This is a genomic window from Pseudomonas sp. DY-1 (assembly GCF_003626975.1).
GTDB lineage: Bacteria > Pseudomonadota > Gammaproteobacteria > Pseudomonadales > Pseudomonadaceae > Metapseudomonas.
Map to the genome: position 1 here is coordinate 3,667,738 of NZ_CP032616.1, position 112,980 is coordinate 3,780,717.

The 112,980-nt window shown below is 62.4% G+C and carries 107 protein-coding genes and 3 pseudogenes (2 of these 110 cut by a window edge); 57 read left to right on the plus strand and 53 right to left on the minus strand.

What is annotated here, in order from left to right; all coding sequences use genetic code 11:
• Positions 1–764, minus strand: the 5' portion of a protein-coding gene (locus D6Z43_RS17375; RefSeq protein WP_120653342.1) for an efflux RND transporter permease subunit. It extends 2,374 nt beyond the left edge of the window; 764 of the gene's 3,138 nt are visible here — the first part of the coding sequence; it begins with the start codon at positions 762–764; the stop codon falls past the left edge of the window.
• A gap of 22 nt (positions 765–786) precedes the next feature.
• Complete coding sequence (locus tag D6Z43_RS17380; protein ID WP_120653343.1) at positions 787–2,013, minus strand: efflux RND transporter periplasmic adaptor subunit; 1,227 nt, start codon at positions 2,011–2,013, stop codon at positions 787–789.
• A 371-nt stretch (positions 2,014–2,384) separates the two neighbouring features.
• Here D6Z43_RS17380 and D6Z43_RS17385 point away from each other — a divergent pair, with 371 nt between their 5' ends.
• On the plus strand, positions 2,385–2,996 hold the full coding sequence (locus D6Z43_RS17385; protein WP_120653344.1) for a TetR/AcrR family transcriptional regulator: 612 nt from the start codon (positions 2,385–2,387) through the stop codon (positions 2,994–2,996).
• Between the two features lie 195 nt (positions 2,997–3,191).
• Here D6Z43_RS17385 and D6Z43_RS17390 read toward each other — a convergent pair whose 3' ends face one another.
• Positions 3,192–3,635: a hypothetical protein gene (locus tag D6Z43_RS17390; RefSeq protein ID WP_218569223.1), complete on the minus strand. Its 444-nt coding sequence runs from the start codon at positions 3,633–3,635 to the stop codon at positions 3,192–3,194.
• A 152-nt stretch (positions 3,636–3,787) separates the two neighbouring features.
• On the opposite strand from D6Z43_RS17390, the gene D6Z43_RS17395 reads away from it, so the two are divergent.
• Complete coding sequence (locus D6Z43_RS17395; protein ID WP_256660874.1) at positions 3,788–4,549, plus strand: LysR family transcriptional regulator; 762 nt, start codon at positions 3,788–3,790, stop codon at positions 4,547–4,549.
• Between the two features lie 368 nt (positions 4,550–4,917).
• On the opposite strand, the gene D6Z43_RS17400 is transcribed toward D6Z43_RS17395, so the two are convergent.
• On the minus strand, positions 4,918–5,952 hold the full coding sequence (locus tag D6Z43_RS17400) for a helix-turn-helix domain-containing protein (protein WP_256660875.1): 1,035 nt from the start codon (positions 5,950–5,952) through the stop codon (positions 4,918–4,920).
• Positions 5,953–6,361: 409 nt separating this feature from the next.
• On the opposite strand from D6Z43_RS17400, the gene D6Z43_RS17405 reads away from it, so the two are divergent.
• The 8 genes and pseudogenes from D6Z43_RS17405 (at position 6,362) to D6Z43_RS17440 (ending at position 14,523) form a co-directional block, all read left to right on the plus strand.
• Positions 6,362–7,258 carry a transporter gene (locus D6Z43_RS17405; protein WP_120653345.1) on the plus strand — a complete coding sequence of 299 codons (897 nt, stop codon included), beginning with the start codon at positions 6,362–6,364 and terminating at the stop codon, positions 7,256–7,258.
• A gap of 87 nt (positions 7,259–7,345) precedes the next feature.
• Positions 7,346–8,386, plus strand: a complete 1,041-nt coding sequence (locus tag D6Z43_RS17410) for a phenylacetaldoxime dehydratase family protein (protein ID WP_120653346.1) — start codon at positions 7,346–7,348, stop codon at positions 8,384–8,386.
• Between the two features lie 33 nt (positions 8,387–8,419).
• Positions 8,420–9,043: a nitrile hydratase subunit alpha gene (gene nthA, locus D6Z43_RS17415; RefSeq protein WP_120653347.1), complete on the plus strand. Its 624-nt coding sequence runs from the start codon at positions 8,420–8,422 to the stop codon at positions 9,041–9,043.
• 44 nt (positions 9,044–9,087) lie between these two features.
• Positions 9,088–9,720, plus strand: coding sequence for a nitrile hydratase subunit beta (gene nthB / locus D6Z43_RS17420; protein ID WP_120653348.1), 633 nt, complete (start codon positions 9,088–9,090; stop codon positions 9,718–9,720).
• 100 nt (positions 9,721–9,820) lie between these two features.
• Positions 9,821–11,338: an amidase gene (locus D6Z43_RS17425; protein WP_120653349.1), complete on the plus strand. Its 1,518-nt coding sequence runs from the start codon at positions 9,821–9,823 to the stop codon at positions 11,336–11,338.
• A gap of 115 nt (positions 11,339–11,453) precedes the next feature.
• Entirely contained in the window at positions 11,454–12,134 is a 681-nt protein-coding gene (locus tag D6Z43_RS28400) for a PAS domain-containing protein (protein ID WP_120653350.1), read from the plus strand.
• 3 nt (positions 12,135–12,137) lie between these two features.
• Positions 12,138–12,749, plus strand: a pseudogene (locus D6Z43_RS28405) (methyl-accepting chemotaxis protein); the annotation flags it as partial.
• Between the two features lie 79 nt (positions 12,750–12,828).
• Entirely contained in the window at positions 12,829–14,523 is a 1,695-nt protein-coding gene (locus tag D6Z43_RS17440; RefSeq protein ID WP_120653352.1) for an AMP-binding protein, read from the plus strand.
• Positions 14,524–14,633: 110 nt separating this feature from the next.
• Here D6Z43_RS17440 and D6Z43_RS17445 read toward each other — a convergent pair whose 3' ends face one another.
• On the minus strand, positions 14,634–15,212 hold the full coding sequence (locus D6Z43_RS17445) for a CGNR zinc finger domain-containing protein (RefSeq protein WP_120653353.1): 579 nt from the start codon (positions 15,210–15,212) through the stop codon (positions 14,634–14,636).
• A gap of 175 nt (positions 15,213–15,387) precedes the next feature.
• On the opposite strand from D6Z43_RS17445, the gene D6Z43_RS17450 reads away from it, so the two are divergent.
• From D6Z43_RS17450 to D6Z43_RS17480, 7 genes and pseudogenes are all read left to right on the plus strand, one after another.
• Entirely contained in the window at positions 15,388–16,275 is an 888-nt protein-coding gene (locus tag D6Z43_RS17450; RefSeq protein WP_120653354.1) for an alpha/beta fold hydrolase, read from the plus strand.
• A gap of 32 nt (positions 16,276–16,307) precedes the next feature.
• Complete coding sequence (locus D6Z43_RS17455; protein ID WP_120653355.1) at positions 16,308–16,934, plus strand: glutathione S-transferase family protein; 627 nt, start codon at positions 16,308–16,310, stop codon at positions 16,932–16,934.
• A gap of 52 nt (positions 16,935–16,986) precedes the next feature.
• Positions 16,987–19,038 (plus strand): annotated as a pseudogene (locus D6Z43_RS17460) (pyridoxamine 5'-phosphate oxidase family protein).
• Positions 19,039–19,559: 521 nt separating this feature from the next.
• Positions 19,560–20,117, plus strand: a complete 558-nt coding sequence (locus D6Z43_RS17465) for a recombinase family protein (RefSeq protein WP_120653356.1) — start codon at positions 19,560–19,562, stop codon at positions 20,115–20,117.
• A complete protein-coding gene (locus D6Z43_RS17470) occupies positions 20,114–20,389 on the plus strand; it encodes a hypothetical protein (RefSeq protein ID WP_120653357.1) in 276 nt (91 codons plus the stop codon). Before D6Z43_RS17465 ends, D6Z43_RS17470 begins: the two co-directional genes overlap by 4 nt.
• Before the next feature lie 122 nt (positions 20,390–20,511).
• Entirely contained in the window at positions 20,512–20,886 is a 375-nt protein-coding gene (locus D6Z43_RS17475) for a hypothetical protein (protein ID WP_256660876.1), read from the plus strand.
• Positions 20,887–20,894: 8 nt separating this feature from the next.
• On the plus strand, positions 20,895–21,359 hold the full coding sequence (locus tag D6Z43_RS17480; RefSeq protein ID WP_120653359.1) for an antitoxin Xre/MbcA/ParS toxin-binding domain-containing protein: 465 nt from the start codon (positions 20,895–20,897) through the stop codon (positions 21,357–21,359).
• 635 nt (positions 21,360–21,994) lie between these two features.
• On the opposite strand, the gene D6Z43_RS28410 is transcribed toward D6Z43_RS17480, so the two are convergent.
• The 4 genes from D6Z43_RS28410 to D6Z43_RS17500 form a co-directional block, all read right to left on the minus strand.
• The gene (locus D6Z43_RS28410) at positions 21,995–22,210 is read right to left on the minus strand and encodes a hypothetical protein (RefSeq protein ID WP_256660877.1); all 216 of its coding nucleotides are present in this window, start codon (positions 22,208–22,210) and stop codon (positions 21,995–21,997) included.
• Positions 22,210–22,506: a hypothetical protein gene (locus D6Z43_RS28415; protein WP_256660878.1), complete on the minus strand. Its 297-nt coding sequence runs from the start codon at positions 22,504–22,506 to the stop codon at positions 22,210–22,212. The genes D6Z43_RS28410 and D6Z43_RS28415 overlap by 1 nt, the downstream gene beginning before the upstream one ends.
• A 96-nt stretch (positions 22,507–22,602) precedes the next feature.
• Positions 22,603–23,733, minus strand: coding sequence for a hypothetical protein (locus D6Z43_RS17490; RefSeq protein ID WP_120653360.1), 1,131 nt, complete (start codon positions 23,731–23,733; stop codon positions 22,603–22,605).
• Between the two features lie 588 nt (positions 23,734–24,321).
• Positions 24,322–24,540: a hypothetical protein gene (locus D6Z43_RS17500; protein WP_120653361.1), complete on the minus strand. Its 219-nt coding sequence runs from the start codon at positions 24,538–24,540 to the stop codon at positions 24,322–24,324.
• A 258-nt stretch (positions 24,541–24,798) separates the two neighbouring features.
• On the opposite strand from D6Z43_RS17500, the gene D6Z43_RS17505 reads away from it, so the two are divergent.
• The 6 genes from D6Z43_RS17505 to D6Z43_RS17525 all read left to right on the plus strand — a co-directional run bounded on the left by D6Z43_RS17505 (position 24,799) and on the right by D6Z43_RS17525 (position 31,395).
• Positions 24,799–25,938 carry a Fic family protein gene (locus D6Z43_RS17505; protein WP_120653362.1) on the plus strand — a complete coding sequence of 380 codons (1,140 nt, stop codon included), beginning with the start codon at positions 24,799–24,801 and terminating at the stop codon, positions 25,936–25,938.
• 105 nt (positions 25,939–26,043) lie between these two features.
• Positions 26,044–26,814 carry a nuclease-related domain-containing protein gene (locus tag D6Z43_RS17510; protein WP_120653363.1) on the plus strand — a complete coding sequence of 257 codons (771 nt, stop codon included), beginning with the start codon at positions 26,044–26,046 and terminating at the stop codon, positions 26,812–26,814.
• Positions 26,815–26,839: 25 nt separating this feature from the next.
• Positions 26,840–27,361, plus strand: a complete 522-nt coding sequence (locus tag D6Z43_RS27970) for a hypothetical protein (RefSeq protein WP_162945855.1) — start codon at positions 26,840–26,842, stop codon at positions 27,359–27,361.
• Positions 27,362–27,395: 34 nt separating this feature from the next.
• Positions 27,396–28,316, plus strand: a complete 921-nt coding sequence (locus D6Z43_RS17515; protein WP_120653364.1) for a restriction endonuclease — start codon at positions 27,396–27,398, stop codon at positions 28,314–28,316.
• Positions 28,317–28,400: 84 nt separating this feature from the next.
• On the plus strand, positions 28,401–30,518 hold the full coding sequence (locus D6Z43_RS17520; protein ID WP_120653365.1) for an NACHT domain-containing NTPase: 2,118 nt from the start codon (positions 28,401–28,403) through the stop codon (positions 30,516–30,518).
• 1 nt (position 30,519) lies between these two features.
• Positions 30,520–31,395 carry a RelA/SpoT family protein gene (locus tag D6Z43_RS17525; RefSeq protein WP_120653366.1) on the plus strand — a complete coding sequence of 292 codons (876 nt, stop codon included), beginning with the start codon at positions 30,520–30,522 and terminating at the stop codon, positions 31,393–31,395.
• 454 nt (positions 31,396–31,849) lie between these two features.
• Here D6Z43_RS17525 and metE read toward each other — a convergent pair whose 3' ends face one another.
• The 7 genes from metE to D6Z43_RS17560 all read right to left on the minus strand — a co-directional run bounded on the left by metE (position 31,850) and on the right by D6Z43_RS17560 (position 37,903).
• A complete protein-coding gene (gene metE / locus D6Z43_RS17530) occupies positions 31,850–34,144 on the minus strand; it encodes a 5-methyltetrahydropteroyltriglutamate--homocysteine S-methyltransferase (RefSeq protein WP_120653367.1) in 2,295 nt (764 codons plus the stop codon).
• A gap of 107 nt (positions 34,145–34,251) precedes the next feature.
• Positions 34,252–35,022, minus strand: coding sequence for a precorrin-6A synthase (deacetylating) (gene cobF, locus D6Z43_RS17535; protein ID WP_120653368.1), 771 nt, complete (start codon positions 35,020–35,022; stop codon positions 34,252–34,254).
• A gap of 177 nt (positions 35,023–35,199) precedes the next feature.
• The gene (locus D6Z43_RS17540; RefSeq protein WP_256660879.1) at positions 35,200–35,589 is read right to left on the minus strand and encodes a TonB-dependent receptor domain-containing protein; all 390 of its coding nucleotides are present in this window, start codon (positions 35,587–35,589) and stop codon (positions 35,200–35,202) included.
• Between the two features lie 2 nt (positions 35,590–35,591).
• Entirely contained in the window at positions 35,592–35,783 is a 192-nt protein-coding gene (locus tag D6Z43_RS17545; protein ID WP_162945787.1) for a hypothetical protein, read from the minus strand.
• On the minus strand, positions 35,783–36,229 hold the full coding sequence (locus tag D6Z43_RS17550; RefSeq protein ID WP_120653369.1) for a DUF2946 family protein: 447 nt from the start codon (positions 36,227–36,229) through the stop codon (positions 35,783–35,785). Before D6Z43_RS17550 ends, D6Z43_RS17545 begins: the two co-directional genes overlap by 1 nt.
• A 238-nt stretch (positions 36,230–36,467) precedes the next feature.
• Complete coding sequence (locus tag D6Z43_RS17555; RefSeq protein ID WP_120653370.1) at positions 36,468–37,205, minus strand: aspartate/glutamate racemase family protein; 738 nt, start codon at positions 37,203–37,205, stop codon at positions 36,468–36,470.
• An 8-nt stretch (positions 37,206–37,213) separates the two neighbouring features.
• Positions 37,214–37,903, minus strand: a complete 690-nt coding sequence (locus D6Z43_RS17560; RefSeq protein ID WP_120653371.1) for a GntR family transcriptional regulator — start codon at positions 37,901–37,903, stop codon at positions 37,214–37,216.
• 142 nt (positions 37,904–38,045) lie between these two features.
• On the opposite strand from D6Z43_RS17560, the gene D6Z43_RS17565 reads away from it, so the two are divergent.
• The 7 genes from D6Z43_RS17565 (at position 38,046) to D6Z43_RS17595 (ending at position 45,453) form a co-directional block, all read left to right on the plus strand.
• Positions 38,046–39,134 carry an ABC transporter ATP-binding protein gene (locus tag D6Z43_RS17565; RefSeq protein ID WP_120653372.1) on the plus strand — a complete coding sequence of 363 codons (1,089 nt, stop codon included), beginning with the start codon at positions 38,046–38,048 and terminating at the stop codon, positions 39,132–39,134.
• 1 nt (position 39,135) lies between these two features.
• Positions 39,136–40,050 carry an ABC transporter permease gene (locus D6Z43_RS17570; protein WP_077520765.1) on the plus strand — a complete coding sequence of 305 codons (915 nt, stop codon included), beginning with the start codon at positions 39,136–39,138 and terminating at the stop codon, positions 40,048–40,050.
• The gene (locus D6Z43_RS17575; protein WP_120653373.1) at positions 40,050–40,841 is read left to right on the plus strand and encodes an ABC transporter permease; all 792 of its coding nucleotides are present in this window, start codon (positions 40,050–40,052) and stop codon (positions 40,839–40,841) included. Before D6Z43_RS17570 ends, D6Z43_RS17575 begins: the two co-directional genes overlap by 1 nt.
• Positions 40,842–40,890: 49 nt before the next feature.
• Positions 40,891–41,943, plus strand: coding sequence for an extracellular solute-binding protein (locus D6Z43_RS17580; protein ID WP_120653374.1), 1,053 nt, complete (start codon positions 40,891–40,893; stop codon positions 41,941–41,943).
• 123 nt (positions 41,944–42,066) lie between these two features.
• Positions 42,067–43,263: an amidohydrolase family protein gene (locus tag D6Z43_RS17585; protein ID WP_120653375.1), complete on the plus strand. Its 1,197-nt coding sequence runs from the start codon at positions 42,067–42,069 to the stop codon at positions 43,261–43,263.
• The gene (locus D6Z43_RS17590; protein ID WP_120653376.1) at positions 43,260–44,759 is read left to right on the plus strand and encodes an amidohydrolase family protein; all 1,500 of its coding nucleotides are present in this window, start codon (positions 43,260–43,262) and stop codon (positions 44,757–44,759) included. The genes D6Z43_RS17585 and D6Z43_RS17590 overlap by 4 nt, the downstream gene beginning before the upstream one ends.
• Positions 44,760–44,772: 13 nt before the next feature.
• On the plus strand, positions 44,773–45,453 hold the full coding sequence (locus tag D6Z43_RS17595; protein WP_120653377.1) for a flavin reductase family protein: 681 nt from the start codon (positions 44,773–44,775) through the stop codon (positions 45,451–45,453).
• A 105-nt stretch (positions 45,454–45,558) separates the two neighbouring features.
• Here D6Z43_RS17595 and D6Z43_RS17600 read toward each other — a convergent pair whose 3' ends face one another.
• Entirely contained in the window at positions 45,559–46,443 is an 885-nt protein-coding gene (locus D6Z43_RS17600) for a LysR substrate-binding domain-containing protein (RefSeq protein WP_120653378.1), read from the minus strand.
• 61 nt (positions 46,444–46,504) lie between these two features.
• On the opposite strand from D6Z43_RS17600, the gene D6Z43_RS17605 reads away from it, so the two are divergent.
• Complete coding sequence (locus D6Z43_RS17605) at positions 46,505–47,407, plus strand: EamA family transporter (protein WP_120653379.1); 903 nt, start codon at positions 46,505–46,507, stop codon at positions 47,405–47,407.
• Between the two features lie 109 nt (positions 47,408–47,516).
• On the opposite strand, the gene D6Z43_RS17610 is transcribed toward D6Z43_RS17605, so the two are convergent.
• Positions 47,517–47,675 (minus strand): YqaE/Pmp3 family membrane protein, encoded by a 159-nt coding sequence (locus D6Z43_RS17610; RefSeq protein ID WP_120653380.1) that lies wholly within the window; start codon positions 47,673–47,675, stop codon positions 47,517–47,519.
• 116 nt (positions 47,676–47,791) lie between these two features.
• Here D6Z43_RS17610 and D6Z43_RS17615 point away from each other — a divergent pair, with 116 nt between their 5' ends.
• The 4 genes from D6Z43_RS17615 to D6Z43_RS17630 all read left to right on the plus strand — a co-directional run bounded on the left by D6Z43_RS17615 (position 47,792) and on the right by D6Z43_RS17630 (position 53,944).
• Entirely contained in the window at positions 47,792–49,255 is a 1,464-nt protein-coding gene (locus D6Z43_RS17615; RefSeq protein ID WP_120653381.1) for a sigma-54-dependent Fis family transcriptional regulator, read from the plus strand.
• 270 nt (positions 49,256–49,525) lie between these two features.
• The gene (locus tag D6Z43_RS17620; protein ID WP_120653382.1) at positions 49,526–50,911 is read left to right on the plus strand and encodes a GntP family permease; all 1,386 of its coding nucleotides are present in this window, start codon (positions 49,526–49,528) and stop codon (positions 50,909–50,911) included.
• 91 nt (positions 50,912–51,002) lie between these two features.
• Positions 51,003–52,559, plus strand: a complete 1,557-nt coding sequence (locus tag D6Z43_RS17625; protein WP_120653383.1) for an acyl CoA:acetate/3-ketoacid CoA transferase — start codon at positions 51,003–51,005, stop codon at positions 52,557–52,559.
• A gap of 125 nt (positions 52,560–52,684) precedes the next feature.
• On the plus strand, positions 52,685–53,944 hold the full coding sequence (locus D6Z43_RS17630; RefSeq protein WP_120653384.1) for an OprD family porin: 1,260 nt from the start codon (positions 52,685–52,687) through the stop codon (positions 53,942–53,944).
• Positions 53,945–53,991: 47 nt separating this feature from the next.
• Here D6Z43_RS17630 and speB read toward each other — a convergent pair whose 3' ends face one another.
• Positions 53,992–54,954, minus strand: a complete 963-nt coding sequence (speB, locus tag D6Z43_RS17635; RefSeq protein ID WP_120653385.1) for an agmatinase — start codon at positions 54,952–54,954, stop codon at positions 53,992–53,994.
• 65 nt (positions 54,955–55,019) lie between these two features.
• On the minus strand, positions 55,020–56,102 hold the full coding sequence (locus D6Z43_RS17640) for a polyamine ABC transporter substrate-binding protein (RefSeq protein ID WP_120653386.1): 1,083 nt from the start codon (positions 56,100–56,102) through the stop codon (positions 55,020–55,022).
• 110 nt (positions 56,103–56,212) lie between these two features.
• Between D6Z43_RS17640 and D6Z43_RS17645 the strand changes: the two genes are divergently transcribed.
• On the plus strand, positions 56,213–57,112 hold the full coding sequence (locus D6Z43_RS17645; protein ID WP_120655297.1) for a LysR family transcriptional regulator: 900 nt from the start codon (positions 56,213–56,215) through the stop codon (positions 57,110–57,112).
• Between the two features lie 196 nt (positions 57,113–57,308).
• Here the strand turns inward: D6Z43_RS17645 and D6Z43_RS17650 are convergent, their stop codons facing one another.
• From D6Z43_RS17650 to D6Z43_RS17665, 4 genes are all read right to left on the minus strand, one after another.
• Positions 57,309–58,661 (minus strand): glutamine synthetase family protein, encoded by a 1,353-nt coding sequence (locus D6Z43_RS17650; RefSeq protein WP_120653387.1) that lies wholly within the window; start codon positions 58,659–58,661, stop codon positions 57,309–57,311.
• A 25-nt stretch (positions 58,662–58,686) separates the two neighbouring features.
• Complete coding sequence (locus D6Z43_RS17655) at positions 58,687–59,244, minus strand: helix-turn-helix domain-containing protein (protein WP_174235587.1); 558 nt, start codon at positions 59,242–59,244, stop codon at positions 58,687–58,689.
• A gap of 79 nt (positions 59,245–59,323) precedes the next feature.
• Positions 59,324–60,613, minus strand: coding sequence for an FAD-binding oxidoreductase (locus D6Z43_RS17660; protein ID WP_120653389.1), 1,290 nt, complete (start codon positions 60,611–60,613; stop codon positions 59,324–59,326).
• Between the two features lie 172 nt (positions 60,614–60,785).
• Positions 60,786–61,691, minus strand: a complete 906-nt coding sequence (locus tag D6Z43_RS17665) for a LysR family transcriptional regulator (RefSeq protein WP_120653390.1) — start codon at positions 61,689–61,691, stop codon at positions 60,786–60,788.
• 119 nt (positions 61,692–61,810) lie between these two features.
• Here D6Z43_RS17665 and dkgB point away from each other — a divergent pair, with 119 nt between their 5' ends.
• Both dkgB and D6Z43_RS17675 read left to right on the plus strand, forming a co-directional pair.
• Positions 61,811–62,611, plus strand: a complete 801-nt coding sequence (gene dkgB / locus D6Z43_RS17670) for a 2,5-didehydrogluconate reductase DkgB (RefSeq protein ID WP_120653391.1) — start codon at positions 61,811–61,813, stop codon at positions 62,609–62,611.
• Positions 62,612–62,743: 132 nt separating this feature from the next.
• The gene (locus tag D6Z43_RS17675) at positions 62,744–63,304 is read left to right on the plus strand and encodes a tetratricopeptide repeat protein (protein WP_120653392.1); all 561 of its coding nucleotides are present in this window, start codon (positions 62,744–62,746) and stop codon (positions 63,302–63,304) included.
• A gap of 155 nt (positions 63,305–63,459) precedes the next feature.
• On the opposite strand, the gene D6Z43_RS17680 is transcribed toward D6Z43_RS17675, so the two are convergent.
• Both D6Z43_RS17680 and D6Z43_RS17685 read right to left on the minus strand, forming a co-directional pair.
• Positions 63,460–65,598, minus strand: a complete 2,139-nt coding sequence (locus tag D6Z43_RS17680) for a TonB-dependent receptor (protein ID WP_371924232.1) — start codon at positions 65,596–65,598, stop codon at positions 63,460–63,462.
• 70 nt (positions 65,599–65,668) lie between these two features.
• On the minus strand, positions 65,669–66,628 hold the full coding sequence (locus D6Z43_RS17685; protein WP_120653394.1) for an AraC family transcriptional regulator: 960 nt from the start codon (positions 66,626–66,628) through the stop codon (positions 65,669–65,671).
• A 136-nt stretch (positions 66,629–66,764) separates the two neighbouring features.
• Between D6Z43_RS17685 and D6Z43_RS17690 the strand changes: the two genes are divergently transcribed.
• Complete coding sequence (locus D6Z43_RS17690) at positions 66,765–67,637, plus strand: NmrA family NAD(P)-binding protein (RefSeq protein WP_120653395.1); 873 nt, start codon at positions 66,765–66,767, stop codon at positions 67,635–67,637.
• Positions 67,638–67,691: 54 nt separating this feature from the next.
• Here D6Z43_RS17690 and D6Z43_RS17695 read toward each other — a convergent pair whose 3' ends face one another.
• Positions 67,692–67,949 (minus strand): DUF2790 domain-containing protein, encoded by a 258-nt coding sequence (locus D6Z43_RS17695; protein ID WP_120653396.1) that lies wholly within the window; start codon positions 67,947–67,949, stop codon positions 67,692–67,694.
• A gap of 223 nt (positions 67,950–68,172) precedes the next feature.
• On the opposite strand from D6Z43_RS17695, the gene D6Z43_RS17700 reads away from it, so the two are divergent.
• A complete protein-coding gene (locus D6Z43_RS17700) occupies positions 68,173–68,904 on the plus strand; it encodes a tellurite resistance TerB family protein (protein ID WP_120653397.1) in 732 nt (243 codons plus the stop codon).
• Here D6Z43_RS17700 and D6Z43_RS17705 read toward each other — a convergent pair.
• Complete coding sequence (locus D6Z43_RS17705; protein ID WP_120653398.1) at positions 68,901–69,353, minus strand: YMGG-like glycine zipper-containing protein; 453 nt, start codon at positions 69,351–69,353, stop codon at positions 68,901–68,903. The genes D6Z43_RS17700 and D6Z43_RS17705 overlap by 4 nt on opposite strands.
• A 178-nt stretch (positions 69,354–69,531) precedes the next feature.
• Between D6Z43_RS17705 and D6Z43_RS17710 the strand changes: the two genes are divergently transcribed.
• From D6Z43_RS17710 to D6Z43_RS17720, 3 genes are all read left to right on the plus strand, one after another.
• Complete coding sequence (locus D6Z43_RS17710) at positions 69,532–69,999, plus strand: Lrp/AsnC family transcriptional regulator (RefSeq protein WP_120653399.1); 468 nt, start codon at positions 69,532–69,534, stop codon at positions 69,997–69,999.
• A 294-nt stretch (positions 70,000–70,293) separates the two neighbouring features.
• Positions 70,294–71,976: an NAD(P)/FAD-dependent oxidoreductase gene (locus tag D6Z43_RS17715; RefSeq protein WP_120653400.1), complete on the plus strand. Its 1,683-nt coding sequence runs from the start codon at positions 70,294–70,296 to the stop codon at positions 71,974–71,976.
• Between the two features lie 14 nt (positions 71,977–71,990).
• Entirely contained in the window at positions 71,991–72,785 is a 795-nt protein-coding gene (locus tag D6Z43_RS17720) for a carbon-nitrogen hydrolase family protein (RefSeq protein WP_120653401.1), read from the plus strand.
• Between the two features lie 135 nt (positions 72,786–72,920).
• Here the strand turns inward: D6Z43_RS17720 and D6Z43_RS17725 are convergent, their stop codons facing one another.
• Genes D6Z43_RS17725 through D6Z43_RS17740 form a run of 4 tightly spaced genes read right to left on the minus strand, consistent with a single transcriptional unit; the run spans position 72,921 to position 75,750 of the window.
• Entirely contained in the window at positions 72,921–73,625 is a 705-nt protein-coding gene (locus D6Z43_RS17725) for a type 1 glutamine amidotransferase (RefSeq protein ID WP_120653402.1), read from the minus strand.
• Between the two features lies 1 nt (position 73,626).
• Complete coding sequence (locus D6Z43_RS17730; RefSeq protein WP_120653403.1) at positions 73,627–74,823, minus strand: aminotransferase class III-fold pyridoxal phosphate-dependent enzyme; 1,197 nt, start codon at positions 74,821–74,823, stop codon at positions 73,627–73,629.
• Positions 74,816–75,055, minus strand: a complete 240-nt coding sequence (locus D6Z43_RS17735) for a hypothetical protein (protein ID WP_120653404.1) — start codon at positions 75,053–75,055, stop codon at positions 74,816–74,818. The genes D6Z43_RS17730 and D6Z43_RS17735 overlap by 8 nt, the downstream gene beginning before the upstream one ends.
• Positions 75,052–75,750, minus strand: coding sequence for an MOSC domain-containing protein (locus D6Z43_RS17740; protein ID WP_120653405.1), 699 nt, complete (start codon positions 75,748–75,750; stop codon positions 75,052–75,054). Before D6Z43_RS17740 ends, D6Z43_RS17735 begins: the two co-directional genes overlap by 4 nt.
• Positions 75,751–75,853: 103 nt before the next feature.
• Between D6Z43_RS17740 and D6Z43_RS17745 the strand changes: the two genes are divergently transcribed.
• Together D6Z43_RS17745 and D6Z43_RS17750 are read left to right on the plus strand one after the other, a co-directional pair.
• Positions 75,854–76,747 (plus strand): LysR family transcriptional regulator, encoded by an 894-nt coding sequence (locus tag D6Z43_RS17745; RefSeq protein ID WP_120653406.1) that lies wholly within the window; start codon positions 75,854–75,856, stop codon positions 76,745–76,747.
• Between the two features lie 371 nt (positions 76,748–77,118).
• A complete protein-coding gene (locus D6Z43_RS17750; protein ID WP_305955667.1) occupies positions 77,119–77,775 on the plus strand; it encodes an endonuclease I family protein in 657 nt (218 codons plus the stop codon).
• Between the two features lie 118 nt (positions 77,776–77,893).
• On the opposite strand, the gene D6Z43_RS17755 is transcribed toward D6Z43_RS17750, so the two are convergent.
• The 10 genes from D6Z43_RS17755 to bioB all read right to left on the minus strand — a co-directional run bounded on the left by D6Z43_RS17755 (position 77,894) and on the right by bioB (position 90,175).
• Positions 77,894–79,672, minus strand: coding sequence for an acyl-CoA dehydrogenase C-terminal domain-containing protein (locus D6Z43_RS17755; protein WP_120653407.1), 1,779 nt, complete (start codon positions 79,670–79,672; stop codon positions 77,894–77,896).
• A 187-nt stretch (positions 79,673–79,859) separates the two neighbouring features.
• Positions 79,860–81,653 (minus strand): acyl-CoA dehydrogenase C-terminal domain-containing protein, encoded by a 1,794-nt coding sequence (locus D6Z43_RS17760; protein WP_120653408.1) that lies wholly within the window; start codon positions 81,651–81,653, stop codon positions 79,860–79,862.
• A 100-nt stretch (positions 81,654–81,753) separates the two neighbouring features.
• Positions 81,754–82,998, minus strand: a complete 1,245-nt coding sequence (locus tag D6Z43_RS17765; RefSeq protein ID WP_174235607.1) for a diguanylate cyclase — start codon at positions 82,996–82,998, stop codon at positions 81,754–81,756.
• Between the two features lie 224 nt (positions 82,999–83,222).
• Positions 83,223–85,028, minus strand: a complete 1,806-nt coding sequence (locus D6Z43_RS17770; protein ID WP_120653410.1) for a phenylacyl-CoA dehydrogenase — start codon at positions 85,026–85,028, stop codon at positions 83,223–83,225.
• A gap of 280 nt (positions 85,029–85,308) precedes the next feature.
• On the minus strand, positions 85,309–85,554 hold the full coding sequence (locus D6Z43_RS17775) for a hypothetical protein (RefSeq protein WP_120653411.1): 246 nt from the start codon (positions 85,552–85,554) through the stop codon (positions 85,309–85,311).
• 62 nt (positions 85,555–85,616) lie between these two features.
• Positions 85,617–86,312 carry a dethiobiotin synthase gene (bioD, locus tag D6Z43_RS17780; RefSeq protein WP_120653412.1) on the minus strand — a complete coding sequence of 232 codons (696 nt, stop codon included), beginning with the start codon at positions 86,310–86,312 and terminating at the stop codon, positions 85,617–85,619.
• A gap of 1 nt (position 86,313) precedes the next feature.
• On the minus strand, positions 86,314–87,126 hold the full coding sequence (bioC, locus tag D6Z43_RS17785; RefSeq protein WP_120653413.1) for a malonyl-ACP O-methyltransferase BioC: 813 nt from the start codon (positions 87,124–87,126) through the stop codon (positions 86,314–86,316).
• Complete coding sequence (locus tag D6Z43_RS17790; RefSeq protein WP_120653414.1) at positions 87,119–87,844, minus strand: alpha/beta fold hydrolase; 726 nt, start codon at positions 87,842–87,844, stop codon at positions 87,119–87,121. Before D6Z43_RS17790 ends, bioC begins: the two co-directional genes overlap by 8 nt.
• The gene (gene bioF / locus D6Z43_RS17795) at positions 87,837–89,018 is read right to left on the minus strand and encodes an 8-amino-7-oxononanoate synthase (protein WP_120653415.1); all 1,182 of its coding nucleotides are present in this window, start codon (positions 89,016–89,018) and stop codon (positions 87,837–87,839) included. Before bioF ends, D6Z43_RS17790 begins: the two co-directional genes overlap by 8 nt.
• A gap of 98 nt (positions 89,019–89,116) precedes the next feature.
• Positions 89,117–90,175, minus strand: a complete 1,059-nt coding sequence (bioB, locus tag D6Z43_RS17800) for a biotin synthase BioB (RefSeq protein ID WP_120653416.1) — start codon at positions 90,173–90,175, stop codon at positions 89,117–89,119.
• Positions 90,176–90,402: 227 nt separating this feature from the next.
• Here bioB and D6Z43_RS17805 point away from each other — a divergent pair, with 227 nt between their 5' ends.
• From D6Z43_RS17805 to rarD, 5 genes are all read left to right on the plus strand, one after another.
• Entirely contained in the window at positions 90,403–90,696 is a 294-nt protein-coding gene (locus tag D6Z43_RS17805; protein ID WP_028631148.1) for a hypothetical protein, read from the plus strand.
• A gap of 22 nt (positions 90,697–90,718) precedes the next feature.
• The gene (locus tag D6Z43_RS17810; RefSeq protein WP_120653417.1) at positions 90,719–91,447 is read left to right on the plus strand and encodes a ComF family protein; all 729 of its coding nucleotides are present in this window, start codon (positions 90,719–90,721) and stop codon (positions 91,445–91,447) included.
• A 66-nt stretch (positions 91,448–91,513) separates the two neighbouring features.
• The gene (locus D6Z43_RS17815; RefSeq protein WP_120653418.1) at positions 91,514–92,278 is read left to right on the plus strand and encodes a TOBE domain-containing protein; all 765 of its coding nucleotides are present in this window, start codon (positions 91,514–91,516) and stop codon (positions 92,276–92,278) included.
• A 66-nt stretch (positions 92,279–92,344) separates the two neighbouring features.
• Positions 92,345–93,319 (plus strand): serine/threonine protein kinase, encoded by a 975-nt coding sequence (locus D6Z43_RS17820; RefSeq protein ID WP_120653419.1) that lies wholly within the window; start codon positions 92,345–92,347, stop codon positions 93,317–93,319.
• A 189-nt stretch (positions 93,320–93,508) separates the two neighbouring features.
• Complete coding sequence (gene rarD / locus D6Z43_RS17825) at positions 93,509–94,396, plus strand: EamA family transporter RarD (RefSeq protein WP_120653420.1); 888 nt, start codon at positions 93,509–93,511, stop codon at positions 94,394–94,396.
• A 46-nt stretch (positions 94,397–94,442) separates the two neighbouring features.
• Here the strand turns inward: rarD and D6Z43_RS17830 are convergent, their stop codons facing one another.
• Positions 94,443–94,961 (minus strand): glycine cleavage system protein R, encoded by a 519-nt coding sequence (locus D6Z43_RS17830; RefSeq protein WP_120653421.1) that lies wholly within the window; start codon positions 94,959–94,961, stop codon positions 94,443–94,445.
• 37 nt (positions 94,962–94,998) lie between these two features.
• Complete coding sequence (locus D6Z43_RS17835) at positions 94,999–95,445, minus strand: GNAT family N-acetyltransferase (protein ID WP_120653422.1); 447 nt, start codon at positions 95,443–95,445, stop codon at positions 94,999–95,001.
• A 307-nt stretch (positions 95,446–95,752) separates the two neighbouring features.
• Between D6Z43_RS17835 and D6Z43_RS17840 the strand changes: the two genes are divergently transcribed.
• On the plus strand, positions 95,753–97,930 hold the full coding sequence (locus tag D6Z43_RS17840; RefSeq protein WP_120653423.1) for a malate synthase G: 2,178 nt from the start codon (positions 95,753–95,755) through the stop codon (positions 97,928–97,930).
• Positions 97,931–98,270: 340 nt separating this feature from the next.
• A complete protein-coding gene (locus D6Z43_RS17845; RefSeq protein WP_120653424.1) occupies positions 98,271–99,791 on the plus strand; it encodes an NCS1 family nucleobase:cation symporter-1 in 1,521 nt (506 codons plus the stop codon).
• Between the two features lie 143 nt (positions 99,792–99,934).
• Here D6Z43_RS17845 and D6Z43_RS17850 read toward each other — a convergent pair.
• A pseudogene (locus tag D6Z43_RS17850) lies at positions 99,935–100,366 on the minus strand (response regulator); the annotation flags it as partial.
• Between the two features lie 249 nt (positions 100,367–100,615).
• On the opposite strand from D6Z43_RS17850, the gene D6Z43_RS17855 reads away from it, so the two are divergent.
• The 4 genes from D6Z43_RS17855 (at position 100,616) to D6Z43_RS17870 (ending at position 105,105) form a co-directional block, all read left to right on the plus strand.
• On the plus strand, positions 100,616–102,550 hold the full coding sequence (locus D6Z43_RS17855; protein ID WP_120653426.1) for a putative nucleotidyltransferase substrate binding domain-containing protein: 1,935 nt from the start codon (positions 100,616–100,618) through the stop codon (positions 102,548–102,550).
• Entirely contained in the window at positions 102,547–103,251 is a 705-nt protein-coding gene (locus tag D6Z43_RS17860) for a PolC-type DNA polymerase III (RefSeq protein ID WP_120653427.1), read from the plus strand. Before D6Z43_RS17855 ends, D6Z43_RS17860 begins: the two co-directional genes overlap by 4 nt.
• 84 nt (positions 103,252–103,335) lie before the next feature.
• Positions 103,336–104,286, plus strand: a complete 951-nt coding sequence (locus D6Z43_RS17865) for a lyase (RefSeq protein WP_120653428.1) — start codon at positions 103,336–103,338, stop codon at positions 104,284–104,286.
• A 195-nt stretch (positions 104,287–104,481) separates the two neighbouring features.
• The gene (locus D6Z43_RS17870; protein WP_120653429.1) at positions 104,482–105,105 is read left to right on the plus strand and encodes a glutathione S-transferase family protein; all 624 of its coding nucleotides are present in this window, start codon (positions 104,482–104,484) and stop codon (positions 105,103–105,105) included.
• A 98-nt stretch (positions 105,106–105,203) separates the two neighbouring features.
• On the opposite strand, the gene D6Z43_RS17875 is transcribed toward D6Z43_RS17870, so the two are convergent.
• The 7 genes from D6Z43_RS17875 to D6Z43_RS17905 all read right to left on the minus strand — a co-directional run bounded on the left by D6Z43_RS17875 (position 105,204) and on the right by D6Z43_RS17905 (position 111,785).
• Positions 105,204–105,521, minus strand: coding sequence for a hypothetical protein (locus D6Z43_RS17875; RefSeq protein WP_120653430.1), 318 nt, complete (start codon positions 105,519–105,521; stop codon positions 105,204–105,206).
• A gap of 12 nt (positions 105,522–105,533) precedes the next feature.
• Positions 105,534–106,883, minus strand: a complete 1,350-nt coding sequence (gene creD / locus D6Z43_RS17880) for a cell envelope integrity protein CreD (protein ID WP_120653431.1) — start codon at positions 106,881–106,883, stop codon at positions 105,534–105,536.
• Positions 106,884–107,173: 290 nt separating this feature from the next.
• The gene (locus D6Z43_RS17885) at positions 107,174–107,608 is read right to left on the minus strand and encodes a CBS domain-containing protein (RefSeq protein ID WP_120653432.1); all 435 of its coding nucleotides are present in this window, start codon (positions 107,606–107,608) and stop codon (positions 107,174–107,176) included.
• Positions 107,609–107,794: 186 nt separating this feature from the next.
• Positions 107,795–109,225, minus strand: coding sequence for a two-component system sensor histidine kinase CreC (gene creC, locus D6Z43_RS17890; protein ID WP_120653433.1), 1,431 nt, complete (start codon positions 109,223–109,225; stop codon positions 107,795–107,797).
• Entirely contained in the window at positions 109,225–109,911 is a 687-nt protein-coding gene (gene creB / locus D6Z43_RS17895) for a two-component system response regulator CreB (RefSeq protein WP_120653434.1), read from the minus strand. Before creB ends, creC begins: the two co-directional genes overlap by 1 nt.
• A gap of 59 nt (positions 109,912–109,970) precedes the next feature.
• Positions 109,971–110,483, minus strand: a complete 513-nt coding sequence (locus tag D6Z43_RS17900) for an ATP-dependent zinc protease (protein ID WP_120653435.1) — start codon at positions 110,481–110,483, stop codon at positions 109,971–109,973.
• A 63-nt stretch (positions 110,484–110,546) separates the two neighbouring features.
• Positions 110,547–111,785 carry an HD-GYP domain-containing protein gene (locus D6Z43_RS17905; protein WP_120653436.1) on the minus strand — a complete coding sequence of 413 codons (1,239 nt, stop codon included), beginning with the start codon at positions 111,783–111,785 and terminating at the stop codon, positions 110,547–110,549.
• 153 nt (positions 111,786–111,938) lie between these two features.
• Here D6Z43_RS17905 and D6Z43_RS17910 point away from each other — a divergent pair, with 153 nt between their 5' ends.
• Complete coding sequence (locus D6Z43_RS17910) at positions 111,939–112,832, plus strand: acyltransferase (protein WP_120653437.1); 894 nt, start codon at positions 111,939–111,941, stop codon at positions 112,830–112,832.
• A 28-nt stretch (positions 112,833–112,860) separates the two neighbouring features.
• Here D6Z43_RS17910 and D6Z43_RS17915 read toward each other — a convergent pair whose 3' ends face one another.
• On the minus strand, positions 112,861–112,980 hold the final stretch of the coding sequence (locus tag D6Z43_RS17915) for a DUF2780 domain-containing protein (RefSeq protein ID WP_120653438.1). It continues 513 nt past the right edge of the window; 120 of the gene's 633 nt are visible here — the last part of the coding sequence; the start codon falls outside the window, past its right edge; the stop codon is at positions 112,861–112,863.

The following is a 112,980-nucleotide window of genomic DNA, read 5'->3' on the forward strand; positions in this document are numbered from 1 at the left end:
GCTTTGATGATGATGTTGCCAAACTGCTCGGGCGTGGTGAGCCGTCCGAGTGCTTCGACGTTGATCTGGTAGGCGGCATCGCTGGCTACCGGCGGCTGATTGAGCACGCCCGCAGAGACTTGGGCGTTCTGGGCACGGAGGGCCGCAAGGATCTCGCTGGCGCTTATGTTGTAGGAAGCAGCTTTGTCCGGGTCGATCCAGATCCGCATGGCGTATTGACGTTCGCCGAGGACCCAGAAGTCCGCCACACCAGGAAGGCGAGCAATTTCGTCTCGAATGCGCAGTGTGTAGTTCGACAGGTATTCCACATCACGCGATCCATCCGGCGAGTACATGTGCACGCCGAGCAGGAGGGCAAGAATAGTCTTCTTTACTTGAACACCCTGTTGCTGAACCTCTTGAGGCAGCCGCGACAGGGCATCTTGCACACGGTTTCGCGTGAGCATCAGCGCCAGGTTCGGGTCAGTGCCGATCTTGAAGATCACCGTGATGTTGAGCTGGCCGTTACCGGTCGACTGGCTGCTGATGTACTCCATGTTCTCGACGCCGTTGATAGCTTGCTCGAGCGGCGTTGCAACAGTCTTGGCGATGGTCTCTGCCGAAGCACCCGGATAGACCGTGGTGATCTGGACGGTTGGGGGGACGATGTTCGGATACTGTGCGACCGGCAGTTGCGTCATCGCAGCCAAGCCGAACAGCATCACGAATATGTTGATCACCGCCGCGAAACGCGGGCGATCAATGAAAAAATGGGCGAGTCTCATGATCGATCTCTGTAGCCTCGTCCTAGCCTTGATCGGTTGCGAAATGGATTGATTCGGCGCGCGGCTCTACGGTGGAACCGGGCGCGGCGATCGGGATGCTGTCGATGATTACTCGGTCCGAAGGTTCGAGCCCCGCGCGGATTACGCGCAGGCCACCACGGACATCACCCACTTCCACCTGCTTGGGCGCGACCTTGTTGTCTTGCCCAACGGTCAGGACGATGTGGCTGAACTGATCCGGCAGCACGGAAGAATCGGGGACGAGTAACGCAGGGGCAGCGCTCGAATAATCCATGCGAACCCGTGCAAAACCACCGGGAGTCAGGAGCAGATCCGGATTGGGCACGATGGCGCGTGCATGAATGGTCCCGCTGGAGCGGTTCAGGGAGTTGTCGACGAAGTCGAGGGTGCCTTGACGCTCGTAGGTGTCCTCGTCAGCCAGAGAGATATCGACTTTGCCGCCGATGGGGCTCTTCTGATCAGCGCGACCACGCATGAAGGCCAAGTAGTCGGCTTCGCTCATGTCGAAGTCCAGGTACATCGGGTCGAGAGACACCAGAGTGGTCAGCAGCGTGGTGGGGCTAGCAGCGGCCCGGCTACCTGCGATCAGGTTGCCAACCGACACCAAGTGAGTGCCGATGCGGCCGGTGAACGGTGCGGTGATGCGGCAACGATCGAGGTCGAATCGAGCATCTCGAACCAGCGCTTTGGCTTCATCCACCGAAGCTTGTGCAGCTCGTTTTTCGGCTGCGCGCTGGTCGACGTTCTGAACACTGCCCGCATCCTTTTGCCTCAACTTTTCAGCACGATCCAGCTCGCGTACCGCAAGGTCGAGCCGTGCATTGGCGCTTGCCAGTTGGGCAGTGGCCTGGGCCAGCTTGATTTCGTAAGGAACCGGGTCGATCACGAAAAGCAGATCGCCCTTGTGCACGATGTCGCCGTCTTTGAAGTGGATCCCGGTGAGCGTGCCACCTACCTGGGCGCGCAGCTCCACCTTCTTCACTGCCGAAAACTGGCCCAGGAAGCCCAACCGCGGTGCGATGTTCTGTTGCAGCGGTGTGGCGACGCCGACTGACGGAATCATGGGCTCGATTGCGGCGACAGGGGCTTGCGAATTGAAGACCATTGCGCCGCCAGTGGTCAGAGCCACTGCAACTGCTGCCGAGATGCCCCAGAACTTAATGTTGGGCCGGATCGAACGCTGGCCTTCTGTCACGGGGGTTTCAGGCCGGGATATTTCGTTTTTCATCGTGTACCTCCTTTCTCTTTCGTCGAGGTGTCGGCCCGGCCGGACGTGAAAAACGATGCTCAGTCCTGTGCGTCGACACGGTTTCACTGCGTTCTTATCTCGGGTGTCGTCCGCCTTCAAATTAGATGATCGTATGTTACTAAGATAATTAAGCTAAGAGTCATCATCTAAACTGTCAAGCGAGATTGGGGGATTCCTTTGCGCCTGCCGTGCGGGTTTGCCGCTGATCGGTGCTTGGATTTCAGGCCATAGATGATTGGTTGACGCTATAGTTGCTTCAGGAAAAGGTCGTCAGCCATGGTGCTGATGAGAGCGTGTCGGTCTAAGGCGTGGCGTAGCGGCCGCGATGAGGGGCCTGGAGGGTTAGGTGAATGCGGAAGTCAAAGGCAGAAACAGCGGAAACGCGGAAGCGGATCATTGAGATCGCGGCCCGGATTTTCAAACGCAACGGAATCCACGCGACAGGGGTGTCGGAGATCATGGCCGCGGCCGGGATGACGCATGGCGGTTTCTACCGGCATTTCTCGTCCAAGGAACAGCTGGTTGCCGCAGCATGCGCGGCGAGCCTGGAAGAGCTGGTGGATGCGGCGCAGATAGCCGTTGATGGAGGGGATGAAACCTTCCTCCAGCACCTGGCAGACATCCTTTCCGCTGAGTATCGCGATGATTCCTCAAGCGGCTGCCCGTTGGTGGCGATGGGCAGTGAATTGGTCCGTGCTGATCCCGAAACGCGTCGAGCTGCCTCGCATGGTTTTGAAGGGATGATAGACACGCTTGCTCAGCGTGAGGGTTCGACTGGCGATGTCCAAGCGCGAGAATCGGCAATATTCACGCTCTCATCCTTGGTCGGCGCGGTGACCTTGGCGCGTATCGTGGACGATCCCGAACTATCCATGCAGATCCTCGAGGTAACGAAACAGCGCCTTGGTGTTCACAGCAAGCCGCAGCCCACGCACAGCTGCCAAGTCGAAACCGCCAAGTAAGCCCTAGGTTTGATCGCCCCACTCCCGGTTTGACTGGGGTATCTTCCTTCCTGGTCGACTCCCGGAGCTTCACAATGTCGAAGGTGAAGATGAGGAAGAACAGCTCTGACGCTTGAGGTCCGCCTGACAACTGCCCAGTGCTACGAAAAACGCCCCGTGAACTCAAATTCACGGGGCGTTTTAGTTACAGATGAGTCAAACCAGGATTGCTCGCACACTATCGTCTCGAGGCCTGAAACCCATGAAACCTGGGCTTCGAGGAAACACTCCCCACCTTGAAAATGGGATTCCGTCTGACTTCTCAGCCGCGAGCAGGTTGGAGAGGATCGCCAGGGCGCTGAGCCCCATCAGCACTGTCTTGCGGTTCAATCTGCCGATCAGAACATTGCTCAACAGGGCCATGACGGCGCCGACAGACGCCGTGGCCGTGACGACCTGTCCCACCGTTCCCTCAGTGATGCCGAGATCGCGCGCCATGGGCGTCAGCAGGCCCGCCGGCAAAAATTCGGCTGACACCAGCGCAAAACTGGTCGCCGCCATTGAACTGACTGCGAACCAAGTGCGCAGGCTCCACCTGGATGGCGCCTCGGTTTCAAGGTTTGTCAGCCCACCGTCAAGCTGTAATGTTTTGTCAGTCATTGAAGTTTTCCGAGATTTCCAAGTCGTCGGGATAGCTGCGAAGCCGAGAAAACCTCGGCCAGCGCAATGTAGATACTCTCAATATAGAGAACTAGGCTGCCACTTTAAGATTCAGTATCTCGAAAAGTGAGAGCATTGATCGAATAGAAGCCATGGCTGTTTTCGTCGCTGCCGCGGATGAAGGAAGCCTTTCAGCCGCCGGACGCCGACTGCAGATGCCACTTCCATCGGTCAGCCGAAAACTGGCTGATCTGGAGGCTCACCTGGGTGTGCGATTGATGACCCGCTCCACACGGCAGCTGACGTTAACTGATGCGGGTCGTGACTACCTGGTCGCGTCTCGGGAGATCCTGGATCGTGTGGCCGAAGCCGAACGCACGGCGATCGGCGTCACCATGAGCCCGCGGGGCGAGTTGGTCATCGCCGCACCATTGATGTTTGGGCGCCATCATGTGCTGCCGATTGTCATGGAGCTTTTGAGTCAGTCCGATGATGTCAACGTTCGCCTGGTGCTCAGCGATTCCAACGCGAACCTGCTTGAAGAGAACATCGATGTGGCCGTGCGCATCGGGTCCCTTCCCGATAGCGGCTTGACGGCTAGACAGGTGGGCGAGATCACCACGGTGGTTTGCGCCAGTCCTGCATACCTTAAGAAGTATGGGACACCGAAGGCCCCCTCCGATCTGCGTAACCACGAGTGCGTGACCTTCTCGGGCCTCTCGCCATCGCATGCGTGGTCGTTTTCCAGCTCTAAGGGCACGACGCGGGTGCCGATCCGCTCTCGCTTGTCCGTGAACACCGCCGATGCGGCCGTGGCCGCCGCTACGAGTGGCCTGGGTCTCACCCGAGTGCTGTGCTACCAGGCTGCTTCTCAGTTTGCGCAGAACTCACTGGTCCGCCTCTTGAGGGGGTAAGAGCCCACACCATCTCCTGTGAACCTAATCTATGCCCACCAGGGAAGGCTGCCAGCAAAAACGCGTTGCTTCCTGGCGATTGCGGCCGACCGCCTCACACAAGTTCTGGCCGGCGGCCAGTAGCTCAGGGGCGGAGCATCGCGCGCCTCGTCCCGACGATTCAGATGAAGTTCTTTCCTGAAGACCTGCATCACCGCTGCTTGCGCTTGCGGAACTCGGCGACCTTATGCCGGTTGCCGCATGTCGACTTCGGCACTCGCCGATGTTGAATGGCGCACCTCTCCTGCATTCGTCAGTAGATACCGGCGGGCCATCCACAGGAGGGGGCCGTCACTCAGCGGGCCAACGTTCAGCGATATCGGTGCCAGTCACCGCCTCAACTGTGACTCTCGCCACTCCCTGGGAGCCAAACCATAGAACTCCCGGAATACCCGGCTGAAGTGGGAAAGGTCGTTGAAGCCCCAGCGAAAGGCGATATCGGATATTCGGGTCGCCGCATTGGCCGGATTGAGAAGGTCCCTGCCGCAGCGCTCCAGCCGTCGACGCAACACATACCGCATGAGGGACACACCTTCTTGCTCAAACAGTTTGTTGATGTAGCGAATGGAGAGCCCCGTTGCCAGGGAGACCTGCTGCGCGCTGAAGGCGGGGTTGCCGAGGTTGTCGTTGATGTAGACCTTGACCCGCGTGAGGGTCAGCGCCTGCGAGCGCGAGTGCTCGGGGTCCATGGGCTGCAGATGGCCGAGGGTCAGCGCGATGAGATGGGTGATCGACTCGGACAGCCGGGCCATTTCCGTAGGCGTGAACTGGCCGATCTGAGAGCTGATGCTTTCCAGGAACGAGCGCATGACCCTGCCCACCGGGCTGTCGGTCGATATTCGCGTCGCGGTGCGATATTCCATATCCACCACCAGTTCGTTTAGGCAGGTACGCGGCACACTGACGATGATTTGCCGCCAGTCATTGTCGAACGTCAGGTAATGCGGCCGCGTGGCGTCGTAGATGGAGAAATCGCCGGGCCTGATCAGCGCCCGGTTGCCATCCTGTTCCAGGTGTTCGGTGCCGTGAAGCATCAGCACCGCAAAGTATTTGTCTTCCTCCTTGCACCTGGGTTGCAGATGCCGGCGATTGACGGCTTGCGCCGCAGCACCGACATCGCTGACGCGAAGGAATTCGCACTTCTGCGAGCGGACTTTGCCGAAGAACGCCGGGTTCGGGATCGCACCGATTTCCACGTCGGCGAACAACCGCAGGATCATTTCCCGCCAGTAGTCCACCCGGTCGCTGAACGAGTTGTGCTGCGTCGTGAGGTCAACGCTTTCGCTCGACCAGTCGGTTCCTGGCAGCGATTTGCCGCCGGGTTGCGGAATAGCCATTGAGAGCCCGCGAATTTCGCTGACCATTTGCACTACACCCCTATTCTTGAACTTCTTATCAGGATGGTTCCCTAGCCTGTCCTTCCCTGTCCTTCCCTGTCATTCCCTTCCCTGTCCTGACCGCCGGGACTCCCCGATGCATAGCGAAGTCCTCCATGCGCGAGTGTCGGCAGATGCCTTAGGACAATTCATACAACAGCCTCCAGGCACTTGCCAGAGTCTGCGACCGAAGGGCCGTCTGAGCACATTTTTGCTTCCGTTTCGGCCAAGAAACCCAGTGCGCAGCGGCCTCATCCTTGAGTCAGCGACAAACACCCACGGCCTGAGCGATGGCCGCCGGAAGTCGCCTCTTCGCCAACCACGACCTGACGAGAGACCAGGAAGGTCAAGGACCCAACTTGCCCCGACGAGGGCTTTTCCGAGCAAGGCAGACGCAATGAAAACAATAAGACAGACGCTTCCCGAACTTAAGAAATCCCTACTGGCAAGCCTGACGCTGATCGCCGTTTCCTTCTCCACCTTCGCCGCGGAGGTGGCGCCGGGTGACTACGAGATGTATCCCACTGGCGCCACCATTGGCGTCGTCTACTACCAACATGCCACCACCGACTCCTTGTACGTCGATGGGCACAAGGCCAGTTCCGACTTCAAGCTGACCTCCGATATCGGCATTTTGCGTCTGCTGCATGTCGTCGAACTGACCGACAGGCTCACCGTCGACCCGCAGTTCCTGCTGCCATTCGGTCGCGTTTCGAGCAGCGGCGACGCCTCGGCCCTCGACGACGCCAATGGCGTTGGCGATCTCATCCTCGCGCCGGCGTTCAAGTACCGCCTCAACGACGCCCGGGACGTTATCGGCTTCACACCCTACCTCTTTGTGCCCACTGGCACTTACGACAAGGATGACGCGTTAAACCTTGGCGAGAACCGCTGGAAGCTCGACCTGCAGGCTGCCTACGTTAAGCACTTCGGTGAGAAATGGGCGCTCGACGTCGTCGGCGATGCTATCTGGTACGGCGACAACAACGATCTTGGCGCCGCCTCCTTGCGTCGTGAGCAGGACGTCTCCTACAGCGCGCAGGTGATGGGGCGCTACATGCCCACTGCCACCACCACCTTTGCCATCGGTTTCGGGCACAACTGGGGAGGCGAAAACAAAATCGATGGCGTCCGACAGGACGACGAGATGAAAACGACCAACTTCCGCCTCACCGCTACCACCTTCGTTACGCCCACGGACCAGTTCCAGGTGCAACTGGGCAAAGACCTCTCAGTCGAGTCCGGAGCACATGAAGACTTCCGAGTAAATCTTCGCTACGCACACGTGTTCTGACCCCGCTCTCACCACCAACAAGAACGAGCCAGGTGCCATGCCGACGCGCGTTGGCGGCCAACGGCATTGAAAAACTGTGAGGAAATCATGGAATCAGCAATCGACAAGCATCTGATGTGCCCGCGTACCCGCAACCGTCGCATCGACGACGGCTACACCCCGCCCTTCCCGGCCTGGGTCGGACGCGCCGACGCTTCGGTCACCCAGTTCGTGATGGGCTACTTCGGCATCCAGTCCAAGGGCGAGGGCCAACTGGGCGCGGCGTGCGCGGCACTGCGACAGATCGTGGCCAGCTTTGCCCTGGGGAACGGCCCCCAGCACCACGACCTTGCCCACTACGTGGATGCAGCCGGCTACGACAACATGATCGGCATCGCCTACTGGGACGACCCCGCAGCCTTCGCTCGCTGGGAAGCCAGCGCAGACGTAGTCGAATGGTGGAACGCCGACGCACGCGGCAGCGATGGCCTGGGCTACTTCCGCGAGATCCTGACGCCGGGCGTCGAGCGCTTCGAGACGCTCTATGCCATGCCAGAGGGCCTGGAGGGTGTGGGCGTCGTGATGGGGACCCGCAGCGACGAGATCCAGGAACATGGCTACTGGGGCGGCATGCGCGACCGGATTCCGCTGTCCCAGACCGATGCCATGGCGCCGACAGGAGCGCTGGCAGCCGATGAGAAATCGTCTCGCGTGGTGATCAAGGGCCATGAAAACCTAGTGGTCATCCGCTCGGGACAGGACTGGAGCGAAACGGTCGGCAAGGAGCGCGAGCTGTACCTTGGCGAAATGGAGCCGGTGCTGCGCGAAGGCATGGACTTCCTGCGTGATGAAGGCCTGCCCGTCGGTTGCTACAGCAATCGCTACATGCAGCACATCGACGCCATCGGGCAACCGCAGGAGAAGAGTTTCTCGGTCAGCCACTGGCGCTCCCTCTCGCACCTCGAGCGCTGGTCCGAATCCCACCCCACCCATGTCGAGATCTTCGGGACCTTCATGCGCATGGTGCAAACGCTCCAGGCCGAACTGAAGTGGAAGGGTTACCACGAAGTGAGCGTGCTGCGCGCCGAAGACCAGCGCTACGAATACATCAACTGTCACGCCGGCACCGGGCTGATGCACGGAGCCTGAAGCGCTCTGTGATTCGCCAAGAGGAGAACAGTCATGAGTAACGTCCCAAGCAAGGCGATGGCGTCGGCAGGCGCCCGCGCCGTCGCCCTGAAAGACGCTCTCGTAGAGCGGGAGCTGGTACCCGAAGGCTATATCGAGAAGTTCACCGAGATCATGGAGAACGACTTCGACCCGGCCAACGGCGCGCGAGTCGTGGCGAGGGCCTGGGTAGATCCCGCCTATCGCGAACTGCTGCTGCACGACGGTACCGCAGCCTGCGACCAGTTCGGCTACACCGGCGTGCAGGGCGAGTACATCGTCGCGCTGGAAAACACGCCGACGCTGCAGAACGTCATTGTCTGCACCCTGTGTTCCTGCACCGCCTGGCCGGTCCTCGGCCTTCCGCCGGATTGGTACAAGAGCTTCGAGTACCGCGCGCGGGTTGTGCGGGAGTCGCGCACGGTCCTCCGTGAAATGGGCCTCGACCTGCCGCAGGAGGTCGAGATCCGGGTCTGGGATACCACCGCCGAAACGCGCTACATGGTCCTGCCATTCCGGCCGGAGGGCACAGAAGGATGGACGGAGCAAGAACTGGCCTCGCTCGTCACCAAGGACGTGCTGATCGGCATCGCCCGACCTGAAGTTCCAGTAAACGGCAGTCGCACGAGCCAAGGGTGACCCCCCGGCCACTACTCCCTTCATCTGCAGCGAGTGAATGAAAAATGGATGGCATACATGACCTCGGCGGCGTCCAGGGCTTCGGCCGGGTACAGCACACCGCCAACTCACTGAGCTACAAGCCAGTGTTCCACGAAGACTGGGAAAACCTCGGCTACAGCCTGCTCTTCCTCGGCGCCGCGGAACTCGGCCTGTTCAATGTCGACGAGCTCCGCCATGCGATCGAACGCATGGAACCGCGCCAGTACCTGGCATCCAGCTACTACGACAGGATCATCGTCGGCGTGGCGTCCTTGTTCGTCGAAAAAGGTGTGCTCCAGCAGCAACGCCTCGAGGAACTGGCCGGTGGCGCATACCCGTTGGCCCTGCCCTTGGGTGCGGGACGTGACGCCAGGCCTCCCGCCACGCCGTTCCAGGTGGGCGACCAGGTGCTGGTGCGCGACGAGTTCGTCTCCGGGCATATCCGCATGCCCGGCTATGTCCGCGGGAAACGCGGCGTGGTGGTGCACCGTACTACCCATGAATGGCCATTCCCCGACGCGGTCGGCCATGGCCGTTCGAGTCCGTCCGAACCCACCTACCACGTCCAGTTCACGACCCAGGAACTCTGGGGCGATGAAGCGGACGCGGGAACGGTGGTGGTCGACCTGTTCGGCGGCTATCTGCTCCTGGCCTGACGAACAGCTTTGCGGTGCGACGAGACAGGCAATAGGCGCGCAACCCCTGTGCGTCGCTCGTCGCACCTTTTTTCCGCACAGAATTCCGCGAGGACGCAGCATGTCCATTCTCAGACCCAGCAATGACCAACTCGGTGAAATCGCCGCCTCCCTCGGTATCACCCTGAGTGCTTCGCAGATCGAGGATTACCAGGTAGCCCTACAAGGCAACTTCGACGCGTATGACCAGCTCGACGCCCTGCCGGACTTTCTTCCCGAAGTCCGCTACCCACGGCATGGCGTTCAAGTGCCGGGCACCGAAGAAAACCGCTATGGCGCCTGGCAATGCAAATCGGAAATCCGTGGCGCGGCCAATGGCCCCTTGGCGGGCAAGCGCGTTGCGATCAAGGACAACATCGGCGTTGCCGGGCTCCCCATGCTCAATGGGACCTTCACCCTCGATGGCTATCTGCCCGAAGTCGACGCCACGGTCGTCACCCGCCTGCTGGACGCCGGCGCGACCATCGCCGGCAAGGCGGTCTGCGAAGCGCTGTGCTTCTCGGGCGGTTCCCACACCGCGGCCAGTGGCCCGGTGCACAATCCACATCGCCATGGCTACTCCGCGGGAGGTTCCTCGTCGGGCAGCGCGGCGCTCGTCGCCGCAGGAGAAGTCGACCTGGCTGTCGGCAGTGACCAGGGCGGCTCGGTTCGCATTCCGTCCTCGTTCTGCGGCGTGTACGGCATGAAGCCAACCCATGGGTTGGTGCCCTATACCGGCGCAATGCCCATCGAAACGACCCTCGACCACCTGGGACCGATTACCGCCGGCGTCCGAGATAATGCACTGATGCTGGAGGTACTGGCCGGCGCCGACGGCCTCGACCCCCGCCAGTCGAATGCGACACAGGCGGGCGGTTACGTCGAGGCGCTGTCGCGCGGCGTCGCCGGAATGCGAATCGGAGTTCTCAAGGAAGGCTTCGGCCTGGCCAACTCGGAAGCGGTCGTGGACCAGGCGGTGCTGGAGGCCAGTGCGGTATTCCGTGCCCTCGGCGCGACGGTCGAAGAGGTATCACTTCCAATGCACGCCCTCGGTCCAGTCATCTGGCTGGGCATTGCAGCCGAAGGCGCCACCCAGCAAATGATGAAAGGCAACAGCCATGGCTTCAATTGGAGCGGCCTCTACCTGACCGGCATGATGGAGCACCATGCGCGCTGGCGCGGGCAGGCGGACAGTCTCCCGGACACGGTCAAGACTACGATGATCCTGGGCGAGTATCTCAGCCGCCAGTACCACGGCCGCTACTACGGCAAGGCACAGAATCTCGCCCGGCAACTGCGCCAGGCTTACGACGGCCTGTTCGAACACTGCGACCTGCTGCTGATGCCCACGCTGCCGATCAGGGCGACTCCGCTGCCGGGCCCGGATGCCGCACTGCCGGACTACCTGGGCCGCGCCTTCGAGATGCTCGGCAACACTTGTGGCTTGGATGTGTCCGGGCATCCGGCGATGTCGATTCCGTGCGCGATCCGCGATGGCCTGCCGATCGGCCTGCAACTGGTGGGCAAGCACTTCAGCGAAGCCGACATCTACCGTGCGGCCCATGCGTTCGAGCAATCCACCGACTGGCGAACCCGCTGAGCCAGGAGCAACGCCAGGCCGGTAACAACTCATCCCTAGCCACTCAGCGTCCCCCCATCCGGGGTTCGTCATCAGGTGAGCACTCGGTTTCGCCGACCGAGGCTGGAGATCGCGAATGTTTTTCTTCAATGCCTTCAAGGTCAGGGGGCTTCTGATCACCCTTGCGCAATGGCTGGAATCGCCTGAGCAGACTCCAGCGCCAGCCGTGGATTCAGCTCCGGCACTGGTGCACCGCGTTGCAACGGGCGTGGCCCTGCGCCTGGATGAGCTCAGGCGCCTCAAGGACGACTGCAGAGACCTCCAGCAGGGCGCGCGCATCCGGGATGCCGAACTGGAATGCGCAAATGCAGAGCTGCAACGCCTGAGTTCACGCTTCGAGCTGATTTGCCAGAGTGCAAGGGACGGCCTCTGGGAAATGGACATACCGGCCCATGGCCTGCTTGAACCCGGCAATCCCGTCTGGTGGTCGAACCAGATGCGTTCGCTGCTGGGGTATCAGGACCAGACGGACTACCCCGACCGCCTGGGCAGCTGGACCAACCAGCTGCACCCTCAGGACCGACAGCGCACGCTGGATGCCTTCGCCGACTACATCAACGGCCAGGCGGCCTATCAGGCGGAGTTTCGCCTCGCCACCAAGGCCGGAGAGTATCGATGGTTTGAGGTGCGCGCAGTGGCGCTGCGTGACAAGCACGGACATGCCGTGCGGATTGCCGGCTCATTCCGGGAAACGCACGACCTGAAGCTGCGCGAACTGGAGCGGGAGGTCATTGATATCCGCTTTGAAATATCTTGAGAAATGCTCAATGACGGCCTCTGGGATCTGCAAGTCGTCGCAGGAGACCCGACCAATCCGAACAACGCCATCTGGTGGTCCAGCCAGTTTCGGCGACTCCTCGGCTTTGAAACCGCCGAGGAATTCCCCGACATCTTCGAGAGCTGGTCGTCCCGCCTTCACCCGGAGGACAGGCAACGCAGTCTGGAGGCCTTTCTGGCGCATATCAGTGACCGCACAGGCAAGACCGCGTTCGACATCACCTATCGGCTCAAGCGGAAATCGGGCGACTACCACTGGTTCCGCGCCCGCGGACAGACCAGGAGAACGGCAGACGGCACGCCACTCAGGGTGGTAGGCGCGTTGACCGACATCCATGCCAGCTACGAGGAACATGAACTGCGCAAGACCCAGGAGCAGCAACACAAACTGATCCAGGAGAATCTTGCGAGGCTGACCAGCATCGTCGCGACCATCCAGGGCATCGCCAACCAGACCAACCTTCTGGCATTGAACGCGGCCATCGAGGCCGCACGGGCCGGCGATGCAGGGCGTGGATTCGCGGTTGTTGCCGATGAAGTGAGAAAGCTTGCGACGCGCACCACCGAAGCCACGCAACAGGCTGCTGAAATGATTGCGGGCTGACGATCATAGCGCCTCTTCACAGGCCTGAAGCCCGGCTATCGGCGCCATACAAAGACAAGAAGGGAAAGCCATGAATCACCAGAGCTACACCCGGGGGCGTCAGGACAAGGACCTGCTCGCCATGACCATAGGCGCGGCATTCGATGCCACCGTTGCCCAGTTCCCCGAGCGCGAGGCGCTGGTAGTCAGGCATCAGGGCCTGCGCTACAGCTGGAAGGAATTAGCCGAGGCAGTGGATCGCCACGCCCGCGCCTTGCTCGCCCTGGGCCTGAACAGTGGCGACCGCGTCGGCATCTGGGCGCCCAACTGCGCCGAGTGGTGCATCACCCAGTTCGCCAGCGCCAAGATCGGCGCCATCCTGGTCAACATCAACCCGGCCTACCGCAGCAGCGAACTGGAGTACGCGCTCAAGCAATCCGGCTGCCGCTGGGTGATCTGCGCCGACGCCTTCAAGACGTCCGACTACCACGCCATGTTCCTCGGCCTGGTGCCCGAACTGGCCGGCGCCGAACCGGGCAGCCTGAATTGCGAGCGCCTGTCGGAACTGCGCGGTGTGGTCAGCCTGTCTGCCAATCCGCCGGCGGGATTCCTGCCCTGGGCCACCCTGCAGCAGAAGGCAGGGGAGGTGAGTGGCGAGGCCCTGGCCGAGCGCCAGGCCGGCCTGCAGTTCGACGACCCCATCAACATCCAGTACACCTCCGGCACCACCGGCTTCCCGAAAGGCGCCACCCTCAGCCACTACAACATCCTCAACAACGGCTACATGGTCGGCGAGAGCCTCGGCCTCACCGAGCAGGATCGCCTGGTGATCCCGGTGCCGCTCTACCACTGCTTCGGCATGGTGATGGGCAACCTGGGCTGCATGACCCATGGCGCCACCATGATCTATCCAGGCGACGCCTTCGACCCGCTGACCACCCTGCGCGCCGTGGCCGAGGAAAAAGCCACCGCCCTCTATGGCGTGCCCACCATGTTCATCGCCGAACTGGACCACCCGCAGCGCGGCGAGTTCGACCTGTCCAGCCTGCGCACCGGGATCATGGCCGGCGCCACCTGCCCGATCGAGGTGATGCGCCGGGTGATCAACGAGATGCACATGAATGAAGTGCAGATCGCCTACGGTATGACCGAGACCAGTCCGGTGTCGCTGCAGACCGGTCCGGACGACGAACTGGATCTGCGGGTTACCACCGTCGGCCGCACCCAGCCGCACCTGGAAAGCAAGATTGTCGACGCCGAGGGCCGAATCGTCCCGCGCGGCACCATTGGCGAACTCTGCACCCGTGGCTACAGCGTAATGCTGGGCTACTGGAACAACCCGCAGGCCACCACCGACGCCATCGACCCGGGCCGCTGGATGCACACCGGCGACCTCGCCTCCATGGACGAGAACGGCTACGTCTGCATCGTCGGTCGCAGCAAGGACATGATCATTCGCGGCGGCGAGAACATTTACCCGCGCGAGCTGGAAGAGTTCTTCTTCACCCACCCGGCGGTGGCCGACGTGCAGGTGATCGGCATCCCCTGCAGCAAGTACGGCGAGGAACTCGTCGCCTGGATCAAGTTCCATCCCGGCCACAGCGCCACCGAAGAGGAACTGCGCGCCTGGGCCAAGGAACGCATCGCCCACTTCAAGGTGCCGCGCTTCTTCCGCTTCGTGGACGCCTTCCCGATGACGGTGACCGGCAAGATCCAGAAATTCCGCATGCGCGAGATCAGCATCGAGGAACTGACCCCGCCCAAGGATGACAAGGTGACGGCGTGAACCCCAGGCGCATGAAGTTCGACGGCTTCTGCCTCATGACCCGCGCGGCAGTGAAGGAGCCGACCGTGGGGGCGACCCTGATAACTCAGCTCTGCCTCTCAAGACCTGCATCACTGCTGCTTGCGTTTGCGGAACTCGGTGACCTTATGCCGGTTGCCGCACAGCGCCATGCTGCACCAGCGGCGGCGATGGGACTTGGTGCGGTCGTAGAACCAGAGCACGCAGTCCGGGTGCTCGCATTCGCGTACCAGATTGAAATCGCCCTCCACCAGCAGCTTCGCCGCCGCTTCGGCCAGCGGTGCCAAGTACTGCTCGGCGGTGGCAGTTGCCCACGCCTTCTCCAGTCGCAGTTCTCCACTTGCCGACCAGTCCAGCCGCAGGTGGCTGGGCGTCGCCAGGAAGCGATTGAGTACTTCGGGCGAGCCATGGCCGCCCGCCTTGCGTTGCTCCACCAGCCCGCGCACCGCTTCGCGCAGGGTTAGGGCTGCCTGCAGCAAATCGTCCCTGGCGAAGCGCGCTTCGGGCAGGTCCCAGCCAGTTCGCTCCAGCCAGGTCTCGACATCCTCATCGCTGCGCCAGAACTCCAGGGGAGCACCTTCCATCACAGCCCGGGTGTTGAGCATGTCCAGTACGTGATGGTCGGCCAGTACGAAGGGTTCGAGGGCAGTCGAGGAGGTGGTGGCGGTCATGATGACGCTCCGAAAGGTAAATGGCGAGATTGTAACCCTATAAGTAGACAATTTGTAGTTACAAAGAACAGCATCTGTAACCCTATAAATCTAGTTGACAGGTTACAGGGCGGGTTCATACTCAGCACCTGATGTAACCATCAACTTTGTTTTTATCAGTTACGGAGCGCCCATCATGACGTCGCCTATCGTGCATATCCCGGTTCGCCACCAGTTCGTCGAAGCCGACGGTGTCCGCGTCTTCTACCGGGAAGCCGGTAACCCGGCCGCGCCCACTTTGCTACTGGTGCACGGCTTTCCCAGCTCGTCCCACCAGTTCCGCGACCTGATTCCACTTTTGGCCGACAAGTTCCGCATCGTCGCGCCAGACCTGCCGGGGTTCGGTTTCACCGAGGTTCCCCCAGAACGCGAATACCGCTACAGCTTCGATGCCTTGGCCGTCACCCTCGGTGCCTTCGTCGAGAAGCTGGGCCTACAGCGCTACTCCCTCTATGTCTTCGACTACGGCGCGCCTACCGGCCTGCGCCTGGCCCTCGCTCAGCCCGAGCGGGTCACCGGGCTGATCTCGCAGAATGGCAATGCCTACCTGGAAGGCCTGGGCGATGCCTGGGAACCGATCCGCGCCTACTGGGCCGAACCGCACAATCACGAACGCCGCAAGGTGGTGCACGATGCCGTGCTGCACCTGGAAGGCACCCGCTGGCAGTACGTGCATGGCGTGAAAGACTTGGCATTGGTGGCTCCCGAGTCGTACTACCTGGACGCGCTGCTGCTGGAGCGGCCGGGCAACAAGGACATCCAACTCGACCTGTTCCTCGACTACGCCAACAACCTGAAGCTCTATCCAGCGTTCCAGGCGTTCTTCCGCGATACCCGGCTGCCGACCCTGGTGATCTGGGGCGAGCACGATCCCTTCTTCATCCCGCCGGGTGCCGAGGCCTTCAAGCGCGATAACCCCAACGCGGTGGTAGAGCTGCTGGATACCGGCCACTTTGCTCTGGAAACCCATGTCGGCCATATCGCTCAGCGGATTTGTGAGGTGCTGGGGAATATTCAGGGCTGATGTCTTCTTCAACTCTAACTGGAGCCGCCGCCATGTCCCGTGCCATCAAGCTCTACCGTCACCCGCTGTCCGCCCACGCCCACCGCGTCGAGTTGCTGCTCTCGCTGCTGGGGCTTCCGACCGAGCTGGTCTTTGTAGACCTCGCCAAGGGCGCCCATAAGCACCCCGAGTTCCTCGCCCTCAACAGCTTCGGCCAGGTGCCGGTGATCGATGACGACGGCATCATCGTCAGCGACTCCAACGCCATCCTCGTCTACCTGGCGAAGAAGTACGGCAATGGCCGTTGGCTGCAAGAAGACCCGCTGGGCGAGGCCCGCGTGCAACGCTGGCTGTCGGTGGCCGCTGGCCAAGTCGCCTTTGGACCGGCTGCTGCGCGGCTGATCACCGTTTTTAGAGCTCGCTTTAATGTCGACGATGTCCTCACCCGCGCCCACGCCTTGTTTCGCGTAATGGATAGCGAGTTGGCCAGGATGCCCTTCCTCGCTGGCGACACCGCGACTATTGCCGACATCGCCAACTACACCTCCATCGCCCACGCGCCGGAGGGCAACGTGCCACTGGAGTACTACCACAATATTCGCGCCTGGCTGGCCCGTGTCGAGGCCCTGCCCGGGTTCGTGCCCATGCAGCGCACCGCTGTCGGCCTGCAGGCCGTCTGAATCAGCCGCTCGCTGCCGGGCAGCCCGGCAGCCTTCCCGCGAGGCATCCGCGATGGACCATCTACCCGAGCACCGCCACTCCCCCTGGCACGCTGGCGAAAAGGCAATGCACAAACGCGTTGGCGCCGGCGTCTCCGAGCACATGGACGTTTATGGTCAGCGGGTGATCCGCGACTACATGCCCGACCAGCACCGCGACTTCTATCACCAGTTGCCCTTCATGATCGTCGGCGCGGTGGATACTCAAGGCCGGCCCTGGGCGACGCTGCTCGAAGGGCCGGAAGGCTTCGTCACCTCACCCGATCCCCGGCGCCTGGTGCTAGTCACCGACCTCGATCAGCAGGACCCGGCCGCCAGCGGGTTTGACGCCGGCAGCGCCATCGGCCTGCTGGGCATCGAGCTGCACACGCGACGCCGCAACCGCATGAACGGCATCCTCCAACAAGTCGAAGCGGGCCGTCTGGAAGTCGCCGTCGAGCACTCCTTCGGCAATTGCCCGCAGTACATCCAGAAACGCACCTAAACTCGCGAGGAGACACGTCGCGGGAAGCACGACGCACGCCAAGACTTCGCGGCGCTGGACGAAACGCTGACGGAGATGATCCGCAAGGCTGACACCTTCTTTGTCGCCAGCTACGTCGAGCACGAGGATGGGCAGCGCTCGGTGGATATCTCCCATCGCGGCGGCCGTCCGGGCTTCGTCAAGGTCTTGGGCAATCGGCTGACCATCCCGGACTACGCCGGCAACCTGCACTTCAACACCCTGGGCAACTTTCTGCTCAACCCGGTCGCTGGACTGCTTTTCGTCGACTTCGTCAGTGGCGACGTACTGCAGCTGAGCGGGACCACCGAGCTGCTCTTCGACAGCCCAATAATCGCCGCCTTCGAGGGCGCCGAACGCCTCTGGACCTTGGACGCACAGCAAGCCGTACTAAGGCGGCACGCGTTGTCGATCCGCTGGGATTTCCAGGAGTACGCTCCGACCAGTCTGATGACCGGGACCTGGAGCGAAGCCGATGAAAAGCAGCGCAATCATTGGCAGGACTGGGAAGTGATCCGTCTGGAGCAGGAGAGCCAGGGCATCCGTTCCTTCTACCTCCAGCCCCCACACGGCACGGCGGTGAGCTTCACGCCGGGGCAGCATCTGCCGCTGCGCATCCCCATGGACGCGGACAAGAATGGGCTAATTCGCACCTACAGCCTGTCGAGCGCTCCGTCGGACGGCCATCTACGGATAAGCGTCAAGGCTCAGGGGCTGGTCTCGCGCCATCTGCATGAACGGGTTCGGGTCGGCGACCGACTGCAGGTTCGTGCCCCCATGGGCAGTTTCACCCTCGCCGGAGATACCGGGCGCTCGGTGGTGCTCGTCGGCGCGGGCGTTGGCATCACCCCGCTCCTGTCGATGCTGCGGGAACTGGTGGCGCAGAACCTTACGCAAGGTTGCAACCGCCCCGTCCATCTGTTCCAGTCCGCGCGCACCTTGCAGCAATTGCCTTTCCAGCAGGAAATCGCCGCGCTGCGCCAGCGCTGCCCGGACCTGCTGCACGTGCACCGCGCCCTCAGCAATCCGGGCGAGGATGCCGTGCTGGGCCGCGACCATGAGCTGGTCGGGCGCCTCGACATCGCGACGATCAAGGCCCGCCTGCCCCTGGATGACTACGACTTCTACCTGTGCGGCCCCGGGGCGTTCACCCAGGCGATCTACGACGACCTGCGCGCCCTGAACATCGCCGATCGGCGCATCCACGCCGAGACCTTCGGCCCCTCGACGCTGCAACGTCAGGACGACGCGCAGACACCAAAACCCGCCCAGCCGCCGGCGGCAACCGCCCCGGTGCCGGTGTACTTCTCTGCCTCGACCAAAGAGGCCCGCTGGAAGCCAGACAGCGGCAGCCTGCTGGAACTGGCGGAAAGTCGTGGCCTGTCGCCCGACTTCAGCTGCCGTGGAGGCTCTTGCGGCATCTGCCGGACGAAAGTACTCAGCGGGCAAGTGCACTACCTCCGTCCCCCGGCGGAAATGCCGGACGAAGGCACGGTGCTCATTTGCTGCGCCGTGCCCGCCGAAGTCGAAAGCGGCATGCAGCCGCTGGTTCTGGATATCTAACGAAGAACACCGACATGAGCGCGCTGCGTCGAAACCCCGCAAGGCAGTAATCGCAGGCCCGTTTGGGATGTTCTGGCCCATAGGCAGGCTACTCCTGTCTCAGGAGTAGCTAGATGGGAAGGAGGGCCGGCCTGTACTCCTGTTGTTCTCGCCGCTGGCCGAAAGGTGTCCTCGGTACCCAGCAGCTTCCGACCCGAAGCTACTGATGGGCAACGGCAGAAATAGACTTTCTCGAACGACCGCAATTGGACGCTCTCTGCCTGTCACGAATTGCTGGAGTGGATCGAAAGGAGTCTGCCGATAGCAGCTGCTCCTAACCAAATTTGGCCGGTCGTATCGATATCCTCTACGGAGAAGTGCGAATTACATGGCCTATCCAGACACCCTGTCTCTAAAACGGTTGTTTTGCGGACACAAGCGCGCCATCCCTCTTGCCCCCCGAAATCTCTTCGCCAGATTGATTTTAACTCGTCTTTAAATCAAAATACGTAAACGCCACATGATGACGAGAATGCGGACTGATGAAGATTGGGTATGCGCGGGTATCACGGGATGATCAGCAACTCGACCTTCAGCATGACGCGCTGACCGTGGCCGGCTGTGAGCGGATCTTCAGTGACAAGATGAGTGGCGCGAAGGCATCGCGTCCTGGACTTGATGACGCGCTGGCTTTTGTCAGGCCGGGCGATGTCCTGGTTGTTTGGCGGCTTGATCGCCTGGGCCGATCAATGTCCGAGTTGCTGCGCCTCACTGCCGACCTCGAAGCCAGAGGCGTGGGCCTGGAAAGCCTGAAGGAACAGATCGATACCACCAGTGCTGCCGGCCGGCTGGTGTTCCATGTGTTTGCCGCAATGGCGGAGTTCGAGAGAAACCTGATTCGGGAGCGCACATATGCCGGCCTCGATGCCGCTCGCGCCAGAGGGCGACAAGGCGGGCGACCTGGGGTGCCTCCAGAGACGATTGCTGCAATTCAAGCCCTCGCAAGTGATCAGAGTCGTTCACCTGACGAGATATGCAAGGCGCTGAAGATCAGCCGAAGCACCCTCTACAAGTATCGCCAGCAGGGCAGCCAGTCGTGATCGAAACCGAACTCGAAGTGCTCTACCTGGGTGCGCTGCTGCTCTTGGTTGATTGCATCTGTAGTTTCATCGCTGCGTGTCGCAGAACCCCTGTGCTTGGGGCAGTCGACGGGGGCGGTACTGCCGGCGCGCTCGCCCTTGTTCTGCTGACCAGGATTGTTCCGTTTCCTTTAGCGGCAATCGCCAGCATCGTCATCGGTGGCGTGATCGCCTGGATGAAAGCAAAGCCTCTCGAGCCCCGCGAAAATAAGACTGCACATGGGGGCCTATAGCGCGACGGCGCCCCCCCAGTTGTGACCGTATAGCAACGCTTTAGCCTTTCACCGAAAGCTCAGATAGCGAGGGACTCATGCGGAATCGAGAGCGCACCTACAGCGGATGCCCTGTGCTGACCATGACGACACAGATTGCTCCCTATCTGGATGAGGGGGCTGTCCCGGGCAACGTAGAGTACCTGGAGGTTCCGCCAGGCAAGGTAATACGCAAGCGCGGATTCTGGCTGAAACCAGGCTATCGAGTGCACCACACGGCGGTGCTGTTCTTGATAAGCGCGGATGTGTACGCGATGAACACTGACGACTTCTACGAGCGCCGGGACCAGATTCATTGCTACTTAAGCCACAGGGCCAGTACTGCCTATATCGGAAGGGTCGAGCGGGTCGGTGAATCTCAGCGACTACTGCATCCCCTCCTGCCCGATTTGCATGAACCTCTCGATGTCCAGCTCGATGGGCTGGCTTACGTAGGGCGCGTGATTTCTGCCATCTGAGGTGCGCCATGCTTGCAAAGATCCTGGCGGATGATTACCGCCGTCGCAGGGCAAGGCTGCTAGGCCTACCAGAGGATGCCGCCGATGCGGCGGTGCATACGCACATCATTCAAGGTATCCCGATCGCTCACCTGGCGAAGCTGCTTCGGGAGGGTGACATCGATGCCCATGCATGTGAGCAGATCTCATCAGGGGTCATTCTAAAGGCACGCCTGGCCTGCGAAGTGATTGCTCCTGATGCAGTATCAGTTGGTCGCCTGTCTGCGGATGAGAGCGACCGGCTCTTTCGCGTCATACATGCCCTGGTGGTGGCCGAGCTGCTCTTCGGTTCTCGTGATAAAGCGAGGCGCTGGCTCTCGAAGCCAAAGGCCCGGTTCTCTGGCAACTCACCACTACAGCTGCTGACGTCTTCAGCAGGTGCTGGACTTGCCGAGGAGATGCTGACACAGCTGGCCGAGGGCTTCGTGCTGTAGTCATTACGACGAGGCAGGCTGTCGAACAATGGTGGGCAGTGGGCAGTGGGCAGATCAGGAGGCGGATTTCGCTTCACTTTCGGTACCGCAAACGCTGGATCCAGATTCGGCACCTAACCCCCCTACTCAACGTCATGCTGAGAAGCTATTTCAGGTCGCGGTGTATCACCCTATTCGTCTACCCGTAATAGTCTCGCACTGATTTTCAAGCGTGCAGCGTGTGATACAGGGGGGCGTGCAGCGTGTGATACACGTAAAGCGTGCAGCCTGTGATACAGCAGCATTTCTGCCAGATTAATGCGGCAAATATGCCGCCATCGAGGCTCGCTCGTTCAGTTTCACTTGAGATTTAGCAGCGACCGACGCCGAACAGGCTTGGGACACCGCGCCGTGACGTTGTGTTATGTCCTCACAGCTCCAACCTGTGGCTTAACGTGGCATTCCATGGCACGGAATGCCACGTTAAGCCACGGAATGCCACGTAATAATCGGCGCGGTTATCGTGATCTCGCAATTCCGTGCCATGAAAAGCCATTTAATGGCACGGAATGCCAGGTAATGCCACGACAGCCGAATGTGCTTGAGCGAATTGTTGCGCCGCGCTCCGACTCATCGAGAAGTTGAGTGCCACCCAATCAAGATCTCGCCGCGCCCAGCAAATCTACCCCCGCATCCTTCTTCAGCAACTCGTACACCACCGTCAGGAACACATCCCGCGTCGACTCGTCGCTGAGCAGCTTGGTCGCCATGCTGGTGTGGCTGCTCATGGCGGCGGCGATGGCAGAGATGGCTTTTGAAGGTAGGTCGGCCTTCATGGCCTGTTCCATGGTGTTGTTCTGCACCTGGGCCATCACAACGCTGTCGGCGCGTGCTGAACTTCGGCGTACTCCATGTCCTTTTTGCTGCCCTCGTCATGGGCGTTCTCCCAGACCTTTTCCGACTGGTCGATAGCATCGTTGAGCGTCTTCAGCTTGCCGTTGAAGCGGTCGGTGGGCGCCTGAGTCAGGGAAAACAACTTCTGGTGCGTCACCTTCGGATCAACGATGGCATCGCCGAAGGCCTCCACCTCGGCCCGCTCGTAGATGAACATGCCATCCAGGCGCTGCTTGATGTCGTAGACGATGTTCGGATCCTGGATGTCCGCCACCAGGGCATCACGGTAGGCGCTGATTTTCCGAGCCCGTTAGCCGGGGCAAAGCTCCGGGGCACGGAGCCCTTCGTCGCATAGCGCGTCTGGAAGAGATCAGAAGAGTGACCGCACCCAAGTCTGGATGGGATAGAGGATGATGCCAACCATCAGGCCTATGTATACCAAGTAGCCAAGGGTTACCTGCGGCGCGCGCAACTCGGCGGCCCGCTCAAAATCGCTGCCCAGATACATGGTGGCCTGAGTCGAGTTGAACGGCAGAGCCTCAAGCTGCACCTTGGCGTTGCGCGCAGCGATGAAACGCAGCGAGACATACCAGAAAGCCGCTGCCGGGATTACTGTCCAGGCCATGCCGAACAGGATTCCCATCGAAATCACGACGGGGATCATCAACAGAACCTGCGGCCCAGGATCTACCATGCACGCGATGCACTCGCTCACGAAGGCCGAGAAGCCGTTGGTGATGAAACTCACCGCGGCCCCCACATTCCACTCGGCGCCCATCGCCAACCACAGATAGGAAAGACCTGCCATTGCTGCGCCCCAGTTGATCACCTGGGCACAGCCATATCCACCAAAAGCACCGTCATTGATCGGGGCTGTCGCCGCGAAGTGAGTGCCGCGACCCAGGATGGCACGAGGAAGAAAGAAGATCACCAGTAGCAACCCGGCCATCAGCAGCATCAGTCCCTCATACCCCGGCAGCGCTACCCACTCTCCGATGGAGAAGGAGTCTTTCTTGACGAAGGTACGCCCCCTCATCACATCCCGCGCCATGTCCACGAACGGGATCGCCAGTGCTGCAGCAACGAAGCCGGACTTCGGCACCGACCAGATCTCAGCAAACCAGTTACCGGTCAGACTGCGACGGTAGTAGTAGCGATAGGTACGCTTAGGCTGGTACTTGGTGCCGGAGTCCTTCACCGCCACCCCGAACCAGCCGCTGGCAATGGCCACATAGGAAAGCAGGCGGCCAGTGTTGTTCATCACCAGCGACTGCGTTGCCGAGCTATCCACCCAAGGCAGGCGGACGGACTGCCCGGCAGGGCGATTGGCGCACTCCTCAACGAAGGCATCTGCCAGTTCATTGCATGGCTTGTAGCCACGCGGATAGAAGAATTCGAAAGCGGCCCTCACAGAACTGAGGGCAATGCTCCTCATCACGTAAAGCGGCAGAGAAACGCCATACGACCAAACCGCTCCCAGGAAAGATCTGACTACCGACATAGCCGCAACTCCTTTGCCATCACTGATTTGAACGATCGATTCCTACAGATCTGCTTGGCTGTCGATCAGGCTCTTGGCTAGCTCATCAATCAGCACTTCCCGCACCGCCAGCTTGCAGTGGCGTTGCCAACTGGCACGTGCCAGGTAGCCGACATCAGCACTCAGCGGGTGTAACCGTCGCCACTCCCGTTCAAGCCGGGCAGCTTCCCTCTGGAGATAATCCTGCTTCCGCTCGATGTAGGTCTGCAGCCTTTGGCCTTCCGCCAGCCGACGCAGAAGGGGCGGATTTACCTCTTGAAGAATCTCGTGAACTGTCCGCCCCCCAATACGGCAAGCCCCGAAGCTCAGGCAGCAAGGTGGCCTCCATCGGCATGGACAGATAGAGGTCATGAAACTGCTAATTCAGGGCCACCGTCTGCTCCACCTAGCCAACGCGCCTAAAGCTGGACCAGCTCTATCGGCAGCCGTCCAACTGGCAGACGAGAGACAGCCTGCTATAGAGAAACTATAGCCTTATTGCTTAAGTTAAGCAACTTACGTAAGTGAATCTTTTTTGCTGCCATCCCGCCTGGCGCGAGACCGACCCAGCTACTCGCGGCGAACCTTATCCAGCAATGCCACGAGCTGCTCTTCCGACATTGCAGCAAGGGCCGCGACACCGGCACGAACAACATCGGAACGAGAAGCCCGGAACCCTCGCGGGATCAGGCTAAGGCGATCAATCTCCTCGCTGATCTGGTCTGTCAGCGAGAAGGTGACGCGCTTAAAGACTGCTGCACTCTGGGCAGGGGCATTCGACTTGGGCATGGTGACTCTCGAGACGTTACTTAAGAGTCGCAACTTACGTAAGTCTGGCACGCATTTCAATCTTCGCACCTGCGCCATAGCGATGAGCAACTGAAGAACTGAACCGACTGCACGAGCCAGATCAATAGATCTAACCAAGCACCTCCTCAAACCAAGCCCCTGGCTTGAGGATTAGACAGTGAGCCGAATAGCCGGCATTATCGGCTCACCACATGAGCCGAATAAACTCGCTAATCGGCTCACAGACGAGCAGCCTCCATGAATGACCCTCTCTGGATCTGGCAGCAGCCCAACTGGCCGCACTTCAGTTGGCAAGCCAATGAGCTTGCCCCGCTGCTGCGCGCTTGCAGCCAAGCTCAGGGCCGCTTACTCGGGATGTTGGGCGCTGTAGGTAGTGACACCGAAGTGCAGAGCAGCCTGGATGCCATGCTGCAGAACATCGTCACCTCATCAGCTATCGAGGGTGAGCAGCTGAATGTCGGCTCGGTGCGTTCATCACTGGCGCGGCGTCTGGGGCTGAACGAAGAAGGCCACACCACCTCACGCTCCGAAGGCCTGGCGGAACTGCTGCTCGATGCCACCCGCGCCTATCAGCAGCCGCTCGATCTGCAGCGGCTGTTCACATGGCATGGTTGGCTGTTCCCCAGCGATGACCACCAGCTGGCCCGCCCGCTACGCATCGGCATGCTGCGCGGCGAAGAGCCCATGCAGGTAGTTTCCGGCCGACTCGACCGCCCTACTGTGCATTTCGAGGCCCCACCACGCGCAGGGCTGGAGGGGCAGTTGGACGACCTCCTCGCCTGGTTCGAGAACAGCCGCAGCGATGCAAGCCTCGACCCGTTTCTACGTGCCAGCATTGCGCACTTCTGGTTCGTCACCCTGCACCCCTTCGATGACGGCAACGGTCGCCTGACTCGCGCTATCACCGACCTAGCACTGGCTCAAGGCGAGCAGCAAGCCATCCGCTTTTACGCCATGTCAGCGAGCATCCTCGACGACCGCGCAGGCTATTACCGTATCCTGGAAGCGAGCCAGAAGGGCACGCTGGATATCACCGCCTGGCTGCAATGGTTCCTCGCAACGCTGCTCAAGAGCCTGGAGCAGGCCCTTGCTCGTATCGACCGTGTACTGGTCAAGGCGCGCTTCTGGCAGGCTCACCGCGGCCAAGCCTTATCTACCGAGCAGATCAAAGTGCTTAACCGCCTGCTCGATGGCGGCGAATGGGGTTTCGAGAACGGCATCAGCGCCGCTCAATATCAGGCCGTGGCCAAGGTCTCGAAAGCCACCGCCACGCGCCATCTGAGTGATCTTGTTGAGAAGGGCTGCCTGGCGCGACTACCAGGCGGCGGGCGCAGCACGCGCTACCAGATACTGCACTCGGCAAGCGCTCAAGGCTGACCCCGCAGCGACAAAGCAGCACACCGGAAGCAACGCGATACTGTCGTGCCATTACGCCAAGTTTCGGTACTATCCGGTTAACTCAGGATTACCCAGGGACTGGAAATGGACTTCACCCCCATCATCGCGCAGGTCTGGGGCACGTTGGGTTGGTTCATCCCACTGATGCTGCTGATCGGCCTGCTCAAATCGCCTTGGGCCAAGGGTCATATTGGCGAACTCCTGGTGCGGCTATTCGCCCATTGGCAGCTGGACAAGCAGACCTACCGCCGCCTGCACAACGTCACCCTGAAAACGCCTGACGGCACCACGCAGATCGACCACGTTTTCCTCTCGCCCTACGGCCTCTTCGTGCTGGAAACGAAGAATATGAGCGGCTGGATCTTCGGCAGCGAGAGGCAGACACAGTGGACGCAGAAGCTCTACAAGCACACCTTCAAATTCCAGAACCCACTGAGGCAGAACTACAAGCACCTCAAAGCCCTGGAAGCCACCCTTGGCGTTAACCCCGAGCACCTGCACTCGGTCATCACTTTTGTCGGCGGCAGCATCTTCAAAACTGAAATGCCAGCCAACGTGACCCAAGGCATCGGCTTTATCCGCCATATCAAGTCATTCGAGCAGCCTGTATTCAGCGAGGTTGAAGTCGAGGCCATGCTGCACGCCCTGCAAACTGGCCGCCGCGCGCCGACCCTCGCTACGCACCGCGAGCATGTACAAAACCTCAAGCGCCGTAGCGATCCGACAGCCGAACGGCAATGCCCGAAATGCGGCAGCGCGCTGCTGATTCGTACAGTGAAATCGGGGCCAAAGGCAGGACAGCAGTTCTGGGGATGTTCGGCTTTTCCCAAATGTCGAACCATGCAAAGCCTTTGAGACAAAGTATCAGGAGAGTTCCTCAGTGATTCCCATAATCAAAAAAATAAAAAGCGCTATATACACCATTACATCTACGTTTGTCGGCTGCTGGGCCGGAACGCTGTATGCCATACAAGTTTCTCTCTCCAGCATGGATTCAGTAAAAATTGAAAACCGCAAAGACCAACTATCAACAATCAGCTCAACGTTAAACAATATAGGAGATGTACTCTATCTGATTCCGATACTCCTACTAGCATCAGGAGCATTACATATTGCTCATCTTCTTCTAATAAATAAAAGTCGCACGCTTGGCAACAAGAACAAAGCTCTCCACCTCAAAGATGAAAGACTAAGCTTTATTTCATGGATCACATTCACACTAGCAGGGGCAGCACTATCTTCTTACTTTTCTGCAAGCTCAATCAACGTAGAGCTAATAAAACAAGCAGCCATGACAGGCATATTTTTAATATGCGCCATCATTGCTGCCGTATTCACATTTGGACAGTATTTCGTTGACTTAGCCAGCGCTAAAAAACAAGCAACTGAACTTAGTAACTGAATTACTTGTAGCCCTCCCTGCGCCTGGAGTCGCCATGTCCGTCCCTACCTACGACCAGTTTATTGAGCCGGTCCTGCGCTACCTGGCCGCCACGCCCGAAGGGGCGGCAGCACGTGACGCCCATGAAGCCGCTGCCGATGCGCTGAACCTGTCGGAAGAACAGCGCCAAGAGTTGATTGCTAGCGGCCAGGCCACGTACAAGAACCGCGCTGGCTGGGCCCATGACCGCCTCAAGCGCGCCGGCCTATCCAGCAGCGCCAAGCGTGGGTATTGGAAGCTGACCGACGCAGGCATTACCTATGCCGCCCAGCACCCCGCCCCTCTTACTACGGATAGGGTCGAACAACTCGCCATCGGATTTATGGACGTGAAACTCAAGAGCCCGGCCGATGCCATCCCCCTCGATGGGCAAGAGCAGCCGGCACCGGCGCTCAGCTCAGCCACGGTTAGCCCCGACGACCGCCTGGAGCAGGCTCTACGTGAGCTACGTGAGGCAACAGCTGCTGACCTCCTGGATAACCTCCTGCAAGTCAGCCCTAACCGTTTTGAAGTCATCGTGCTGGATGTGCTGCATAGCCTTGGCTATGGCGCTAGCCGTAACGATCTGCAGCGTGTTGGAGGCAGCGGTGATGGCGGTATCGACGGTGTGATCTCACTCGACAAGCTCGGCCTGGAGAAGGTCTACGTCCAAGCAAAACGCTGGCAGGGCACAGTTGGGAGACCCGAACTGCAAGCCTTCTATGGAGCTCTTGCAGGGCAGAAAGCTAAGCGCGGTGTGTTTATTACCACCTCAGGCTTCACGGCCCAGGCAATCGACTTTTCTCGTTCTGTGGAAGGCATGGTTTTGGTAGACGGCAATCGACTGGTCAACCTGATGATGGATCACGAGGTTGGCGTAACCTCACGCCTTCTTAAGCTGCCGAAGCTGGATAGCGACTACTTCGATGAAGAGTGATTTCTCGCCCCAAACACGCGCCCCTTCATAGTTATTTAAGTACAACACTAGGCAAACAAATATAGCAACAGCTAAGGCCATCACATGATAAACCAAGGCGAATTACGCAGAATTTATAAACAGTATGGATTTGAAGAGGCGAAGTGCAGAGAGGAAGGAATCAATGTATTCACCATCCGATCAGGCCACTTCCATAACGCGGACATCGTCAAGCTGGGCGAAACCGGAGATGAGGAGAAAGTCTTCGAGGACTTTAAGAAGTCTGGCTATGCATGCAAAGTAAGAAAATATGAAAATACAGAAGCCGTAGAAAAAGAGCTATTCAAAGGATTCTTCTCTGTAGAGTCTACAAAATCACGCCTAGAGAAAGAATATGAAAGGCATGCCGAAGCAATCGCCAAAGCGCACTCAGACAGCGGAAGTTATTCATACATAAACTCAAAGTACACAATAAACGACGCAATCGGCGATAACGATGTAATATCAGAAATATATTCCAGGCTACACACAAAAAAGCCAATCCTATTCCTAGTCGAGGCTGCAGCAGGATTCGGAAAAACATGCACAGCCTTTGAATTGTTGAAAAAAATAATCACCCATACAAGCGATAAAGTTCCACTTTTCAGCGAACTATCTAGAAACAGGCAAGCTAAAATATTTCGATATGTGCTCCTGGACGAAATCGACAGAAGCTTTCCATTACTTAGCTCAACCTTAGTAAGGTCTGAAATTCAAAACGGCAATGTCCCAGTAATACTGGACGGCTTCGACGAGCTATTACATGACAGTAAAAATAAGGAAAAAGAAGGGTATATAAACACGGAACCAATGCTTGAAACGATTGGAGAGTTATTAGTCAAGTCAGCCAAGGTGATACTTACAACTCGTAGGACAGCAATTTTCGACGGGGATGAATTCCACAACTGGGTGGATTCTCATAACGAAGACTTTGAAATCTACAGAATAAGAATCAATGAACCCACCATAAATGACTGGATACAAACAGAGCGTCTAGAAGAACTACAGAGACGCAACTTTCCGATTGAAAGACTAAACAACCCAGTACTACTATCATACATTCGCTGCATTAGCGAAGACGAGTTTACAGCATCCGTTGAAAGCCCCGACCTTATTGTGGACAGGTATTTCAGCTCCATGCTTGAGCGCGAGAGAAAGCGTCAGGACCTGCGGATTCTGCCAATAGATCAATACAAGATACTCAAACACATCGCAAAAGACATGATAACTCTAGACTATACTTCAGAGTCTAGAGATTATATTTCAGAATTAATAGCCGAAGAATTCAGCACCTTATTAGATTCCGCACGAAAACAATATCCGGCAGACGAAAGACCAACGCTAGACGAGTTAATAACTAAGCTCGCTGGCCATGCTCTTCTTGATCGTAGTGCAGAAGATGGCCAACGTATTGGTTTCGTCAATGAATTTGTTCTCGGCAACTTTTGCGCTGAATTAATTACCGAAGACACAACTGGCGAGTGGATCGGTAGCAATCGTTTTGTAGAGCCATCTGTAGTCGCGACAATGCCTAGATGTTTAGAACGACGTCTTTCCTTGTGGAGAGCATTACGCTTTATCCTAGAATTCAACTCAGATAGCGAAAAGCTCGCTTATACCATTGCCCTTACAAATGAAGCACGAATAGACCTATCAGGCGGAGCCATCGAAAACATTGAAATCAGCAAAGTCGAACTTGGAAAAGAAAATATTGTGCATGATTTCTTGTTTATTGGAACCACATTCAACAACACAGGTTTTTATCTAGATAAATTCAACAACGTTACATTTGTAAACTGCAAGTTCTACCAATGTACTATCGAGAACAGTAACTTCCAAAATATCCATACGCTTGGTTGCCTCAGCGACTCCGACAGCTTTCTCCTAGAGCTATCCAACACAGAAGAAAATCAGAAAAAACAAGAAACTGATATTCCAGAGGAGATAGCAGCGGAGATTTATGTGCTTGAGAAATTCTGGCCCAAAGGACGCCCCACTTTCAATAAACACCGTCCAATTAAGGGCATCTGCGCAAACAACAACTCATTCTCTCAAGTTCAGATTCTGAATGCCATTGCGTCATTAAAAAGAAAATCGATACTTATCGAGGGCGACAAGCTTAGCTTCCTAGAGCTAAACACACCCTACATCCCTGATGTGAAAAACATGTTGGGCAGGGTCTGAAATGTATAACGCATCCGAACTACGCATAGCAAAACAGCTTCAGGACATCGTAGAAGCCGAACTCTCTAAACTCGGACTACTGTGCAGAGTATTTTCTAGAGCAAAATCAGAGCATTCAATAAACGATAAAATCGCGCGATCTCCTGGAAAATACACCAACCCCGGAAAGAAAATACAGGACGCCTTTGGTTTACGTGTAGCCCTATATTTTCTTGATGACCAGCAAATTGCTATAGAAACACTGAAGAAAGTATTTACTTATGATGAAGCGTCCTCAACAATCGACAAGCCATCAGGAGAAATATTCTCTGCCACACGCTGCAATTTAATATTCAAACTACCTGAAGAACTATCTGCCTCTAGCAGTATTATTCGAGGCAATGACCTGATAGATGACACATTTGAACTTCAGATCAGGACAGTCTTATCTGAAGGATGGCACGAAGTCGATCACGATCTACGCTATAAATGTAAAGAGGACTGGGAAAGCCACTCCGATCTTGATCGGGCGCTGAATGGAATATATGCGAGCCTTGAAACAGCAGACTGGAGCATGCTCAAACTTCTAGAAGACCTAGCATACCGTCATTATAAAGCCTCCGAATGGACTCAAATGCTAAGAGCAAAATTCAGGCTAAGATCTAATGGAGTGTTAAGCGGCAACATTTGCTCCCTACTCAACGAAGAGCTGGAGATTGGCAAGAAACTATATAGAACAGACCGAAGAACTTTAATGCAAGAGCTTGCAAAAAGAAAAATCTCACTACCAATCAATCCCGATAACATAGTTTATCTATGTAATTTCTTATTTATCAATTCAGAAAAAATCAATAAAATAACTCCCCTGCCAATCCTAGACGCCCTTAATGAGCAGTAATAAATAAAACACCAAAAGGTTTCTTTACTTATTAGCAAGCAGGTCACAAGCTGATTCACCGTAACCTGCTACTAATAACGTCTGGGTTAACCCACGGCGGGTCATGAAAGGAGCCTTTGCCCTATGCAAGCTAAAATCTGATCGTTCCGCAGGGGAAAACAGTACACAGGCGGTACAGTGCCCAGCTTTTACAGATTTCGCTCAATTGCGCTTAACCCGCTCTAAAACGCCACTTTCAGCTAACTGTACCTGCGCGAAGCTACGCCCGATTTCACTGGGCTTGCAGCGTTTCTAGGCAACTCATAATCCTTTGGTCCACGGTTCGAGTCCGTGTGGGCCCACCAAATCAAAAGCCGCGCATTGCGCGGCTTTTGCGTTTCCGGGGCAGTAAAGGCTGCCGCAAGCAAAACGGGACGTCAGGCGTCCCGTACTGCCATTCCCATGCATATCCGGCTTATTGGGCGAACTCGGCACGCAGCTCGTTGGCCGCTGCCACCATGTTCACCAGGGCCGCTTCGGTTTCCGGCCAGGCCCGGGTTTTCAGGCCGCAGTCCGGGTTGACCCAGAGGCGCTCGGCGGGAACCCGCTGCGCGGCCTTGCGCAACAGTTTGATGATCTCGTCCTTGCTGGGCACGCGCGGTGAATGGATGTCGTACACACCCGGGCCAATCTCATTCGGATAAGCGAAGGCTTCGAACGCATCCAGCAGTTCCATGTCCGAGCGTGAGGTCTCGATGGTGATCACGTCGGCGTCCATCGCCGCGATGGACTCGATCACGTCGTTGAACTCGCTGTAGCACATGTGGGTGTGGATCTGCGTTTCGTCCTTCACACCGCTGGCGGTCAGGCGGAAGGCTTCGGTGGCCCAGTCCAGATAAGCCTGCCAGCCGGCCTGGCGCAGCGGCAGCCCTTCGCGGAAGGCGGCCTCATCGATCTGCACGATGCGGATACCGGCCGCTTCCAGGTCCAGCACTTCATCACGGATGGCGAGCGCCAGTTGCCTGGCCTGCACCTCGCGCGGGACATCCTCGCGGGGGAAGGACCACATCAGCATGGTCACAGGGCCGGTCAGCATTCCCTTCATCCACCTGGCGGTCAGGCCTTGTGCGTAGCGAATCCACTCCACGGTCATGGCCTTCGGACGGCTAAGATCACCAAAGATCACTGCCGGCTTTACACAGCGGGAGCCATAGCTCTGCACCCAGCCGAAGCGGGTGAACGCGTAGCCGTCCAGCTGTTCGGCGAAATACTCCACCATGTCGTTCCGCTCCGCCTCGCCGTGCACCAGTACGTCCAGGCCCAGCCGCTCCTGCACGTCCACGGCATGGCGAATTTCGCTGTGCATGGCTTCGGTGTATTGGGCCTCGGACAACTTGCCCGCCCTGAACGCCTGGCGCGCCAGGCGAATCGCAGACGTCTGCGGGAAGGAACCGATGGTGGTGGTCGGGAAGGCCGGCAGGTAGAGCTCCTCACGCTGCTTTTCGATGCGCACGGCGAAAGGCGCCGGGCGCTTGCCGTCTTCCGGTTTCAGCGCGGCAACGCGGGCTTGGACAGCCGGCTTGTGGATGCGCGGCGATGCGGCACGACTGGCCTGTACGGCACGGCTCACGGCCAGGGTCTCCAGCACCACTGGCGACTCGGGTTCGGTCAGGGCGCGGGACAGCGTGGCGACTTCCTCGCACTTCTGCACGGCGAAGGCCAGCCAGCTCTTCAGCTCGGCATCCAGCTTGTCTTCGCGGGACAGGTCCACCGGGCTGTGCAACAGCGAGCAGGACGGTGCGACCCACAGGCGGTCCCCCAGACGGTCATGGGCGTGACGCAGGACATCCAGGGCTTTCTCCAGGTCGCATCGCCAGACGTTGCGGCCATTCACTAGGCCGAGGGACAGCACCTTGTAGGCCGGCAAGCGGTCGAGAATGGTCGGGTACTGTTCGGGCGCACGCACCAGGTCGATATGCAGGCCGTCCACCGGCAGGCCGGCGGCCAGACCAAGGTTGTCTTCCAGACCGCCGAAGTAAGTGGCGACCAGCTTCTTCAGCGGTTCTTTCTGCAGCAGGTTGTAAGCGCGTTCGAAGGCGTTCTTCCAGTCTTGGGGCAGGTCAAGCACGAGGATCGGCTCGTCGATCTGTACCCACTCCACGCCTTGGGCGTCGAGACGTTGGAGGATCTGACCGTAAAGCGGCAGCAGGCGCTCCAGCAGCTCCAACTTGTCGAACTCGCCTCCCTTTACCTTGCCCAGCCAGAGGTAGCTCAGCGGGCCGATCAGCACCGGCTTCACGGAGTGGCCCAATGCCTGGGCTTCAGCCACTTCCTCGAAGAGCTGCTCCCAGCTCAGGGTGAACTGTTGGTCGGCGGAAAGCTCGGGGACCAGATAGTGGTAGTTGGTGTCGAACCACTTGGTCATTTCCTGCGCGTGGGCGCCGCCACAACAACTGTCGCTGACACCACGGGCCATGCCGAACAGAGTCTGCAGGGTCGGCTTGGAGTTGCCGTGGCCACGGAAGCGCTCGGGAATGACGCCGAAGGTCAGGGAGTGAGTCAGCACCTGGTCGTACCAGGCGAAATCGCCCACCGGCAGCAGATCGATACCGGCGTCCTTCTGGATCTGCCAATGCTCAGCACGCAGCTTGCGGCCAACCGCACGCAAACCGGCTTCGTCCAGCTCGCCCTTCCAGAAGGCTTCTTGAGCCTTCTTCAGCTCGCGATCCCCGCCGATGCGCGGGAAGCCGAAGTTGTGTGCCAATGCCATGGGAAATTCCTCCATTGAAAATTCATGGAGGAATTGTCAGGCAGACCCACTACGTGAGGAAAACTCAATTAATTCGTCATGACCACAAGTTTTGCTCATGAACGTTTTCAGTGCTCGTCTTCGTCCGAGCGGCGCAACAGGTAGGTATCCATGATCCAGCCATTAGCCTCGCGAGCCTCATGCCGCACCCGGCGGATTTCGTCCGCTACTTCGCTGAGCCTGCCGGAAACAAGGATTTCGTCCGGGGTGCCGACGTAGGCGCCCCAGTAGATTTCCAGCTGCGGATCATTCAACCGCTGGTAGGTATCTTCCGCATCGAGCATCACCACGACGCTGTCGGCGTTTTCCGGGAAACCCTCGGCCAGCCGTCTGCCTGTGGTGATCTGGACGGACTTCCCGATACGGTTGAGCGGCACCTTGTGACGGGCTGTCAGCGCCTGAACACTGGTGATCCCGGGGATCACGTCGAATTCGAACTGGAGCCGACCGCCCCGGAGGATGGATTCCAGGATCCGGATGGTGCTGTCGTAGAGCGACGGGTCACCCCAGACCAGGAAGGCACCGCACTCGCCATCGGCCAGTTCTTCGTCGATAAGGCGCTCGAACACCTGCTGCTTGGCCAGGTTCAGGTCCCTGACGTTGGAACCGTAATCGCCACCCTCGCGCTGACGTTCGGGGCTGCTGGCCTCGACGAATCGATAGTTCTGCTCGGTGATGTAGCGCTCGCAGATTTCCTGGCGCAGGTGGATGAGTTTTTCCTTGCTGATGCCCTTGTCCATGATGAAGAACACATCGACCTGGTTCAGCGCCTTGACGGCCTGGATGGTGATGTACTCGGGATTGCCGGCGCCAATGCCGATGATGAGCAGCTTCTTCATGGGGTAAATCCGTGGTGGGCGAAAACATCGCCTGCCACCGCATTCGATTGCAGTAGATAGGTAGGCGGTGTGGAAGCGCAAAAGGTCGTCGCGATGCCCGTGGCTGTCAACGACTTTTGCGCCTCCCAACCCTGCAATTACATCCTCCACTCCAGAACGGCATAGACCGCCCTGCCATCACCCAACAGGAAATGAGCACTTGTCACGTCCCTGGGCGTCGGCGATCACCCCGGTGGTGGCGACATAGGTCTTGCCGGACAGATTTCGTCCCTCCAGGAAGAAGCCGAATCCCTCGCCCGGGCGGTAACCCGCCTTGAGCCCCCAGATGGCGTAGCCATCGGCATAAAGGGTTTCCGCCTGGTCGACGTTGTAATGGGTCGGTACCCACTCGAAGGTCGGCGCCGCATACCAGCCTTCGCGTTGCCACAGGGCCTCACCCTTGATGAATTGCCGCGGCAGACTCGCGAGTCGGTTGTCGCCGTAGGTATCGTCGTTGTCGAAGCGGAAATCATTGAACAGATACTGCCCACGCAGGACGAACTGGCCGATGGTCCAGGCCCCGCCCAACTCTATGCTCTGGTGGATGGTGCGGTCGGCGTTGACGGTGCCAAGCGGTTGGCCGATACGTAGCGCCAGGCATTGGCGCCGCGCAGCACCTCGATATGGTCGGTGGTCGGTGGTCGGTGGTCGGTGGTCGGTGGCTCGATGGTCTGGAAGTCGAAGCTGCCATCGGCAAGGTTGACCGGCGCGCCATCCTGCATCAGCAGCAGGCCGCGTCCATGGAAGGTGCGTTGCAGGCCGGAGCCACGAATGGACAGGCGCGCTTCCTCGGCGCCGAAGCGCGGGAACTGGCCGAAGGCCAGAAGTAACCCGGCGGCGCCTTGAGGCGCGGCTCGAAGGTTTCGGGGCGGGCATCGCACACACCCAGCAGCCAGGCCTGCACGAAGAGCGCGGCTATCGCCAGGGGAATGGTCCCGCACAGAGGGCATTTGAATTCACCGGACCAGTCGCCGGCGGCGCTGCCACCGAAATCGCCATCGAGGCTCGGCCCAGGGTTGGGTTCGCCGGAACAGGGCGCACCGCCCAGACCGTTCAGCTCCAAGCCCATCGTCTGCCCGTGGTGCAGACCGCAGGCAAGCAGATTGAAAAGGACGCAGGCATAGAGCATCCAGGCAATCAGCGAGCGGTCCTGGCGGGCGATTTTCATGGGCGGTAGCTCTAGCATCGGGCTTCCAGCACTGGAAGCCGAGCCGGTGTGCGGTTCATTGCCGCAGCAATCCAGGCCACTCGGTGGATGAGACTGAGCCTAGAAATGCCGTAGGCAGGACAGCTTGCAGGGGCGATGTCAATCGCCAAACAGGCCGCAGGTCTGCCTCTGGATGCTTCCAGGGGCAGCGAAGCTGCCCCTGGTGAATGAATTGGCCCCTACAGGTTCGAGCCGCCTTTCACGCCCCAACCGCGAAGTTCCGCAAAAACCCCACATACGGCTTGGGCAGCGGGAAATCCAGATCACCACGCTTGCTGGTGGAAAGGCGCAGCTCACCGAGCATCTCCACCATCTTCAGCGCGGCGCTGACGCCGTCGATCACCGGCACACCGAGTTCTTCCTGCAAGCCCTTCGCCAGGTGGCTCATGCCGGCACAACCGAGGACGATGGCGCCCGATTCATCCTGCTCCAGCGCATCCAGGCAGGCCGTGCGCATGATGCGGAACAGGCCGTCCGGGTCCTCATCCAGCGCCAGCACCGGAATCTCCACGGCATGAATGCCCCGGCAATGTTGGTGGAAGCCATAGCGCTCCACCAGATGCCGGGCAATGACCTTGGTACGACCGAGGGTAGTGACGATGCTGAAGCCGGTGGCGACCCAGGTGGCCAGGTGCATGGCAGCTTCGGCGATGCCGATGACCGGGAAGCGCGCGATCTCCCGCGCAGCCAGCAGTCCCGGATCGCCGAAGCAGGCGATTACGTGGCCTTCGGCGCCATCGCGCTCACCGTCGCGGATGGCCTGAAGCAACCCCGGCACGGAAAGCGCCTCATCGTAGTGACACTCGATGGAGGCCGGACCGGCACCATTGGTCACTGCCAGCAACTGGTTGCCGGGACGCAGCAGGTGATTGGCGGCTTCAGCCAGGCTGGCGGTCATGGCGACGCTGGTGTTCGGGTTGATCAGCTGGATTTTCATGGCCGAGGTCAGGTCTCGATCAGGTGTTTCAGCGGGTGGTAGTTGGCCTTGAGCTTGCCGGCCGACTCGACGATGGCGGTTTCGATCGCTGCCAGGTGGAAGCAGGTCAGTTCGATGGCGGCGCTCTGGTTGCCCGCCTCGATGAACTCGATCAGGCGCAGGTGCTCGTCGTCGCGGCAGGCGTCATGGCGCTCGTCGTCCAGGGCGGCGACATAGAGCGAAGCGCGCGAGATGAGCTTGCGGAACCAGTCCAGCAGCACCGGGTTGTTGAGCGCCTCGGCGAGCTTGATGTGGAACTCGCCAAGCAAATGGATCAGCCGCTCGTGGTCATGGTTGCGCCGCGCGTCTTCTTCCAGCAGCAGGTGCTCGCGCATGTCTTGCATGGCAGCGCTGTCCCGGCGTCTGCAGAGCTCGGTGACGATGCCGATCTCGATCAGCCGCCGTGTTTCGAACAACGAGCGGATCTCCTCGTCACTGGGCAGCGATACCCAGCAGCCTTTGTTCGGCTCGGAGGACACCAGGCCGTCGGCCTCCAGTTGCTTCAGCGCCGCACGCACCGAGGTGCGACTCACGCTGAACAGCTCCGCCAGGGAGGCTTCGCCGAGTTTCATGCCAGGCCGCAGCGAGCGGTTGCTGATGGCCTGGTAAACCCCCTGGTAGACGCGGTCGACCGTGGTTTCCAGCTTCTTGTCTGCCATTCGTAACTCCGTAAATGCGTTCGCAATCCAGGTGCTGCAGGAAACAAGCAGGCAGAAAAACCCGGTTGCGTTGTCAGCATAATCCGAGTATTTCTAGATTGCATTCAATTTTTGCATACAAAAACAAGAGGAATGCACCATTATGAAGCACACGTCCTCCATCGAGGTGCAACGCGTCAGCAAGCGCTACACCGAAGATCCCGAAGTTACGCCGGCGCTCGACGATGTTTCGGTCAGCATCCGCCACAACGAATTCTTCACCCTCCTCGGCCCATCAGGTTGCGGCAAGACCACCCTGCTGCGCTCCATTGCCGGTTTCGAGCAGGTCAGCTCGGGCTCAATCGAAATTGGCGGGCAACGCGTGGACCAGCTCCCGCCCTACAAGCGCCGGGTCAATACCGTCTTCCAGAACTACGCGCTCTTCCCGCATATGAGCGTGGCCGAGAATATCGCCTTCGGCCTGGAGATGCAGGGGCTGGAGCGCAGCGCCATTCCCGGGCGGGTGAAGGAAATGCTCGCCCTCGTACAGATGGAACACCTGGCCCGCCGTCGCCCCGCCGAATTGTCCGGTGGCCAGCAGCAGCGCGTGGCCCTGGCCCGCGCACTGGCGCCGCGCCCGGATGTGCTGTTATTGGACGAACCGCTCTCCGCGCTGGACCTCAAGCTGCGCAAGGAAATGCAGGTCGAGCTCAAGCGCGTGCAGCAGGAAGCCGGCATCACTTTCATCTTCGTCACCCACGACCAGGAAGAGGCGCTGACCCTCTCCGACCGCATCGCGGTGATGTCCAGCGGCAAGATCCTGCAGATCGGCACCCCCAACGACATCTACGAACGCCCGCAGCACCGCTTCGTCGCCCACTTCATCGGCGACATCAATTTCCTTCCCGGCCAACTGCGCCAATGCCCGCAGAACGGCAACCTGTTCCGCCCCGACGGCATCCCGGTGGAAATTCCCTGCGCCACAGACGCCAACACCCGCGCCGGCACGGCCCAACTGGCGTTCCGCCCGGAGCGCTCGAAACTGGTGGACCCGTCGCAACCCCATCACCTGCGTGCCGTGGTCGAAGCGGTGCTCTACGTCGGCACGGCCACGCTCTACCAGTGCCGCCTCGCCAACGATGCCAAGGTGATGCTGCGCGAGAGCAACGAGGGTGCCACCAGCGCCCGTGCCGTGGGTTCGAGCGTGGCCGTGCACCTGCCGCCCCACGCCTGCCTGCTGATGGAGGCCTGAGATGAGCGTCAGCGCCACCTCCCCCAGCCTCAACCGGCTGCTGCTGTTGAGCCCGGTGCTGCTCACCCTGCTCGGGTTGATCGCCGTGCCGCTGGGCATCATGGGCTACATCAGCCTGCTACCGCGCAACCTCTATGGCGGCGTCGACTGGAGCGCCGACTGGCATTGGCAGAGCTATGTGCAGTTGTTCTTCCAGGAAGATTTCGACGGCAACCTGGAGCTGAACTGGGTCTACGCCCAGGCCCTGCTGCGGTCGGTGCTGCAAGCTGGTGGCACGACATTGCTGTGCTTCCTCTTCGGCTTCCCGGTGGCGCTGTGGATGAGCAGCCTCAGCGAGCGCTCGCGCAACATCATGGTGCTGCTGATCACCATCCCTTTCTGGACCAACCTGCTGATCCGCAACTACGCCTGGCTGATCATCCTGCGCGAGCACGGCTGGCTGGCCCAGAGCCTCAATGCGCTGTTCCCGCAGGCCGGTGGCATCACCCTGCTGTACAACGATTTCGCAGTGGTCGTCGGGCTGGTCTACAGCTTCCTGCCATTCATGATCCTGCCGATCTACTCCACCCTGGAGAAGCTCGACTGGCGCCTGGTGGAAGCCGCCTATGACCTCGGCGCCAATCGCTGGAAGGCCCTGCGCCGGGTGATCCTGCCGCTGTCCATGCCCGGTGTGGTGGCCGGTTCCCTGCTGGTGTTCGTGCCGAGCCTGGGTGCCTTCATCACCCCCGCCATCCTCGGCGGCGGCAAGACGCTGATGATCGGCAACCTGATCCAGCAGCAGTTCGGCACCGCACGCAACTGGCCGCTGGGCAGCTCGCTGTCCTTCCTCCTGCTCGGGCTGATGCTGCTGGCCCTGGTGCTGTACGCCCTCTACGCCAAGAAAGCCGCCAAGGCCGTCCGCCAGGGAGCCCGCTGATGATTGCCAACCACCTGAAGAAACTGCCGCTGACCCGCGAAACCAGCCTGCTGGTACTGGCCTACCTGTACCTGCCGATCCTGGTGCTGATCGCCTACAGCTTCAACGCCAACCGCACCGCCACGGTGTGGACCGAGTTCTCCTTCGCCTGGTACGGGCGCATTCTCGCCAACCCGTCGATCCAGGCGGCGGCGCTGAACTCGGTGATCGTCGCCAGCATCGCCACCGTCTGCGCCACCGCCATCGCCCTGCTCGCGGCGCTGGCCACCTACCGGCCCTTCTACGGTCAGAAGATGGTGGAGGGCGGCATCAACCTGCCGCTGATCCTCCCGGAGATCGTCACCGCCGTGGCCACCCTGCTCCTTTTCATGGCCCTCGGCATTAAGCTCGGCCTGCTGACGGTGATCGTCGCCCACATCGGCTTCTGCATCCCCTTCGCCTACCTGCCGATCCGCGCACGCCTGAACGACCTCGACAAGGGCCTGCTGGAAGCCGCCAACGACCTGTACGCCAACCCGTTCCACACCTTCCGCCGGGTGACCCTGCCGCTGCTGTTCCCGGCGGTGTTGTCCGGCGCGGTGCTGGCGTTCGTGGTCAGCCTCGACGACTTCATCATGACTTTCTTCGTCGCCGGCCCCGGTTCGACCACGCTGCCGGTCTACATCTTCTCGGCCATCAAGGCCGGGGTAACCCCCGAGATCAACGCAATCTCGACCCTGATGCTGGTGATCTCGATCGTCCTGGTGATGCTCTCGTACTGGCTCGGCCAGCGCGGCAAGACCACCACCTGATCCCTTGTTCCACCACTGCCCAACCTGTTCTTCAACCCGGAGAAAAACAATGAAGTTGAAAGCATTGCGTCATGGGGTAGCCGGTCTGACCCTGAGCTGTTTCGCCGCCCTGACCGCCCAGGCGGACGAGCCCAAGGAGCTGTTCTTCTACAACTGGACTGACTATTACCCGGTGGAACTGCTCGCCAAGTTCGAGAAGGAGACCGGCATCAAGGTCACCATGGACGGCTACGACAGCAACGAAACCCTGCTGGCCAAACTCCAGGCGGGCGGTGCCGCCTACGACGTGATCGTGCCGTCGCACTCGATCATGCGCACCCTGATCGAACAGGGCCTGCTGCAGGAAATCGACACCCCCACCCTGCCGAACTTCGCCCATGTGAAGCCGGCCTTCCGCGATCCCGAGTTCGACCCCGGCCGCAAGTACTCGGCGCCCTACCTGTGGGGCACCACCGGCTTCTCCTACGACAGCGCACGGGTGCCGGGCGGCAAGCTGGACGACTCCTGGAAGGAGTTCTTCGAGCCGCGTCCCGAACTGCAGGGCCAGCTCGCCGCGCTGGATACGCCGAGCAGCGTGATCAACGCCGCCAGCCATTACCTGGGCGTGGATGAATGCAGCGAAAACCCGCAGGACGCCAAGCGCATTCTCGAATTGCTGCAGAAGCAGAAGCCCTTCCTGAAGATGTACAGCTCCGACAACACCGTGGACCGCATGGCCTCGGGTGAAGTGATCATGATGCAGAACTGGAACGGCTCTACCGCCCGCGCCACGCTGCAGAAAAGCACGATCAAGTACGTCTACCCGCGTGAAGGCGTGGCCATGTTCCAGGACAACTTCGCCGTGCCGAAGAGCGCGCCGCATCCGGGCAACGCCAAGGTCTTCATCGACTGGATGATGAAGCCAGAGAACGCCGCCGCCGTGTCCAACGCCATCGCCTACGCCAACGGCATCGACAGCGATACGCTGCTGGACAAGAAATGGAAGGTGATGGACGCCATCAACATGCCCGACGAGTTCGCCGAGCGCCTGCGCCCCGAAAAGGAATGCAGCAACCAGGCTCGCGAGCTGCAGGACCGCATCTGGTCCAAGCTCAAGGGCTGATACCGAACTGACCGCCCCTTGGTCTTCTGTAGGAGCGAGCTTGCTCGCGAACTGCGCGCGACGCTTCGCGAGCAAGCCCGCTCCTACAAAAGAACATCTTTGCAAACTGCCTTTGAGGTCCCCATGACCGACACCTGCTGGCTGCGCAACGTCCGCCCCTTCGGCGGCGCGGCCGAAGACTTCCTAATCCAGAACGGCCGCTTCGCAGAACGCCGCCCGGCGAGCGATGCAGCGCTTGCCGCCACTGACATCGACGGCGCCGGCCAGCTGATGACCAGCGCCCTGGTGGAAAGCCATATCCACCTGGACAAGACCCTCTGGGGCCAACCCTGGCGCCCCAACAGCGCTGGTCCGACGCTGAAGGACTACATTGCCAACGAGCGCCGCGTGCTGCGCGAGGTCACCGCTCCAATCGCCGAACGCGCCGGTGCGCTGCTGGAAAACTGCATCGCCCGGGGCTCGCTCACCATGCGCTGTCATGTGGATATCGACCCCGAGTTCGGCCTGCGCCACGTGGAAGCCATGCAAGCCCTGCGCGAGCGTTACCGCGACCTGATCGACCTCGAGCTGGTGGTGTTCCCGCAGACCGGGCTGGTCAGCCGCCCCGGCACCGCCGAGTTGATGCGCCAGGCCATGGGCCTGGGCGTGGAAAACGTCGGCGGACTCGACCCCTGCGGCATCGACAACGACCCCGTCGCCCAACTGGATATCGTCTTCGGCCTGGCCGCAGAGTTCGATCGCGGCGTGGACATCCACCTGCACGACAAGGGCGAACTCGGCCTCTGGCAGATTGCCCTGATCGCCGACTACACCGAGCGTTTCAATCGCCAGGGGCGGGTGATGATCAGTCACGCCTACTGCCTGGGAATGGTGCCCTGGAACCGCGTCGAAGCGCTGGCCAAGCGCCTGGCCTCGCTGGGTATCTCGCTGATGAGCTCGGCACCGGCCGACTGCGCCGTGCCGCCCTTCCTCGAACTCCGCGAAGCCGGCGTGAATCTTTGCCTCGGCTCCGACGGCATCCGCGATGCCTGGTCCCCCATGGGCAATGGCGACATGCTGGAGCGCGCCATGCTGCTGGCCTTCCGCTTCGACCTCGCCAAGGACGACGAGCTGGCCGCCGCCTTCGACGCCGCCAGCCAGCATGGCTCCAAGGCCCTGGGACTTTCGGAACACGGCCTCACCCTCGGTGCCCGTGCGGACTTCCTGCTGATGGATGCACAGAGCCTTGGCGAAGCCGTAGTGGCACGGCCGCAGCGCCAGGTCTATCGCGCCGGCAGGCTGATCGCCACCCAGGGCCGCCTGCTGGAGAGCCGCCTGTGAGCGCACCGCGCATTGGCCTGAAAGCCAGCTGCGTGGTGGGCTTCGATGGCACTCGCCACGTGCTCTGGCGCGACGGCGAAGTAGTAATCGAAGGGTCGCGCGTGCTCTTCGTCGGCCGCGGTTTTCCTGGCCCGGTGGATCGCTGGATCGACTACGGCAATGCCCTGCTCGGCCCCGGCTTCATCGACCTGGACGCCCTTGGCGATCTCGACTCCACAGTCCTTTGCCTGGACAACGGCGATGAGCGCAGCATGGGTCGCATGTGGTCGGCGGAGTACCTCGCCCGGGGGCCGCAGGAGAGCTACAACTTCGATGAAGAAGTCTTCAAGTACCGCTATGCGTTCACCCAACTGATCCGCAACGGCATCACCACGGCCATGCCGATCACCTCCATGTACTACCGCGAGTGGGCGGAAACCTACGACGAGTTCGCGGCGGTCGCGGGTGTTGCCGCCGAGCTTGGCCTGCGCACCTACCTCGGCCCCTGCTACATGAGCGGCATGCAGGTGCTGCAGCGCGACGGCAGCCTCGTCGAGCACTGGGACGAACCCCGTGGCCTGGCCGGGCTTGAGGCCGCCGAACGCTTCTTCCGTGACTTCGATGGCGCCCACGACGGTTTGATCCGCGGCGCCCTGCTGCCGGACCGCATCCAGACCTGCACCCCGGCGCTGCTGCAACGCACCCATGCCCTCAGCCGCGAGCTGGCAGCTCCCGTACGCCTGCACTGCTGCCAGGGAAGCGGCGAAGTAGCGTTAGTAAAATCGCTGCGAGGCAAGGCACCGCTGGCCTGGCTGGAGGAACTGGACCTGCTCGGCCCACGGACGCTGCTCCCCCACGGCATCTACATCGAAGGCGACGAAGACCTCGCCCGCCTCGCCGGCAGCGGCACCAGCCTGGTCCACTGCCCGGTGGTCTTCGCCCGCGATGGCGAAGCGCTGGACTCCTTCGGCCGCTACCGCACACGCGGCATCAACTTCGCCCTGGGTACCGACACCTGGCCGGCGGACCTGCTGGACAACATGCGCCAAGGCCTGAATATCGCCCGCCTCAAGGAGGGCGGCAGCCACGGCACCAGCGCCCTCGATCTCTACAACGCCGCCACCCTGGGTGGCGCCAAGGCGCTGGGTCGCGACGACCTGGGCCGCCTCGCGCCCGGCGCCAAGGCGGACATCACCGTGTTCGACCTCGACGGCCTGCACCTGGGTCCTCTGTTCGACCCGCTGAAAAACCTGCTCCTCGCGGGCCGTGGCGACGACTGCATCGCCAGCTGGATCGACGGACGCTGCGTGATGCAGGACGGCCAGGTCAACGGTGTCGACTACGCCAGCCTCCAGCAGCAAGCCCAACGGCAGTTCCACAAGCTGATGCAGAGCCACGCCGACCGCGCCTTCGGCCAACCGGATTGGCGGGGGCTGTTCCAGTCGGCCATTCCCTTCGCCGATGCGTGGAGCGCCGATCGTCCGCTCTGCACCCTTGCCAGCCAGCCCGACCAATAAAGAGAACATCGCCATGCTGAGCTTCGACTTCGCCCAACTGGGCCCCCGCGAGAAGTACAAGATCCTCATCGGCAGCGTGGTGCCCCGGCCCATCGCCCTGGTCACCACGGTGGACGCCGAAGGCCGTGCCAACGCCGCGCCTTTCAGTTTCTTCAACGCGCTGTCCGCCGACCCGCCGATTCTCGCCCTCGGGGTGGAAAACCACGCCGACCTGACCCCGAAGGACACCACGCGCAACATCATGCTGAACCAGGAATTCACCGTGAACATCGTTTCCGACGCACTGGTGGAAGCCATGAACGTTTGCGCCGTGCCCTTCGAACCCGGGTTCGACGAACTGCTCGCTGCCGGACTCACCGCACTACCCGGCAGCCGTGTCGGCTGCCCGTACATTGCCGAAGCACCGGTCGCCCTGGAGTGCCGGCGGATGATGGGCCTTTCCATCGGCCAATCGCGGGAAATCATCCTCGGCGAAGTGTTGATGGTGCATGTACGCGACGAGTTGATCGATCCGAAAACCCTCTACATCGACCAACTCGGCCTCGATGCCATCGGTCGCATGGGCGGCCACGGCTATGCCCGCACGCGGGAGTACTTCGACCTGCCGACGCGGTCGTTGCAGGCTTGGAATGAGGAGCCGGGGGCGGGGGAACGAGTTTGGCCCGTTGCCCTCTCCCCCGTCCCCTCTCCCTGAAGAGGAGAGGGGTGACTCGCGCCGGCATCGGAGAGGTATGCCGGACAGTCTGAGTAGTGCCTGACTCTGGATTTCGAGTCGGCACGCTATGGCTCCCCTCGCCCTTCAGGGAGAGGGGCTGGGGGAGAGGGCCTCCCCGGCCACCTCAAAAAACGCCTTCACCACGCGCAACTCCCCATAGCTCTCCAGGCACGCCAGATAGTGCCGGCTGACCAGTCCCTCACCTTTCAACGGAAGTGCCGCCACCCGTGGATCGCGCGGCACTTCCAGCGAATACACGATGCTCACCCCAAGCCCCGCCGCCACCGCTTCGATCACTGCTTCGCGGCTGTTCAGCTCCAGCGCCGCGCGCAGTTGCAGGCCCTGTTCGGTGCAGGCCTTCTCGAACGTGCGGCGCGTCAGGGAAGCGGGCTCGCGTTGCAGCAGCACCTCATCCCGCAACTCGTTCAGGCCGATTTCCTCGCGCGCTCCGACCCACCGGTGCGTCACCGGTAGCAACAGGCACAGGCGCGCCTCGCCGATGGGTTGCAGGCGCAGACCAGGCCGCTCGGACATGTCGCTGATAAGCGCCAGGTCCACCCGCTCGCCGTTCAGGGCATTCAGGGTTTCCTGGGTATTACCCAGGCGCAGGTTGATGGACACGCCCGGATGGCGTTCGCGCATCCGCGCCAGCAGCGGCATCACCAGGTGCGGGCTGTCGGCGGCAAGGTCCAGGCGACCGGACTCCAGTGCGCGGCTGGTGTCGAGCAGGTCCTCCGCCTGTTCCGCCAGGGCGAACAGCTGGTGACTGATGCCGGCCAGGCGACGCCCCAGTTCGGTGGGTTCCACCTGCCTCGCCGAACGCCGCAGCAGGCGTACCTGATAGTGCTCTTCCAGTGCCTTGATATGCCCGGTCACCGCCGGCTGGCTGATGCACAGGCGTTCGGCGGCACGGGTGAAACTGCCCTCGCGAACCACGGCATCGAAGGCACGGAGCTGGAAGAGATTCATGGTTATTCCATCAGTAGGAGTTATTTGACGGATAACGATAAACGATTTGAATGATGTATCGATGAACCCCACGCTACGTGACATCCGCCTCACCTTTCCCGCACTGGAGTTCCTCGTGCTCGCCGATACCGACCTCGCCACGCTGGTGGTCCTGCTCTCCGCGCTGATGCACGCCAGCTGGAACGCGGTGATCAAATCCGGCAGTGATCGGCTTTCGTCCATGGCACTGGTGGACGGCGTAGCCTTCTGCTTCAGCATCGCCCTGCTCCCCCTGGTCAGCCCGCCACCGCTGGTGGTCTGGGGGCTGATCGGGCTGTCGGTGGTGGTGAATACGCTTTATCGCCTACTGCTGATCCGCGCCTACCACTTCGGCGATTTCGGCCAGGTCTATCCGGTGGTGCGCGGACTGCCGCCGCTGCTGGTAGCACTCAGTGCAGGGCTGGTGTTCGGAGAGCATCTATCGGGTGCCATGCTGCTGGGCATCGTGCTGATATCAGTGGGCATCCTCAGCCTGCTTTCCACCCGATTGGAGTCCAATGCGCTGAAAGCCCTCGGCTGCGCCGCACTGGCCGGTGCTGGCGTGGCGCTCTACACACTGATCGACGCCCAGGGCGTGCGCCGCGCCGACAGCGTGCTGCAGTTCGTGGTCTACCTGACACTGATGCAGAGCGTGACCATCCCCTTGCTCGCCTGGATGCGCCGCGGCCCCCTCGTTCTTCGTTTCGCCCGCGACAACTGGCGCATCGGCCTGTTCGGCGGCTTCAACTACTGCGTCGCCTACGGACTGGTGCTGTTCGCCATGACCCTGGACAACGTGGCCAAGGTCGCGGCACTGCGCGAAAGCAGCGTGATCATCGCCGCCGTCATTGCCAGCCTGGTGTTCAAGGAAGCCTTCGGCATCCGCCGCATCCTCGCCGCCTGCGTGGTCACCGCCGGCATCCTGCTGATCAAGATGGTGGATTAGCCCACACGCTTCACGCAGGTTGGCGCCGAGCCTGCGAGGCCCAGCGCGCGGGGTAGATGCCGGTGCGCGCTAGCGGAACGCCGCCCGCACCAACCTGCGGGATCGTGCCTCAGCGCTTGGCGATGATGTACACGGCATGGACGATTCCGGGGATGTAGCCCAGCAGGGTAAGCAGGATGTTCAGCCAGAAGGCACCGCCGATACCCACCTGGAGGAACACGCCCAACGGCGGCAGGAGGATGGCGATGAGGATGCGGATCAGGTCCATGTGTAGCTCCTTATGAGAAAAGCCCTACGCCTAGTTACCGACCTTCGTACAGGCTAGGCGTTCATCCGGCTCGCCTCCATAATCGCTGCCTGATGTTTCAGCCGGATGCCCCTGTCATGCCCATCGCCAGCGAAGACATCGACCAGCACGGTCTGGTCATCGGTGTGTCCCCCGAGCGCTTCCGCGAAGTCGCCATGCCGCTGCTGTTCGACCACCTGAACGCCCAGTGCGAAGGCACTATCGCGGTGAATCGCCAGGCACGCATTGTCTGGATCAACGACAAGTACGCAGAGAAGGTCGGCATTCGCGATCCACGTAGCGTGCTCGGCAAGGAAATTGAGGAAGTGCTGCCCGCCAGCCGCCTGCGCGAAGTAGTGCAAAACGGCCAACCGAGCATGCTCGACCTGATGGCCTTCGGCGACGAGCACTTCGTGGTCACCCGCATTCCCCTGCGCGATGAAGACGGCACGCTGGTGGGTGCGCTCGGCTTCGTGCTGTTCGACCGCGCCCGCCACCTGCAGCCGGTCATGGCCAAGTACAACCAGCTGCAGACCCAGCTCGCCGCTGCGCAGCGCGAACTGGCCAAGGCCCGCCGCGCCCGCTACACCATCGCCGGCTTCATCGGCAGCAGCGGCGCTGCCGGCGAGGTCAAGCGCCAGGCCCGCCGTGCTGCGCAGCTGGACGCCACCGTGTTGCTGCGCGGCGAAACCGGCACCGGCAAGGAACTGCTGGCCCAGGGCATCCACAACCTGTCACTGCGCGCCAACGGGCCGTTTGTGGCGGTCAACGTCGCCGCCATTCCCGAATCCCTGGTGGAAGCCGAACTCTTCGGTACCGCCCCCGGCGCCTTTACCGGAGCCGACCGCCGTGCCCGCGCCGGCAAGTTCGAGCTGGCCGACGGCGGCACCCTGTTCCTCGACGAGATCGGTGACCTGCCGCTGCCCCTGCAGGCCAAGCTGCTTCGCGTATTGCAGGAGCAGGAAGTGGAGCCGCTGGGTTCCAACCAGGTGAAGGCGCTGAACGTGCGGGTGATCGCTGCCACCCATGTGGACCTGGAAGCCAGGGTGGCGGCAGGGCAGTTCCGCGAAGACCTCTACTACCGTCTCAACGTACTGGCCCTGCGCCTGCCGTCCCTGCGTGACCGCCGCGAGGACTTGCCGGCACTGATCGAGCACCTGCTGGACGATATCGCCAGCCGCTCCGGCCAGCCGCCCCTGGAGCTGGCCGAGGACGCCCTGCAATTGCTCCAGGCTCAGCCCTGGCCAGGCAACGTACGCGAACTGCGCAACCTGCTGGAACGGGCGCAGATGAGCAGCGAAACCGGCCCGCTAAGCGCCAATGCCCTGCGCGCGCTGCTGGTGAATCCGCTGCCGGCCGGCGTTGCTCTTGCTTCCTCGGCACCAGCACCCGCGCCCATCAGCGGCGAAGTCCGCCCCCTGGCCGACAGCATGGCCATCGCCGAACGCCAGGCCATCCTCACGGCCCTGGCGGCCTGCAACGGCAACCGTACCCAGGCTGCCGAGCGTCTCGGCATCGCCCGGGCGAGCCTGTACAACAAGTTGCAGGCGCACGGACTGTAGGGGCTATTCGCCCCTACAAAATCAGGCCCTCGGAGTGTCCACCCTTTTGGACACCAGTCTTTCAACTGTCCAGATTCATGGCCATCGTCTAGAAATCTGGACACTTTCAGCGTTGCCTTAGAAACCGCTGAAACACCGACCCCAGAGCCATCCGCCGTCTTTTCGCCGCACCTGGCACACCTTTCGCTCTAACAGCGCCATGGGCCAAGCAATGGCCTGCCACCAGCCGCCTCGACGCGGCGGAAAACAACAACAAGAAGGAAGTCCCCCATGGGCACCCTAGGTATCCTGATTTCTCTCGCTCTGCTGATGTACCTCGCCTACCGCGGCATCAACGTGCTGATCCTCGCGCCGCTCATGGCCCTGCTCGCGGTGCTCTTCGCCGGCGACGCGGCACTGATGCTGCCGACCTACACCCAAGTGTTCATGAAGTCCCTGGGCGGCTACCTGATCCAGTTCTTCCCGCTGTTCCTGCTCGGCGCCATCTTCGGCAAGTTGATGGACGACTCAGGCTCGGCCCGCGCCATCGCCCACGGCATCGTTGCCAAGCTCGGCCGCGAGCGCGCCATCCTGGCCATCGTGCTGGCCTGCGGCCTGCTGACCTACGGCGGCGTGTCGCTGTTCGTGGTGGCGTTCGCGGTCTACCCCATCGGCACCGCGCTGTTCCGCGAGGCGGGCATTCCCAAGCGCCTGCTGCCGGGTGCCATCGCCCTCGGCGCCTTCACCTTCACCATGACCGCACTCCCCGGCACCCCGGCCATCCAGAACGCCATCCCTAGCCCCTTCTTCGGCACCGACGCCTTTGCCGCACCCATCCTCGGCCTGATCGGCGGCCTGATGATGCTCGTCCTCGGCAGCTGGTGGCTGAGCGCCCAGGCGCGCAAGCTGATGGCGGCTGGCGAAGGCTACGGTGTACACAAGGATGACGCGGCCGAGCAGGTTGGCTTACCCACCACCGGTTTCTGGCTGGCGCTGCTGCCGATCCTGCTGGTGATCGTCCTCAACTTCCTGATGGCCAAGCAGGTGCTGCCGAACGTCGACACCAGCTTCCTGGCCAAGCCTGAGTTCGGCGGCTTGCAGGACGCCAAGTCGGTGATCGGCATCTGGTCCATCATCGTCGCCCTCAGCGCCGCCGTGCTGCTGCTGATCGGCCTGCACTGGAAGCGCTGGACCGACCTCAAGCAGAGCCTAAACGACGGCACCTTCGGCTCCATGCTGCCGATCCTCAACACGGCGTCCGAAGTGGGTTACGGCACGGTGATCGCCTCGCTCGCCGGCTTCGTGGTGATCCGCGACCTGGTACTCAGCGTGCCGGGCAACCCGCTGGTGTCCGAAGCCGTCGCCGTGAACATCCTCGCCGGTATCACCGGCTCGGCCTCCGGCGGCATGTCCATCGCGCTGAAGACCCTCGGCGCCCAGTACCTGGAAATGGCCAACGCCGCCGGTATCAGCCCTGAGCTGCTGCACCGCGTCGCCGCCATGGCCTCCGGCTGCATGGATACCCTGCCGCACAACGGCGCGGTGATCTCACTGCTGGCGATCTGCAAGCTGACTCACCGCGATTCGTACAAATTCATCTTCATGAACACCGTGATCTTCCCGCTCATGGCCCTGACGGTGGTGATCACCCTGGGCAGCCTGTTCGGGAGTTTCTGACGGAGCGACCCGCTTCTCGCTATTCCTGTAGGAGCGAATGAACTCGCTCCTACAAAGAGCACCATCCGTTTTCAATCGCTCGAGGAACACCATGAGCAAAGTGATGAGCGCCGCCGAGGCGGTGGCCAAGATTCCGGATAACGCCAACCTGGCCACCGGGGGCTTCGTCGGTATCGGTTTCGCCGAGGAAATCGCCATTGCCCTGGAGCAGCGCTTCGCCGCCTCGCAGGCGCCACAGGGCCTGACCCTGGTGTATGCGGCCGGGCAAGGCGACGGCAAGAGTCGTGGCCTCAACCACCTGGCCCATGAAGGCCTGGTGCGACGGGTGATCGGCGGCCACTGGGGCCTGGTGCCGGGCCTGCAGAAGCTCGCCGTGGAAAATCGCATAGAGGCCTACAACCTGCCCCAGGGGGTGATCTCGCAATTGTTCCGCGACATCGCCGCGGGCAAGCCCGGGCAGCTTTCCAGGGTCGGCCTGGGTACCTTTGTCGACCCGGATTTCGGTGGCGGCAAGCTCAATGCGCGGACTACCGAGGAACTGGTCCGGCGCATGCCCATCGAGGGCGAGGACTACCTGTTCTACAAGGCCTTCCCGATTAACGTGGGAGTGATCCGCGCCACCAGCGCCGACGAAGACGGCAACCTCTCCATGGAGCGCGAAGCGCTGACCATCGAGAGCCTCGCCATCGCCATGGCCGCGCACAATTCCGGCGGGCTGGTGATCGCCCAGGTGGAGCGCGTGGTTTCGCGCGGCTCGCTCAACCCACGCGACGTGAAGATTCCCGGCATCCTGGTGGATTGCGTCGTGGTCGCCCAACCGGACAACCACCAGCAGACCTTCGCCACCCACTACAACCCGGCTTTCGCCGCCGAGGTGCGCGTACCGATGAACAGCCTGGCGCCCATGCCGCTCGACCTGCGCAAGCTGATCGCCCGCCGTGCGGCACTGGAGCTGTCTCCGAACGCGGTGGTCAACCTGGGCATCGGCATGCCCGAAGGTGTGGCGGCAGTCGCCGCCGAGGAAGGCGTGATCGACCTGCTGACGCTGACCGCCGAACCCGGCGTGATCGGTGGCGTACCGGCCTCGGGCCTGGACTTCGGTGCCGCGAGCAATCACAGCGCACTGATCGACCAGCCCTACCAGTTCGACTTCTACGATGGTGGTGGCCTGGACATCACCTTCCTCGGCCTCGCCCAGGCCGACGCCGAGGGCAACCTCAACGTCTCGCGTTTCGGCACCCGCCTGGCCGGTGCTGGTGGCTTCATCAACATCAGTCAGAACGCCAAGGCAGTGGTCTTCGTCGGCACGTTCAGTGCTGGGGCGCAGGACATCCGCATCGAGAACGGCGAGCTGCGCATCGTGCAGGACGGCGAGATGCGCAAGTTCGTCAACGAGGTGGAGCACCGCACCTTCGCCGGCAAGCTCGCCGCCGAGTCAGGCAAGCCGGTGCTCTACGTCACCGAGCGCTGCGTGTTCCGCCTGACGACCGAAGGCCTGGAGTTGGTCGAGATCGCCCCTGGCGTGGACCTGGAGCGGGACATCCTGGCCCGCATGGATTTCCGACCCATCGTGCGCGAACCGAAGCGGATGGATGCGCGGCTGTTCCGCGAGGGGCGTATCGGGCTGCGTGAGCTGATCGCCCCGTAAAGATTGTGCGTGATCACGCGGGCCCGTCCTGGGTCCGCGTCTTTTTTTCAGTCTCTTCCGCCTTCGGCGTTTCGCGCCGGAGCGGGTATCGCTGTGCCTGAACAACAACAAGAAGAGGAAAACACATGGATCGCAACACACTCAGCCTCGCTCTCTGCGGCGTAACTGCCCTGACCTTCTGCGGCCCGGCCACCGCCGACTTCATCAAGGACTCCAAGGCCAGCCTTGAGCTGCGCAACTTCTACTTCAACCGCGACTTCCGCCAGGACGGCGCCGCCCAGAGCAAGGCCGAGGAATGGGCGCAGGGCTTCCTGCTGCGCTATGAGTCCGGCTTCACCGAAGGCACCGTCGGCGTGGGCATGGATGCTCTCGGGCTGCTGGGGGTGAAGCTCGACTCCAGCCCGGACCGCACCGGCACCGGCCTGCTGAAGTCCGACCGCGAACGGCCCAATCGCGCCCAGGATGAGTACGGCGAACTGGGCCTGACCGCCAAGCTGCGCGTCTCGCAGAGCACCCTCAAGGCCGGCACCCTGCTACCCAAGCTGCCGGTGGCGCTGTACAACGACAGCCGCCTGCTGCCGCAGACCTTCCGGGGTGCCTGGGCGAACTCGGCGGAAGTGGAAAACCTCAGCCTCGACCTCGGCCGTTTCGACCGCATCAACCTGCGCAATTCGTCTGATAACGAAGAAATGGCCGTGTTCAACGGCGGCAACCGCAACATTGTCCTGGGCCGGACAAAAACCAGCGACCAATTCGACTTCGCCGGTGCGACCTACAAGTGGACGCCCAACCTCAGCAGCGCTTACCACTACGGCGGCCTCGACGGCATCTACAAGCAGCACTACCTGACCCTGAACCACCTGCTGCCCATCGCCGATGGCCAGTCACTGAAGAGCGATATCCGCTGGGCGCACAGCACCGACGATGGTGGCAGCAATGTGGATAACGATGCCTTTGGCGCGATGTTCACCTACGCATTGGGTGGCCACGCATTCGGCCTGGGCTACCAGCGCATGAGCGGCGACACCGGTTTTGCCAACATCAACGGCACCGACGCCTACCTGGTGAACCTGGTGCAGATCAACGACTTCGGCAACGAAGACGAGCGCTCCTGGCAGGCCCGCTACGACTACAATTTCGCGGCCCTGGGCATCCCCGGCCTGACCTTCATGACCCGCTACCTGTCGGGCGACAACGTCGACCTGCGCGGCGCGTCCGGTGAAGGCAAGGAGTGGGAACGCAATACCGACATCGCCTACGTGGTGCAGAGCGGACCGCTGAAGAACCTCGGCGTGAAGTGGCGCAACGCGACCACCCGCAGCAACTTCGGCAGCGATATCGACGAGAACCGGCTGATCCTGAGCTACACGCTGGCGTTGTGGTGAGTCTCGAACTGCCCCCTCTCCCAAAGGGAGAGGGGGAAAAGCACCAGCTACCTCATCCCCAACTTATGCCGCGCCGCGTACAGACAGACCATTTCCATCGCCAGGGTCGCGCCGGCCAGGGCGGTGACTTCGGCGTTGTCGTAGGGCGGCGCGACTTCCACCACATCCATCCCCACCAGGTTGATGCCGCGTAGGCCGCGGAGTATTTCCAGCGCCTGGTGGCTCGACAGGCCGCCACAAACCGGCGTACCCGTGCCAGGGGCGAAGGCGGGATCGAGGCAGTCGATATCGAAGGTCAGGTAAACAGGGTTGTCCCCTACCCGTGCGCGGATACGCTCGGCGATCTGCTCGGGGGTATGGCGATGCACCTCACGCGCATCCAGCACCTGGAAGCCCATCACATCGTCGTTGGTGGTGCGCAGACCCACCTGCACCGACCGCGACGGGTCCACCAGACCCTCGCGGGCAGCGTGATAGAACATGGTGCCGTGGTCGATGCGCTTCACTTCTTCGTCCGGCCAAGTGTCGCTGTGGGCGTCGAAGTGGATCAGCGACAGTGGACCATGCTTGGCCGCATGGGCTTTCAGCAGCGGGTAGCTGATGAAGTGGTCGCCCCCCAGGGTGAGCATCGCCGCGCCGGATTCGAGGATGCGCGCGGCATGGGCCTGGATGATCTCCGGCGTGCCCTGTGGGGTGCCGTGGTCGAAGGGGCAGTCGCCGTAGTCGATCACCGCCAGGTGGTCGAAGGGATCGAACTCCCAGGGGTAATGCCGGGCCCAGGCCATCTGCACCGAGGCGGCGCGAATGGCACGCGGCCCGAAGCGACTGCCGGGGCGGTTGGTGGTGGCGGTGTCGAAAGGCACCCCGCTCACCACCAGGTCGACGCCGCGCAGGTCACGACTGTAGCGGCGGCGCATGAAGCTGGTGATGCCGGCATAGGTGGATTCGGCAGCGGTGCCATAGAGGCTGTCGCGGGTCATGGCCTGGTCGTTGTCGAAGGCGTGGTCCATTTCATCGGTCTCCAATGCCCCTCTCGCTTTGGGAAAGGGGCGGGCTGAGGGTGGTTGAAGGCGACTCAGTACTGAGTGCGGAACGAAGTCCAAAGGCGGGTGCGGGCGCGCTGGTCCTTGAGCGACTGGATCTGCTCGCCGAACAGGCGATCACGCACATCCTTGCTCGGGTAGATGTCCGGGTCGCCGGCCACCTCCGGTGTAAGCAGCGGATTGGCAGCCTGGTTGGCGTTGGCGAAGAACTGGCTGTTGGTCAGTTCGGCGATGGCTTCGGGACGCAGCATGTAGTCGATGAAGGCGTGGGCGGCCTCGGGGTGCGGTGCGTCGACCGGGATGACCATGGTGTCGAACCAGATCAGCGTGCCTTCACGGGGGATGCGGTAGATCACCTCGAAGGGCATCTGCGCCTGCCGCGCCTGGTCGGCGGCGATGGCGGCATCGCCGTTGTAGGTCAGTGCCAGGCAGATCTCGCCTTTGGCCAGGTCGTTGATGTGCTTGCCGGAGCCGACGTAGCGCACGTTGGGCTGCAACTGCGCGAACAGCTCCTGGACGGCTTTCAGGTCAGCCTTGTCGGTACTGTAGGGGGCCTTGCCGAGGTAATGCAGGGCGATGCTGATCACTTCCTGCGGTGAGTCGATCACGGCGATGCCGCAGTCGTTCAACCGGCTGGCGTACTCGGGCTTGAACAGCAGGTCGAGGCTGTTCACTGGCGCATCAGGAATGCGCTTTTCCACCGCTTCCTTGTTGATGCCCAACCCCACGGTGCCCCAGGTGTAGGGCACGCCGAAGCGATTATCCGGATCGACGGCGGCCAGTTTGGCCAGCAGCTCGGGGTCGAGGTTGGCGAAGTTCTTCAGCTGTTCGCGCTGTACCGGCTGCACGGCCTTGGCCTGGATGGCACGGGCCAGGCCGCTGCTGGCGGGGAAGACCACATCGTAGCCGCTGCCACCGGTCAGCAGCTTGGCGTCGAGGGCTTCCGCACTGTCGAAGATGTCGTATTTGACGTCGATGCCGCTTTCGTCCTTGAAGCCTTGCAGGGCCTTTTCCGGAATGTAGGCAGACCAGCTGTAGAGGTTCAGCGTCTTGTCTTCGGCATGCACCGGCAAGGCACAGGCGAACAGGGCGGCAAGCAACAAGGGACAACGCATGATGGGCTCCTGGGGGATTGCAGGTGGGGCCATGCTGCGCCGGGCTTTGCTTTGGATAAATATGAAGTGTTCTACTTTGGCATCTACACCCATCAATGTTTGGTGCCGCCATGCTCAGCCAGCTCCATGACCTCGACCTGCAACTGCTGCGCATCTTCGTCACGGTGGTGGAAAGCGGCGGCTTCAGCGCCGCCCAAGGCGAACTGGGTATCGGCCAGTCCACCATCAGCACGCAAATGGCCAAGTTGGAGACACGACTGGGCTTTCGTCTTTGCGAACGCGGCAAGGCGGGCTTTCGCCTGACCCCCAAGGGCGAGCAGGTGCTCGCTGCCACGCGCAAGCTGTTCGGCGCCATCGAGACTTTCAAGGGAGAGGCGCGGGGCATGTCCGGCCTGCTTCTGGGCGAGCTGCGCATCGGTCTATCCGAAGCCCTCGACAGCCAGGTGCTACAACACCTGGGAGATGCCATCGGGCGCTTCCGTCAGCGCAACCAGGCCGTGCAGTTCGAGCTGATCAGTGCCATGCCGGCCGAGCTGGAGCGGCGCCTGCTACAAGACCAGTTGCACCTGGCGATCGGCTACTTCTCGGGCACCCAGGCGGCGCTGGACTACCAGCCGCTGTTCAGCGAGCAGCAACGGTTGTTCTGTGGTGTCGGGCACCCGCTGTTTGGACGTGGGCAGGTCAGTCTCGACGACTTGGCCGACTGCGACCTGGTGCATCACCCGTACCGTTTTGAAGAAGCGCGGCAGCCCTTCCAGAGCGGCCCGAGCAGTGCGCGCACCGAACAGGTGGAGTGCAGCCTGGCGTTCATCCTGTCAGGCGCACATATCGGCTACCTGCCAGAACACATCGCCGCGCCGTGGGAGGCTAACGGGCAACTCAGGGCGTTGCTGCCGGAGCAGACTGGCTACCGTGTGCAGTTCCACCTCAGCAGCCATCGCGGCCGCCAGCCTAGCGAAGCGCAGGTGGCGTTCGTGGAGGATCTGGTCGAGGCGTTCGGGGATGTGTAGGAGCGAGCGCTTGTGGGGGTGAATTCATTCGCAAGGCAGGGCGCGGCCCTGCCCTTGTAGGAGCGAATTCATTCGCGAAACGGGCGAGCACCGAGCAGGCCGGTGAACGCCCTTTCCCCCGCCCGTTCTCCCGGAAGGCGAGGGGTGGCTCTCGGACCACTCTCGTCCAGATCGGCTGGCAAAAGGACCCAGGCGATCACATATACCAGCGATATTCCCGCGCGCTGACCTCGTTCATGAAGTCCAGGTACTCCTGGCGTTTGTTCTCGCAGTAAACCATCACGAACTCGCTGCCCAGGCCTTCGTTTACCGCAGGGTGGCTGCGCATGGCGGCGACGGCGGTGAGCATGTCCTTGGGGAAGTCGATGCCGCTTTCGCGGTCTTCGTTGAGCGGCGCGATCGGCTCGCGGGCGGCATCCAGGCCGTGTTCCATGCCGGAGAGGATGGCGGCCAGCACCAGGTAGGGGTTGGCGTCGGCACCGGCCAGGCGGTGTTCGATGCGCAGGTTTCGGCCGTCGGATTCGGGGATGCGGATGCACGCATCGCGGTCCTCGAAGCCCCAGCTGGCGCGGCTGGCGGCATTGACCATGGCACCGTAGCGGCGGAAGGCGTTGTGGTTGGCAGCGAAGATCGGCATGCAGTGCGGCAGCAGGTCGAGGCAACCGGCCACGGCGTGGCGCAGCGGGCGCTGGTCGTTGGCGGCGAGCAGGTTGTTGCCGTCCCGGTCGTAGAGGCTCACATGCACGTGCATGCCGCTGCCCGGTGCATTCAGGTAGGGCTTGCTCATGAAGCTGGCGCGCTGGCCATGCTTGAGCGCAACACCACGGGTACTGCGGCAGAAGAGAGCGGCCCAATCGGCGGCCTTGAGACCGTCATCGCAATGGCCGAAGTTGATTTCGAACTGGCCCGGGCCGAGTTCGGCGGTGATGACGTTGGCGGCAACGCCTTGCTCGTTGGCGGCGTCGACCATCTCATGCAGCACGCTAGAGAAACGCGACAGGCGCTCGATGTGCATGTTCGGCTGGTCGTCCTCGTCCTCGCAGAGCGGATCGCGGGGGAATTGCGGCAGACCGTCCTGGAGCTTGCGATCGAACAGGTAGAACTCCAGTTCGAAAGCCACCACCGGGCGGATTCCGCGCTTTTCCAGTCGCTGCAGTACCCGCGCCAGCACCTCGCGCGGTTCGAACTCGATGGGGGCCTCAGTACCGTCGGAAGTGATGAGCATCTGCCCCAGCGGCTCCTTTTCCCAGCGCACTGGCTTCAGCGTGCCGGGCACCAGGCGACGCGGTGCGTCCGGGTCGCCGTCTGCGAAACAGTAGTCGCCAATCGGGTAGAGCCCACCCTGGGTGCCCAGCAGAACGCAGTTCTGCGGCACCTTGAGCGGGCTGCCAGCGGCAACTTTCTCCACCATTTCCACGGGGTAGCGCTTGCCGTAGAAGTGGCCGGGAATGTCCAGGCAGATCAGGTCGATATAGCGGACCTCCGGGTACTGGGCACGGAAGGCGCGCACTTCGCTGAGCAGGTCGGGGTACTGGTTTGTTGTTGTCATCACTGCTGTCCTGCGAGCGGGGGCTTCAGGTGAAGACCCACAAGACTCGCGTCGGTTTGTCGGAAAGATTGGCGTAGCGGAACTGGGCATGGGGCGGCAGCTGGAAGCTGTCGTTGGGGTAAAGGGTCACGGGCTTGGTGTCATCGTCGTACCAGACCGTCAGCTCCCCTTCGAGGACGAAACCGCCCTGCTCGGAACTGTCGTCCAGGTGACCCTCGCCGCTGGTGGCACCGGGTGCCAGGTGACTCTCCAGCATGGAAAAGCCGCCGGACATGGTGGGCGAGGCCAGCACGTCGGTAATGCCACCGGCGTAATAAAGCGTGCGACGTTCGCCCGGGCGGGTGACCCAGGGCGTCTCGCGTGGCTTGCTCAGGTTGTAGAAGTAAGTCGTGGGCACGCCCAGCGCTTCGCTGATGGCGGTAAGGTCGGCAACTGTCGGGCGCGACAGCCCACGCTCCACCTGGGAAAGGAACCCCACCGAGCGATCGATGCGCGTGGCGAGGTCCCCCAGGGTCACGTTCTTGTGCTTGCGCAGGTCACGAATCAGGATCGCGAGGCTTTCGATTTCGTCTTGCTTGTCCAATGGTGTCTCCTTGAGTCCCCCCTCTCCCGCGGGTGGGAGAGGGGCCGGGGGAGAGGGCATCGTCCCCCGCACAGAGCACTTAAATTACATCGCGCAGCCGGTAATAGGCCTTGCCGGCCGCTTCCAGCGGCGCGGCCAGCAGCGAGCCGCCCGGAAAGCGCGGGTTGCCGATGGCCTGGTAGAGGTCGATCAGGTCGTCATTGCCGAGGATGGCGTCGCTCACCGCCTTGGCGCCGGCCAGGGTCGGCAGGATTCCGTGACCGGAGAAGCCCTGCAGCCAATAGCGCGAGCCTTCGCGACCGATGTCCGGGGTGCGCTTCATGCTGACGTCGATGTGGCCGCCCCAGCCGAATTCGATTTCCACGCCCTTGAGCTGCGGGAATACGCGCTCCAGATATGGACGCGTGGCCGCCGGCACATCCTTGGGCAGGCCGCCCAGGTAGGTGCAGCCGCCGCCGAACAACAGTCGGTGGTCAGGGGTAAGGCGGAAGTAGTCAGGCACGAACTGGTTGTCGATCGCGCAACTGTTCTTCGGCAGCAGCGAGCGCGCCAGTTCCGGGTCCAGCGGCGCGGTCGCCACCTGGTAGGAACCTACCGGCAGCAGGCGGCTGGAAAGCTGGCGGTCGAGGCGGTCGACGTAGGCGTTGCAGGCCATCACCAGGATGCTTCCGCGCACTTCGCCCTGCGCGGTACGGGCCACATAGCCGGAAGGCGTTTCACGGTATTCCAGCACCCGGCTCTGCTCATAGATGCGCCCGCCGCGGGCTTCGATGGCGGCGGCCAGGCCCTGGGCCAACTTGAGTGGATTGAGGTGGGCAGCTTCCGGGTCGTACAGCGCCGCCTGGTAACGCGGGCTGTCGATCCACTCGGACAGTTCGTCGCGGCGGATCAGGCGCATCCGGTCGTAGCCCCATTTATGGATGGCGTCTTCCTGGGCCTCTTCGAGGAGTTTCACCCGACGTTCCATCACGGCGGTCCAGAGGCTGCCGACGCGGTAATCCACATCGAACCCGTGGCGGACCGGCAGCTCACGCATCTCGCCTGCGGCCCAGCGCATGCTGTCCCACAACCGACGGGTACGCTCCAGACCCAGTGCCTTTTCCAGCGGCGGCATATCGCAGGACCAGCCCAGCAATGCCTGCCCGCCATTGCGCCCGGAGGCCGCCCAGGCCACGCGGCTGGCTTCCAGCAGGGTTACGCGCTTGCCGGCCTCGGCAAGACGCAGGGCGGTATGCAGCCCGCTGAAACCGGCCCCGATGATCAGGACATCGGTCTCCTCGCTACCGGCCTGGCTCGGACGCAGGGGAATGCTGCCTGGGTAGGTGCGGGCGTAGTAGGTGCCGACATGCTGGGCGGACTGCTTGAACATGGGTGCCTCGTGAAATTTTTATCTGTAGATTTCATGAAAATCTACAGAAAAATATTCACTCAGCCAAGCAATTTGTTTGAAATAAACAACACAAGATCCGAGAAGCCGCACAAATAACAGCTATCTCAGGGTAGAGGTGATTGAAATTACGGACAGACGTGCATGATTCAGCCTACTGCTGCGTCCACACCTGCGCCTTCAGGCACTCCGCTACGTAATCGAGAAAGCAGGTGATGCGAGAGGCCAGCGCGGTATTGCGGTAGTAGACGGCATTGATCGGCTGGCGCACTTCCAACGTCTCGCGTACCAGCACCTGCACCAGGCTGCCGTCCGCGCGGTCGGCCTGGGTCATGAAATCGGAGAGACACACGATGCCGGCACCGGACAGGGCCAACTGGCGTAGCGTTTCGCCGCTGGAAGCCTTGATCGCAGGCTCGATCGGCAACTCGTCACCCAAGGTGTTGCGCAGGGGCCAGAGGTTGAGGGTTTCCGGCTGGGTGAAACCGATCAGACTGCGCTGCTGCAACGCTTCGACATCCTTCGGCGTGCCATGAACCTTGAGGTAGGCGGGGCTGGCCAGCACACGGATGCGGCTGCTGCCAAGCGGGCGGGCGTGGAGGGTGGAATCGCGCAGGGTGCCGATGCGAATGGCGATATCAGTGCGATGCTCGATCAGGTCGATGATCTGGTCGCTGCTGTGTAGTTCCAGTTCGATCTCCGGGTAGCGCTCACGAAAACCCGCAACCAGCGGCACCAGCACATGCAGCATGAATGGCGAAGCGGCATTGACCCGCAGCCGTCCCGCTGGCTTCTGCCGGCGCAGGGCCATCTGCTCTTCGGCCTCCTCCACCTGGGCGAGAATGCGCCGCGCCTGGCACAGGAACGCCTCGCCTTCCTCCGTCAGTTCCAGGCGCCGCGTGGTGCGGCGCAGCAGCGTGACATCGAGCTTTTCCTCCAACCGGCTCAGGGCGCGACTTACGCCCGAGGCGGTCTGCGCCAGTTGCTCGGCGGCGGCGGTGATCGAGCCGGTATCGACCACGGTGGCAAAGGCTTGCAGCTCGTCCAGGGTAGTTTTCATTCGTGACTCCCAAGCAAATATCTTTGGCTTGATACTCGGTTTTTTCGCATGAGTCGAGCGGCGACACTGTGCGCCATCCGCCCTTTCTCGGGCATGTTCGACTGAACTGGAGATTCCTCATGAGCATTCCCGCACTCGGCCTCGGCACGTTCCGCCTCAAGGAACAGCAGGTGATCGATTCGGTCAGCAATGGACTGGAACTGGGCTACCGCCACATCGACACCGCACAGATCTATGGCAACGAAACCGACGTTGGCCTGGCCATCGCCGAAAGCGGTGTGCCGCGTGACGAATTGTTCGTCACCACCAAGGTCTGGACGGAGAACCTCACCGCCGCCCGTTTGATCCCCAGCCTGGAAGAGAGCCTGGCCAAGCTGCGCCTGGAGCGGCTGGACCTGGCGCTGATCCACTGGCCCAGCCCCGCCGATGCCATTCCGGTGGCCGAGTACATGGGCGCCCTGGCCGAAGCCAGGGCACGCGGCCTGACGCTGCAGATCGGCATCTCCAACTTCACCCTCTCGCACATGCAGCAGGCTATCGACGCAGTTGGCAAGGAAGCTATCGCCACCAACCAGGTGGAAATCCATCCCTTCCTGCAGAACCGCAAGGTCGTGGAGTTCGCCCGCAGCCAGGGTATCCACCTCACCGCCTACATGCCGCTGGCCTACGGCAAGGTCATGCACGACCCGGTGATCCGGGGCATCGCCACCGCCCACGACGCCACGCCGGCCCAGGTCGCCCTGGCCTGGCTGCTGCAGCAGGGCTTCGCGGTGATTCCCTCCTCCACCCGCCGCGATAACCTGGCCAGCAACCTGCGGGCCCAGGAGCTTGTGCTGACCGAAACTGAAATGGCGGCGATCGCGACACTGGATCGCGGCGAGCGTCTGGCCGCGCCGGACTTCGCCCCGAACTGGGATTGAGCGAGACGGCGAGGGCCGCTGCGCGGGCCTTTCGCGAATGAATTCGCTCCCACCATCCAGGCAAACGGGCGAGTGACGGGGCCGCCGGATGCAACTACCCTCCTCCCTGATCTGCCAGGGAGAACTCCACCCATGTCCATCCAACGCGCCTTGCCGCGACTCGTCTGCATCGCCGCACTGGCCCTGCTGGGTGCATGCACCCAGCAACAGCAGCAACCACCCGCCACGCCGCCAGCCGGCCAGCCGCAGGCACCAGCCACCCCGCCGCAGGACCAACAGGCCAGCGAATTCGAAAGGCTCAAGCAACAGGCCGGACGTGGTGACCCTGACGCGCAGTACCAGCTCGGCAGCCTGTTCTTCGTCGGCAAGCCGCAGAAGGACCTCAAGCAGGCCGAGTACTGGTGGAAGCAAGCGGCCGACAAGGGGCATTCCCAGTCGGCCTTCAGCCTCGCCTTTCTCTACACCGGACGCGCCGACCCCGCCTTCGCCGATCAACGTGCCATGCACAAGTACCTCAGCCAGGCCTCTGCCGCCGGCAATGCCATGGCGCAGCACGTGCTGGGCAGCATGTACGCCCAGGGCGCCGAAGGTCTGAAACAGGACCCCAATCAGGCCCGCGCGCTATTCCAGAGCGCGTGCGACAAACAGTACCCACCGAGCTGCGAAGCGTTGAAGAAGCTGCAAGCGAATTGAGTCGATCTTGTAGGGGCGATTTCAATCGCCAAGCAGGTCGAAGACCTGCCCTGTAGGAGCGAATTCATTCGCGAAAGGGATTGGCACCGAGCCAACCTGCGTCCCCACAAGCAAAAACGCCCGGCATTAGCCGGGCGCTTTCATTCACTGCGCGATCAGAACCGGTAGTTGGCGCTGACCTCCAGGGTACGAGGTGCGCCGGGGGTGATCAGGTCCACCGAGCCATGGGCCGAGGCGTAGTAGTCGCGGTCGAACACGTTGTGCAGACGCAGCGCCATGTCCCATTGCGGCAGGTTGTAGAGCAGCGCCGCATCGAAGGTCGTGTAGCTGGGCATCACGACCTTGTTGTCCAGTGCGGTGTAGCGGTCATCCACGTAGTTGGCGCCCATGCCGAGACGCCATTCCGGGGTCAGCGAGCGCACCACCCAGAGGTTGGCGCTGTTGCGCGGCGTCAGGGTCGGTACCTGGCCTTCGTTGGGCACGCCGTTGGTCTTGTTGGTGGACTTGGTGATCTCCGCGTCCAGGTAAGCGTAGCCGCCGTAGACATTCCACTTCTCGGTGATCTGGCCGCTGAAGGTGGCTTCGAAACCATCGGTGCGCTGCTCACCGGCAAGCACCGTCAGGTTGGTGGTCGGGTCGGTGGTTTTCATGTTGGTGCGCTCGAGGCGGAACACCGCTGCGGTGACCGAGAGGCGGTTGTCGAGCAGGTCCCACTTGGCGCCCACCTCGTAGTTGGTGGTTTCTTCAGGCTCCAGGTGCTGGTTGCTCGGCGCCAGGGCAAACACTTCGCCCGACGGCTGATAACCACGGCTCACCGAGGCGTAGTAGGACTGGATCTGATCCGGCTGGAACACAAGGCCGGCACGCGGGCTCCAGGTCTTGTCGGTACGGTCCAGGTCGACGTTGGCCAGGCGATCATCATCATATTCCTGGCCAAAGATGTCGTAGCGTACGCCGAGCAGCGCCTTCCACTGCGAAGTCAGCTCGATCAGGTCCTGCACGTAGAAGCCGGCAGTGTCCTGGAAGTTGGTGCCCTTGGAAGACAGGTTGCTGGCGTGCTCCGGTACCGGAACCAGGGCGTCACGGTAGACCGGAACCTGCGCCACGTTGTTCTGGCTGAATACGCGCTGGTACTTGTCCTGGTGGCCCAGCTCCACACCGTAGAGCAGGCTGTGCTGCATTCCGGCCAGTTGGGCCTGCTGCTTCAGTTCGGTCTGGTTGAACACACCGTACTCATCACGCGCCACGTTTCCACGGTTCAGTTTCACCAGCAGCTCGCCGTTGGGGGCGGTGACGAAACGGGTCGGACTGCTGTCGGCCAGGGTGTTGTTGCGGTCCAGGTCGTAGTGGTAGTAGCGGGTGGTGTTGCTCAACGTCAGCTCGTCGTTGATGCGGTAGTCCAGGCCGGCAGTGAAGGAGAACACTTCACTGCGGGCGTAGTCCTGGTCCGCGTCACCGGAGCCGAAGCGCTTCTCGCGGTCGACGTGTACCGGGCGATCGCCAAGCGCGGGGATACCGAAATCGATCAAGCGCTTGTCGTAGAGGTAGGTGGCGCCCAGGTTGAGCTCCAGGTCATCGGACAGCTTGAAGAAAGCGGACGGCGCAATCGCCTTGCGGTCGATGTAGCCGTCATCGCGGAAGGTGTCGCTGTCTTCGAACGCACCGGTGACGCGGAACGCCTTGTCGCGCTGCTGCTGGTCGCCCCAGCCGGCATCGAACTGGGTGCGACGCTTGCCTTCACTGTCGAAGCTGACACCCAGCTCCCGCTTGGGATCAAAACCGGGCTTCTTGCTCACGCTGTTGATCAGGCCACCGGAAGAACCACGCCCGTAAAGCACGGCAGCCGGGCCCTTGATGACCTCGACGCGTTCGACGTTGGAGAGGTCGCGGAAGTACAGCGCGTCATCACGGATGCCGTCTACGAACATATCGCCAATGGCGCTGAATCCGCGGATGGTGACCTGGTCGCGCTGGCCATCACCGTTGGAAAGACCAATGCCGGGGACGTTCTTCAGCACGTCTTCCATGGACTGGGCGCCCTGGTCCTTGATCACGCTCTCAGGCACCACGTTGACGGTCTGGGGAATGTCACGCAGTGGCGCGTCGATCTTCAGCCCGCTTCGGCTCTCGGTGGCCTTGTAGCTTTGCTGCTCGTAGGCACTGGTCACCGAGGTCGCCGGAATGGCCAGCGCCTCCCCGGTTTCAGCCTGGACAGCGGGAATTACCAGCAGGCCCAGCATCGGCAGAGATGCCGGGGCAATACGCTTTCTAGCCACCAAGAGTTCCTTAGTCATTGTGAAAAAGAACAAATGGTAACAATTAGCATTTGCAAATCAAATGTAAATGATTCGCAGATGGTGAGTTTTATCGATTGATTTTCGTGGCATTCCTTGCAGCACCGGGCGCCATGCCATGGCAGCGCTTGAAGGCGCGACTGAAGGCAGCTTCCGACTGATAGCCCAGGCGCTCGGCCAGGGCCGCGATTGACACGTCCCCTTCCTGCAACCAGCCCAGCGCAAGGTTCATGCGCCAGCGGGTCAGGTATTGCATGGCCGGTTCGCCCACCAGGGCGGTGAAGCGTGCGGCGAAGGCGGAGCGCGACATGGCAGCGACTTCGGCCAGGGACACGAGACTCCAGTCTCGCGCCGGGTCACGGTGAATCAGGCCGATGGCGCGACCGATCTGGCGGTCCTGCAAGGCACCAAGCCAGCCGGTTTGGGCCGCAGGGTCGCGCTCGATCCAGGCACGAATGGCCTGGATCACCAGGATGTCGGCCAGCCGCGTTACCACCGTCTCGCCACCCGGGCGCATGGCTCGTGCCTCGTCGCGCATGAAGCGCAAGGTACCCTGCAGCCAGTCGGCGTGTTCGGCGCTGGTCGCCTCCACGTGCAACAACGGCGGAAGCAGGCGTACCAGTTGCCGCGCCACCGGATGGTCGAAGCGCACTGCCCCGCAGACCAGGCTAACCGGAGCGCCGCCGCCGCCATGGCGAATGATCTCGTAGCGGTCGCTCAGGCACTCTCGCGGCAGATCGAACAACGGCACCGCCGCCACGTTCCTCCCGCTCAGCAGGCTATGGCCCTGACCATGGGGCACCAGCGCCAGGTCGCCCGCGCGCAGTAGCAGCGGTTCGTGCCCGCCCACTTCGAGCCAGCATTCGCCGGATGTCACCACATGGAACATCAGGCAGTCCTCCATCGACGGCAGCCCCAGCCCCCAGGGCGCGGTGAACTCAGATGCGCAATAGAGCGTCCCGCTCATGCGCAGCAGGTGCAGTGCTTCACCCAGGGGATCGTGGGATTGCCAGGGGGTGTTCGGGTCCATGGTGGCTTGCTCATCTCTGGACGATTGATCATGAATCATCGACCCGTGATCATTGTTCGTCCAATGCTCTCGGCTGAGACTTGATCTCAAGCGCTCAGGCATGTGCCGGACAGACAAGCGCGACCAGGAGGACGAGATGATCACGGTAATGGGTGCCACCGGGCACACGGGCAAACGCATCGCCTGGCAACTGCTGAAAGCGGGTCATCCGGTTCGCGCACTGGGACGTTCGGCTGAACGCCTGGCCGAGCTGAAGGATGCCGGGGCCGAAGTGATGGCCGGTGAGCCGAACGATGCGGCTTACCTGACCAAGGCCTTTCATGGCGCCGACGTGGTCTACACCTTGCTGCCCTACGACCCGTCGGTGGCCGATTACATGGCGCAGCAGGCAGATGTGGGTGAAGCCATCGTGAAGGCGATACGCAACAGCGGCGTCCGCCGCGTGGTGGCGCTATCGAGCGTCGGCGCGGAGCTGGCTTCGGGCAACGGTCCGATTGCCAGCATGCATGAGCAGGAAGTGCGCCTGCGCGCGGTGTCGAGCGTCGATGTGCTGATCCTTCGGGCGGGTGTCTTTTTTGAGAACCTGCTGCCGGCGCTGTACATGATCGAGCAGCACGGCCTGGTGGCCGACGGCGTCGACGCGGACGTGCCGGTGCCGATGATCGCCTCGCAGGACATCGCCGATGCAGCCCTCGCCGCGCTGCTCGACCGCGATTGGCACGGAGTACAGGTGCGCGAACTGCTGGGACAGCGGGACATCAGTTATGGCGAGGCCACGCGCATCCTGGGCGAGCACCTGGGTCGGCCGGACCTGCCCTATGTGCAACTGCCCTATGGCGAAATGGCGGGGATGCTGCAGGAAGCGGGGTTCTCGGCAGACCTCGCCGGGCTCTATGCGGAGCTGGCCCAGGGCATCAACGAGCGGCGGGTGAAGTCCCTGGAAGGACGGCGTCCTGAAAACACCACGGCGACGTCATTCGAGGCGTTCGTGGCGGAGATGGTGGTTTAAGTCACCCTGGGGCGATGCTCAGCTGCGCAGCCCTTGGCGACCTGCACGCCTGCGTCAGCTGTTGGCGCAGGCGCTGGACTCCTTCAGGTAGGTCACGGATTTCTCTTCGCCCTGGGAATCGACGTAGGTCATCTTCGCCTGGATGGTCTCGCAGGTCAGTGAGTTGGGCTCGTCTATGGAGATGACACGGGCGACGTCCAGCGGCATGCCGTAGCTGTAGGGCACGGATTCAGCGGATTTCGCGGCGAAGACACTGCCGCTGGCCAGGAAAGCGAGCAGCAAGGTGGTACTGGTGGCGATTGCACGGTTCATGGTGGTTCTCCTGATTTGACTGGAAGGCCCTGACATCGTTGCCGATGCGTGCTCGGCCCATGTGCCAATTCGACTCCAGGCAAGGCGCAGGAAAAAGACGCCTTTGCTGAAAGCGCTTTTCCGCGGCGCGCAACAATCTTCGCCGCCCGACGGTCATGCCCCCGCTTACGACGGGGTCTATCGTTCCCTGACCGGCAAACGGCCAGCAGGAGAGGACCCGGCCATGAACACCAGTGATCTGCTCGAACAACTACTGCGGTCCGGCCAGGCCGGGGCAGCGCAACGGGGCGAAGCAGGAATGTCGTCGCAGGACCCTCTGGGCGGACTCGGCGGTCTGTTGGGCGGTCTCATGGGAGGTGGCGGCGGCGCCAATGCCGGACTGGGAGGCTTGCTCGGCGGCATCCTTGGCGGTGGCCAGGGCGGTGCATCCATGGGTGGTGGCTCGATGGGGAGTGGTGGCGGGCGTGCCGGCGGAATGAACTACGCTGCGCTGGCCTCCCTGGGCATGATGGCCTTTCAGGCGTATCAGTCCTGGCAGCGCCAGCAGTCTTCCGCCCCCCAGCAGGCAATCAGCACGGTGGACCAGCTTTCCGGCGCCGAAGCCGATGACCACAGCCTGGCCATCCTTCGCGCATTGATCGCCGCGGCCAAGGCGGACGGGCGCATCGACGAGCAGGAAAAACAGACCATCTACGCGGAGATTTCCCGGCATACCGACGACCCGCAATTGCAGGAGTGGCTGGACCAGGAAGTGCGCAGCCCGCTGGATGCAGCCGACGTGGCGCAGTCCGCCACGGACCCTGGCATGGCCGCCGAGATGTACCTGGCCAGCGTGATGCTGGTGGATGACCAGCAGGCTGCGGAACGCAGCTACCTGGACGAACTGGCCTATCAGCTGAAACTCGATCCGGACCTGCAGGCCCATCTGGAGCAACAGGCGCGGGGCAATGCCTAAGGCGTAACCTGATAGCCACGCTGCTGCAGGCAGCTCATATAGGCCGACGACGCCGTGCTGCTAGCCTGCTCGTTGGTGCGGCGGTTCTGCCGACGCTCCTGGCGTTGGCGCGAGCCGCCGACTACGGCACCGGCCACGGCGGCGTCCTTGGCTTTCTCTTGCCGGTACTCCTTCTGCAGATCGTCATCGATACGGTCGTAGTCGTTGCTGCGCGCCTGGCCAACGACGGCACCGGCCATCGCCCCCGTGGCGGCACCCCGGACACGACCGCCGCTTGGGTTGGTGTCGGCGGGAGGAGCGGCGCTGCCGGCCTGGGCCTGACAGTTGGCGACGTCCTGCTGGATCTGCTGCTGGGTCTGCCCCTGCAGGGGCACCACGGTTTCGGCGATAGCCGGCAGGCAGATGAATGCGGCGAGCAAGGTCCAGCGACAAGGGGAGAAGGGACTCATGGTGACGAGGCTCCCGAAGGATGTGGGTGGGACCGGTGTAACGCCGGTCGTGTTCCGTTCAGTCTGGGTCGGTACCAGGCACTGCGACAGGGGTGCCGACCAGTGGGCGTCGCATGCCGGCTTCAGGTAGCCTTGCGCACCCGCTAACCTCCAAGCACGCCACCGACCGAGCCCGTCCATGTCCGACCTGTCCCTCGACGAAATCGACCGCCAGCTGATCGCCGCCCTGCAGATCAACGCCCGCGAAAGTGTGGCCATGCTGGCGCGACGCCTGGGTATCGCGCGCACTACGGTGACCTCGCGCCTGGCCCGCCTGGAAAAGGCGCGGATAATCACCGGCTACGGCGTGCGCCTGGGCCAGCGAGTGGCCGATGGTGGCCTGCAAGCCTACGTGGGGATCACCGTGAAGCCTCGTAGCGGCAAGGACGTGTTGCGGCGCCTGACGGGAATGGCAGAGGTGCAGGTGCTCTGCGCAGTGAGCGGCGAGTTCGACTACGTCGCCTGGTTGCGCGCCGATTCCCCCGAGCGCCTCGATGAACTGCTGGACCTGATCGGCAGCGTCGACGGGGTGGAGAAGACCACGACCTCGATCATCCTCAGTTGCAAGATCGATCGCGGCCAGCCGTTGGCGCCCGCCAGCACCTAGGTTGGCGCGCGCGGCATCCCGCCAGAGTGCAGCGAAACCCTACGATTGGCCGTCTGCCTCCGCCTGTTGGGCCTCGCGTAGCTCGAACCAACCTACGAACCTCGCTCCCTCCACTGACTACGCTGATGGAAAGCGCACGCAAGCATGTTCGTCGTTTAGCGCAATGTGATCGTCATATCGCATTGAATGACTACCAAATGACGACACTCTGCGTCTTATGGACGAAATCGACGCTCCCTAGAATGGCTCCACCGCGCCTCCGGGCCGCTCTTCCACAAGCCTTCAAGGTCCATCATGAACAAGAACGATCGCCACCCTGCCGACGGCAAGAAACCCATCACCATCTTCGGCCCGGACTTCCCCTTCGCCTTCGATGACTGGATCGAGCATCCAGCGGGCCTGGGCAGCATTCCGGCTGAACAGCATGGGGCCGAGGTGGCCATTGTCGGAGCCGGCATCGCCGGCCTGGTGGCGGCCTACGAGTTGATGAAGCTGGGCCTGAAGCCCGTGGTTTATGAAGCCTCCAAGATGGGTGGACGCCTGCGTTCGCAGACCTTCGAAGGCACTGACGGCATCATCGCGGAACTGGGCGGCATGCGCTTCCCGGCCTCATCCACTGCCTTCTACCACTACGTCGACATGCTCGGTCTCAAGACCCAGCCCTTCCCCAACCCGCTGACCCCGGCCTCGGGCAGCACGGTGATCGATATCGAGGGCAAGACTTACTACGCGGAGAAGATGGCCGACCTGCCGGCGCTCTTCCAGGAAGTGGCCGACGCCTGGGCTGATGCCCTGGAAGACGGCGCCCGCTTCGGCGACATCCAGCAGGCCATCCGCGACCGCGATGTAAAACGCCTGAAAGAACTGTGGGACACCCTGGTGCCACTGTGGGACGACCGCACTTTCTATGACTTCGTTGCCAGCTCCAAGGCCTTCGCCAAGCTGTCCTTCCACCACCGCGAAGTGTTCGGCCAGGTAGGCTTCGGCACCGGCGGCTGGGACTCCGACTTCCCCAACTCGATGCTGGAAATCTTCCGCGTGGTGATGACCGCCTGCGACGACAACCAGCACCTGATCGTTGGCGGCGTGCAGCAAGTGCCCATGGGCATCTGGCGCCATGTCCCGGAGAAGTGCGTGCACTGGCCGGCTGGTACCAGCCTGGCGTCCCTGCACAACGGCGCACCGCGTCCTGGTGTGAAACGCATCGCCCGCGCCGCCGATGGTCGTCTTGCGGTGACCGACAACTGGGGCGATACCCGTCACTTCGCGGCGGTGCTCGCCACCTGCCAGAGCTGGCTGCTGACCACCCAGATCGAGTGCGAAGAATCATTGTTCTCGCAGAAGATGTGGATGGCTCTGGACCGCACGCGCTACATGCAGTCCTCCAAGACCTTCGTGATGGTCGATCGCCCGTTCTGGAAGGACAAGAATCCGGAAACCGGCCGCGACACCCTGAGCATGACCCTCACCGACCGCCTGACCCGCGGCACTTACCTGTTCGACAACGGCGACGACAAGCCCGGCGTGATCTGCCTGTCCTACTCCTGGATGAGCGACGCGCTGAAGATGCTGCCGCACCCGGTGGAGAAGCGCGTGAAGCTGGCCCTGGATGCGCTGAAGAAGATCTACCCGGACGTGGATATCGCCGGCCACATCATCGGCGATCCAATTACCATTTCCTGGGAATCGGACCCGCACTTCCTCGGTGCCTTCAAAGGCGCGCTGCCGGGCCACTATCGCTACAACCAGCGCATGTACGCCCACTTCATGCAGGACGACATGCCCGCCGAGCAGCGCGGCATCTTCATCGCCGGTGACGACGTGTCCTGGACCCCGGCCTGGGTGGAAGGTGCGGTACAGACCTCGCTCAACGCGGTCTGGGGCATCATGAAGCACTTCGGCGGCAGCACTCCGTCCGAGAACCCCGGCCCCGGTGACTGCTTCGCTGAGCTCGGTCCCATCGCCCTGCCTGACTGAGTCGGGAGACGTCCATGCGCATCGCCCTCTATCAGTGCCCACCCTTGCCGCGCGATCCGGCGGCCAACCTCGATCGCCTGCATCTGCGGGCGGCTGAGGCCGCCCGGCGCGGCGCACAGCTGCTGGTTACGCCGGAGATGTACCTCAGCGGCTACAACATTGGCGCGGAAGCGGTCAGCGCCCTGGCCGACCCCTGCGACGGTGCCTGGGCCGGACGAATAGCCGGGATAGCCCGCGAGCACGGCATCGCCATCCTCTACGGCTACCCGGAACGTAGCGCCGAAGGCGCCATCTTCAACTCGGTGCAACTGATCGACGCCCAGGGCCAGCGTCTAGGCAACTACCGCAAGACCCACCTCTTCGGCGAGCTGGACAGGAGCATGTTCAGCGCCGGCGGCGACGACTATCCGCTGGTGGAACTGAACGGCTGGAAGCTGGGCATGCTGATCTGCTACGACGTGGAGTTCCCCGAGAACGTCCGCCGCCTGGCACTCGCCGGCGCCGATGCGGTACTGGTGCCGACCGCCAACATGGAGCCGTTTGACTTCGTCTGCGACGTGCTGGTCCGCACCCGCGCATTCGAAAGTCAGTGCTACCTGGCTTACGCCAACTATTGCGGTTCCGAGGGAGAAATCCGCTACTGCGGCCTCTCCAGCGTTTGCGCGCCGGACGGCAGCCAGGCAGCGATTTGTGGACGCGAAGAGACCCTGGCCTTCGCCGACCTCAGGCGGGACAAGCTGGAGGCCTCGCGGGAGAGTCTTACCTACCTCAGGGATCGGCGGGCGGAGTTGTATCGCCCGCTGAGCTGAACCCGAGACTTCTGTCGGGGCGAATTCATTCGCTTGGGGTAACGAAGCTACCCTGATATCTCGAAGGGCAGACCTGCGGCCTGCTTGGCGAATGAATTCGCCCCCACAGGAAAAGCGGATCAAGCCTGCGAAAGATCAAGTCAGCGCGGCATGCGGTCCGGTCAGGTAGTCCAGCAGGCGGAACAGCGTCGGCGCCAGTGCGCTGCAGTGAGGGATGCCGTCGCGAATGGCCGACGCGTCTTCCACGGAACCTGAAAGCTCAAGATCCGCCGCGCAGGCCTCCAGCATCGCTTCGATGCTTTCCGGCGTGCTTTCCAGATGGCATTGCAGGCCAATGGCCCGCTCTTCCCAGACAAACCCCTGATTGGCGCAGGCCGCCGAACCGTAGAGGGGAATCGCCCCGGACGGCAGGTCGAAGGTCTCACCGTGCCAGTGCATTGCCAACAACCGCTGGGGCAGCATGCGGCCCAGCGAGGTGCGATCCGCCTCGAGGTGCTTCTCCATCGGCCACCAGCCAATCTCTGCCTCGCCCTTGCGCACTACCGCGCCCAGGGCCTGGGCCAGCAACTGGCCACCGAGGCAGATGCCCAGTACGCGCTTGCCCGCGTCGAGTGCCTTGCGGATCAATTTCTTCTCGGCCTTCAGCCAGGGAAGCTCCGCTTCGTCATGCACGCTCATGGGCCCTCCCATGACAATGAGCAGGTCGAAGTCGTCGGGACTCGGCAGGAGGGCATCGGCGTAAAGGCTGTACATCCGAACCTGCGCGGCGCGCAGGTCGAGCCATTGCTGGATGCGGCCAGGGCCTTCGAAGGGGGCATGCTGCAGGATGGCAACGCGCATGTCAGGCGATCTCCAGGGGTTCGCTCTTGGCCAGGGCAAAGGCGCGGTTCAGGCGCTTGAGCATTTCATCGACATTGGCGCGGCTTACCGTCAGCGCCGGGGTGAAGCGCAGGCAGTCAGGCTGCGGCGCATTGATCAGCAATCCTTCGGCGAAGGCGTGTCGGGCCACGAGGGGTGCGGACTGGCGAATCAGCGGCAGGCCGATCATCAGGCCGTGGCCACGCAGGGGACCGTGCCCATGGCGACGGGATACCCGCGCCAATCCTTCGCGCAAGTGCTGGGCGACATCTCGGACCTGCTCGAGAAAGCCAGACTCCAGCACCGTATTCAGTACGGCAAGGCCGGCAGCGGTCATCAATGCGTTGCCATGGTAGGTGCCACCCTGCTCGCCTGGTTCGAAGCAACAGGCATTGCCACGCGCCAGCAAGGCAGCGAGGGGTACTCCGCCACCCAGCCCCTTGCCAAGGGTGATGATGTCGGCACGGATGCCGTAGAGCTCTTCCGCCAACAGGGTGCCGCAACGGCCGATGCCGGTCTGTACTTCGTCGAGGATCAGCAGCACGCCGCGTTCCCGACACAGGCGTTCGACGCCCTGGAAGTACTCCAGTGTGGCGGGGATGACGCCGGCTTCGCCCTGCACCGGCTCCAGCATCACTGCCACCGTCGTCTCGTCCACAGCGGCGGCCAGGGCATCGAGGTCGTTGTACGGAACCTTGGTGAAGCCCGGCACCTTCGGCTCGAACATCGATTCGAAGACCGGCTTACCGGAAGCGGACATGGTGGCCAGCGTGCGGCCGTGAAAGCTGTTGCTGGCGGTGACGATGCCGAAGGCCCCACCCCGATGCAGCTGACCCCACTTGCGAGCCAGCTTGATGGCCCCTTCGTTGGCCTCGGCGCCACTGTTGAGGAAGTACACCTGGTCGCTGCCGCTTGCCTGGCACAAGCGCGAGGCGAGTTCGAGCATTCCGCGGTTGTAGTAGGCCGGCCCGGGATTGATCAGGTTCTCCGCCTGACGTTTGAGCGCATTGACCACGACGCTGGGGCTGTGGCCCAGACTGTTCACCGCCCAGCCCTGAGTGAAGTCGAGGAAGGCATGGCCTTCGGAATCCCAGAGCCAGGAACCCTGGCCGCGCACGAACAGTTGGTCGGGACGTTCCACGGTTTTCATCAAGCGCAGACCGGCGAGAGCATCACGCATGCTCCGGGACCTCCTCATGTCGATACTCGACGCCCAGCAGGCGCAGGCCGTCCGGGCCCTGTTCGAGGATGCGGCGGAGTTCTCGACGACGCTCTATGTGCAGGCTGAAACCCTCCTCGCGGGGGAAGCGCTTACGCATCTCGCGGGTCATCTCCACGTAGCGCGCCTGGCTTACGCTGATCTCGGCGAACAGCACGTCGTCACGGCGCAGGCTTATGCGGTAGTCGCTCATGCGCGCATCCCCTCCAGCGGCAAGCCCTGCAAACGGGCACTCCAGTCTTCCAAAAGGCCTGTGCTGAGACGACGGGCAGCCGTTTCGCGCCAGCGCGTGGACAGCGCTTCGCACTGTTGCAGTTGCTGCAGGCCGGCGTGTTCCAGCGGGAAATGGAAGAAGCTCTGGATGGTGTGGGCAACGGTCAGGCCGGGGTAGCTGCGCTGGATCAGTTCCAGCGAGTCTTCCTGGCTGACGAAGCCGGGCCGCAGCACGCGGTAGAACCAGCCACAGCGGCCGGTTTCCTGCACCCGCTCCGGCAATTCGGGAATGTCCCAACGGCGGCTCAGGCGGTAACAGGGCGAACGCGGCTGACTGACCTGGATGAAGGCCTGCCCCCAGCGGAAGATATCGCCGATGCACACCTGGTCTTCGGTGAGGCCGCAGGTGGAAAGGTTCTCGCCGAAGCTTGGTGCTTTCCATTCGAGGTGACGAAAATGCTTGCGCCAGTACTGGTAGTGCTCGGCCGGGTAATGGTGCAGCGCACGTTCGGGACCACCGTGGAAACGCGGGTCACCCTGCTCGTCGCTGCCCAGGCCCTGGGGCCAGAGCCAGAGACGGTGGTCGATCGATTGCTTGTCGATTGCACTGGACAAACCACCGCCTATATCTTCGGCTTTACCTATGAAAACGCCATTTACGACCCATGCGCACATTCGCCCTCTCCAGCACCAGATGCAGTCTCTACGTGGCATAGGCTATGGCCTTGAAGCATCACGGGCCATTTCGTTTTTCCAGCTTTATCGATAAGTAACGCTTATGGATTTTCGCCAGCTTCGCTACTTCGTCGCGCTTTACGAGGAAGGCCACGTCGGTCGCGCCGCCGAGCGTCTGAGCCTGTCGCAACCAGCGCTCTCCCAACAGATTCGCCAGTTGGAGCAGAACCTGGATGTCAGCCTGTTCCAGCGCAGCGGAAAACGCCTGCTGCCGACCTTGGCCGCGCACACCCTGTATGGCCACGCCCTGCCACTACTGGATGGGCTGGAACGCGCCCGTGAGGCGTTGCGCGGATTCCGTGGCCAGTCGCCGCGCAGCCTGGCTATCGGCGTACTGCAGACGGTCAATGCGGCGCTGGTCCCCATGCTGCTGGAGCGCCTGCGCGAGGCACAGCCACAGCTGGTGGTACAGATCTATGAACTGTCGGGACTGGATATCGAACGCCGCCTGCTGACCGGCAACCTGGATATCGGAATCGGCTTCCTGCCACCGCGCCAACCAGGGCTGCACAGCCAGTTGCTCTACGAGGATGAGTTGCAGTTGGTGATTCCCTCCGAGCACCCACTGAAGGAGTTCAAGAAGGTTTCCCTGGCCCAGGCGGCTGAGCTGCCGATGCTGCTGCTCGGCGAGGAGTTCCGCATCCGGCAGATCTGGCAGGAGCAACTCGCCCTGCTCGGCCGCCGCCCGCACGTGCAGGCGGAGCTGAACCACATGGCGGGCATCCTCGACAGCCTGCCGCACACCATGCTGGCGACGGTGCTGCCCGGCCGCGCGCGACAGATGCATGCGAACCAGGGTCTGTTGTGGAAGCCGCTTAGCGAGCCACGGGTGCCGTTGAAGGTGGGATTGGTGTTTCGCGATGCCCAGCGCCAGCAGGCGACCTTGGAGTTGCTGCGCTCGGTACTGGAAGGGGTGGTGGGGCCGAAGGACTATTGAGCTGGGGGAGTTTTGCAACGCAGAAAAAGAAAAACCTCGCCGAAGCGAGGTTTTGCAGACTGTGTCCCGACATCCCTGATCTGACCGCCATCCTGGCGGAATCCGGCGTATCCCTGTTTTGCAATGCGCTTCCTGCGCGACGTCCAATGGAGTGAAGATTAATCCCCTCTACCAGGGTCTGAAAGGAGCTATAGCCACCAGCATTTGTAAGCTAATGCTTACACGATTTCGGAATTATCCGAGGCCCTCTTATTGCAACCCAAGGTACAACCAAGCAAGCGATCGGTTGGTCTTGGTTTGCCCCCGGTGCTCTTGTTAGACTCGTTTTGTCCTACAAGAACTACAGACCCCGACAAGGCGGTCCCAGGGTCATGACCATGCGCCCAATTCTTACTGCCCTTTCCTGCCTGGCGGCCCTGGTCGCCAGCCATGCATTCGCCGGTGGCCAGGATCGCCTGGCCGATCCGAAGGCCGCGGTCGAGCAGGCCTTCTGGCAACAGCTCTACGCCGACGGAGGCGTCACGCTCTATTGCGGCAAGACCTTCAGCGCTCCCGGCGGCCTGCTCAGTGCCAGCCCGGTGTACAGCGCCAAGCAGATCAAGAGCGCACTGCGCTGCGTCACCGACAGCCAGTGCCAAGCTGCCAATGCGCAATACCCCTACATGCTCTCCGACCTGCACAACCTCTACCCGGACCAGTCGCGCATCGAACTGGCCCGCCGCAATGCCCTGTTCGGCGATGTCGGCGACGGTGGACAGCGCACGCTGGCCGACTGTGACTTCAAATCCGCCTACCAACTCGTCGAACCTCGCGACGCCGCCAAGGGCAACGTAGCCCGCGCGATCTTCTACATGCACAGCGAATATGGCCTGCCCATCGTCGGCCAGTTGCAGATGTTCCAGCAGTGGAACCGCCTCGACCCGGTGGACGACGAAGAACGCGCCCGCAATAGCCGCATCGAGGCGATCCAGGGCAACCGCAACCGCTTCATCGATGACCCGTCATTGGCGGATTCGCTACAGCCGTAGGAAAGCTTGTGGGGACAGCTGCGCTGTCCTTGGCGAATGAATTAGCCCCTACCGAAAAGCATCTCCCGGAAAATACGAAGCCCCGCAATTGCGGGGCTTCGTGTTTGCCGACTAGCGCTTAGAACTGCGCGGCGTCGAGCAGGTAGAGCGACTCGCTGCCGGCCTTCACCGAGGCGGTCAGGGAGTGGATGCGCGGCAGCAGGCGAGCGAAGTAGAAGCGCGCGGTGCCGAGCTTGCTGGCGTAGAACTCGTCCTGACCTTCCTTGCCCAGCGCAGCGCGAGCCATCAGGGCCCACATGTAGGCGTAGGCGGTGTAGCCGAACACATGAAGGTACTCGACCGAGGCAGCGCCGATTTCGTTCGGGTTGTTCTTCGCACGGTCCAGGACCCAGGCGGTCAGCTCGTCGAGGTTGGCGACGGCAGCTTTCAGCGGTTCGGTGAACTCGGCCAGCTCGGCGGAGGCGCCATTGGCGAACGCCTTGATCTCGTCGGCGAAGTGCTTGTAGAACGCGCCACCGCTGCCGACGATCTTGCGGCCCATCAGGTCGAGTGCCTGGATGCCGTTGGTGCCTTCGTAGATCTGGGTGATGCGCACATCACGCACCAGCTGCTCCTGGCCCCACTCGCGGATGAAGCCGTGACCGCCGAATACCTGCTGGCCGTGGATAGTGGTTTCCAGACCGAGGTCGGTGAGGAAAGCCTTGGCGACGGGGGTCAGCAGGGCGACCATTTCTTCGGCGCGCTTGCGCACGGCGGTGTCTTCGCTGAACTTGGCGGTGTCCAGCTGCATGGCCACGTAGCTGGAGAAGGCACGGCCGCCTTCGTTGGCTGCCTTCATGGTCAGCAGCATGCGACGCACGTCCGGATGGACGATGATCGGGTCAGCAGCCTTGTCCTTGGCGACCGGGCCGGTCGGCGCGCGGCTCTGGATACGCTCACGGGCGTATTCCACGGCGCTCTGGTAGGAACGCTCGCCAGAAGCCAGGCCCTGGATACCCACGCCCAGGCGCTCGTAATTCATCATGGTGAACATGGCGGCCAGGCCCTTGTTCGGGGCGTCGACGATGTAGCCGGTGGCGCCGTCGAAGTTCATCACGCAGGTGGCAGAGGCCTTGATGCCCATCTTGTGTTCGATGGAACCGCAAGAGACGGCGTTCTGTTCGCCCAGAGAACCGTCCGCGTTGACCATGACCTTGGGCACCAGGAACAGGGAAATGCCTTTCGGGCCGGCCGGGGCATCCGGCAGCTTGGCCAGTACCAGGTGGATGATGTTCTCGGTCAGATCGTGCTCACCGCCGGTGATGAAGATCTTGGTGCCGGAGATCTTGTAGCTGCCGTCAGCCTGGGGTTCGGCCTTCGTGCGGATGATGCCGAGGTCGGTACCGGCATGCGGCTCGGTCAGGCACATGGAGCCAGCCCAGACACCCGCGTACATGTTCGGCAGGTACTTTTCCTTCAGCTCTTCACTGGCGTGCGCGTTGATCGACAGGCAGGCGCCTGCGGTCAGCATCGGGTACAGGCCGAAGGACAGGTTGGCCGCATTGACCATCTCTTCGACTTGGGCGGAAATCACCTTGGGCATGCCCATGCCGCCAAAGATGGGGTCACCGCCCACACCAACCCAGCCGCCTTCGGCGTAGGTCTTGTAGGCCGCGGGGAAGCCCGCCGGAGTGCTCACGGAACCGTCTTTCCACTGGCAGCCTTCTTCGTCGCCGCTGCGGTTCAGCGGGGCGATCACGCCACCGGTGACCTTGCCGGCTTCTTCCAGGATGGCGGAGGCGGTATCGGCGTCGACCACTTCGGCCAGGGCAGGCAGCTCAGCCCAGAGCTTGGCTACCTCGAAAACTTCATTGAGGACGAAGCGCATATCGCGCAGGGGCGCTTTGTAGTCAGCCATGTGCAAACCTCGCAATCACTCACAGGTGGCCAGGGTCGGCCGGTTCACGGAAGAGGTCCGCAGTGTACATGAACAACTTTTAAGAGACATAGAGTCCTAATGTGACCAAATATTCACATAAGGTCACACCCTTTCCCCGCATGAAAAAGGCCCGCACCAGGCGGGCCTCCGACCGTCCATCGGTGCGTTACAGACTGAAATGCTCTGCCGGCAATTGCATCAGGCAATCGCTGCCGGCTTCCACGGCCGCGCGGTGGGACTCGGTACGCGGTAGCAGGCGCTTGAAGTAGAAATCGCAGGTCGCCAGCTTGGTCTGATAGTAGGCGCTGTCGCCGCTGCCCGCCTCCAGCTTGGCATCCGCCACAACGGCCATGCGCAGCCAGAACCAGGCCAGGGTGATGTAGCCGGAGTACATCAGGTAATCCAGCGCGGCTGCACCCACCTCGTCCGGATTCTTCATGGCGGCCAGGCCGACCTTCTGGGTCAGCTCGCCCCACTGCTGGTTGAGACGTGCCAGTTCAGCCGCGTGGCCCTTGAAACGCGGATGCTCGGCCTGAGCCTGGCAGAATTTGTGGATGATTTTGGTGAAACCGCGCAGCAGCTTGCCCTGACTCCCCAACACCTTGCGGCCCAGCAGGTCGAGCGCCTGGATGCCGTTGGTGCCTTCGTAGATGGGGGCGATGCGGCAATCGCGCACCAGTTGCTCCATGCCCCACTCGCGGATATAGCCGTGGCCACCGAACACTTGCATGCCGAGGTTGGTGGCTTCGAGGCCGGTATCGGTCATGAAGGCCTTGCAGATCGGCGTGAGGAAGGCGAGCAGGTTCTCGGCCTCTTCGCGCTGCTCGGCGCTATCGCTGCGATGGGCGATGTCCAGTTGCTGGGCAGTGAAGTAGGCCAGAGCCCGGTTGCCTTCGTTGAATGCCTTCATGGTCAGCAGCATACGGCGCACGTCGGGATGCACGATGATCGGGTCGGCGACCTTGTCCGGCGCCTTGGGCCCGGTAAGGGCACGCATCTGCAGACGGTCGTTGGCATAACGCACGGCCCCCTGGTAGCTGGCTTCGCCGAGGCAAAGACCCTGCATGCCGGTGCCCAGACGCGCATGGTTCATCATGGTGAACATACAGTTCAGGCCCTTGTTGGCCTCACCGATGAGGAAGCCTTTGGCGCCGTCGAAGTTCATCACGCAGGTTGCCGAAGCCTTGATGCCCATTTTGTGTTCGATGGACCCGCAGGAGACGGCATTGCGCTCGCCAACGCTCGCACCCGCGGGGAGGAACTTGGGCACGATGAACAGGGAGATTCCCTTGGTGCCAGCGGGTGCGTCGGGCAGCTTGGCCAGCACCAGGTGGACGATGTTCTCGCTCATATCGTGCTCGCCGGCGGAGATGAAAATCTTGGTGCCGGAAATCGCGTAGCTGCCATCAGCCTGTGGAACGGCTCGGGTCTTGATGATGCCGAGGTCGGTGCCGCAATGGGGCTCGGTCAGGCACATGGTGCCGGTCCAGCGACCTTCGGTGAGGCGGGTCAGGTAGGTCTGCTTCTGTTCTTCGCTGCCGTGGGCATGGATGGCCGACATGGCGCCGTGGGTCAGGCCTGGGTACATGGCCCAGGACTGGTTGGCCGAGGCGACCATTTCGCTGATGATCAGTCCGAGGGAATGGGGCAGGCCCTGGCCGCCATAGGCCGGATCCGCCGCCAGGCCATTCCAGCCACCTTCGACGTACTGGGCGAAGGCTTCCTTGAAACCCTTGGGCGTGGTCACCACGCCGTCCTGCCACTGGCACTCTTCTTCATCGCCCGAGCGGTTGATGGGCGAGAGCACTTGCTCGCAGAACTTGGCACCTTCTTCGAGAATGGCGGCGACCATGTCCGGGGTGGCATCGCTGGCGCCCAGGGCCGCATAGCTGGCCGGGTAGTCGAAGACTTCGTCGATGAGGAAGCGGATGTCGCGAAGTGGGGCCTTGTACTCGGGCATGGCGGAAACTCCTTGGAGGTCGATTCAACGACCCTACTCGCGCCCCAGCACTGTAACAACGACGCTGACCCTGCTGAATGCAGCGTCATAACCGCCCGCGTCAGACGGCGGCGCGCTTCACTCGCACGGCACCCCGGCGATTCTCGCCATGCCGGAAGACCCGGTTACGTCCGGCGCTCTTGGCGCTGTAGAGCGCCTGGTCAGCGGCCTTGATCACTTCTTCCGGGCTACGTTGCTCGGCATCCCGCTCGGCCACGCCGATGCTGATGGTCACCGACACCGTCTGCCCACTGGCGGCACCACGCTTGGAGCGGCCGGTTTCGTCGCTCTTCGGACGACTGCCCTGGTCACGAAGATGCATCTGGTACTGCTCGATGGCCTGGCGCACCGCCTCCAGGTGCGGCATGCACTCGTCCACCGACTTGCCGGGGAAGAGGATGGTGAACTCCTCGCCACCGTAGCGATAGACCTTACCGCCGCCACCGACCTTGCGCAGGCGGCTGGCCACCAGGCGCAAAACCTGGTCGCCCACGTCGTGGCCGTAGGTGTCGTTGAATTTCTTGAAGTGGTCGACGTCGGTCATGGCCAGCACGTAGTTGCGGCCGAGACGCCGCAGCCGCTCGTTCAGCGCGCGACGACCGGGCAGGCCGGTGAGCTCGTCACGGAATGCCATCTGGTAAGCCTCATGGGCCACCGACGCTGTGAGTGCGAGCATCACTACGCTGCTCATCACGTGCAGCGCATGGGGCAGCATGAAAGTCTTGGGCAGCATCCACAGCAAGCCGCACAGGCCGAGCAGTTGGGCGGCGTGCTGCGGGCGAGGCTGACGCACATAGATGACCACCAGCGCCACCAGGGCGATGGCGAACGCCAGGTAGACGACCTGTACCAGGGTCATCCAGTGGCCATGCAGCATGGGCCAGTAAATCTTGCCGATCACGCCTAGCATCGCATCCGGGTAGCTGCTGCCCAGCGCCACCAAGACGCCGAGCACAGCTATCAAAACTGCGCCTCGGGCAACGAAATCCTGCAGCAGGTGGGTGCGCTCCTCCCAGCAGCCATAGAGGCCGTAGAGCATGGGCAGCAGCAGGCTGGCCAGATGAAAAACCAGCCCGGCGTCCTCCCGCACCACCCGCTCGACCTGGTAGTAATCGACCTGGGTATCCAGTTGGTAGTAGGCCAGGTAGACGACCAGCAGCAGCGCCACCTGGCGCACTCGTCCGTAGGCCGCGCAGAAGGCACCCCCCAGCAGCAGGAGAAGGGTGGGAAGCACGTTGAAAAGGGAGGTGAAGAACTCGCTCATCCCCGACAGCGAACCCACTATTCCGCCCCCCACCATCAACATCAAGGGAGGCAGTAAATGGCTGACGCGATAGGACGCACGACTCCGCACGAGGTCTGATCCTGGGGTTCGAAAACGGGGAAAAATCGAGGTGGCGATATGATTGCACAGGCACAGACCACAAGCACGAGGCGCCGGTGCGAACTTCCGCACAACCCGGCATCGCGATCGCGCGTCACAAACGAAAAAGCCCGCCAGGTGGCGGGCCTTTCGTGTGGCGCAGAACCTTAGTAGCCCAGGTCGAAATCTTCTTCGGCCAGTTCCATCAGGTTGTTGGCACCGGACAGCATGGTTTCAGCATGGGTGCGGGTACGCGGCAGGATGCGCTTGAAGTAGAAACGCGCGGTCTGCAGCTTGGCCTTGTAGAAGGCGGCATCGCCCTCGCCGGCAGCCAGTTTCTCGGCAGACAGGCGAGCCATGTCGGCCCAGAAGTAGGCCAGGCAGGCGTAACCGGAGTACATCAGGTAATCCACCGAAGCGGCACCCACTTCCTCGCGATCCTTCATGGCGGCCATGCCGACCTTCATGGTCAGGTCGCCCCACTCCTTGTTCAGCTTGGCCAGCGGCTCGACGAATTCCTTGATGGCTTCGTTGGCCTCGTTGGCCTGGCAGAACTTGTGCACGATCTTGGTGAAGCCCTTGAGCGCTTCGCCCTGGGTCATCAGGATCTTGCGGCCCAGCAGGTCGAGGGCCTGAACGCCGGTGGTGCCTTCGTACATCATGGAGATGCGGCAGTCACGCAGGTTCTGCTCCATGCCCCACTCGCTGATGAAGCCGTGGCCACCGTAGATCTGCATGCCGTGGGATGCGGACTCGAAGCCCACTTCGGTCATGAAGGCCTTGGCGATGGGAGTCAGGAAGGCCAGCAGGGAGTCAGCAGCTTTCTTCTGCTCTTCGTCCTGGCTGTACTTGACGATGTCCACTTGCTTGGCGGTGAAGTAGACCATGGCGCGGTTGCCTTCAGCGAAGGCCTTCATGGTCAGCAGCATACGACGCACGTCCGGGTGGACGATGATCGGGTCGGCGGCCTTTTCCGGAGCTTTCGGGCCAGTCAGGGAGCGCATCTGCAAACGATCGCGAGCGTACTTGATGCCACCCTGGAAACCGACCTCGGCGTGGGCCAGGCCTTGCAGCGCGGTACCCAGGCGAGCGGTGTTCATGAAGGTGAACATGCAGTTCAGGCCTTTGTTAGCCGGGCCGATCAGGTAGCCGGTAGCGCCGTCGAAGTTCATCACGCAGGTGGCGTTACCGTGGATACCCATCTTGTGTTCGATGGAACCGCAGGAAACGGCGTTGCGCTCGCCCACGCCGCCTTCGGCGTTCGGCAGGAACTTCGGAACGATGAACAGGGAGATACCCTTGGTGCCGGCCGGCGCATCGGGCAGGCGAGCCAGGACGATATGGACGATGTTGTCGGCCATGTCGTGTTCACCGGCGGAGATGAAGATCTTGGTGCCGGAGACTTTGTAGGAACCATCGGCCTGGGGCTCGGCCTTGGTGCGCAGCATGCCCAGGTCGGTACCGCAGTGCGGCTCGGTCAGGCACATGGTGCCGGTCCACTCGCCGGATACCAGCTTGGTCAGGTAGGTGTGCTTCTGGTCATCGGTGCCGTGGGCGGACAGGGTGTTCATCGCGCCATGGGAAAGACCGGGGTACATGCCCCAGGACCAGTTGGCGGAGCCGACCATCTCGCTGATGGCCAGGCCGAGGGACTCCGGCAGGCCCTGGCCGCCGTGGTCAACGTCATGGGCCAGGCTCGGCCAGCCGCCTTCTACGAACTGCTTGTAGGCTTCCTTGAAGCCGGTCGGAGTCTTAACGCCGGACTCGCTCCAGGTGCAGCCTTCGGTGTCACCCACACGGTTCAGCGGAGCGATCACCTGCTCACAGAACTTGGCACCCTCTTCGAGGATGGCGTCGACCATGTCCGGGGTAGCGTCCTGGCAGCCAGGCAGGCTCTGATAGTGCGCTTCGTAGCCGAGCAGCTCGTCACGAACGAAGCGGATATCACGCAAGGGGGCCTTGTAATCAGGCATAGCGGTAAACCTCTGCGGTGGGTTCCTAGTTCAGCTGACCGGAGCGCCGGTCGCTTGCGGCATCTGGTGGTGATTGCCGGAGCAATCAAACAGGCGTTTGAAACATACGTTTACGCCAACCCCCTGTCAAGCGCTCTGCCCGACCAGCCGGTCACGTCCCTGACAGGCAAAAGAGGACCCTGCCTGGAGACAGTAAAGATCAAGAAACAGCGCAGCAGCGCCAAGGGAAGTAACTGGAAGGAAGAATGCGAAAGGGCCGCTTGAAGCGGCCCTTGAAGGATCAGGCGAAGGTATCGATGAGACTACCGATCATCTGGTCGGTGGCCTTGGCAACCATGCTGCCGGCCTCGGCCTGGACCTTGCCGGCCTCCAGGGCGAGCAGGATGCTGGTGAGGTCGGCGGGCTGTTGAGCACCTTCGCCGCTGACTGTGTTGCTGGCTATTTCACCGGCTGCCTGCTGGATCATGCGCTGGCCGGACTGGATGGCGCCTAGTCCTGCGCTGAAGCCGCTTCCCTGGATTTCCATGTCGGATACCAAGCTCGATGGACGATGCCGGCAATTGAAGCAGCCGGTATCGCCTTTCGCAATCAGCGCCGGAAGAATTCGCCCAGCGGCGCCAGGTCGAGATGGCGTGCCACAGCAGCCGGAGTCGCCTGATCCAGGCGCGGCACACGCCCAAGGCAGGGCGCAGGAAGGCGCTCGGCCAGGGTCGCAAGGTTCTCCTCCAAACGTGAGGTCTGCGGGTCGACCACATTGGCCACCCAACCGGCCAGGGTCAGGCCGTCACGCGCAATGGCCTCAGCGGTGAGCACCGCGTGATTGATGCAACCGAGGCGTACACCCACCACCAGGATCACTGGCAGGCCGAGGGCGGCAGGCAGGTCGGACAGATTGGCCTGCCCCGCCAGGGGCACGCGCCAGCCGCCGGCGCCTTCAACCAGGCTGAAGTCCGCCCCTTTGGCCAACACCCGTCGCACAGGAGCGGCTAGCGCGTCCACATCCAGCCGTACCCCCGCTTCCCTGGCGGCAAGGTGTGGCGCAATGGCCGGAGCGAAAGCCAGTGGATTGACCTCGTCGTAAGACAGGGGCAGCGAGCACTCACCCAGTAGAGCAAGGGCGTCACTGTTACGCAGGCCATCGACGGTTTCATCGCAGCCGGACGCCACCGGTTTCGCCGCAGCGGTGGAGAGTCCCTGTGACCGGGCGCGATGGAGCAGGCCCGCGGCAATGGTGGTCTTGCCGATCTCGGTATCGGTACCGGTGACGAAGTAGGCCACTGCCATGTCAGTTTTCCTTTTTCAGTACGCCATAGACCACCTGATAGGTGGCCGGCAGGCCCTGGGGCTGACGGAAACGCTCGTAGGCTTCCACCAACGCGTGGATGCGCGCCCGCCCGGTGAGCCCGCCAGGACGGCCCGGATTGAGGTTATGGGCACCGAGGGCCTTGAGTTCGTGGGTCAGGGTACGCAGATCGGCGTAGTGCAGTACCTGCGGCTCGCTGCTCAGGTCCAGGGGGAGCAGGGCACTGGCGGCGCAGAGGTCCTGGTAATCCTCCAGGCGGCGAAAACGGTTGACGTGGACAAAGCCGTCCACTGCCTGCCAGCTGTCACGCAACTCCTGCAGGGTGCCCACGCACAGGCTGCTGAAGGCGAATACGCCTCCCGGCTGCAACACACGGCGAGCCTCGGCGAGCACGGCGGCGAAGTCGGCGCACCATTGCACGGCCAAACTGGAGAAAATCAGTTGCTGGGTGCCACCGGCCAGCGGCAGATGCTCGGCATCACCGGCGATGAATCGCTTGGCGCCGCCCTGCGGGCGAGCGTGTCGCAACATGCCCTCGGCGATGTCCAGCGCCAGGCCGTCGCTATGCGGGAAACGCTCGGCCAGCGCGCGGGAAAAGAAGCCGGTACCGCAACCCATGTCCACCCAGTTGTCCGGCGTGAAGCCTTCCGGCAGCCGGCGCAGCAGTTCGTTGCCAACCGCCCGCTGCAAGGCAGCGACGCTGTCATAGCTATCCGCCGCGCGGGAAAAGGAAGCCGCTACCTGGCGCTTGTCGGGCAGATGGCCATCGGCAGGGGCGTTTCGGGCGTCAGACATCATCGCCCTCACGCATGAAGCCGAGGATCGCCGCGGCCACCTCCTCCGGTCGCTCCAGCGGCAGACCGTGACTGGCGTCGGCGAATACCTGCACTTCCACATCCGGTAGCCACTCCAGCAGCGCGTCGGCAGCAGTGGCCGGCACCAGCGCATCTCGCCCGGCGAACAGGTGAAGTTGTGGACCGCCATAACCCTGGATAGCCGCGCGGATATCCAGTACATCCAACAGACGCAGGCCCGCGTCCAGCACCTTGGGTTCAGTGGGTAGCTGGGTGACCTGCAGCTGCCGCGCCAGCGTTCGGGCGTCTCGCGCGCCCTGGGCCACCAGCATGGTGAAGCGTTTGAGGGTCTGCGCGGGGTCGAGACGGCAAGCCTCGTGGAAGGTCGCGAAGACTTCCTGAGACATGGCGCTGGGCCAATCGTCGCGGTCACGGAAACTCATGTTGCTGCACAGGCCGATCAGGCCACGGCAAGCAGCACCCCGGCGCGCGGCCAGTTGTGCGGCGAGCATGCCGCCAAGCGACCAGCCGGCCAGCCAGCTGTCCGCTGCCAGGCGCGCATCCAGCTCATCGAGCCAGGCGCCGGCCTGCTCCAGCGCTGGCAGCGGTTCGATTTCAACCACCAGATGCGGCGCGCACTCCAGCAGAGCTTCGCGCAAAGGTTCGAGGGCGGCGGGGCCAATAGCCCAGCCCGGCAACAGAATCAGGCGCTCACGCATCGGGGGCATCCTCCTTCGCCAGTTTCTCCCAGCATTCGGCCAGGGCACTCAGCAAGGATTCAAGCTGCTCTTCACTGTGGGCGGCGGAGAAAGTGACACGCAGTCGCGCGCTGCCAGCCGGTACTGTGGGCGGACGGATGGCTCCGACCAGGATGCCGCGCTCGCGCAGCATGGCGGAGAGCTTCAATGCACGTGCGCTGTCACCGACCAGGATCGGCTGGATCGGCGTCGGGCTGTCCATCAGGGTCAGGCCGATCTCGGCTGCGCCTTTACGGAAGCGCTGGATCAGTGCGTTCAAGTGCTCGCGGCGCCAGCTTTCACGCTGCAGCAGCTCCAGGCTCTTCAAGGTGGCGCAGGCCACCGCCGGGGGTTGGCTGGTGGTGTAGATGTAAGGGCGGGCGAACTGGATCAGTGTTTCGATCAGTTCCTCGCTGCCGGCGACGAAGGCACCAGCGGTACCGAAAGCCTTGCCCAGGGTACCGACCAGCACCGGTACATCCTCGAGGCCCAAGCCAAAATGTTCGACGATACCGCCACCGTTAGCCCCCAGCGGCCCAAAGCCATGGGCATCGTCCACCATCACCCAGGCGCCACGAGCTTTCGCGGCCGAGCAGATAGCGGGCAGATCAGCGAGATCGCCGTCCATGCTGAACACGCCATCAGTCACTACCAGGGTGTTGCCCTCGGCCTTTTCAAGACGACTGGACAGACTGTCCGCATCGTTGTGCAGGTAGCGCGAGAAGCGCGCCCCGGAGAGGAGTCCGGCGTCCAGTAGGGAAGCGTGATTGAGGCGGTCCTCCAGCACGGTATCGCCCTTGCCCAACAGCGCGGTCACCGCGCCCAGGTTGGCCATGTAGCCCGTGGAGAACAGCAGTGCGCGGGGCCTGCCGGTGAACTCGGCCAGGGCCAGTTCAAGATCGTGATGCGGTCCGCTGTGGCCGATCACCAGATGCGAAGCACCACCACCGGCCCCCCAGCGATCCACGCCGGACTGCAGGGCAGCCTTCACCTCGGGATGGGCAGCCAGGCCAAGGTAGTCGTTGGAACAGAAGGCCAGCATGGGGCGGCCGTCCACCACGACATCCGGCCCCTGAGGGCTTTCCAGCAAGGGGCGCTGGCGATAGAGGTTGTCCGCATGGCGGGCGGCTAGGCGCGAGGCGAGATCAAAAGGCATGGGCGGTTCGGTTTTTCGTAGGCGCCAGCGTGCTGGCGAACCTGCAGGAGCCGCCCTTCGCGAGCAAGCTCGCTCCTACAGGGTTCGATAACGCGGAATCAGGCAGAAGCAGCGTTGTAGAACATCTGCGAATCGCGCTGTTCGACCAGGGCCTGCTCGATGGCGGCCTGATGCACCTCGTCGGCGTGTTCCTCGCGCTCTTCCGGCTTGATGCCAAGGCGCGCGAACAGCTGCATGTCCTTGTCCGCTTGGGGGTTCTTGGTGGTCAGCAACTTCTCGCCGTAGAAGATCGAGTTGGCGCCAGCCATGAAGGCCAGGGCCTGCATCTGCTCGTTCATCTGTTCGCGACCGGCGGACAGGCGTACGTGGGACTTCGGCATCATGATCCGGGCGACCGCCAGGGTGCGGATGAAGTCGAACGGATCGACGTCCTTTTCTTCCGCCAGCGGGGTGCCCTTCACTTTCACCAGCATGTTGATCGGCACCGACTCCGGGTGCTCGGGCAGGTTGGCCAGCTGGATCAGCAGGCCGGCGCGGTCGTCTACCGACTCGCCCATGCCGAGGATGCCACCGGAGCAGATCTTCATCCCCGCCTCACGCACATAGGCCAGGGTCTGCAGGCGCTCACTGTAGGTGCGGGTGGTGATGATGTTGCCGTAGAACTCCGGCGAGGTATCCAGGTTGTGGTTGTAATAGTCGAGGCCGGCCTCGGCCAGCGCCTGGGTCTGTTCCTGGTTCAGTCGCCCCAGGGTCATGCAGGTTTCCAGGCCGAGCTTCTTCACGCCTTTGACCATTTCCAGGACATAGGGCATGTCTTTCGCCGACGGATGTTTCCAGGCGGCGCCCATGCAGAAACGGGTAGAGCCGATGGCCTTGGCCTCGGCAGCGGCCTCGAGGACCTTCTGCACTTCCATCAGCTTTTCCTTGTCCAGGCCAGTGTTGTAGTGGCCGGACTGAGGGCAATACTTGCAGTCTTCCGGGCAGGCGCCGGTCTTGATCGACAGCAGGGTGGAAACCTGTACCCGATTCGGGTCGAAGTTCGCGCGGTGAACGGTCTGCGCTTGGAACAGCAGGTCGTTGAACGGCTGCTCGAAGAGCGCCTTCACCTCGGCGAGGGACCAGTCGTGGCGGGTAGCGATGGATGCGGTTGCACTCATGGAGGTTTCCTTCGACGCTTGCAGGGGCGCCTCTTGTCAGGGATACCCGGAGTCGGACTCCGGGAATTCAGGCTTAGGGCATCATAAGTTGAGCTGTGACGCTGTCAACCAGTCTTGCGGCACAGGTCAACATCTGATCGTTTTTTAATCACATATTCCACTGAACCAGATTTCCCGGTCAGGCTCAAATTCCAGGCAGCCAGCCGCTGAAGGAGCAACACACTGCAATGCGTACGGAAGGATTTTTCGAGTGGCTCGGCCGGATCATCGGCACCGCCATCCGCTTCATAGTCGACCTGCTCTCTGGCGTGCTTGGCGGTATTGGTCAGGCCATAGACGATTTTCTCAACGGCCTGGCACGGGCCATCGGCATGGACGTGTCCTTTTTCAGCCTGATCCTGCTGCTCGTCGGGCTACTGCTGCTCTACAGTGGTGTCCGCGCCTTCATCCGCAAGTCCATCATCGGCGGCCTGGTCCTGACCTTTCTCGGTCTGTTGGTGATGAGCTGGCTGATCGCCTGAATCCTGTCCCAGGGAGGGGACCATGCTTTCCTTGCTCGCCCGGTTACGGCCGGCCTGGCTTCGCCACACACCCACCTGCCAGCTTTGTCGCGCGCCGGGCAGCGACCTGGCTATCTGCGCAGGCTGCGAGGCCGAACTGCCCTGGCTCAACGGACACTGCATCGTCTGCGCCCTGCCCTTGCCCACCCAGGGCCTGCCCTGCGGTGAGTGCCTGAAACGGCCACCGCCCTTCACGCGGGTCGAGGCGCCTTGGCGCTACGGCTTCCCGGTGGACAGCCTGATCACCGGTTTCAAGCACCAGGGCCGCTGGCCCCTGGGCCGCTTGCTGGGGGAATTGCTCGTCCGCCACCTGGAGCACGCTTTCCATGAAGGGCTGCCCCGTCCCGACGCCCTGCTACCGGTTCCCCTGAGCGCACCACGCCTGCGCCAGCGTGGCTTCAACCAGGCACAGATGTTGGCGCGCTGGCTGGGCAACGAGCTGTGCCTCCCCGTGCAGGACGACTGGCTGCATCGCATCGAGGACGGCCCGCCCCAGCAGGGCCTGGATGCTGCCGCCCGGCGCCGCAACCTGCGCCGTGCCTTCGCGTTGCCCTCGCGGGTGGAGGTGAAAGGCCTGCACCTGGCCCTGGTGGACGACGTACTGACTACTGGCACCACCGCACATGTCCTCGCTCGCCTGTTGACGCGCGCTGGCGCGACTCGGGTGGACGTCTATTGCCTGGCACGCACGCCCCGGCCGGGAGACCCCTGAAGGCTTGACGCAGCGAACAGGCGGGAGCAGCCTGCGCGCCAGATCCCCCGACGAAACCGTCCGTTCATGAGCCTGACCAGCGCCCTCACCCAGCAACTCACTCGTCGCCCGCAGCGCCTGGCGCTGCTGGAGCAGATCGCCGTACAAGGCTCCATCACCCGCGCCGCCAAAGCCGCAGGCCTGAGCTACAAGGCGGCCTGGGATGCCATCGACGAACTGAACAACCTCGCCGAAAAGCCTCTGGTGGAACGCTCCGTGGGTGGCAAGGGCGGTGGCGGTGCGCGACTGTCCGCCGAGGGTGAACGCCTGCTGGCCCTCTACAAGCGCCTGGAAAGCCTGCAGGCGCGCCTGCTGGAAAGTGCCGAAAGCGAACAAGACCTGGAGCTGCTGGGTCGTCTGATGCTGCGCACCAGCGCACGCAACCAACTGAGCGGCCGAGTGCTCGGCATCGAATCCAGGGGGCGCAACGATCTCGTGAGCATCGAACTGGCCGGCGGTCCCTGCCTCTTGGCGCAGATCACCCACGACAGCACCGAAAAGCTGGAACTGGCGCCAGGCCGCAGCGTGGTGGCGCTGATCAAGGCGGGATGGCTGCGACTGCAGGCCATATCAGAACCGGCAGATGACGCGCTGAACCAGTTACAGGGCCGGATCGAGGAAATCCTCGACGCGGCCGACAGCCCCAGCGAAGTGCGCATCGCCCTGGCCAGCGGCCAAACGCTCTGTGCCCTGGTCGAGCCCGAGCGTCTGGCGCAACTCGGCCTCAAGGCCGGCGACAGCGTGCGCGCGCAGTTCGCGCCCGCTCAGGTGCTGCTCGGCACCGCGCTCTGAGGCCCGTCAACCGTACGCTGCGCGACCATTGGGGATAGACTGGGCGCCTGACTGCCGGAGTTGCCCATGTCCCACCCCTTCGATGACCTCACACCCGACCTGGTACTGGACGCTGTGGAAAGCCTCGGTTTTCTCAGCGATATGCGCATCCTCGCGCTGAACAGCTACGAGAACCGCGTTTACCAGGTAGGCATCGAGGACGCTGAGCCACTGATTGCCAAGTTCTACCGACCGCAGCGCTGGAGCGACGAAGCGATTCTCGAAGAGCACGGGTTCAGCGCCGAACTGGCCGAATGCGAAGTGCCGGTAGTAGCGCCGCTGCAACGCGACGGAAAGAGCCTGTTCGAGCACGCCGGTTTCCGCTTCGCCCTGTTCCCTCGTCGCGGCGGCCGCGCACCGGAGCCGGGTAACCTCGACCAACTCTACCGCCTCGGCCAGTTGCTCGGTCGCCTGCACGCCGTCGGCAGCACCCGCCCCTTCGAGCACCGCGAAACCCTGGCGGTGGAAAACTTCGGCCACCAGTCCCTGGCGACCCTGCTGGAAGGCGGTTTCATTCCCCGCAGCCTGCTGCCAGCCTACGAGTCGGTCGCCCGTGATCTGCTTAAGCGCCTCGACAAGTTGTTCGCCGAAGTGCGCTACCAACCGATTCGCATGCACGGTGATTGCCACCCCGGCAACCTGCTGTGCCGTGACGAGGTCTTTCATGTGGTGGACCTCGACGATTGCCGCATGGGGCCGGCGGTGCAGGATCTCTGGATGATGCTGGCGGGGGATCGCCAGGAACGCCTCGGCCAGCTCTCCGAGTTGATGGACGGCTACCAGGAGTTCCACGACTTCGACCGCCGCGAACTGCCGCTGATCGAAGGCCTGCGCGCCCTGCGCCTGATGCACCACAGCGCCTGGATCGCCCGCCGCTGGGACGACCCGGCCTTCCCCATGCACTTCTCCTGGTTCGGCAGCGAACGCTACTGGGGCGACCAGATCCTCACCCTGCGCGAGCAAATTTCGGCGTTGGACGAAGAACCGCTGAAGCTGTTCTGAACCTGCCACCTCCTTGTAGGGGCAAATTCATTCGCCGCTACAAGGAGCAGCGCTCGCCAGCTGCCGTAAAGAACGCCTTACGTGTTTCGCTTGCACGGCCTTGCGGAAAAACCTGAGCACACAGACAAGCCACGACGTCGCCCACTAGAATGTCGCACCACTCGTTAGCTGCCTAAGCAAGGACATTCCATGGCAACCGCCGACCCGCGTCGCGGGTACATCCTGGGGCTCACCGCCTACGTCATCTGGGGCCTCTTTCCGCTCTACTTCAAAGCTATCCAGAGCGTTCCGGCGCTGGAGATCATCGTTCACCGCGCGATGTGGTCGGCCCTGTTCGGCGCAGCCTTGTTGCTGGTCTGGAAGCACCCGGGCTGGTTGCGCGAGCTACGCGAGAACCCCAAGCGCTTTGGGGTACTCGCCGCCAGCGGCATGCTGATCGCCGGCAACTGGCTGGTCTACGTATGGGCGGTGAACAACGGACGAATGCTGGAAGCCAGCCTGGGCTATTACATCAACCCGCTGATCAACGTACTGCTGGGAATGCTGATTCTCGGCGAGCGCTTGCGTCGCCTGCAGTGGATCGCCGTACTGCTGGCGGCCATCGGCGTCGCGCAACAGATTTGGCAAGTCGGCGCGCTACCCTGGGTGTCGCTGACCCTGGCGCTGACGTTCGGTTTCTACGGACTGATCCGCAAGCAGGCTCCGGTGGCGGCCCTGCCCGGGCTGGTCGTCGAAACCTGGCTGCTGCTGCCCCTGGCCGTTGGCTGGTTGCTGCTGACTCCGAGCGCGACCTCCTCCCAGGCGAGCTTCTGGTCAACACCCGAGGCGCTCTGGTTGATCGCGGCGGGCCCCATCACCCTGGTGCCCTTGGTGTGCTTCAACGCTGCCGCGCGCCACCTGCCTTACACCACCCTGGGTTTTCTCCAGTACCTGGCGCCGACCCTGGTGATGCTGCAAGCGATCTTCCTGTTCGACGAGCATTTCGACCCGAGCAAGCTGCTGGCCTTCTGCTTCATCTGGGCAGGCCTGGCCATCTATAGCGTTGACGCCTGGCTGACCCTGAGGCGCAACAGCTGATCGCCAAGGTGGAAATCCGCACCTCGGATTTCCACCCGATCGCCACTCATTTTTCCTGGTGCAGATTCAATTCAACCATCAGGTCATCGGCCAAGGTCTCCAGCTTGGCCTGCAACACATCCAGGGACAGAGTCAGCGGCACCGCCAGCACGGCCTCGGCGTGGAACAACGGTTCGCTGCTCATGGGCGCCGGCATCACCTCGGTGATCAGGCTTTCCAGGTTCACACCCAGTTCCGCCAGCAGGCGGGTGATGTCACGGACGATGCCCGGCCGGTCGTTGCCCACCAGATCCAGCAGGATCGGCTTCCAGGTGCAGGAGGGCTCGATGCCGCTCTGCGCCAGCATCACGCGGATGCCGTGGGCGCTGAGGCCTTGCAAACCCTCAACCAGTTCGTCGTAACCCTCGGCCGGGACCGCTACGCGCAGTATCCCGGCGAACTGCCCGGCCATGCGCGACATACGGCTTTCCAACCAGTTGCCACCATGGGCGGCGATGCACTGCGCGACACGTTCCACCAGCCCGGGCTGGTCCGCTGCGATGACAGTAAGTACCAGATGATCCACGCTCGACTCCTTATATGTAGGGAACCGGCACCCGGCGTCAGGCCAGGCTCAGCCAGTAGGTGAAGTAAATCTCGTCCCGCACATAGCCGAGTCGTTCATAAAGCGCCTGGCCGGCAAGGTTGGTCTTCGCGGTTTCCAACTGGATGCCGCAGGCGCCCGTGTGTTCGGCATGGGCGCGGGCAGCGTTCATCAGGTCTTCCCCGACGCCCTGGCACCGGGCGGCGGGCACTACATAAAGATCGCTCAACAACCAGGCTGGTGCCAGCGCCAGCGACGAGAGAAAGGGATAGAGCTGGGTGAAGCCAAGGGCAACGCCATCGTCACCGCGGGCGATGAACAGCGTCGAGTCACCGCGATCCAGCCGCTGCTCGAGGAACGCACGGATATCCGTCTGAGGCCTGGGCACCTGGTAGAACTCGAGATAGCCGGCAAAAAGGCTGGATAGGTCATCAAGATCGCTGAATGTGGCGGCATGCACAGGCATGGAAAGGCTCCTGGACGAATTCGCTGGAGTATAGGAAAGCGCCGAAAAACCCGCGCGGAATCCCGTGCGACGGCCTGTCGCAGTTCAAATGAAAAATAAATCGTGTACATTTTTCAGATTTAACTGGAACAAAGAGCCAGTTTTTTGCGAACATTCTGCCCGCCGTTGTGACCGTAAACCAGCTTTTAGTCGCATAGCGACGCGACCCCACTGATTTTCACAACGGCTTCATGTAGTATGCCGCGCTTCGGACTACAAGAAGGGAAACCCCCGGTCCGAGCGGATATTGAGCAGAGTGAGGCAAGCAATGACTGAGCGCGTTCAAGTCGGTGGCCTTCAGGTCGCCAGAGTCCTGTTTGACTTCGTGAACAACGAAGCCATCCCCGGAACCGGCATTGCCGCCGAGAAGTTCTGGGCCGGTGTGGAAGCCGTCATCAACGACCTGGCTCCGAAGAACAAAGCCCTCCTCGCCAAACGCGATGAACTGCAGGCCAAGATCGACGCCTGGCACCAGGCGCGTGCCGGCCAGGCCCACGACGCAGTGGCCTATAAAGCGTTCCTCCAGGAGATCGGCTACCTGCTGCCGGAACCGGCAGACTTCCAGGCCACTACCCAGAATGTCGACGAAGAGATCGCCACCATGGCCGGCCCGCAGCTGGTCGTACCGGTGATGAACGCTCGCTTCGCCCTGAACGCCGCCAACGCGCGTTGGGGTTCGCTCTACGACGCCCTCTATGGCACCGACGCCATCAGCGAAGAAGGTGGCGCCGAGAAGGGCAAGGGCTACAACAAGGTTCGCGGTGACAAGGTGATCGCCTTCGCCCGCGCCTTCCTCGACGAGGCCGCGCCGCTGGAAGGCGCCTCCCACGTCGATGCCACCGCTTATGCAGTGAAGAACGGCCAACTGGCCGTGACCCTGAAGAACGGCAACGAAGTCGGCCTGAAGAGTGCCGCCCAGTTCATCGCACTTCAGGGCGACGCTGCCAAGCCCGCCGCTGTGCTGCTGAAGAACAACGGCCTGCACTTCGAAATCCAGATCGATCCGACCAGCCCCATCGGCCAGACCGACGCCGCTGGCGTGAAAGACGTGCTGATGGAATCCGCGCTGACCACCATCATGGACTGCGAAGACTCCGTCGCCGCCGTCGATGCCGACGACAAGGTCGTGGTCTACCGCAACTGGCTCGGCCTCATGAAGGGCGACCTGGCTGAATCCGTCAGCAAGGGTGGCCAGACCTTCACCCGCACCATGAACCCGGACCGCGTCTACACCAAGGCCGACGGCACCGAGCTGACCCTGCACGGCCGCTCCCTGCTGTTCGTGCGTAACGTCGGTCACCTGATGACCAACCCGGCCATCCTCGACGCCGCTGGCAACGAAGTACCGGAAGGCATCCAGGACGGTCTGTTCACCGGCCTGATCGCACTGCACAACCTGAAGGGCAACACCAGCCGCAAGAACACCCGCACCGGCTCGATGTACATCGTGAAGCCGAAGATGCACGGTCCGGAAGAAGTGGCCTTCGCCACCGAAATCTTCGGCCGCGTGGAAGACGTGCTGGGCCTGCCGCGCAACACCCTGAAGGTCGGCATCATGGACGAAGAGCGCCGCACCACCGTCAACCTGAAGGCCTGTATCCAGGCCGCCGCCGAGCGCGTGGTGTTCATCAACACCGGCTTCCTCGACCGTACCGGTGACGAAATCCACACCTCCATGGAAGCCGGCGCCATGGTGCGCAAGGGCGCCATGAAAGCCGAAAAGTGGATCGGTTCCTACGAGAACAACAACGTCGACGTCGGCCTCGCCACCGGCCTGCAAGGCAAGGCGCAGATCGGCAAAGGCATGTGGGCCATGCCGGACCTGATGGCCGCCATGCTCGAGCAGAAGATCGGCCACCCGCTGGCCGGCGCGAATACCGCCTGGGTACCTTCGCCGACCGCCGCCACCTTGCACGCGCTGCACTACCACAAGGTCGACGTGTTCGCCCGTCAGGCCGAACTGGCCAAGCGCGCCGCCGCCTCGGTGGATGACATCCTGACCATCCCGCTGGCACCGAACACCAACTGGAGCGCCGAAGAGATCCAGAACGAACTGGACAACAACGCCCAGGGCATCCTCGGTTATGTAGTGCGCTGGATCGACCAGGGCGTCGGCTGCTCCAAGGTGCCGGACATCAACGATGTCGGCCTGATGGAAGACCGCGCCACCCTGCGTATCTCCAGCCAGCTGCTAGCCAACTGGCTGCGCCACGGCATCGTCAGCCAGGCCCAGATCGTCGAGAGCCTGGAGCGCATGGCCGCAGTGGTCGACCGCCAGAACGCCAACGACCCGCTGTACCGCCCGATGGCGCCGAACTTTGCCGACAACGTGGCCTTCCAGGCCGCGCTGGAACTGGTAGTGGAAGGCACCAAGCAGCCCAACGGCTACACCGAGCCGGTCCTGCACCGTCGTCGCCGTGAGTTCAAGGCTAAGAACGGGATCTAAGGTCCGCTCATGAAAAAACCGCCCTTCGGGGCGGTTTTTTCTTGCCCGCGAAAAAGTAGCGCGGGCATCGACGTAACTATTGCATACAAAACTTGTGTACAAAATCCCCACTTTCAACCTCAGTCCATCGCACGCAAATCTGACTCGCAAGTCAATGAAATACAAAGATAAATCTCCGATGAACGGATGAAGTACGCGCCATAACTGGGCTGGAGATGACCTCAAGTGGTGCACATCAGGCGCGGCATCACCCCCAGAATCATCGCCCCCACCGGGTGGCACGAAACTGGCTTGCATACAAAAAACACAAAAACAGTGCACACAAGTTCACGGAGGCCCCATGGCGCCCACCCCACTCTCCGCTGCTACCCCGCTCGATGCCCCATCCGCCGATTCAGTGGCTCCAGGTGCGGTCGCCCTGAGCCCGCGCCTGTATAGCGCCGACCTGGCGCCAACCCGCGCGGCAAATCGCACTTGGGGGCGCTACAGCCTGTTCGCGTTGTGGACCAACGATGTGCACAACATCGCCAACTATTCCTTCGCCATCGGCCTCTTTGCCTTGGGCATGAGTGGCGCGCAGATCCTTGCGGCCTTCGCCCTTGGCGCGTTGGTGATCTATGGACTGATGAACCTTTCCGGCTATATGGGCCAGAAAACCGGCCTCCCCTACCCCGTGATGTGCCGGATCAGCTTCGGTATCCACGGCGCACAGGTTCCGGCGCTCATCCGCGCAGTCATCGCCATCGCCTGGTTCGGCATCCAGACCTACCTTGCCTCGGTCGTACTGCGCGTACTGCTGGCCGCTGTGGCGCCGGGACTGCGCGAGCTCGACCAGGATTCGATTCTCGGCCTGTCGACACTCGGCTGGATCACCTTCCTCGGCATCTGGTCCGTGCAGCTGGTGATCTTCGCCTATGGCATGGAGATGGTGCGCCGTTACGAATCCTTCGCCGGGCCGGTGATCCTGGTGACCTTCGCCGCCCTGGCCTTCTGGATGTACCAGCGCAGCGGCTTTTCCATCACCTGGTCCACCGGTGAAGGCTACAGTGGCTCGACGATGTGGTTGAAAGTGCTGGGCGCAGCCGCACTCTGGGTGTCGCTCTACGGCACCATGATTCTGAATTTCTGCGATTTCACTCGTAACTGCCCGGACCGCCGCACCATCAGCGTGGGTAACTTCTGGGGGTTGCCGGTGAACATGCTGGGCTTTGCGTTTATTGCAGTGGTGCTTGCCGGTGCGCAGTTCAGCATCGACGGCAAGCTGGTGCAGAGCCCGACCGAGATCGTCGCCAGCATCCCCAACACCGCAGGCCTGGTGCTGGCCTGCCTGGCCTTCCTGATCGTCACCGTGGCGGTAAACATCATGGCCAACTTCGTCGCCCCGGCCTACGTGCTCACCAACCTGGCGCCGAAATTACTGAACTTCCGGCGCGCCGGCCTGCTCAGCGCCACCATCGCAGTGCTCATCCTGCCCTGGCACCTGTACAACAGCCCGGCGGTGATCCTGTATTTCCTCGGCGGCCTCGGCGCCCTGCTCGGCCCGCTGTACGGGATCATCGTCACCGACTACTACCTTGTGCGCCGCGGTCGGGTGAATCTGCCAGAGCTCTACAGTGAAAGTCGCGACGCCGCTTACCACTATCGTCGCGGCGTCAACCTTCGGGCGGTAGCGGCGTTCATCCCATCGGCGCTGATCGCCATCGTGCTGGCACTGCTACCCGCGTTCGAGTCCCTGTCGCAGTTCTCCTGGTTCTTCGGTGCCGGCCTTGGCGCACTGATCCACTACGCCATCGCCGAGCGCCACGCAGAGCACCCGGATGTATCCGGCGAAGAGATTGCAGTGGACAGCGCTCACCACTGAGGCGCGGTGACAGACATAAAAAAACCGCCTGTCCCTGGCGGTTTTTTTCAGGCGCTTTTCAGCGCGATGACTTTCGCTTTGGCTTTCGCTTTCGCCGGCCTGGGGCGCACCTCGGGTGGCGGAGCCTTGGGTTCGGGCGGGGTACCCAGCTCATTGCGTACCAGGTTGGTGAGACGGCTCATGTCCACCGGTTTGAGCATGAAATCGACCACCTTCATGTGCATCGCCTCGATGGCGTCCTGCACGTCGGCGTCGCCGGAAATGATAATGACCGGGAGGGTCGCCCGAGCCGACTGGCGCACCTGGCGCACCAGCTCGAGGCCGCTGCCGCATTGCATGTGCAGTTCGGTGATCATCAGGCCGATGGAGGGACGGGTGACCAGCAGCGCCAGAGCCTCTTCGCCACTTTCGGCGGTGATGCACGGAATCCCCTGGGCAACCAGCGTATCGGCCAGGACATCGCGCCCGGACTCGTCGTCATCCACCAGCAGAACACTGGGCGGCGCGCTGGGTACGCGCATGATTTCATCAAGCGCTTGCAGCTCGGCTTCGCTCAGCAGGTCACCGTAACTCATGGGGTCGTTCCTCGAAGGGGCCTTCCATAGCAGGCCCAACTCCCCTCACTAGTAGCTTTAGCACGGGGCACGCTGGTCGGATACGCAAAATGCAAGCAAGTTCCCGTGCAGAATGCAGCATCCGCCGAACGGTAGCGGCCTATCGGGATTTCCGACGATCTGCCTGCACACCCTTAGACTTACGTCCAATTTGTGTCCCCTGCCGCCACGCGCAGCATGACTCTCCTAACAAGAACGACGGGCAACAAGATGACCAAGGCAGACGCCTTCGCCCAGGCCGGCAAACAAGCGGTGCTGCAGAACGTCCATGGCACCATGGAGTTCCTGCAGAAGTACCCGCCCTTCAATCAGATGGAAAGCGCCCACCTCGCCTTTCTCGTCGAGCATTGCCTGCTGCGTTTCTATGCGGCGGGTGAATCCATCCTCAAGCCCCAGGATGGGCCGGTGGAGCACTTCTATATCGTCAAGCAAGGGCGTGTTGTGGGCGAACGCCCGCATTCGGCGCGACGCGGTACCGAGACCACTTTCGAGATCGCCAGCGGCGAATGCTTCCCACTGGCAGCCCTGCTCGGCGAGCGCGCCACCCGAACGGAGCACCTGGCCGGCGAAGACACCTTCTGCCTGCTGCTGGGCAAGGCCGCCTTCATAAAGCTGTTCGCCCTTTCCAACCCCTTCCGCGACTTCGCACTGCGCGGTGTCAGCAGCCTGCTCGATCAGGTCAACCAGCAGGTCCAGCTGCGTGCAGCGGAAACCCTTGGTGCCCAGTACTCTCTGGATTCCCGCCTGGGTGAGCTGGCGGTGCGTCACCCCATCGCCTGCCTGCCAGAACTGCCGCTGCGCGACGCGGTACGACTGATGCACGAGCAGCAGGTGGGCAGCATCGTGATCATCGACGCCAGACAGCGACCGCTGGGCATCTTCACTTTGCGCGACCTGCGCCGGGTGATCGCCGACGCCAGCGCCGACCTGGCCCAACCCATCGCCGAAGTCATGACCCAGGCACCCTTCCACCTGCCACCTGAAGCCAGTGCCTTCGACGCAGCCCTCGCCATGACCGAGCGGCATATTGCCCATGTCTGCGTGGTCAGCGACGAGCGCCTGCTGGGTGTGGTTTCCGAGCGGGACCTGTTCTCCCTGCAACGGGTCGACCTGGTGCACCTGGCGCGCACTATCCGCCACGCAGGCCGGGTCGAGACCCTGGCTGCCCTGCGGGGAGAAATCCAGCGCCTGGTGGACAGCATGCTCGCCCACGGCGCCAGTTCGACGCAGATCACCCGCATCATCACCCTGCTCAACGACCACACCGTGTGCCGCGTCATCGAGCTGGCCCTCGAAGAAATGGGCGACCCGGGCATCCCCTTCACCTGGCTCTGTTTCGGCAGCGAAGGCCGCTGCGAACAGACCCTGCATACCGACCAGGACAACGGAATCCTCTTCGAAGCTGCCGATGCGGTGGAGGCCGCCGCCATTCGCGGCCGCCTGTTGCCGCTTGCCGAGCGCATCAACCAATCCCTCGCACAATGCGGATTCGAGCTCTGCAAGGGCGGGATCATGGCCGGCAACCCCCAGCTCTGCCTGTCCCGCAGCGAATGGAGTCGGCGCTTCGCCAGCTTCGTCCGCGACGCAACGCCGGAAAACCTGCTGGGCTCCTCCATCTACTTCGACCTGCGCGCGGTGTGGGGCCCCACCGAGGGTTGCGCGGCATTGCAGCGGGAACTGCTGGTACTGGTGGCCGACAACAGCCTGTTCCAGCGCATGCTGGCCGACAACGCCCTGCGCCAGCGCCCGCCAGTGGGTCGATTCCGAGATTTCGTGGTCGCTCGCAAGGGCGCCGAAAAAGACACCCTCGACCTCAAGGTGCAGGGACTGACTCCCTTCGTCGACGGAGCCCGGCTGCTGGCGCTGGCCCACGGCATCAGCGCCTGCGGCACCCTGGAGCGCCTGCGTCAGCTGGTGGAGCGTGAGGTAGTGGACGCCCAGGACGGTGCTGCCTATGAAGAGGCCTATCACTTCATCCAACAGACCCGCATGCAGCAGCACCAGCACCAGGCGCGGCAAGGGTTGCCGTACTCCAACCGGCTCGACCCGGATACCCTCAATCACCTGGATCGGCGCATCCTGCGCGAGTCGTTCCGGCAGGCCCAGCGCCTGCAGTCCAGCCTGGCGCTACGCTATCAGCTATGAATGGTTTCCCCTGGTTCTCCCGCCGCACGCCACTGGCCCCGGACATGGCAGCCCGTCGCGACCGCCTGCCTGACCCGCAGGCACTGGACGCACGTCCCCTGCGCCAGCAGCGCTTCGTGGTCCTCGACCTGGAAACCAGCGGCCTGAACATGAGCCGGGATCTGGTGCTGTCCATAGGTGCGGTGAGCATCGACGACGGCGCCATCGACCTGGGCAATCAGTTCGAGTGCACCCTGCAACGCGAAACCGGCAAGCTGAACGCCAGCGTGCTGATCCATGGCATCGCGCCGAGCGAACTGGCAGCCGGTGTGGAGCCAGCCGAGGCTCTGCTGGGATTCATGGAGTTCCTCGGTGACAGTCCACTGCTGGCGTTCCACGCCACCTTCGATCAGCGCATGTTGAGCCGCGCCCTCAAGCAGGACCTCGACCACCGGCTGCGCCACTGCTTTCTCGACATTGCCGAACTGGCGCCCATGCTCTGCCCCGAGTCGGGAATCCGCAACGGCGGCCTGGACCAGTGGGTGGAGTACTTCGGCCTGCAAGTGCAGCAACGCCACAACGCCAGCGCCGATGCCCTGGTGACCGCCGAGATCGCCCTGATCCTCTTCAGCCGCGCTCGCCGCCAAGGCCTTGAAACCCCGGCAGCCCTGGCCTCCGCCCTCGCTCGCTGGCAACGCCGGCAGCACGTCCCCGCACTCTGAGACGTACCATCCGGTAGATTTCTTCGAACCCGCTCCGCCCCTTGGGCGTCGATTGAAGACCACCCAGGAAGCGGAGGTCTTCCCATGATCCGTCCACTCGCCCTCGCCCTGTCCGCCGCCCTGCTCTGCGGGACGGTCACGGCGGCGGATGTCACCTACTTCCCGGTGCCGGCTGGAACCAGCCCGCGTGACGTAGCGCCAGCCACTGATGGACGTGTCTGGTTCACTGCCCAGCGCGTGAGCTCAGTCGGACTGCTCGACCCCCTGACCGGAGAAACCCAGTTGATTACCCTGGGCGTAGGTGCCTCTCCCCGCGCCCTGGTGGTGGACCACGACGGCGCCGCCTGGATCACCGACCCCGGCCTGGACGCACTGGTCCGGGTCGACCCCGTAGACCTCTCCGTGCGCACCTTCCCGCTAAAGGGCAACACGACCGGCATCGACCTCGAAGGCCTGGCGATGGATCGCAACGGTGACCTCTGGTTCACCGGACAACGGGGCTTCTACGGTCGTTTCAAGCCGGCCAACAACAGCATGGAAACCTGGCCGGCACCGGGTGGCCCCGGCCCCAATGGCATCACCGTGACACCCAATGGCGAGGTCTGGTACGCCAATGAAGCCGCCCGGCACATCGGCCGGATCGACCCCGACTCCGGTAGCGCCACGCTGGTGGATGTACCAGACGAAAGTGCCGGACCTCGCCTGATCTGGAGCGACTCGCGCGGCACCCTCTGGGTCGGCGAGGCCGGCAGCGGGCGCCTGAGCCGCTTCGATCCGTTGGGAGAAACCTGGAGTAGCTGGGACATACCCGGCCGCAACGCCGATGCCCACGCACTCTACGTCGATGAGCAGGAACGGGTCTGGCTGAGCGACTATCGTGCCAACGCCATCCTTCGCTTCAACCCGTTCAGTCGTCACTTCGCCAGTTTTCCCAGCGACCGACCCGCAGCCCGCGTGACCCACCTGTCCGGGCGCACCGGGGAAGTCTGGGGAGCCGAGTCCGCCCAGGATCGCCTGGTGATGATCCGATACTGAACTGTGGGAGGAAATTTTCGAGGAGGCGGCACGGTGATCCACTAGCCAACGCAAGGCGGCCCTTCGGGTCGCTTCGCGATCGAATCGCGCCAACAAACGTGATGCCGCTCCTGCGACAGGGGTCCCACATGCCCGACAGCATTCCAATGCGGTATAACTGCGCCATTGCACCGCTGCAGACGCCGAGGAATCCGCATGAGCGCCAGCCTGACCCTGTTCTTCTCCCCTACGTCCCCCTATGTCCGCAAGGTCATGGTGCTGCTCCACGAAACCGATCAGCTGGATAGGGTCAAACTGCACGGCGTGACCCTCACACCGGTGAACCCCAGCGTCGAGGTGAACGAGCACAACCCCGCCGGCAAGATTCCCGCCCTGCAATTGCCCGACGGCAGCGTGCTGCATGACAGCCGCGTGATCCTCGACTACTTCGACCACCAGCACAGCGGTCAACCCCTGATCCCCCGTGACGGTGGAGAGCGCTGGCGGCGCCTGACCCTGGCCTCTCTTGCCGACGCGGTGCTGGATGCCGCCATCCTCGTGCGTTACGAAACCTTCCTGCGCCCGGAAGACAGGCGCTGGGACGACTGGGTGCTGGGCCAGTGCGGCAAGATCGATCGCGCCCTGGAAACCTTCGAGAAGGCCGCCGACGAACTGGACGAGCGCTTCGACGTGGCTGCCATCAGCGCCGCCTGCGCCCTGGGCTACCTGGACTTCCGCATGCCCGATCTCAACTGGCGCCGCGACTGCCCGAAACTGGCCGCCTGGTATTCAACCGTCAGCCAGCGCCCTTCGCTGCTGGCCACGGCGCCTGCCCACTGAGTTTCGCTGTGCGCGGGGCAGACAGGCGCTGAACAACCTGTCCAGCTCCGCTGCCAGCTTCGCCGCGCACTCCTGATCCTCCCGTAGCCCCAGCAACCTCATTCCACACCCCCCGATCGCCGGTACCAGAGGCGGAAGAAGCCTGCCGCCAGCACCAGCGCACCCTGGCCCAAGGCCGCGCAAAGTTCCAGGAAGGACCGCAGGGCCGGGTTGTTCGCGGCGTCCACCACGCCGGTCAGGCCCTGCCAGAAACCACCCGGAAGCAGCCACAGGGCCAGCCCCGCCAGTGGTTTTCCCGTGAACAGCCAGAGATCGATGAAACCGAAGGCGCCGGCGAACATCAGACTGCCGAGCAGCAGCACCGAAATCACCAGGCCGAGCAGGAAACAACCGCCGAATTGCACCAGTGCACGCATGGTCGCTCCTCCTCAGTTGCCGTTGGCTGGCTGGGCCCTGCCAACGCCGTACCAGTCGAGCTTGCGGGTCAGCACCATCACGCAGGCGAGCAGACCGAACACCAGCAGGGAGCCCATCAGCAGCGCATAGTCCTCTGCACTGAGCAGGCCGTAGAGCATTCCGTAGAGCGCCGCCAACCCCAGGGTGAAACCACCACCGCGCTGCCAACTGTGCAGCACGTGGCTGACATAAAACCCCACCAGCGCCACACAGGCTGACGCCGAGATGGCATAGGCAATGACGAACTCCAGGTGCTCGGACAACGACAGCAGCAACAGGTAGAAGAATGCCAGGGCCAGCCCCACCAGCCCGTACTGCACCGGGTGCACCGCCAGACGCTTGAGCACTTCCATCAGGAAGAAGCCGGCGAAGGTCAGGGCGACGAACAACAAGGCGTATTTGATGGCGCGGTCGGTCTTCAGGTACTGATCCACCGGGTCAACGAAACTCACGCCGAAGTCCCGCGAGTAGAAGGCATCGCACTGCTCACCATCGGTGCACTGCGCCAGCGCTTCCTGCAGGTTCGTGGCGAAGAAGCTGGTCTGCCAGGTAGCGCTGAAGCCGTTGGCATCGATGTTGCGCTCGCTCGGCAGGAACTCGCCGATGAAGCTCGGGTGCGGCCAGGACGAGCTCAATTCCACTCGCGAATCGCGGCCCACCGGCGTGACGCTCAGGCTGGACGTGCCCTGCAGCTTGAGGTCGAAGGCAAAGTCGAGGCTCTGCACGACGCCCGCCTGCAGCGACGCCAACGGCACATGGACGCCCCCGTTCAGCAGGCGATCGCCGCTGCCGGGCTGGAAGTCCAGGGACTGGCCGTTCAAACGCAGCTTCAGGGCATTGCCGATGCCGCGGATATCACTGATACCCACTGCCAGGAACGGCTGTTCGAAGCGGTAATCCCCGAGGTCGTCGCCGATGCCATAGTTGGCCGGAACCAGAATCTGCCCGCTGATCTGGCTGTCACTCTTGTACAGCCGCGCCTTGTAGATGCCCCGCGCACGCAGCTCGGTGTCGACGCTTCCGGCCAGGTTGAAGCGCTCCGGGAGGAAGTACAGCCGGCTGCTCACCTCGCGTTCCTCCAGATGGCGCTGGCCGGTCTGCTCGTAGGTCTTCCACTCGCGCACCGTGCGCTTGTAGGGCACCACGAGGATCGGCCCGGTGATCCGCTGGCTGTAGCTGGAACTCTGGGCGATGTTCGCCAGTACGCCATCACGCGCAGCCTGGCGTTCTCCGATCAGACCGTCGATCAGCATCAGCGGGATCATCAACAACAGCATCAACAGGGCGATGGTGCCCAGCTTGAATCCGAGGGTTCGGGTCATGGCGACTCTCCTTGTGTCGGGATGGGGAGAGTCTGCTGAGCGCCTGAGGTGGGCTTATGGGGAATGTGTGGAGAGTGTGTGGGGATTGGGAGGCAGAAGCTTGTTGCGGTGTGCTTCTTCTGTGGGGGCGAACTCATTCGCCAAGGGCAGCGCAGCTGACCCTTTTCATAACCTGCGTCCGATTTGCTCACCAGGCCCGATCGCAGGGTACGCCGTGCGCAACGGAAGTCCGCCCCATAAGCAGAGGTGCGCACAGCGCACCCTACAAGTGAGGCCAACCTGCGGTTGGGTTATGCCCCGCGAATGTACTGCTCCAGATGCTGGATCAGGCTTTCCTGTTCGGCGGTGATGTCGCGAACCAGGTCGCGGATGGAGAGCAGGCCCACCAGCTTGCCGTCGTGCAGTACAGGCAGGTGACGCAGGTTCTTTTCGGTCATCAGCTGCATGCAGTACTGGTTGCTGTCACGCGGGGTCACCACGAAGAGATTGGAGGTCATCACTTCTTCGATGGTGGTGGCATAGGCCGAACGTTCCAGCGCGGCCACACGGCGGACGAAGTCGCGCTCGGTGACGATGCCCACCAGTTCACCGCCCTGAATCACTACCAGCGCGCCAATGTCCTTCTCGGCCATCAGCAGGGCGGCTTCCAGTACGGTGGTCGTCGGGTCGACGCTGAAGAGTTGGGTATGGGATTTGGCTCTGAGAATCTCGGCGACGGTTTTCATCCAGCAGCTCCTGAAGGGCCTGAGGTTCTTGTAGTCAAAGGTCGACGCTTTGCAAAACGACTGAATCAAGAATCAAGCCAAAACCTGGTTACAGGGTGGCGACACCCGCCGAAAGTCAGGGCGTTGTCCTGGTCAATTTATAGTCGATGGTGGATACGGCCGACGTCACCGGGCGGCGGCCGCATATCAATCCACGACGGCAGGTAGTCGCAGGCAGGCTTCGACGCCACCCTCGACATTCAGTACACGCAGTTCTCCGCCATGGAGCCCGGCCACTTCCTGCACGAAATTGAGGCCGAGGCCGGTGCTCTTGCGCCCCGTTGCAGGGCGCGGCAGCGAATAGAAGCGCTCGGTGAGGCGCGGCAGCGCGAACTCGGGGATGGGTTCTCCCTGGTTGAACACGCGCAGCTCGAGCCAATCGCCCTGCTGCGCGGTTTCCAGCCGCAGCAGGCCACCGGAGGGGGTAAAGTCCAGGGCGTTGTCCAGCAGGTTCGCCAAGGCCTGGCTAAGTAGGAATCGCTCGCCGATCGCGCACAATCCTGGTGCGATCCGGTTCTCAACCTGCAAGCCCGCTGTTTCGATCCGCGCCGCCTGGGCTTGCAGCAACTCATCAGCCAGTTCGCGAAGCGGCACCGGCACCTGCTCCTCCAGCCCCTGGCGCTGCTCTACCTGGGCCAGGTTGAGCAGCCGTTCGACCAGTTGTTGCAGGCGCGCCCCCTCGTTGCCGATGTTGGCCACGAAGCGCTGCCGCTGTTCGGCCGGCATCTCGCCTTCCAATAGTTCGGCGGCGCCGCGAATGGCCGCCAACGGGCTCTTCAGCTCATGGGTCAAGGTATGCACGTAGCGCTCGACATAGGCCTTGCCTTCCAACTGGGTACGCATGCGCTCCACCGCGGTCGCCAGTTGGCGCAGCTCCCCGCCGCTCATGGCCGGCAGTTCCGCGCGCTGCCCTTCACTCACCGCCTGGGCGTAGTTGCGCAGGCGCCACAGCGAGCGGCTCAGCCACCAGGAGAGCAACCCGCCCACCAACAGGCCGAGGCCGATCAATCCGGCACCGAGCCAGGCCAGGCGTCTCTGCGAGCGCTCGATGTACGGCTGCAGCGAAGCGTTGGGCTTGGCGACCGAGACGACGCCGATGATCCGCTCGCCATCGCGGATCGGCGCGGCTACGTACATGACCGACGAATCCGGGTCGTTCGGGTCTTCCCGGCTGGAGCGCGCGCCATATTGGCCGCGCAGGGTCAGGTAGACATCGTTCCAGCGCGAATAGTCCTGGCCCACCGCTACGCCACTGGAGTCCAGTAGCACCACGCCTCGGTTGTCAGTGACGTAGATACGGTGGTTCACCTGCGTCTTGCGAACGCCCCAGATGTCCGCCCCTGGCTGACGCTGGCCGTATGCGCGCAGCAGCTCGGGCAGGCGGCCCTGGTCGAGGGTGCCGGCGCGCACCTCGTCACGCAGGATTTCTGCCAGCAGGTTGGCGGTGTCCACCAGGGTTTCCTCGGTGGTCTGCCGCACGCCCGGGCGGATTTCGTCCATCACCGTACTGAGCACGAACCAGCCGGCCAGCCCGACGAAGAGGAAGTAGGCCAGGAAGATACGAATGCCCAAAGGCATCAGGCGTGATCCGGCGAGTAGCTGTAGCCCAGGCCGCGATGGGTCTGGATGGGCTCGGCGGTTGGCGCTACCTGGCGCAGCTTGGCGCGCAGGCTCTTGATGTGGCTGTCGATGTTGCGTTCGTAGCCGGCGTCGGCGGCCACGCCCAGGGCATCCAGCAACTGTTCGCGACTGAAGACCCTTTCGGGTTGCGCCAGCAGGGCCTGGAGCAGACGGAATTCATGACGGGTCAGTCCGAGCAGCTGGCCGTGGTAGTGGATGCGCACCCGCTCTCCGTCCACCAGGAATGGCCCGCCGGCGCTGGGCGCCGCTGTCGTGTCGCGAGGGGCCGTGCGCTTGAGGATCGCACGCACGCGGGCCGCGACTTCGCGAGGACTGAAAGGCTTCACCACGTAATCGTCAGCGCCGATCTCCAGGCCAACCACCCGGTCAATTTCGGCGTTGCGCGCGGTGAGAAACAGCACCGGCACCTCGGAGAAACGCCGCAACGCCTTGCACAGTTCGAAGCCGCTGGTATCCGGCAGGCCCACGTCGAGGATGACCAGGTCCACCGCTTGCTGGCGCAGCAGTTCCAGCGCCGGTCCGCCGAGGTTGAGCCAGGTCGTGGCATTACCGTCGGCCTCAAGGGCATAGACCAGTGTGTCGGCGATGGACGATTCATCTTCGACGATGAGGATGTGCGGCATGGGCGTCCCGGCTCATGGAGGTGACAGGGGAAAGTGCCGCAGGGCACTCTCCCCGTCAATCAGCACTGCGGCTTGCCGGCGGTGAACTTGCGTCCGGCGTAGACGGCGGCCTTGAACTCGCGCAGGGCCTTGGCGCCGATCAGCAGCGGGTAGTTGAAGCTGGAACGGTCGGTGAGGTTGACCTCCACCGTACGCTTCACGCCGCCCAGGCACATCTCCATGTCCACCACCGGACGCTTGGAAATCTCCGCCGAGGGCGCTTCGTCCTCCTCGCCCAGTTCGTCGGCGCGGTTCTTGATCTTGCTCATGCGTGACAGGCGATGCTCGAACACCGTGTCATCGGCACCCTTGGTGGCGAGGCGGAAGCGCACCCATTCTTCGCCATCGCGCTTGAAGCGTTCGATGTCCTTGGCTGAAAGAGACGCGGTAAGGGCACCGGTATCCATCTTCGCCTTCATGGTCTGGCCGATCTCCGGCAGGCGCACGTACTCGTAGCGGCCGTAAAGGGTGGGTTCCTCGGCGGCGACAGCAGGCAGGGCCACCAGTGCAAGCAGGGCAATCAGGGGTTTCAACGCAGTCTCTCCTGGTTGAGGGGGTACGGTTCTGGGACTGGCCGGAGGGCCAATGGTTCGGATTCAATCGAATAGAGAGCCGCGTCCGTTTGTCACTCCGCTCCAGAGCTCATCGAGTTTCTTGAAACCCCAGTCCTCTGGCGACTCGCGGCTTTCGATGCGATCGCCCCTGGACAGGTCGACCACTTCCTGGGGAATGGGCACCTTGGATCGGGCCGAGAAGAACACCTTCACCCGAGGGGTCAACAGCGACTGCGGATGCTGCTCCAGCACCACGCCGAGGCGGCCGCTTTCCAGCCGCACCAGCGAGCCGGTGGGGTAGATTCCAACGGATTTGACGAAGGCCTGGAACACATGGGGATCGAAGTGGCCCTTGGTCCACTCGGCCATCTTGCGCAGCGCTTCGGCGGGGCTCCAGCCCTGCTTGTAGGGGCGATCGGAGGTGATGGCGTCGTACACATCGCAGATCGCCGCCATGCGCGCCAGCAGGCTGATCTTCTCGCCAGCGAGGCGATGCGGATAGCCGGTCCCGTCGAACTTCTCGTGGTGATGCAGGCAGACGTCCAGTACCGCGGCACTGACCTGACGGCTATCGAGCAGGATGCGCGCGCCGGCCGTGGGATGCTTGCGCACCTCGATGAATTCGCCATCCGTGAGTTTGTCCGGCTTGTTCAGCAGCTCCAACGGCACCGCCATCTTGCCTATGTCGTGCAGCAGGCCGGCCAGGCCCGCTTCGCGCACCTGGTCGTCAGCCATCCCCAACTGACGCGCCAGCGCCACCATCAGCGCGCAAACGGCCACCGAGTGCATGTAGGTGTATTCGTCGCTGGTCTTCAGTCGCGCCAGGCTGATCAGCGCATTGGGGTGGCGGATCACCGACTCGGTGATCTGCTCCACAAGGACGGCGGCCTGCTCCACTTCCACGGCGTGGCCCAGTCTGGCGTCGTTGAACATTGCCACCACCGCCTGCTTGGAGCGGGCGCACAGGCGCAAGGCACGGCCTACTTCCTCTTCCAGGCTGACCGGCTCGGCGGTGTGGACTGGAGCCTGCGCCTCCGCCGACTGCAACTGGCCTTCGGCCTGCGCTTCGACCTCTTCGGCGCTTTCCCCTGCGTCGACATCCAATCCCCTGGCAGTGTCGATCCAGACTTCGCCCACAGTGCTGTCGACAATGCGTTGCAGGTCCTTGCCGCTGGCCAGGAGGAAACTGGTCTTCCAGAAGGGATGGTCCATCCATGAGCCGCACAACTCCTGGATGTACATGCCGATTCGCAAATCGGCCACGGCTATTCGTTTCAGCACGTCGGGTTCGCATGGCAGGCGATATCAGGGCGACAGCATAATCCAGCTCGGCCAGCCGGACACAGGCACCTGTAGCCAGGGCTGACCGCTCGTCGCATCGGCAGCGACTGGTTATGATGGCGCGCACACCAGAGGACGAGGAGTCGAGGACCCATGCGGCCGTTGCTGACCGGAATCGCCACCACCCTGCTGCTGTTGCTCAACACCCTGATCCTGATCGGCCCGATGCTGGCCGTCGCCCTGCTCAAGCTGGTCCTGCCCGGCCAGGCACTGCGCGACGCCTGCTCACGCGGCGTGATGTGGATCGCCGAAGCCTGGGCAGAGAACTGCAAGCGTGTGTTCGCCGTGTTCACCCCGACCCACTGGGATATCCGTGGCGGCGAGGGGCTGCGCAACGACACGTCCTACCTGGTCATCAGCAACCACCAGTCCTGGGTGGACATTCCCGCGCTGGTCCAGGCCTTCAACCGCAAGGCGCCCTACTTCAAGTTCTTCCTGAAGAAGGAGCTGATCTGGGTGCCCTTCCTCGGGCTGGCCTTCTGGGCCCTCGACTACCCCTTCATGAAGCGCTACAGCAAGGCCTTCCTGGACAAACACCCGGAGATGAAGGGCAAGGACCTGGAAATCACCAAAGCCGCCTGCGAGAAGTTCAAGCGCATGCCGGTAACAGTGGTGAACTACCTCGAAGGCACCCGATTCACTCCCGTGAAACACGCCAACCAGGGTTCGCCCTACCAGTACCTGCTCAAACCCAAGGCCGGCGGCGTCGCCTTCGTCCTGGCCGCGCTGGGCGAGCAACTGGATGCCATTCTCGACGTCACCCTGATTTACCCCGGTAACGGCGTGCCGGGTTTCTGGGCGTTGCTGTCCGGCCGGGTGCCACAGGTCATCGTGGATATCCAGACCCGTCCGCTGGACCCCGCCCTGTGGCAGGGCGATTACGAGAACGATGGGGAATTCCGCCAGTACGTGCAGAACTGGGTGAGCCTGCTATGGCAGGAAAAGGACGCGCGCATCGGCCAGCTGCGTGCGCAGGTGCGGGGCTAGGCGCCGAAACGCCCGCCCGCGAGTTGCTTCAGGTCGACAGGCCATTCACCGGAACGGCCTGGCCAGCCGGATTGGCCGGGCTGGACGGCACCTGCGGTACGGTCCATTGCCAGAGGCTGCCAAGGTTCTGCAGCAGCGATTCGGCCAG

Bases quoted from the DNA above. Each gene is read 5' to 3' on its own strand.
- D6Z43_RS17390 (WP_218569223.1), bottom strand. From the start codon at position 3,635: ATGACTGACAAAACATTACAGCTTGACGGTGGGCTGACAAACCTTGAA.
- D6Z43_RS17400 (WP_256660875.1), bottom strand. From the start codon at position 5,952: ATGGTCAGCGAAATTCGCGGGCTCTCAATGGCTATTCCGCAACCCGGC.
- D6Z43_RS17650 (WP_120653387.1), bottom strand. From the start codon at position 58,661: ATGACAACAACAAACCAGTACCCCGACCTGCTCAGCGAAGTGCGCGCC.
- D6Z43_RS17725 (WP_120653402.1), bottom strand. From the start codon at position 73,625: ATGCGCGTTGCCATCCTGCAGCATGCCCCCTTCGAAGGCCCTGGCCGC.
- D6Z43_RS17610 (WP_120653380.1), bottom strand. From the start codon at position 47,675: ATGGACCTGATCCGCATCCTCATCGCCATCCTCCTGCCGCCGTTGGGC.
- D6Z43_RS17875 (WP_120653430.1), bottom strand. From the start codon at position 105,521: ATGCGTGCACTGGTGCAATTCGGCGGTTGTTTCCTGCTCGGCCTGGTG.
- D6Z43_RS17660 (WP_120653389.1), bottom strand. From the start codon at position 60,613: ATGTTCAAGCAGTCCGCCCAGCATGTCGGCACCTACTACGCCCGCACC.
- D6Z43_RS17770 (WP_120653410.1), bottom strand. From the start codon at position 85,028: ATGCCTGATTACAAGGCCCCCTTGCGTGATATCCGCTTCGTTCGTGAC.
- rarD (WP_120653420.1), top strand. From the start codon at position 93,509: ATGGCAACCGCCGACCCGCGTCGCGGGTACATCCTGGGGCTCACCGCC.
- D6Z43_RS17520 (WP_120653365.1), top strand. From the start codon at position 28,401: ATGATAAACCAAGGCGAATTACGCAGAATTTATAAACAGTATGGATTT.
- D6Z43_RS17840 (WP_120653423.1), top strand. From the start codon at position 95,753: ATGACTGAGCGCGTTCAAGTCGGTGGCCTTCAGGTCGCCAGAGTCCTG.
- D6Z43_RS17565 (WP_120653372.1), top strand. From the start codon at position 38,046: ATGAAGCACACGTCCTCCATCGAGGTGCAACGCGTCAGCAAGCGCTAC.
- D6Z43_RS17515 (WP_120653364.1), top strand. From the start codon at position 27,396: ATGTCCGTCCCTACCTACGACCAGTTTATTGAGCCGGTCCTGCGCTAC.
- D6Z43_RS17560 (WP_120653371.1), bottom strand. From the start codon at position 37,903: ATGGCAGACAAGAAGCTGGAAACCACGGTCGACCGCGTCTACCAGGGG.
- D6Z43_RS17675 (WP_120653392.1), top strand. From the start codon at position 62,744: ATGTCCATCCAACGCGCCTTGCCGCGACTCGTCTGCATCGCCGCACTG.
- D6Z43_RS17595 (WP_120653377.1), top strand. From the start codon at position 44,773: ATGCTGAGCTTCGACTTCGCCCAACTGGGCCCCCGCGAGAAGTACAAG.
- D6Z43_RS17755 (WP_120653407.1), bottom strand. From the start codon at position 79,672: ATGGCTGACTACAAAGCGCCCCTGCGCGATATGCGCTTCGTCCTCAAT.
- D6Z43_RS17555 (WP_120653370.1), bottom strand. From the start codon at position 37,205: ATGAAAATCCAGCTGATCAACCCGAACACCAGCGTCGCCATGACCGCC.
- D6Z43_RS17600 (WP_120653378.1), bottom strand. From the start codon at position 46,443: ATGAATCTCTTCCAGCTCCGTGCCTTCGATGCCGTGGTTCGCGAGGGC.
- D6Z43_RS17425 (WP_120653349.1), top strand. From the start codon at position 9,821: ATGTCCATTCTCAGACCCAGCAATGACCAACTCGGTGAAATCGCCGCC.
- D6Z43_RS17405 (WP_120653345.1), top strand. From the start codon at position 6,362: ATGAAAACAATAAGACAGACGCTTCCCGAACTTAAGAAATCCCTACTG.
- D6Z43_RS17680 (WP_371924232.1), bottom strand. From the start codon at position 65,598: ATGACTAAGGAACTCTTGGTGGCTAGAAAGCGTATTGCCCCGGCATCT.
- D6Z43_RS17765 (WP_174235607.1), bottom strand. From the start codon at position 82,998: ATGTTGATGGTGGGGGGCGGAATAGTGGGTTCGCTGTCGGGGATGAGC.
- D6Z43_RS17760 (WP_120653408.1), bottom strand. From the start codon at position 81,653: ATGCCCGAGTACAAGGCCCCACTTCGCGACATCCGCTTCCTCATCGAC.
- D6Z43_RS17685 (WP_120653394.1), bottom strand. From the start codon at position 66,628: ATGGACCCGAACACCCCCTGGCAATCCCACGATCCCCTGGGTGAAGCA.
- D6Z43_RS17630 (WP_120653384.1), top strand. From the start codon at position 52,685: ATGGATCGCAACACACTCAGCCTCGCTCTCTGCGGCGTAACTGCCCTG.
- creC (WP_120653433.1), bottom strand. From the start codon at position 109,225: ATGCCTTTGGGCATTCGTATCTTCCTGGCCTACTTCCTCTTCGTCGGG.
- D6Z43_RS17865 (WP_120653428.1), top strand. From the start codon at position 103,336: ATGATCCGTCCACTCGCCCTCGCCCTGTCCGCCGCCCTGCTCTGCGGG.
- D6Z43_RS17820 (WP_120653419.1), top strand. From the start codon at position 92,345: ATGTCCCACCCCTTCGATGACCTCACACCCGACCTGGTACTGGACGCT.
- D6Z43_RS17720 (WP_120653401.1), top strand. From the start codon at position 71,991: ATGCGCATCGCCCTCTATCAGTGCCCACCCTTGCCGCGCGATCCGGCG.
- D6Z43_RS17450 (WP_120653354.1), top strand. From the start codon at position 15,388: ATGACGTCGCCTATCGTGCATATCCCGGTTCGCCACCAGTTCGTCGAA.
- D6Z43_RS17735 (WP_120653404.1), bottom strand. From the start codon at position 75,055: ATGAGCGACTACCGCATAAGCCTGCGCCGTGACGACGTGCTGTTCGCC.
- D6Z43_RS17490 (WP_120653360.1), bottom strand. From the start codon at position 23,733: ATGTCGGTAGTCAGATCTTTCCTGGGAGCGGTTTGGTCGTATGGCGTT.
- D6Z43_RS17805 (WP_028631148.1), top strand. From the start codon at position 90,403: ATGCGTACGGAAGGATTTTTCGAGTGGCTCGGCCGGATCATCGGCACC.
- D6Z43_RS17445 (WP_120653353.1), bottom strand. From the start codon at position 15,212: ATGACCGCCACCACCTCCTCGACTGCCCTCGAACCCTTCGTACTGGCC.
- D6Z43_RS17705 (WP_120653398.1), bottom strand. From the start codon at position 69,353: ATGAGTCCCTTCTCCCCTTGTCGCTGGACCTTGCTCGCCGCATTCATC.
- D6Z43_RS17480 (WP_120653359.1), top strand. From the start codon at position 20,895: ATGCTTGCAAAGATCCTGGCGGATGATTACCGCCGTCGCAGGGCAAGG.
- D6Z43_RS17690 (WP_120653395.1), top strand. From the start codon at position 66,765: ATGATCACGGTAATGGGTGCCACCGGGCACACGGGCAAACGCATCGCC.
- creD (WP_120653431.1), bottom strand. From the start codon at position 106,883: ATGACCCGAACCCTCGGATTCAAGCTGGGCACCATCGCCCTGTTGATG.
- D6Z43_RS17775 (WP_120653411.1), bottom strand. From the start codon at position 85,554: ATGGAAATCCAGGGAAGCGGCTTCAGCGCAGGACTAGGCGCCATCCAG.
- D6Z43_RS17455 (WP_120653355.1), top strand. From the start codon at position 16,308: ATGTCCCGTGCCATCAAGCTCTACCGTCACCCGCTGTCCGCCCACGCC.
- D6Z43_RS17500 (WP_120653361.1), bottom strand. From the start codon at position 24,540: ATGCCCAAGTCGAATGCCCCTGCCCAGAGTGCAGCAGTCTTTAAGCGC.
- D6Z43_RS28400 (WP_120653350.1), top strand. From the start codon at position 11,454: ATGTTTTTCTTCAATGCCTTCAAGGTCAGGGGGCTTCTGATCACCCTT.
- nthB (WP_120653348.1), top strand. From the start codon at position 9,088: ATGGATGGCATACATGACCTCGGCGGCGTCCAGGGCTTCGGCCGGGTA.
- D6Z43_RS17570 (WP_077520765.1), top strand. From the start codon at position 39,136: ATGAGCGTCAGCGCCACCTCCCCCAGCCTCAACCGGCTGCTGCTGTTG.
- D6Z43_RS17410 (WP_120653346.1), top strand. From the start codon at position 7,346: ATGGAATCAGCAATCGACAAGCATCTGATGTGCCCGCGTACCCGCAAC.
- D6Z43_RS17665 (WP_120653390.1), bottom strand. From the start codon at position 61,691: ATGAAAACTACCCTGGACGAGCTGCAAGCCTTTGCCACCGTGGTCGAT.
- D6Z43_RS17505 (WP_120653362.1), top strand. From the start codon at position 24,799: ATGAATGACCCTCTCTGGATCTGGCAGCAGCCCAACTGGCCGCACTTC.
- D6Z43_RS17860 (WP_120653427.1), top strand. From the start codon at position 102,547: ATGAATGGTTTCCCCTGGTTCTCCCGCCGCACGCCACTGGCCCCGGAC.
- bioC (WP_120653413.1), bottom strand. From the start codon at position 87,126: ATGTCTGACGCCCGAAACGCCCCTGCCGATGGCCATCTGCCCGACAAG.
- metE (WP_120653367.1), bottom strand. From the start codon at position 34,144: ATGGCATTGGCACACAACTTCGGCTTCCCGCGCATCGGCGGGGATCGC.
- D6Z43_RS17575 (WP_120653373.1), top strand. From the start codon at position 40,050: ATGATTGCCAACCACCTGAAGAAACTGCCGCTGACCCGCGAAACCAGC.
- creB (WP_120653434.1), bottom strand. From the start codon at position 109,911: ATGCCGCACATCCTCATCGTCGAAGATGAATCGTCCATCGCCGACACA.
- D6Z43_RS17380 (WP_120653343.1), bottom strand. From the start codon at position 2,013: ATGAAAAACGAAATATCCCGGCCTGAAACCCCCGTGACAGAAGGCCAG.
- D6Z43_RS17645 (WP_120655297.1), top strand. From the start codon at position 56,213: ATGCTCAGCCAGCTCCATGACCTCGACCTGCAACTGCTGCGCATCTTC.
- D6Z43_RS17695 (WP_120653396.1), bottom strand. From the start codon at position 67,949: ATGAACCGTGCAATCGCCACCAGTACCACCTTGCTGCTCGCTTTCCTG.
- D6Z43_RS17525 (WP_120653366.1), top strand. From the start codon at position 30,520: ATGTATAACGCATCCGAACTACGCATAGCAAAACAGCTTCAGGACATC.
- bioF (WP_120653415.1), bottom strand. From the start codon at position 89,018: ATGCCTTTTGATCTCGCCTCGCGCCTAGCCGCCCGCCATGCGGACAAC.
- D6Z43_RS17625 (WP_120653383.1), top strand. From the start codon at position 51,003: ATGAGCAAAGTGATGAGCGCCGCCGAGGCGGTGGCCAAGATTCCGGAT.
- D6Z43_RS17465 (WP_120653356.1), top strand. From the start codon at position 19,560: ATGAAGATTGGGTATGCGCGGGTATCACGGGATGATCAGCAACTCGAC.
- D6Z43_RS17740 (WP_120653405.1), bottom strand. From the start codon at position 75,750: ATGTGCGCATGGGTCGTAAATGGCGTTTTCATAGGTAAAGCCGAAGAT.
- bioB (WP_120653416.1), bottom strand. From the start codon at position 90,175: ATGAGTGCAACCGCATCCATCGCTACCCGCCACGACTGGTCCCTCGCC.
- D6Z43_RS17810 (WP_120653417.1), top strand. From the start codon at position 90,719: ATGCTTTCCTTGCTCGCCCGGTTACGGCCGGCCTGGCTTCGCCACACA.
- D6Z43_RS17385 (WP_120653344.1), top strand. From the start codon at position 2,385: ATGCGGAAGTCAAAGGCAGAAACAGCGGAAACGCGGAAGCGGATCATT.
- D6Z43_RS17510 (WP_120653363.1), top strand. From the start codon at position 26,044: ATGGACTTCACCCCCATCATCGCGCAGGTCTGGGGCACGTTGGGTTGG.
- D6Z43_RS17870 (WP_120653429.1), top strand. From the start codon at position 104,482: ATGAGCGCCAGCCTGACCCTGTTCTTCTCCCCTACGTCCCCCTATGTC.
- cobF (WP_120653368.1), bottom strand. From the start codon at position 35,022: ATGAAGAAGCTGCTCATCATCGGCATTGGCGCCGGCAATCCCGAGTAC.
- D6Z43_RS17615 (WP_120653381.1), top strand. From the start codon at position 47,792: ATGCCCATCGCCAGCGAAGACATCGACCAGCACGGTCTGGTCATCGGT.
- nthA (WP_120653347.1), top strand. From the start codon at position 8,420: ATGAGTAACGTCCCAAGCAAGGCGATGGCGTCGGCAGGCGCCCGCGCC.
- D6Z43_RS17750 (WP_305955667.1), top strand. From the start codon at position 77,119: ATGACCATGCGCCCAATTCTTACTGCCCTTTCCTGCCTGGCGGCCCTG.
- D6Z43_RS17730 (WP_120653403.1), bottom strand. From the start codon at position 74,823: ATGCGTGATGCTCTCGCCGGTCTGCGCTTGATGAAAACCGTGGAACGT.
- D6Z43_RS17790 (WP_120653414.1), bottom strand. From the start codon at position 87,844: ATGCGTGAGCGCCTGATTCTGTTGCCGGGCTGGGCTATTGGCCCCGCC.
- D6Z43_RS17440 (WP_120653352.1), top strand. From the start codon at position 12,829: ATGAATCACCAGAGCTACACCCGGGGGCGTCAGGACAAGGACCTGCTC.
- D6Z43_RS17845 (WP_120653424.1), top strand. From the start codon at position 98,271: ATGGCGCCCACCCCACTCTCCGCTGCTACCCCGCTCGATGCCCCATCC.
- D6Z43_RS17550 (WP_120653369.1), bottom strand. From the start codon at position 36,229: ATGAAAATCGCCCGCCAGGACCGCTCGCTGATTGCCTGGATGCTCTAT.
- D6Z43_RS17710 (WP_120653399.1), top strand. From the start codon at position 69,532: ATGTCCGACCTGTCCCTCGACGAAATCGACCGCCAGCTGATCGCCGCC.
- D6Z43_RS17620 (WP_120653382.1), top strand. From the start codon at position 49,526: ATGGGCACCCTAGGTATCCTGATTTCTCTCGCTCTGCTGATGTACCTC.
- D6Z43_RS17640 (WP_120653386.1), bottom strand. From the start codon at position 56,102: ATGCGTTGTCCCTTGTTGCTTGCCGCCCTGTTCGCCTGTGCCTTGCCG.
- bioD (WP_120653412.1), bottom strand. From the start codon at position 86,312: ATGGCAGTGGCCTACTTCGTCACCGGTACCGATACCGAGATCGGCAAG.
- D6Z43_RS17475 (WP_256660876.1), top strand. From the start codon at position 20,512: ATGACGACACAGATTGCTCCCTATCTGGATGAGGGGGCTGTCCCGGGC.
- D6Z43_RS17815 (WP_120653418.1), top strand. From the start codon at position 91,514: ATGAGCCTGACCAGCGCCCTCACCCAGCAACTCACTCGTCGCCCGCAG.
- D6Z43_RS17605 (WP_120653379.1), top strand. From the start codon at position 46,505: ATGAACCCCACGCTACGTGACATCCGCCTCACCTTTCCCGCACTGGAG.
- D6Z43_RS17835 (WP_120653422.1), bottom strand. From the start codon at position 95,445: ATGCCTGTGCATGCCGCCACATTCAGCGATCTTGATGACCTATCCAGC.
- D6Z43_RS17745 (WP_120653406.1), top strand. From the start codon at position 75,854: ATGGATTTTCGCCAGCTTCGCTACTTCGTCGCGCTTTACGAGGAAGGC.
- speB (WP_120653385.1), bottom strand. From the start codon at position 54,954: ATGGACCACGCCTTCGACAACGACCAGGCCATGACCCGCGACAGCCTC.
- D6Z43_RS17715 (WP_120653400.1), top strand. From the start codon at position 70,294: ATGAACAAGAACGATCGCCACCCTGCCGACGGCAAGAAACCCATCACC.
- D6Z43_RS17580 (WP_120653374.1), top strand. From the start codon at position 40,891: ATGAAGTTGAAAGCATTGCGTCATGGGGTAGCCGGTCTGACCCTGAGC.
- D6Z43_RS17585 (WP_120653375.1), top strand. From the start codon at position 42,067: ATGACCGACACCTGCTGGCTGCGCAACGTCCGCCCCTTCGGCGGCGCG.
- D6Z43_RS17395 (WP_256660874.1), top strand. From the start codon at position 3,788: ATGGCTGTTTTCGTCGCTGCCGCGGATGAAGGAAGCCTTTCAGCCGCC.
- D6Z43_RS17855 (WP_120653426.1), top strand. From the start codon at position 100,616: ATGACCAAGGCAGACGCCTTCGCCCAGGCCGGCAAACAAGCGGTGCTG.
- dkgB (WP_120653391.1), top strand. From the start codon at position 61,811: ATGAGCATTCCCGCACTCGGCCTCGGCACGTTCCGCCTCAAGGAACAG.
- D6Z43_RS17700 (WP_120653397.1), top strand. From the start codon at position 68,173: ATGAACACCAGTGATCTGCTCGAACAACTACTGCGGTCCGGCCAGGCC.
- D6Z43_RS17910 (WP_120653437.1), top strand. From the start codon at position 111,939: ATGCGGCCGTTGCTGACCGGAATCGCCACCACCCTGCTGCTGTTGCTC.
- D6Z43_RS17545 (WP_162945787.1), bottom strand. From the start codon at position 35,783: ATGCAGGATGGCGCGCCGGTCAACCTTGCCGATGGCAGCTTCGACTTC.
- D6Z43_RS17885 (WP_120653432.1), bottom strand. From the start codon at position 107,608: ATGAAAACCGTCGCCGAGATTCTCAGAGCCAAATCCCATACCCAACTC.
- D6Z43_RS28410 (WP_256660877.1), bottom strand. From the start codon at position 22,210: ATGGCCCAGGTGCAGAACAACACCATGGAACAGGCCATGAAGGCCGAC.